The sequence below is a fragment of the Geodermatophilus siccatus genome (assembly GCF_900103785.1).
Taxonomy (GTDB): Bacteria; Actinomycetota; Actinomycetes; order Mycobacteriales; family Geodermatophilaceae; genus Geodermatophilus; species Geodermatophilus siccatus.
The window spans coordinates 168,219-283,561 of the sequence record NZ_FNHE01000004.1 but is presented as its reverse complement, the minus strand read 5'-3'; the positions used below and the strand labels follow the sequence as shown (position 1 = coordinate 283,561).

The 115,343-nt window shown below is 74.0% G+C and carries 101 protein-coding genes, 3 pseudogenes and 1 riboswitch (2 of these 105 cut by a window edge); of the genes and pseudogenes, 41 read left to right on the top strand and 63 right to left on the bottom strand.

What is annotated here, in order from left to right; genetic code table 11:
* Positions 1-1,085: the 5' portion of an ATP-dependent Clp protease ATP-binding subunit gene (locus BLS21_RS09930; RefSeq protein WP_091217158.1), read on the bottom strand. It extends 1,459 nt beyond the left edge of the window; 1,085 of the gene's 2,544 nt are visible here — the first part of the coding sequence; its start codon is at positions 1,083-1,085; its stop codon lies beyond the left edge, outside the window.
* 239 nt (positions 1,086-1,324) lie between these two features.
* Here BLS21_RS09930 and BLS21_RS09925 point away from each other — a divergent pair, with 239 nt between their 5' ends.
* From BLS21_RS09925 to BLS21_RS26440, 3 genes and pseudogenes are all read left to right on the top strand, one after another.
* The gene (locus tag BLS21_RS09925) at positions 1,325-2,269 is read left to right on the top strand and encodes a COX15/CtaA family protein (RefSeq protein ID WP_091217155.1); all 945 of its coding nucleotides are present in this window, start codon (positions 1,325-1,327) and stop codon (positions 2,267-2,269) included.
* Between the two features lie 217 nt (positions 2,270-2,486).
* Entirely contained in the window at positions 2,487-2,714 is a 228-nt protein-coding gene (locus BLS21_RS24605; RefSeq protein ID WP_139177076.1) for a hypothetical protein, read from the top strand.
* Positions 2,715-3,252: 538 nt separating this feature from the next.
* Positions 3,253-3,402, top strand: a pseudogene (locus BLS21_RS26440) (DUF559 domain-containing protein); the annotation flags it as partial.
* Positions 3,403-3,476: 74 nt separating this feature from the next.
* On the opposite strand, the gene BLS21_RS09910 reads toward BLS21_RS26440, so the two are convergent.
* A complete protein-coding gene (locus tag BLS21_RS09910) occupies positions 3,477-4,397 on the bottom strand; it encodes a heme o synthase (protein ID WP_091217148.1) in 921 nt (306 codons plus the stop codon).
* A gap of 368 nt (positions 4,398-4,765) precedes the next feature.
* Here BLS21_RS09910 and tkt point away from each other — a divergent pair, with 368 nt between their 5' ends.
* The 5 genes from tkt to pgl all read left to right on the top strand — a co-directional run bounded on the left by tkt (position 4,766) and on the right by pgl (position 11,901).
* The gene (gene tkt, locus BLS21_RS09905; protein ID WP_091217145.1) at positions 4,766-6,991 is read left to right on the top strand and encodes a transketolase; all 2,226 of its coding nucleotides are present in this window, start codon (positions 4,766-4,768) and stop codon (positions 6,989-6,991) included.
* An 85-nt stretch (positions 6,992-7,076) separates the two neighbouring features.
* Positions 7,077-8,180, top strand: coding sequence for a transaldolase (gene tal / locus BLS21_RS09900; RefSeq protein WP_091217142.1), 1,104 nt, complete (start codon positions 7,077-7,079; stop codon positions 8,178-8,180).
* 229 nt (positions 8,181-8,409) lie between these two features.
* Complete coding sequence (gene zwf, locus BLS21_RS09895) at positions 8,410-9,927, top strand: glucose-6-phosphate dehydrogenase (RefSeq protein WP_091217138.1); 1,518 nt, start codon at positions 8,410-8,412, stop codon at positions 9,925-9,927.
* 40 nt (positions 9,928-9,967) lie between these two features.
* Positions 9,968-11,089 carry a glucose-6-phosphate dehydrogenase assembly protein OpcA gene (locus BLS21_RS09890; protein WP_091217135.1) on the top strand — a complete coding sequence of 374 codons (1,122 nt, stop codon included), beginning with the start codon at positions 9,968-9,970 and terminating at the stop codon, positions 11,087-11,089.
* Positions 11,086-11,901 (top strand): 6-phosphogluconolactonase, encoded by an 816-nt coding sequence (gene pgl / locus BLS21_RS09885; RefSeq protein ID WP_091217132.1) that lies wholly within the window; start codon positions 11,086-11,088, stop codon positions 11,899-11,901. The genes BLS21_RS09890 and pgl overlap by 4 nt, the downstream gene beginning before the upstream one ends.
* A gap of 333 nt (positions 11,902-12,234) precedes the next feature.
* On the opposite strand, the gene BLS21_RS09880 is transcribed toward pgl, so the two are convergent.
* The 16 genes from BLS21_RS09880 to BLS21_RS09800 form a co-directional block, all read right to left on the bottom strand.
* The gene (locus tag BLS21_RS09880; protein WP_091217129.1) at positions 12,235-12,576 is read right to left on the bottom strand and encodes an RNA polymerase-binding protein RbpA; all 342 of its coding nucleotides are present in this window, start codon (positions 12,574-12,576) and stop codon (positions 12,235-12,237) included.
* 252 nt (positions 12,577-12,828) lie between these two features.
* Positions 12,829-13,062 (bottom strand): preprotein translocase subunit SecG, encoded by a 234-nt coding sequence (gene secG, locus BLS21_RS09875; protein ID WP_091217127.1) that lies wholly within the window; start codon positions 13,060-13,062, stop codon positions 12,829-12,831.
* 157 nt (positions 13,063-13,219) lie between these two features.
* Entirely contained in the window at positions 13,220-15,013 is a 1,794-nt protein-coding gene (locus tag BLS21_RS09870; protein WP_245700240.1) for an ABC transporter substrate-binding protein, read from the bottom strand.
* Between the two features lie 28 nt (positions 15,014-15,041).
* Positions 15,042-15,869, bottom strand: coding sequence for a triose-phosphate isomerase (gene tpiA / locus BLS21_RS09865; RefSeq protein ID WP_091217124.1), 828 nt, complete (start codon positions 15,867-15,869; stop codon positions 15,042-15,044).
* Between the two features lie 15 nt (positions 15,870-15,884).
* A complete protein-coding gene (locus BLS21_RS09860; RefSeq protein WP_091217120.1) occupies positions 15,885-17,078 on the bottom strand; it encodes a phosphoglycerate kinase in 1,194 nt (397 codons plus the stop codon).
* Positions 17,079-17,080: 2 nt separating this feature from the next.
* On the bottom strand, positions 17,081-18,085 hold the full coding sequence (gene gap, locus BLS21_RS09855) for a type I glyceraldehyde-3-phosphate dehydrogenase (protein WP_091217117.1): 1,005 nt from the start codon (positions 18,083-18,085) through the stop codon (positions 17,081-17,083).
* Positions 18,086-18,584: 499 nt separating this feature from the next.
* The gene (gene whiA / locus BLS21_RS09845) at positions 18,585-19,565 is read right to left on the bottom strand and encodes a DNA-binding protein WhiA (RefSeq protein WP_091217613.1); all 981 of its coding nucleotides are present in this window, start codon (positions 19,563-19,565) and stop codon (positions 18,585-18,587) included.
* A gap of 27 nt (positions 19,566-19,592) precedes the next feature.
* Positions 19,593-20,681: a gluconeogenesis factor YvcK family protein gene (locus tag BLS21_RS09840; RefSeq protein WP_091217110.1), complete on the bottom strand. Its 1,089-nt coding sequence runs from the start codon at positions 20,679-20,681 to the stop codon at positions 19,593-19,595.
* A complete protein-coding gene (rapZ, locus tag BLS21_RS09835) occupies positions 20,681-21,700 on the bottom strand; it encodes an RNase adapter RapZ (RefSeq protein WP_245700239.1) in 1,020 nt (339 codons plus the stop codon). The genes BLS21_RS09840 and rapZ overlap by 1 nt, the downstream gene beginning before the upstream one ends.
* Positions 21,697-23,757: an excinuclease ABC subunit UvrC gene (gene uvrC / locus BLS21_RS09830; RefSeq protein ID WP_091217108.1), complete on the bottom strand. Its 2,061-nt coding sequence runs from the start codon at positions 23,755-23,757 to the stop codon at positions 21,697-21,699. Before uvrC ends, rapZ begins: the two co-directional genes overlap by 4 nt.
* 69 nt (positions 23,758-23,826) lie before the next feature.
* Positions 23,827-24,747, bottom strand: coding sequence for an alpha/beta fold hydrolase (locus BLS21_RS09825; RefSeq protein ID WP_091217105.1), 921 nt, complete (start codon positions 24,745-24,747; stop codon positions 23,827-23,829).
* 85 nt (positions 24,748-24,832) lie between these two features.
* Complete coding sequence (locus BLS21_RS09820) at positions 24,833-25,129, bottom strand: hypothetical protein (protein ID WP_091217607.1); 297 nt, start codon at positions 25,127-25,129, stop codon at positions 24,833-24,835.
* A gap of 115 nt (positions 25,130-25,244) precedes the next feature.
* Entirely contained in the window at positions 25,245-26,474 is a 1,230-nt protein-coding gene (locus tag BLS21_RS09815; protein WP_091217102.1) for a saccharopine dehydrogenase family protein, read from the bottom strand.
* A 60-nt stretch (positions 26,475-26,534) separates the two neighbouring features.
* On the bottom strand, positions 26,535-27,185 hold the full coding sequence (locus BLS21_RS09810) for a LysE family translocator (protein WP_091217100.1): 651 nt from the start codon (positions 27,183-27,185) through the stop codon (positions 26,535-26,537).
* Positions 27,186-27,270: 85 nt separating this feature from the next.
* On the bottom strand, positions 27,271-30,162 hold the full coding sequence (gene uvrA, locus BLS21_RS09805; RefSeq protein WP_091217097.1) for an excinuclease ABC subunit UvrA: 2,892 nt from the start codon (positions 30,160-30,162) through the stop codon (positions 27,271-27,273).
* Positions 30,163-30,299: 137 nt separating this feature from the next.
* A complete protein-coding gene (locus BLS21_RS09800) occupies positions 30,300-31,778 on the bottom strand; it encodes an amidase (RefSeq protein ID WP_091217094.1) in 1,479 nt (492 codons plus the stop codon).
* 50 nt (positions 31,779-31,828) lie between these two features.
* Here BLS21_RS09800 and BLS21_RS09795 point away from each other — a divergent pair, with 50 nt between their 5' ends.
* Positions 31,829-32,485 (top strand): MBL fold metallo-hydrolase, encoded by a 657-nt coding sequence (locus BLS21_RS09795; protein ID WP_091217090.1) that lies wholly within the window; start codon positions 31,829-31,831, stop codon positions 32,483-32,485.
* A 7-nt stretch (positions 32,486-32,492) separates the two neighbouring features.
* On the opposite strand, the gene BLS21_RS09790 is transcribed toward BLS21_RS09795, so the two are convergent.
* The 7 genes from BLS21_RS09790 to uvrB all read right to left on the bottom strand — a co-directional run bounded on the left by BLS21_RS09790 (position 32,493) and on the right by uvrB (position 41,849).
* Positions 32,493-32,771: a hypothetical protein gene (locus tag BLS21_RS09790; RefSeq protein WP_091217087.1), complete on the bottom strand. Its 279-nt coding sequence runs from the start codon at positions 32,769-32,771 to the stop codon at positions 32,493-32,495.
* Between the two features lie 11 nt (positions 32,772-32,782).
* Positions 32,783-33,544 carry an SDR family NAD(P)-dependent oxidoreductase gene (locus tag BLS21_RS09785; protein WP_091217084.1) on the bottom strand — a complete coding sequence of 254 codons (762 nt, stop codon included), beginning with the start codon at positions 33,542-33,544 and terminating at the stop codon, positions 32,783-32,785.
* A 19-nt stretch (positions 33,545-33,563) separates the two neighbouring features.
* Complete coding sequence (locus tag BLS21_RS09780; RefSeq protein WP_091217080.1) at positions 33,564-34,565, bottom strand: acetamidase/formamidase family protein; 1,002 nt, start codon at positions 34,563-34,565, stop codon at positions 33,564-33,566.
* Between the two features lie 152 nt (positions 34,566-34,717).
* Positions 34,718-36,724, bottom strand: a complete 2,007-nt coding sequence (locus tag BLS21_RS09775; protein ID WP_091217078.1) for a S9 family peptidase — start codon at positions 36,722-36,724, stop codon at positions 34,718-34,720.
* 28 nt (positions 36,725-36,752) lie between these two features.
* Complete coding sequence (locus tag BLS21_RS09770; protein ID WP_091217075.1) at positions 36,753-37,859, bottom strand: TerC family protein; 1,107 nt, start codon at positions 37,857-37,859, stop codon at positions 36,753-36,755.
* A gap of 336 nt (positions 37,860-38,195) precedes the next feature.
* Positions 38,196-39,353, bottom strand: coding sequence for a TerC family protein (locus BLS21_RS09765; RefSeq protein ID WP_245700280.1), 1,158 nt, complete (start codon positions 39,351-39,353; stop codon positions 38,196-38,198).
* 381 nt (positions 39,354-39,734) lie between these two features.
* Positions 39,735-41,849 carry an excinuclease ABC subunit UvrB gene (gene uvrB, locus BLS21_RS09760; protein WP_091217069.1) on the bottom strand — a complete coding sequence of 705 codons (2,115 nt, stop codon included), beginning with the start codon at positions 41,847-41,849 and terminating at the stop codon, positions 39,735-39,737.
* Positions 41,850-42,312: 463 nt separating this feature from the next.
* On the opposite strand from uvrB, the gene glgX reads away from it, so the two are divergent.
* The 3 genes from glgX (at position 42,313) to BLS21_RS09745 (ending at position 47,852) form a co-directional block, all read left to right on the top strand.
* Positions 42,313-44,430 (top strand): glycogen debranching protein GlgX, encoded by a 2,118-nt coding sequence (gene glgX, locus BLS21_RS09755; RefSeq protein ID WP_091217067.1) that lies wholly within the window; start codon positions 42,313-42,315, stop codon positions 44,428-44,430.
* 2 nt (positions 44,431-44,432) lie between these two features.
* On the top strand, positions 44,433-46,772 hold the full coding sequence (gene treY, locus BLS21_RS09750) for a malto-oligosyltrehalose synthase (RefSeq protein WP_091217064.1): 2,340 nt from the start codon (positions 44,433-44,435) through the stop codon (positions 46,770-46,772).
* A gap of 327 nt (positions 46,773-47,099) precedes the next feature.
* Positions 47,100-47,267, top strand: a riboswitch (cyclic di-AMP (ydaO/yuaA leader).
* 24 nt (positions 47,268-47,291) lie between these two features.
* A complete protein-coding gene (locus BLS21_RS09745) occupies positions 47,292-47,852 on the top strand; it encodes a LysM peptidoglycan-binding domain-containing protein (RefSeq protein ID WP_281241926.1) in 561 nt (186 codons plus the stop codon).
* A 372-nt stretch (positions 47,853-48,224) separates the two neighbouring features.
* Here the strand turns inward: BLS21_RS09745 and BLS21_RS26435 are convergent.
* Positions 48,225-48,746: pseudogene (locus tag BLS21_RS26435) on the bottom strand (ABC transporter permease family protein); the annotation flags it as partial.
* Between the two features lie 197 nt (positions 48,747-48,943).
* On the opposite strand from BLS21_RS26435, the gene treZ reads away from it, so the two are divergent.
* Positions 48,944-50,782, top strand: a complete 1,839-nt coding sequence (gene treZ / locus BLS21_RS09735) for a malto-oligosyltrehalose trehalohydrolase (protein ID WP_245700237.1) — start codon at positions 48,944-48,946, stop codon at positions 50,780-50,782.
* A gap of 1 nt (position 50,783) precedes the next feature.
* Positions 50,784-51,518, top strand: coding sequence for a dihydrofolate reductase family protein (locus BLS21_RS09730; protein ID WP_091217060.1), 735 nt, complete (start codon positions 50,784-50,786; stop codon positions 51,516-51,518).
* Here BLS21_RS09730 and BLS21_RS09725 read toward each other — a convergent pair.
* The 4 genes from BLS21_RS09725 to BLS21_RS25105 form a co-directional block, all read right to left on the bottom strand.
* Positions 51,493-51,894 (bottom strand): DoxX family protein, encoded by a 402-nt coding sequence (locus BLS21_RS09725; protein ID WP_139177075.1) that lies wholly within the window; start codon positions 51,892-51,894, stop codon positions 51,493-51,495. The two genes, BLS21_RS09730 and BLS21_RS09725, sit on opposite strands and share 26 nt — an antisense overlap.
* Positions 51,895-51,896: 2 nt before the next feature.
* Positions 51,897-52,283 (bottom strand): type II toxin-antitoxin system VapC family toxin, encoded by a 387-nt coding sequence (locus BLS21_RS09720; protein WP_091217055.1) that lies wholly within the window; start codon positions 52,281-52,283, stop codon positions 51,897-51,899.
* Positions 52,280-52,513, bottom strand: a complete 234-nt coding sequence (locus tag BLS21_RS09715; protein WP_091217053.1) for a type II toxin-antitoxin system Phd/YefM family antitoxin — start codon at positions 52,511-52,513, stop codon at positions 52,280-52,282. The genes BLS21_RS09720 and BLS21_RS09715 overlap by 4 nt, the downstream gene beginning before the upstream one ends.
* Before the next feature lie 75 nt (positions 52,514-52,588).
* Positions 52,589-52,732, bottom strand: coding sequence for a hypothetical protein (locus BLS21_RS25105; protein WP_175479521.1), 144 nt, complete (start codon positions 52,730-52,732; stop codon positions 52,589-52,591).
* Between the two features lie 280 nt (positions 52,733-53,012).
* Between BLS21_RS25105 and BLS21_RS09705 the strand changes: the two genes are divergently transcribed.
* The 5 genes from BLS21_RS09705 to BLS21_RS09685 all read left to right on the top strand — a co-directional run bounded on the left by BLS21_RS09705 (position 53,013) and on the right by BLS21_RS09685 (position 58,609).
* Positions 53,013-53,375 (top strand): DsrE family protein, encoded by a 363-nt coding sequence (locus BLS21_RS09705; protein ID WP_091217047.1) that lies wholly within the window; start codon positions 53,013-53,015, stop codon positions 53,373-53,375.
* 49 nt (positions 53,376-53,424) lie between these two features.
* On the top strand, positions 53,425-54,504 hold the full coding sequence (locus tag BLS21_RS09700) for an ATP-dependent DNA ligase (RefSeq protein ID WP_091217045.1): 1,080 nt from the start codon (positions 53,425-53,427) through the stop codon (positions 54,502-54,504).
* A 105-nt stretch (positions 54,505-54,609) separates the two neighbouring features.
* Positions 54,610-56,166 (top strand): alpha/beta hydrolase, encoded by a 1,557-nt coding sequence (locus tag BLS21_RS09695; RefSeq protein ID WP_091217042.1) that lies wholly within the window; start codon positions 54,610-54,612, stop codon positions 56,164-56,166.
* Between the two features lie 87 nt (positions 56,167-56,253).
* Positions 56,254-57,315 (top strand): DNA polymerase domain-containing protein, encoded by a 1,062-nt coding sequence (locus BLS21_RS09690; protein ID WP_091217039.1) that lies wholly within the window; start codon positions 56,254-56,256, stop codon positions 57,313-57,315.
* 529 nt (positions 57,316-57,844) lie between these two features.
* The gene (locus BLS21_RS09685; protein WP_091217037.1) at positions 57,845-58,609 is read left to right on the top strand and encodes a hypothetical protein; all 765 of its coding nucleotides are present in this window, start codon (positions 57,845-57,847) and stop codon (positions 58,607-58,609) included.
* Positions 58,610-58,788: 179 nt separating this feature from the next.
* Here the strand turns inward: BLS21_RS09685 and BLS21_RS09680 are convergent, their stop codons facing one another.
* The 9 genes from BLS21_RS09680 to BLS21_RS09640 form a co-directional block, all read right to left on the bottom strand.
* Positions 58,789-60,132 (bottom strand): GntP family permease, encoded by a 1,344-nt coding sequence (locus tag BLS21_RS09680; protein WP_091217035.1) that lies wholly within the window; start codon positions 60,130-60,132, stop codon positions 58,789-58,791.
* A 470-nt stretch (positions 60,133-60,602) separates the two neighbouring features.
* Positions 60,603-61,061, bottom strand: a complete 459-nt coding sequence (locus BLS21_RS09675; protein WP_139177074.1) for a hypothetical protein — start codon at positions 61,059-61,061, stop codon at positions 60,603-60,605.
* A 117-nt stretch (positions 61,062-61,178) separates the two neighbouring features.
* Positions 61,179-61,712: a DoxX family protein gene (locus tag BLS21_RS09670; RefSeq protein WP_091217030.1), complete on the bottom strand. Its 534-nt coding sequence runs from the start codon at positions 61,710-61,712 to the stop codon at positions 61,179-61,181.
* Positions 61,713-61,717: 5 nt separating this feature from the next.
* The gene (locus BLS21_RS09665) at positions 61,718-62,233 is read right to left on the bottom strand and encodes a hypothetical protein (RefSeq protein WP_175479520.1); all 516 of its coding nucleotides are present in this window, start codon (positions 62,231-62,233) and stop codon (positions 61,718-61,720) included.
* Positions 62,234-63,278: 1,045 nt separating this feature from the next.
* Positions 63,279-63,938: a response regulator gene (locus BLS21_RS09660; protein ID WP_091217028.1), complete on the bottom strand. Its 660-nt coding sequence runs from the start codon at positions 63,936-63,938 to the stop codon at positions 63,279-63,281.
* Positions 63,935-65,119, bottom strand: coding sequence for a sensor histidine kinase (locus tag BLS21_RS09655; protein ID WP_217636072.1), 1,185 nt, complete (start codon positions 65,117-65,119; stop codon positions 63,935-63,937). The genes BLS21_RS09660 and BLS21_RS09655 overlap by 4 nt, the downstream gene beginning before the upstream one ends.
* Positions 65,120-65,442: 323 nt before the next feature.
* Entirely contained in the window at positions 65,443-65,982 is a 540-nt protein-coding gene (locus tag BLS21_RS09650; protein ID WP_091217025.1) for an anthrone oxygenase family protein, read from the bottom strand.
* A 231-nt stretch (positions 65,983-66,213) separates the two neighbouring features.
* The gene (locus tag BLS21_RS09645) at positions 66,214-66,876 is read right to left on the bottom strand and encodes a response regulator (protein ID WP_091217023.1); all 663 of its coding nucleotides are present in this window, start codon (positions 66,874-66,876) and stop codon (positions 66,214-66,216) included.
* Entirely contained in the window at positions 66,873-67,991 is a 1,119-nt protein-coding gene (locus BLS21_RS09640; RefSeq protein WP_091217020.1) for a sensor histidine kinase, read from the bottom strand. The genes BLS21_RS09645 and BLS21_RS09640 overlap by 4 nt, the downstream gene beginning before the upstream one ends.
* Positions 67,992-68,205: 214 nt before the next feature.
* On the opposite strand from BLS21_RS09640, the gene BLS21_RS09635 reads away from it, so the two are divergent.
* From BLS21_RS09635 to pcaD, 6 genes are all read left to right on the top strand, one after another.
* The gene (locus tag BLS21_RS09635; RefSeq protein WP_091217018.1) at positions 68,206-68,625 is read left to right on the top strand and encodes a DUF6223 family protein; all 420 of its coding nucleotides are present in this window, start codon (positions 68,206-68,208) and stop codon (positions 68,623-68,625) included.
* A 742-nt stretch (positions 68,626-69,367) separates the two neighbouring features.
* Positions 69,368-69,943 carry a flavin reductase family protein gene (locus BLS21_RS09630; RefSeq protein WP_091217016.1) on the top strand — a complete coding sequence of 192 codons (576 nt, stop codon included), beginning with the start codon at positions 69,368-69,370 and terminating at the stop codon, positions 69,941-69,943.
* Positions 69,944-70,012: 69 nt separating this feature from the next.
* Positions 70,013-71,596 carry a 4-hydroxyphenylacetate 3-hydroxylase family protein gene (locus BLS21_RS09625; RefSeq protein WP_217636070.1) on the top strand — a complete coding sequence of 528 codons (1,584 nt, stop codon included), beginning with the start codon at positions 70,013-70,015 and terminating at the stop codon, positions 71,594-71,596.
* Positions 71,597-71,938: 342 nt separating this feature from the next.
* A complete protein-coding gene (gene catC / locus BLS21_RS09620; protein WP_091217011.1) occupies positions 71,939-72,226 on the top strand; it encodes a muconolactone Delta-isomerase in 288 nt (95 codons plus the stop codon).
* Positions 72,223-72,708 (top strand): nuclear transport factor 2 family protein, encoded by a 486-nt coding sequence (locus tag BLS21_RS09615; protein ID WP_091217008.1) that lies wholly within the window; start codon positions 72,223-72,225, stop codon positions 72,706-72,708. Before catC ends, BLS21_RS09615 begins: the two co-directional genes overlap by 4 nt.
* A complete protein-coding gene (gene pcaD, locus BLS21_RS09610) occupies positions 72,705-73,475 on the top strand; it encodes a 3-oxoadipate enol-lactonase (RefSeq protein ID WP_091217006.1) in 771 nt (256 codons plus the stop codon). Before BLS21_RS09615 ends, pcaD begins: the two co-directional genes overlap by 4 nt.
* A 74-nt stretch (positions 73,476-73,549) precedes the next feature.
* On the opposite strand, the gene BLS21_RS09605 is transcribed toward pcaD, so the two are convergent.
* The 7 genes and pseudogenes from BLS21_RS09605 to BLS21_RS09575 all read right to left on the bottom strand — a co-directional run bounded on the left by BLS21_RS09605 (position 73,550) and on the right by BLS21_RS09575 (position 82,448).
* A complete protein-coding gene (locus BLS21_RS09605) occupies positions 73,550-74,626 on the bottom strand; it encodes a maleylacetate reductase (RefSeq protein WP_091217003.1) in 1,077 nt (358 codons plus the stop codon).
* Positions 74,623-75,561 carry an intradiol ring-cleavage dioxygenase gene (locus BLS21_RS09600; RefSeq protein ID WP_091217001.1) on the bottom strand — a complete coding sequence of 313 codons (939 nt, stop codon included), beginning with the start codon at positions 75,559-75,561 and terminating at the stop codon, positions 74,623-74,625. The genes BLS21_RS09605 and BLS21_RS09600 overlap by 4 nt, the downstream gene beginning before the upstream one ends.
* Positions 75,558-77,330 carry an FAD-dependent oxidoreductase gene (locus BLS21_RS09595; RefSeq protein ID WP_091216998.1) on the bottom strand — a complete coding sequence of 591 codons (1,773 nt, stop codon included), beginning with the start codon at positions 77,328-77,330 and terminating at the stop codon, positions 75,558-75,560. Before BLS21_RS09595 ends, BLS21_RS09600 begins: the two co-directional genes overlap by 4 nt.
* 82 nt (positions 77,331-77,412) lie before the next feature.
* Positions 77,413-77,877 (bottom strand): nuclear transport factor 2 family protein, encoded by a 465-nt coding sequence (locus BLS21_RS09590; protein WP_091216996.1) that lies wholly within the window; start codon positions 77,875-77,877, stop codon positions 77,413-77,415.
* A 26-nt stretch (positions 77,878-77,903) separates the two neighbouring features.
* Positions 77,904-79,706 carry an FAD-dependent oxidoreductase gene (locus BLS21_RS09585; protein WP_217636068.1) on the bottom strand — a complete coding sequence of 601 codons (1,803 nt, stop codon included), beginning with the start codon at positions 79,704-79,706 and terminating at the stop codon, positions 77,904-77,906.
* 38 nt (positions 79,707-79,744) lie between these two features.
* Positions 79,745-81,532, bottom strand: coding sequence for a sigma-54-dependent Fis family transcriptional regulator (locus BLS21_RS09580; protein WP_091216993.1), 1,788 nt, complete (start codon positions 81,530-81,532; stop codon positions 79,745-79,747).
* Positions 81,533-81,612: 80 nt separating this feature from the next.
* A pseudogene (locus tag BLS21_RS09575) lies at positions 81,613-82,448 on the bottom strand (mycofactocin-coupled SDR family oxidoreductase).
* Between the two features lie 671 nt (positions 82,449-83,119).
* Between BLS21_RS09575 and BLS21_RS09570 the strand changes: the two are divergent.
* Both BLS21_RS09570 and zwf (BLS21_RS09565) read left to right on the top strand, forming a co-directional pair.
* Complete coding sequence (locus BLS21_RS09570) at positions 83,120-83,479, top strand: hypothetical protein (protein ID WP_091216991.1); 360 nt, start codon at positions 83,120-83,122, stop codon at positions 83,477-83,479.
* 704 nt (positions 83,480-84,183) lie between these two features.
* On the top strand, positions 84,184-85,674 hold the full coding sequence (gene zwf / locus BLS21_RS09565) for a glucose-6-phosphate dehydrogenase (RefSeq protein ID WP_091216988.1): 1,491 nt from the start codon (positions 84,184-84,186) through the stop codon (positions 85,672-85,674).
* Between the two features lie 256 nt (positions 85,675-85,930).
* Here the strand turns inward: zwf (BLS21_RS09565) and BLS21_RS09560 are convergent, their stop codons facing one another.
* Together BLS21_RS09560 and BLS21_RS09555 are read right to left on the bottom strand one after the other, a co-directional pair.
* Positions 85,931-86,110: a hypothetical protein gene (locus tag BLS21_RS09560; RefSeq protein ID WP_091216985.1), complete on the bottom strand. Its 180-nt coding sequence runs from the start codon at positions 86,108-86,110 to the stop codon at positions 85,931-85,933.
* Between the two features lie 345 nt (positions 86,111-86,455).
* Positions 86,456-87,550, bottom strand: a complete 1,095-nt coding sequence (locus tag BLS21_RS09555; protein WP_091216983.1) for a PLL family lectin — start codon at positions 87,548-87,550, stop codon at positions 86,456-86,458.
* A gap of 1,138 nt (positions 87,551-88,688) precedes the next feature.
* On the opposite strand from BLS21_RS09555, the gene BLS21_RS09545 reads away from it, so the two are divergent.
* From BLS21_RS09545 to BLS21_RS09525, 5 genes are all read left to right on the top strand, one after another.
* Complete coding sequence (locus tag BLS21_RS09545) at positions 88,689-89,882, top strand: glycosyltransferase family 4 protein (protein WP_139177073.1); 1,194 nt, start codon at positions 88,689-88,691, stop codon at positions 89,880-89,882.
* Positions 89,873-90,523: a class I SAM-dependent methyltransferase gene (locus BLS21_RS24600; RefSeq protein WP_139177072.1), complete on the top strand. Its 651-nt coding sequence runs from the start codon at positions 89,873-89,875 to the stop codon at positions 90,521-90,523. The genes BLS21_RS09545 and BLS21_RS24600 overlap by 10 nt, the downstream gene beginning before the upstream one ends.
* A complete protein-coding gene (locus tag BLS21_RS09535; RefSeq protein ID WP_139177071.1) occupies positions 90,520-91,794 on the top strand; it encodes a radical SAM/SPASM domain-containing protein in 1,275 nt (424 codons plus the stop codon). The genes BLS21_RS24600 and BLS21_RS09535 overlap by 4 nt, the downstream gene beginning before the upstream one ends.
* 749 nt (positions 91,795-92,543) lie before the next feature.
* Positions 92,544-92,891, top strand: coding sequence for a hypothetical protein (locus BLS21_RS09530; RefSeq protein WP_091216970.1), 348 nt, complete (start codon positions 92,544-92,546; stop codon positions 92,889-92,891).
* A gap of 238 nt (positions 92,892-93,129) precedes the next feature.
* Positions 93,130-94,068: an EamA family transporter gene (locus BLS21_RS09525; protein WP_245700236.1), complete on the top strand. Its 939-nt coding sequence runs from the start codon at positions 93,130-93,132 to the stop codon at positions 94,066-94,068.
* Between the two features lie 85 nt (positions 94,069-94,153).
* On the opposite strand, the gene BLS21_RS09520 is transcribed toward BLS21_RS09525, so the two are convergent.
* Genes BLS21_RS09520 through BLS21_RS09510 form a run of 3 tightly spaced genes read right to left on the bottom strand, consistent with a single transcriptional unit; the run spans position 94,154 to position 95,884 of the window.
* Positions 94,154-94,510 (bottom strand): hypothetical protein, encoded by a 357-nt coding sequence (locus BLS21_RS09520; RefSeq protein ID WP_091216965.1) that lies wholly within the window; start codon positions 94,508-94,510, stop codon positions 94,154-94,156.
* A 34-nt stretch (positions 94,511-94,544) separates the two neighbouring features.
* Positions 94,545-95,471 carry a dioxygenase family protein gene (locus BLS21_RS09515; RefSeq protein ID WP_091216962.1) on the bottom strand — a complete coding sequence of 309 codons (927 nt, stop codon included), beginning with the start codon at positions 95,469-95,471 and terminating at the stop codon, positions 94,545-94,547.
* The gene (locus BLS21_RS09510) at positions 95,468-95,884 is read right to left on the bottom strand and encodes a DUF2218 domain-containing protein (protein WP_091216958.1); all 417 of its coding nucleotides are present in this window, start codon (positions 95,882-95,884) and stop codon (positions 95,468-95,470) included. The genes BLS21_RS09515 and BLS21_RS09510 overlap by 4 nt, the downstream gene beginning before the upstream one ends.
* A gap of 808 nt (positions 95,885-96,692) precedes the next feature.
* Between BLS21_RS09510 and BLS21_RS09505 the strand changes: the two genes are divergently transcribed.
* The gene (locus BLS21_RS09505) at positions 96,693-96,965 is read left to right on the top strand and encodes a YciI family protein (protein ID WP_091216956.1); all 273 of its coding nucleotides are present in this window, start codon (positions 96,693-96,695) and stop codon (positions 96,963-96,965) included.
* Between the two features lie 99 nt (positions 96,966-97,064).
* On the top strand, positions 97,065-97,460 hold the full coding sequence (locus tag BLS21_RS09500) for a hypothetical protein (RefSeq protein ID WP_091216953.1): 396 nt from the start codon (positions 97,065-97,067) through the stop codon (positions 97,458-97,460).
* Positions 97,461-97,524: 64 nt separating this feature from the next.
* Here the strand turns inward: BLS21_RS09500 and BLS21_RS09495 are convergent, their stop codons facing one another.
* A complete protein-coding gene (locus BLS21_RS09495; protein WP_091216950.1) occupies positions 97,525-97,815 on the bottom strand; it encodes a hypothetical protein in 291 nt (96 codons plus the stop codon).
* 220 nt (positions 97,816-98,035) lie between these two features.
* Here BLS21_RS09495 and BLS21_RS09490 point away from each other — a divergent pair, with 220 nt between their 5' ends.
* A complete protein-coding gene (locus BLS21_RS09490) occupies positions 98,036-98,239 on the top strand; it encodes a cold-shock protein (RefSeq protein WP_091216949.1) in 204 nt (67 codons plus the stop codon).
* A gap of 63 nt (positions 98,240-98,302) precedes the next feature.
* Here BLS21_RS09490 and BLS21_RS09485 read toward each other — a convergent pair whose 3' ends face one another.
* Positions 98,303-98,764 carry a hypothetical protein gene (locus BLS21_RS09485; protein WP_245700235.1) on the bottom strand — a complete coding sequence of 154 codons (462 nt, stop codon included), beginning with the start codon at positions 98,762-98,764 and terminating at the stop codon, positions 98,303-98,305.
* A 77-nt stretch (positions 98,765-98,841) separates the two neighbouring features.
* Between BLS21_RS09485 and msrB the strand changes: the two genes are divergently transcribed.
* Positions 98,842-99,264, top strand: a complete 423-nt coding sequence (gene msrB, locus BLS21_RS09480; protein WP_091216946.1) for a peptide-methionine (R)-S-oxide reductase MsrB — start codon at positions 98,842-98,844, stop codon at positions 99,262-99,264.
* On the opposite strand, the gene BLS21_RS09475 is transcribed toward msrB, so the two are convergent.
* The 5 genes from BLS21_RS09475 to hemE form a co-directional block, all read right to left on the bottom strand.
* Entirely contained in the window at positions 99,224-99,814 is a 591-nt protein-coding gene (locus BLS21_RS09475; RefSeq protein WP_091216943.1) for an SRPBCC family protein, read from the bottom strand. The two genes, msrB and BLS21_RS09475, sit on opposite strands and share 41 nt — an antisense overlap.
* 14 nt (positions 99,815-99,828) lie before the next feature.
* Complete coding sequence (gene hemQ / locus BLS21_RS09470) at positions 99,829-100,545, bottom strand: hydrogen peroxide-dependent heme synthase (RefSeq protein ID WP_091216941.1); 717 nt, start codon at positions 100,543-100,545, stop codon at positions 99,829-99,831.
* Between the two features lie 359 nt (positions 100,546-100,904).
* On the bottom strand, positions 100,905-102,116 hold the full coding sequence (locus BLS21_RS09465) for an alpha-hydroxy acid oxidase (protein WP_091216938.1): 1,212 nt from the start codon (positions 102,114-102,116) through the stop codon (positions 100,905-100,907).
* Positions 102,117-102,247: 131 nt separating this feature from the next.
* Positions 102,248-103,612, bottom strand: coding sequence for a protoporphyrinogen oxidase (hemG, locus tag BLS21_RS09460; protein WP_091216935.1), 1,365 nt, complete (start codon positions 103,610-103,612; stop codon positions 102,248-102,250).
* Positions 103,609-104,676: a uroporphyrinogen decarboxylase gene (hemE, locus tag BLS21_RS09455; protein ID WP_091216933.1), complete on the bottom strand. Its 1,068-nt coding sequence runs from the start codon at positions 104,674-104,676 to the stop codon at positions 103,609-103,611. The genes hemG and hemE overlap by 4 nt, the downstream gene beginning before the upstream one ends.
* Before the next feature lie 72 nt (positions 104,677-104,748).
* Between hemE and BLS21_RS09450 the strand changes: the two genes are divergently transcribed.
* The 4 genes from BLS21_RS09450 (at position 104,749) to BLS21_RS09435 (ending at position 110,232) form a co-directional block, all read left to right on the top strand.
* Positions 104,749-105,378, top strand: a complete 630-nt coding sequence (locus BLS21_RS09450) for a DUF3000 domain-containing protein (protein ID WP_091216930.1) — start codon at positions 104,749-104,751, stop codon at positions 105,376-105,378.
* 124 nt (positions 105,379-105,502) lie between these two features.
* On the top strand, positions 105,503-106,744 hold the full coding sequence (locus BLS21_RS09445; RefSeq protein WP_091216928.1) for an HRDC domain-containing protein: 1,242 nt from the start codon (positions 105,503-105,505) through the stop codon (positions 106,742-106,744).
* A 204-nt stretch (positions 106,745-106,948) separates the two neighbouring features.
* Entirely contained in the window at positions 106,949-108,151 is a 1,203-nt protein-coding gene (locus BLS21_RS09440; protein WP_091216924.1) for a thiolase family protein, read from the top strand.
* Positions 108,148-110,232: a 3-hydroxyacyl-CoA dehydrogenase NAD-binding domain-containing protein gene (locus tag BLS21_RS09435; RefSeq protein WP_091216922.1), complete on the top strand. Its 2,085-nt coding sequence runs from the start codon at positions 108,148-108,150 to the stop codon at positions 110,230-110,232. Before BLS21_RS09440 ends, BLS21_RS09435 begins: the two co-directional genes overlap by 4 nt.
* Before the next feature lie 114 nt (positions 110,233-110,346).
* Here the strand turns inward: BLS21_RS09435 and BLS21_RS09430 are convergent, their stop codons facing one another.
* From BLS21_RS09430 to BLS21_RS09415, 4 genes are all read right to left on the bottom strand, one after another.
* Positions 110,347-110,625, bottom strand: coding sequence for a thiamine-binding protein (locus BLS21_RS09430; RefSeq protein WP_091216920.1), 279 nt, complete (start codon positions 110,623-110,625; stop codon positions 110,347-110,349).
* A complete protein-coding gene (gene dxs, locus BLS21_RS09425; RefSeq protein ID WP_091216917.1) occupies positions 110,622-112,538 on the bottom strand; it encodes a 1-deoxy-D-xylulose-5-phosphate synthase in 1,917 nt (638 codons plus the stop codon). The genes BLS21_RS09430 and dxs overlap by 4 nt, the downstream gene beginning before the upstream one ends.
* Positions 112,539-112,650: 112 nt before the next feature.
* Positions 112,651-113,019 carry a hypothetical protein gene (locus BLS21_RS09420; protein ID WP_091216914.1) on the bottom strand — a complete coding sequence of 123 codons (369 nt, stop codon included), beginning with the start codon at positions 113,017-113,019 and terminating at the stop codon, positions 112,651-112,653.
* A gap of 126 nt (positions 113,020-113,145) precedes the next feature.
* Positions 113,146-113,373, bottom strand: coding sequence for a DUF4177 domain-containing protein (locus tag BLS21_RS09415; RefSeq protein ID WP_072918693.1), 228 nt, complete (start codon positions 113,371-113,373; stop codon positions 113,146-113,148).
* A gap of 212 nt (positions 113,374-113,585) precedes the next feature.
* Between BLS21_RS09415 and BLS21_RS09410 the strand changes: the two genes are divergently transcribed.
* Positions 113,586-114,335, top strand: a complete 750-nt coding sequence (locus BLS21_RS09410; protein ID WP_091216912.1) for a hypothetical protein — start codon at positions 113,586-113,588, stop codon at positions 114,333-114,335.
* A gap of 4 nt (positions 114,336-114,339) precedes the next feature.
* Here the strand turns inward: BLS21_RS09410 and BLS21_RS09405 are convergent, their stop codons facing one another.
* Positions 114,340-115,343 carry the 3' portion of a class I SAM-dependent RNA methyltransferase gene (locus BLS21_RS09405; RefSeq protein ID WP_281241929.1) on the bottom strand. It continues 304 nt past the right edge of the window, so the window shows 1,004 of its 1,308 coding nt (coding positions 305-1,308); the start codon falls outside the window, past its right edge; the stop codon is at positions 114,340-114,342.

Below are 115,343 nucleotides of genomic sequence, written 5' to 3'. Positions count from 1 at the left end.
TCCAGGGCGGCGTCCTTCTCGATGTTGCGGCGGTACTCGTCGAGCGTCGTCGCGCCGATGATGTGCAGCTCCCCGCGGGCCAGGGCCGGCTTGAGCATGTTGCCCGCGCCGCCGGAGCCCTCCGAGGCACCCGCGCCGACGACGGTGTGCAGCTCGTCGATGAAGACGATGACCTCGTCGCTGTGCTCACGGATCTCGTCCATGATCTTCTTGAGCCGCTCCTCGAAGTCACCGCGGTAGCGGGTGCCGGCCACCAGGCCGGTGAGGTCCAGCTCGACCAGCCGCCGTCCGCGCAGCGTCTCCGGGACGTCGCCCTCGACGATCTGGGCCGCGATGCCCTCGACGATCGCGGTCTTGCCGACGCCGGCCTCGCCGATCAGCACCGGGTTGTTCTTGCGCCGCCGGGAGAGGACCTCGACGGTCTGCTCGATCTCGGCCTCCCGGCCGATCACCGGGTCGATCTGGCCGTTGCGGGCCATCTCGGTCAGGTCGCGGCCGTACTCGTCGAGCGTCGGGGTGCTCGACTGGCCCTGCCCGGGACCACCGGGGCGCCCGCCGCCGGGCTGGCCGCCGCCCATGGCGACCTGCTGCAGCGCCTCCGGCGTGACGCCGCGCTCGCGCAGCAGCCGCCCGCCCGGGGAGTCCGGGTTGACGGCCAGGGCGAACAGCAGGTGCTCGGGGCCGATGTAGGTCGAGCCGAGGGCGCGGGAGACCCGGTGGGCGTCGAGCAGGGCGCGCTTGGCGGCCGGGGTGAGGGACGGCGGCTCGGTCCGGGGCTCGCCGCGCGTGAGCTCCTGCTCGAGCTCGGCACGCAGCCGGTCGGGGTCGGTGCCGGAGCGGGACAGGAACTGGCGGGTGGTCCCGTCGCCCGTCATGGCCCACAGCAGGTGCTCGGTGTCCAGGTCGGCGCTGCCGGTGGACACCGCCTCGCGCGCGGCCGCGTTGACCAGCTCCCGCGCCTGCTGGCTGAGGAACTGGGTGATGTCGACGCGCTGCCGCGGCGTGCGCTGCTCCCCGCCCAGGTACCGGGCGAAGAAGTCGTCGAAGGGGCTCCCGTAGGGCCCCGGGAAGAAGGGGGTGGTCATGCCTCACGTCCAGGGGATCGGATCGGTCGGTGGGCGCCCGGGAGGTCCCGCGGGACTCGGGGACCGACTCGCGGGGCGTTCCCGCTGCGGCTCCCTTACCCGGGTGGGCGCACCGACACCGGTGGCGGCGACTCGGCCGCTCGCGTCCCGTACAGCGCAGGACAGGGGCCCGTCCTTCCGCCCCGCGCTCCGCTCTCGGCGAACCGAGGAGCGTCCGTCCGCGCGGCTAGCATCGGCCCGTGCCGGTCCTCCCCACCGCCTTCTCCCCCGCTGCCGTCTCGCGCCTGGCGCTGGCCAACGTGGTCGCCAACGGCGCGATCATCGTCACCGGCGGCGTCGTCCGGCTCACCGGCTCGGGGCTCGGCTGCCCGACCTGGCCGCGGTGCACCGAGGAGAGCTTCGTCACCACCCCCGAGCTCGCCGGGCACGGCGTCATCGAGTTCGGCAACCGGCTGCTGACCTTCGTCCTCACGGCCGTCGCCGTCGCCCTGCTCGTGGCGGTCTTCCGCTCGCCCCGGCGCGACCTGCGCCCGCTGGCCGCGCTGGCCTTCCTCGGCATCCCGGCCCAGGCGGCCATCGGCGGCGTCACGGTGCTGACGGGGCTCAACCCGTGGACGGTGGCGGTCCACTTCCTGGTCTCCGTCGTCCTGACCGCGGTGGCCACGGTGCTGTGGCTGCGGTCCCGGGAGCCGGGGGTGGGTCAGCCGCTGGTCCGCCGTCCGATCGCCCTGCTGGTCGGCGGGATCGCCGGGGTCACCGCGGCCGTGCTGGTGCTGGGGACGATCGTCACGGGCAGCGGCCCGCACAGCGGCGACGTCGACGCGAACGACGTCCCGACCGGCGACCGGATGGGCTTCGACATCGAGCTGGTCAGCCAGCTGCACGCCGACGTCGTCTTCCTGCTCGTGGGCCTCACGATCGCCCTGCTGGTGGCCCTCCACGCCACCGACGCCCCGGGCCGGGTCCGCCGTGCCGCCCGCGACCTGCTCGTCATCCAGCTGTTGCAGGGCGGAATCGGCTTCGTGCAGTACTTCACGCACCTGCCGGTCGTGCTGGTGCTGCTGCACATGCTGGGCGCGGTGCTGGTGACGGTGTGGACCGCCCGGCTGGTGTGGTCCGTGCGTGGCCCGGCCTCCGAGGTCCCCGTGGACAGCCCCGCCGTCCCCACCACCGCCGCCCGCTGACCGTCTCGACCACGCCGCCCCGACACCTACGTCCCCGACGGGCGGCCGTCGGGCGGCGGCGGGCCGCACTGCTGAGTCCGGTGGTGTGCGTCTGTGGCGGGTGTTCCCGGCCAGGACCCGCCACGGACGCACACCGCGGGGATCCACAGCCGGATGCGGCGTCCACACGCCTGTCTCCCTGCGGCACACGGGACGTCGGCGGGGACAGCCTGGCGTCGTGGCTCACGACCTCGTCGCCCTGCTCGGCCCCGACGGGGTCGCCCGGACCGCGGACCTCGGGCGGGTGGTCGACCGGCACAGCATCGGTGGCTGGGTGGCCGCCCCCAGGCTGCTGCGCCCGTACCCCGGCGTGGTCGTCCTCCCCGAGCGCATGGAGGAGTGGCGGACCTGCGCCTCGCCGCCGTGTACGGGACCGACGGCGTCCTCAGCCACACGTCCGCGTTGACGGTCTGGCGGGTCGCCGCCGAGCACACCCCCGTCCACGTCTCCGTGCCCGCGTCCAGGCGAGCCCTGCAACGGCCCGGCCTCACGGTGCACCGGGTCCGGGATCTGTCGATCGACCGGCTCGGGCCCTACCCGGTCACCGGTCTCCCTCGCTCGCTCGTGGATGCGTGGGGGCTCGCCCACGGCGCCCACGGGCGTCCACGGCTGGTCGAGCTGGCGCGAGGTGCGGTCATCACGACCCTCCGGGAACGGCAGGTCGGGGTCGGGCAGCTGACGGCCGAGCTGACCCGGCATCCGACGATGCCGGGACGGGCCGCGTTGCGGCAGCTGGTCGGCCTGGTCGCGGCGGGGTGCCGGAGCGAGCTCGAGATCTGGGGCGTCCGCCACGTGCTCCGTGCTCCCGGGATGCCGCGGATCGTCCAGCAGTACCCGGTGGGCCTGCCGTTCGGCACCGTCCACCTCGACGCCGCGATCCCTGACCTCAGGATCGCCATCGAGATGGACGGCGCTGCCTTCACGGGTCACCGGAGGCGCGGGAGAGCGACACCCGCCGGGACGTCGCCCTCGCGGCGCGGGGATGGGTGGTCCTGCGGTTCAGCTACCGGCGGCTGATGAGGGAGGCTGAGGCCTGCCGCCGCCAGGTCCTGCAGGTCTGTGCGACGCGGCGAGCCCTGCTGACGGCCCCGTGACGTGCGTCTGTGGCGGGCTCCCGGCCGGCGACCCCGCCGGCAGACGCACACCGCCCCGGCCGGCCGCGGCCCTCTCAGACCAGGACGTCGACGATGATCGCGATGGAGAGCAGGGTCATGTAGGTGATCGAGACGTGGAACAGCTGCATCGGCTTGGTCTCGGCACCCGCGCGGATGCGCCGCAGCAGCCGGTGCGCCTCGACGACGAACCACAGCCCCAGCGCGGCCGCGGCCACCGTGTAGACCCAGCCGATCCCGAAGCCGTCGGCCACGGGCCACAGCAGCAGCGAGACGACGACGGTCAGCCAGGTCCAGACGACGGTCTGCCGCCCGACCGACAGCGCACTGGCCACCACCGGGAGCATCGGGACGTCGGCGCGCGCGTAGTCGGCGCGGAACCGCATGGCGAGGGCCCAGAAGTGCGGCATCTGCCAGCAGAAGACGACGCCGAAGAACACCACCGCCGGCCAGGCCAGCGTGCCGGTGACCGCCGCCCAGCCGATGAGCACCGGCGCCGCCCCCGGCACCCCGCCGAACTCGGTGCTGCGGCGGGTGTACCGCTTGAACACCATGGTGTAGAGGACGGCGTAGTAGAAGATCGCCCCCGCGGCCAGCAGGGCCGCGAGCGGCGTCGTCGTCGCGTACAGCAGCGCGACCGACAGCACGGACAGCACCAGGCCGAAGACGAGCGCGGCCCGCGGGGTGACCTCGCCGGTCACGAGCGGGCGCCGCTCGGTGCGGTGCATGAGCCGGTCGATGTCGCGGTCGTACCAGCAGTTGAAGACGTTGGCCGCGGCCGCGGCGAGGGTGCCGCCGGCCATCGTGGCCAGGAGCAGCTCCCACGACGGCAGCCCGCCGGAGGCCAGCATCATCGCCGGCAGGGTGGTGACCAGCAGCAGCTCGATGATCCGCGGCTTGGTCAACGCGACGTAGGCGCGCAGCGTGGCCGACAGCCGGCGGGCCTGGACCGTCGGGCGTTCGGAGAGCGTCGTCACCGGGCGGCCACCGACGGGGAGTCGGCGCGCGCACAGGGCACCACCGGGCACCTGGACAGCACGGGGTCCCTTTCGACCGGGGACGGGAGAACGGACCAACTGTAGCCCGCGGCCACCCCCGCCCACGGTCGGCATGACCAGGGTCTCCTCCCCCGCGCAGACCACTAGGGTCGATCACGTTGGTGCCGCGCACGCAGCGGGTAGGGCCGACGTCGACGACGACGGTGCGTCCTGGTGAGGAGCAGCCGGGCCGTGACTGACGCGAGGCCGGTCGCTGGGGCCAGGCACCGCCGTCCGCCCGGGTCCGACAGGTCGCCGATCGCCCGGGCGGGTCCCGCACGGCCGACCCGAGGGAGCACGACAGACCGATGACCACCGACGACGCGACGAAGAGCACCGAGGCGGAGGCCCCGGCCGAGGCCGCCACCGACGCACCCACCGGCGACCCGCGCCAGCCGCACCCGACGCTCCCGGAGGGCTTCGGGGAGCTCGACCGCCGCGCCATCGACACCGCGCGCGTGCTGGCCATGGACGCCGTCCAGAAGGTGGGCAACGGCCACCCGGGGACGGCGATGAGCATGGCCCCCACCGCCTACCTGCTGTTCCACAAGTGGCTCCGGCACGACCCCAGCGACCCGAACTGGATCGGCCGCGACCGCTTCGTGCTGTCCATGGGCCACTCGAGCCTGACCCTCTACATCCAGCTCTACCTCTCCGGCTACGGCCTGGAGCTGGCGGACCTGGAGGCGCTGCGCACCTGGGGCTCGAGGACCCCCGGCCACCCCGAGGTCAACCACACCCCCGGCGTGGAGACGACGACCGGTCCGCTGGGCCAGGGCGTCGGCAACGCCGTCGGGATGGCGATGGCCGCCCGCCGCGAGCGCGGCCTGTTCGACCCCGACGCCCCCGAGGGCGAGAGCCTCTTCGACCACACCGTCTGGTGCTTCGCCTCCGACGGCGACATGGAGGAGGGCGTCAGCGGCGAGGCGTCGTCCCTGGCCGGCACGCAGCAGCTGGGCAACCTGGTCCTCGTCTACGACGACAACCACATCTCGATCGAGGACGACACGAACGTCGCCTTCACCGAGGACGTCGGCAAGCGCTACGAGGCCTACGGCTGGCACGTGCAGCACGTCGACGACGGTGAGGACCTCGCCGCGGTCGACGCCGCGTTCGCCGCGGCCAAGGCCGAGACCGGCCGGCCCTCGCTCGTCGTGCTCCGCACGATCATCGCCTGGCCGGCGCCGAACAAGCAGAACACCGGCGCGGCGCACGGCTCGGCGCTCGGCGACGACGAGGTGCGCGCCACCAAGGAGGTCCTCGGCTTCGACCCGGACAAGACCTTCGACGTCGACGAGGAGGTCCTCGCCCACGCCCGCTCGGTCGTCGAGGAGGGCCGCAAGGAGCGCGCCGCGTGGGACGAGCGGTTCGCCGCCTGGCAGCGGGACAACGCCGACGCGGCCGCACTGCTCGACCGGATGCGCACCCGCACCCTGCCCGAGGGCTTCGGCGCGGACCTCCCGAGCTGGGACGCCGACCCGAAGGGCGTGGCCACCCGCAAGGCCTCCGGCGAGGTGCTCGCCGCGCTCTACCCGGTGGTGCCCGAGCTGTGGGGCGGCTCGGCCGACCTCGCGGAGAGCAACAACACCGCGGTCAAGGGCGAACCGTCGTTCCTGCCGGCCGACCGCCAGACCAAGATGTGGTCGGGCGGGCCGTACGGGCGCACGCTGCACTTCGGCGTCCGGGAGCACGGGATGGGCGCGATCATGAACGGCATCGCGCTGCACGGCGGCACCCGCGTCTACGGCGGCACCTTCCTCACCTTCTCCGACTACATGCGCGGCGCGGTGCGGCTGGCCGCGCTCATGCAGCTGCCGGTCACCTACGTGTGGACGCACGACTCCATCGGCCTGGGCGAGGACGGCCCCACGCACCAGCCGATCGAGCACTTCGCGGCGCTGCGGGCCATCCCGGGGCTGGACGTCGTCCGCCCGGCCGACGCCAACGAGGTCGCCGTCGCCTGGCGGACCGTGCTGGAGAACAACGACCGCCCGGCCGGCCTGCTGCTGTCGCGGCAGAACCTGCCGGTGTTCGACCGCTCGGAGTTCGGCTCCGCCGAGGGCGTGGCCCGCGGGGCCTACGTGCTGGCCGAGGCGTCGAACGGCAGCCCCGAGGTGATCCTGCTCGGCACCGGGTCCGAGGTGCAGATCGCCGTCGCGGCCCGTGAGCGCCTGGAGGCCGACGGCGTGCCCACCCGGGTCGTCTCGGTGCCCTGCGTCGAGTGGTTCGCCGACCAGGACCAGGCCTACAAGGACGAGGTCCTGCCGCCCACCGTCCGCGCCAGGGTCAGCGTCGAGGCCGGCGTGCCCATGGGGTGGCGCGAGTTCGTCGGCGACGCCGGCCGGATCGTCGGCCTCACCCACTACGGGGCCAGCGCCGCCTACTCCGTCCTCTACGAGCAGTTCGGCCTCACCGACGAGGCCGTCGTGGCCGCTGCGCGCGAGTCGATCGAGGCCGCCCGGGCGGGGAACGCCGTCCCCGCCGGCCCGGTTGCAGCCACCGGGGGCCTCCCCCACCCCACCGGCGACCGTTGAGGACCACCCTTCCCCCCACGCCTCGCACGCTCGGCGCGGGACCCTGAAGGGTGGCCGTTCCAGCACCTCACCAGGAGGACCTGACATGGCACAGAACGAGAAGCTGGCCGAGCTGTCGTCGGCCGGGGTCGCCGTCTGGCTCGACGACCTCTCCCGCGACCGCATCCGCAGCGGGAACCTGCAGTCCCTGGTCGACGAGTACTCCGTCGTCGGCGTCACCACCAACCCGACGATCTTCGCCGCGGCGATCAGCGGATCGGACTCCTACGACGACCAGCTGCACGCCCTCGCCGTCCGGAAGGTGAGCGTCGAGGAGGCGCTGCGCACCATCACCGCCTCCGACGTCCGGGACGCCTGCGACCTGCTCGCGCCGGTCGCGCAGCGGCAGCCCGGTGACGGCCGGGTGTCGCTGGAGGTCGCCCCCGGCCTGGCGCACGACACCGACGCCACCGCGGCCGAGGCAGCGCACCTGTGGTGGCTGGTCGACCGGCCCAACCTGTTCATCAAGATCCCGGCGACGGAGGCCGGCCTGCCGGCCATCACGACGTCCATCGCCCGGGGCATCAGCGTCAACGTCACCCTCATCTTCAGCCTCGAGCGGTACCGGGCGGTCATGGACGCCTACCTCGCCGGCCTGGAGCAGCGGCTGGCCGAGGACGCCGACGCCGACCTGTCAGGCATCGCCTCGGTGGCGTCGTTCTTCGTGTCCCGCGTGGACACCGAGATCGACAAGCGGCTGGAGAAGGCCGGCGCCGAGCAGCTCAAGGGCAAGGCGGCGCTGGCCAACGCGCAGCTGGCCTACCAGGCCTACGAGGAGGTCTTCTCCTCCGACCGCTGGAAGGCGCTGGAGGCCAAGGGCGCCCACCCGCAGCGGCCGCTGTGGGCCTCGACCGGCGTGAAGAACCCCGAGTACGCCGACACGCTCTACGTCAGCGAGCTCATCGCGCCCGGCACCGTCAACACGATGCCGGAGAAGACGATGAAGGCCTACGCGGACCACGGCAGCCCGGGCACCCCGGTGCAGAAGACCTACGACGACGCCGCGGCCACGATGAAGGCCATCGCCGACGCCGGGGTCGACCTCGACGACGTCTTCCGCGTGCTCGAGGACGAGGGCGTGCAGAAGTTCGTCGACTCGTGGGACGAGCTGACCGAGTCGGTGCGGACCCAGCTGGAGGACAAGGCCTGACCCCCCGGGGCCCCGCGCACCCGGCCTCGTCGGCGGGGGTGCGGGGCCCCGCTCCGTCGGCCGGGAGCCGAGCGGGGGCTCCCGGCCGGTGGTCCGCCGCGCCGCGGGAGGCCGCTCACCGCGCGGATCCGCCGCGGAGACGGAGAATCGACGCAGTTCCCGCATGCCCCCGTCGCCCGGTGCACCGCCGCGCCGGAGCGCGGGTCCCCTCCCGACCTCGAGGACGGACATGATCTCCAACCCGCTGCGCGATCCGCGGGACCGGCGGCTGCCCCGCGTACCCGAGCCCTGCGCCCTGGTCGTCTTCGGCATCACCGGGGACCTCGCCCGCAAGAAGCTCCTCCCGGCCGTCTACGACCTGGCCAACCGCGGGCTGCTGCCGACCAACTTCGCCCTGCTGGGCTTCGCGCGCCGCGACTGGGGTGACGAGGACTTCGCCGAGCTGGCCCGCGACGCCGCCCGCAAGGCCGCGCGGACCCCGTGGCGGGAGGAGGTCTGGGAGCGGCTGGCCAGCAGCGTGCGCTTCGTCCAGGGCTCCTTCGACGACGACAACGCCTTCGACGAGCTGGCCGCCACCCTCGGTGAGCTCGAGGGCAGCCACGGCATCGGCGGCAACGCCGCGTTCTACCTGTCCATCCCGCCGGCGATGTTCCCGGTCGTGCTCAAGCAGATGCAGCGCACCGGCATGGCCGACAGCACCCCCGGACGGTGGCGCCGGGTCGTGGTGGAGAAGCCGTTCGGCACCGACCTGGCCTCCAGCCGGGAGCTGAACGAGCTGGTCGACTCCGTGTTCACCGCCGAGGACGTCTTCCGCATCGACCACTACCTGGGCAAGGAGACCGTCCAGAACCTGATGGCGCTGCGGTTCGCCAACGAGCTGTTCGAGCCGGTCTGGAACGGCCACCACGTCGACTCGGTGCAGATCACCATGGCCGAGGACGTCGGCATCGGCGGGCGGGCGCAGTTCTACGAGCAGACCGGCGCCGCCCGGGACGTGCTGCAGAACCACCTGCTGCAGCTGCTCGCGCTCACCGCGATGGAGGAGCCGGTCGAGTTCTCCGCCGAGGAGATCCGCACCGAGAAGCTCAAGGTGCTGCGCGCGATCTCGCTGCCCGAGGACCTCTCGACCTTCGCCGTCCGCGGCCAGTACGAGCAGGGGTGGCTGGCCGGCCAGCGGGCCACCGGTTACCGGCAGGAGGAGGGAGTCGACCCGCACTCCACCACCGAGACCTACGCCGCCGTCCGGCTGGGCGTGGAGACCCGGCGCTGGGCGGGCGTGCCGTTCTACCTGCGCACCGGCAAGCGGCTGCCTCGGCGGGTCACCGAGATCGCGCTGGTGTTCAAGCGCGCGCCGCACCTGCCCTTCGCCGACACCGACACCGAGGAGCTGGGCCACAACCAGCTGGTCGTGCGCGTGCAGCCCGACGAGGGGGTCACCCTCAAGTTCGGGTCGAAGGTGCCCGGCAGCGTGATGGAGGTCCGCGACGTGTCGATGGACTTCCTCTACGGCGAGCAGTTCACCGAGGCCAGCCCCGAGGCGTACGAGCGGCTGCTGCTCGACGTCCTGCTCGGGGACGCCACGCTGTTCCCCCGCAACGCCGAGGTCGAGGCCTCGTGGTCGGTGATCGACCCGCTCGAGGAGTTCTGGGCCGGGACCACGCCGCAGCCGTACCGGGCCGGCGAGTGGGGGCCGCGGGCGGCCGACGAGATGCTCGCCGCCGAGGGCCGCCGGTGGCGGCGTCCGTGAGGCGGGTACCGGCGACAGCCGCCCGACGGGAGGGAACCCGATGACGACCCTGTGGGACACCACCGGCTCCGCGGTGGTCAAGGAGCTCGCCGCGCAGCGGCGCACCGGCGGCGCGGTGCTCTCCGGCGTCGCGCTGACCCTCGTGGTCGTGGCCGACGAGAACCGGGTGGCCGAGGCCGAGGAGGCCGCGACCGCCGCCGCCGAGCAGCATCCCTGCCGGCTGCTGATCGTCGTCCGCCGGCAGATCGAGGCGCCGACCCCGCGGCTGGACGCCGAGGTGCTGATCGGCGGGCGGCTGGGTCCGGGCGAGGCCGTGGTCATGCGCATGTACGGCCGGCTGGCGCTGCACGCCGAGTCGGTCGTGCTGCCGCTGCTGGCCGCCGACGCGCCCGTGGTGACCTGGTGGCACGGCACCCCGCCGGAGCAGCTGGCCACCGACGCGCTGGCGGTGATCGCCGACCGGCGGATCACCGACAGCTCGCTGGCCGAGGACCAGCTGGCCGCGCTGCGCGCCCGCGCCGAGGACTACGCGCCCGGCGACACCGACCTGGCCTGGACCCGCAGCACGCCGTGGCGGTCCACGCTCACCTCGACGGTCGACTCGGTCTCCGGGCGGCGCGGGGACGCCGTCCGGGTGCTCGGCGGCCGGGTGGAGGGCGACCCCGGGCACGCGACCGCGCTGCTGCTGGCCGGCTGGCTGAGCGCGCGCTGCGGCTGCGAGATCCCGGTGGTGTCCGGCGAGCGGCGCCCCGGCCCCAGCGGGGTCTCGGCCGTGGTGCTGGAGCTCGACCAGGACGAGCAGGTGCGGGTGGAGGCCGCCCGGCGCGGCGGCGCGGTCATCCACCAGCCCTACCGGCCCGAGGCGACCGTGGCCCTGCCCGACCGGCAGCTCGGCGACCTGGTCGGTGAGGAGCTGCGCCGGCTGGACCCCGACGAGCCGTTCGCCGACGCGCTGGAGGCCACGACCGGCGTCCCGGACCTGGCGTACCGCTCCCCCGTGCGCGAGTACGTGTGGTTCGACCCCGCCGAGGAGAACGCCGGCAGCGGCGGGGAGACGCTCCCCGCCGTCCCACCGGACTCGGAGGGCACCGACGAGGTCGCCCAGCAGGGCGTGGACGACCCCGACCAGGGCGCCCGCGACGCCGGGCAGGCCGTGTCGTGACGCTGCCTCCGGGGGACCGGATCGCCGCCCGGCGGGCCGAGGAGGGCCGGCCCGTCCCGGACGTCGTCGTCGAGCCCGACGCCGACCGGCTGGCCCGCGCGGTCGCCACGGCGCTGGTCGCCCGGCTGGCCGCGGCGCAGGCGGTGCACGGGACGGCGTCGGTCGTCCTCACCGGCGGGGGCATCGGCACCGCCGTCCTCGAGCGGGTCGCCGACCTGGTCCGCGAGCCGGCGCGGGAGCGGGTGGACTGGACCGCCGTCGACGTCTGGTGGGGCGACGAGCGCTGGGTCCCGGCCGACGACGACGAGCGCAACGAGCTCGGCGCCCGGCGGGCGCTGCTGGACCCGGCCGGCGTCCCGGCGGAGCGGGTGCACGCGATGCCGGCCTCGGACGCCGGGTTCGCCGAGCCCGAGGACGCCGCCGCCTGGTACGCCGAGCAGCTGGCCGCCGCGGCACCGGACGGCGGGTCGCTCCCCCGCATCGACGTGCTGCTGCTGGGCATGGGCCCGGAGGGTCACGTGGCGTCGATCTTCCCGGGGACGCCCGCGGTCTCCGACGAGCGCACCGTGGTCGCGGTGCGCGACTGCCCCAAGCCGCCACCCACCCGGGTCAGCCTGGGCTTCCCCGCGATCAACGCGGCCGAGGAGGTGTGGCTGCTCGTCTCCGGCTCGGCGAAGGCACCGGCCGTGGCGCGGGCGCTGACCGCCGGCACGACGCCGGACGAGCTGCCCGCGGCCGGGGTGCACGGACGCCGGGCCACCCGGTGGCTGCTGGACGCCGAGGCCGCTGCGGAGCTCGACGGGCGGAGCTGAGCCGGGGTCCGGCGACCCTGGCCGGGAGGTCGGGCGGCGAGCAGACTGCGGTCCGCGACCGCAGCCACCCGGCCGCCGGCCCTCCCCGTGGAGCCCGCGATGACGCGCCCCGCCCCCGCTATCCGCCGCACGCCTCGTCCGGTGCGGGAGGTCGTCCCCGTGGCACCGCCCGGGCACCGGGGGTGCTACTGGAACTGGGAGCGGGCGGCCTGGGTGGTCTGGACGACCGTGCCGCAGCCGCGACCGCCCCGCGAGTAGAACGGGATCTCAGGGGTGGCCCCGTCCCGGATCCCGCCCCCTGAGCTGCGCGCAGGACGAGGACGGGGTCCGCGCTCAGGCGCCGCGACGGGCCCGCAGCTTGGCCAGCGCCTCCTCGAGGAGGGCGTCACCATCGGCGTCGCTGCGCCGCTCGCGGACGTAGGCCAGGTGGGTCTTGTAGGGCTCGGTGCGCGGCGCGGGGGGCGGCGCCGCCTGGTCCTGACCGGCCGGCAGGCCGCAGCGAGGGCAGTCCCACAGCTCGGGCACCTCGGCGTCGGAGGCGAAGGACACCTGCGTCTCGTGGCCCTGGGCGCACCAGAACGGCACCCGCCGGCGGGGCGCTGCCTCGCCGCGCTCGGCCTCCCCCATCGGGCCCGCTCCCACCCGCGTCCCCCGGATCGCGTTACCACCAGCCACCAGTGCCCCCTGCGCGTCTCGGCGATCTGCGGCGACGAGTGGCCGCCGGGGCAGTCTAGGGCCTGGATCTTGCCGCGGAGAGGACTTTGGTCCCGGTGACCTCGGCGTTCACCGGAGGCCGAGGGGAGCGCGGGGACGTGCTGGAACGGCCTCGTCCACAGGCTCGCCGCGAGCCTGGTGACGTGCTGGAACGGCCCCGCGTCAGGGTCCCGTCCCGAGCGCGCGAGGGATGGGGGGACGCGGGGTCCTTCTTCAGACCTTGAGCAGGATGCCCAGGGCGATGATGCAGACCGTCCAGATCAGGCCGATGAAGACGGTCAGCCGGTTGAGGTTCTTCTCCACCACCGAGGAGCCGGACAGCTGCGAGGAGACCGCGCCGCCGAACATCGAGGACAGGCCCCCGCCCTTGCCGCGGTGCAGCAGGATCAGCACCACGAGGAGCACGCTGGTGAGCACCAGCAGCACGTTGAGGACCAGCTCGACCATGCCCCGAGGGTAACCGACCGACCGCGGGAGGCCGTCGAGCCGACCGTGTCCCCGGCCGCCCGGCGTCCCCGGGCGGTCAGCGGCCGTGCACACGGCCCGCGTCCGCGCCCGGGTCCGCTCCTCGCTCGCCGGCGCTCGCTGCGATGCTCCCGGGCTGTCAGCGGACGCCGGCGGTCGCCAGGTCGTAGCTCGTGTACGGGCCCATCACGACGCCGTTGCGCAGCCGCTGGCCGGCCAGCAGCTGCACCCGCGACTCGGCGAGCGGCACGTACGCGCCGGTGGCGGTTGCGGCGGTCGCCACCTCCCGCCAGGCGGCGCGGGCGGCCTCCGGGTCGCCGGCGGCCGCGCGCGCGGCGTCGATGAGGCCGTCGATCCCGGGGTCGGTGAGCCGGGCGAAGTTGGTGTTGCCGACGGTGCTCACCGACCGGCCGTCGACCAGCGGCACGAGGAACGAGCCGGGGGTCGGGAAGTCGGCGGTCCAGGTGGCCAGCACGATGCCGATGCCGTTGTCGCGGACCCGGTCGGGGTTGCCCACCTCGGTGGCGTAGAAGCTGGGTGCGTCCAGCGGGCGGACCTCGGCCCGGATGCCGACGCGCGACAGCTGCTCGGCCACCTCCTCGGCGACGGCCACACCGGTGGGGGCGTCGGGAACGGCCAGCACGGTGTCGAAGCCCTCCGGCTGCCCGCAGGCGGCCAGGGCCTCCTCCGCCGCGGCCGGGTCGGGTGTCGGATCGGGCTCCTCCGGACCGCCCTCCACATCGCGCGGCCACAGCTGCGAGGTGCGCACGGCCTCCGTCGGCCCGCCGAGCACCTCCTGCACCGCGGCGCGGTCCACCACGCCGGCGACCGCGGCCCGGCAGGCCGGGTCGTCGAACGGCGCGACGTCGGTCGGCAGCGCGAGCAGCCGGACGACGTTGTTCGTCACCTCGTCGATGCGGTCGACCAGCGGGACGTCGCCGCCGGTGTCCTCGCCCAGCCGGGCCGTCGTGGGGGCCTGGATGCCGGCGCCGGAGATGTCGACGTCGGCGGACCCGGCCAGCAGCGCCTGGTCGCGCTCCACGCCGGTGAGCCCGGTGCGCACGACGACCCGGTCGGGCAGCGCGGTGCGGACCTCGTCGGTCGCCGGGTCCCACTGCGGGTTGCGCTCGAGCACGATGCCGGTGACGTCGTCCCGCGTGGCGACCGCGTACGGGCCGGAGGACACCGGGTCGCCGCCGTAGTCGGCGCCGGTGTCCTTGTCGGCCGGGACCGGGCTGCTCGAGGGCAGCGCCATGACGTAGGCGAAGTCCGGCTGCGGCGAGCGCAGCCGGAAGGTGATCGTGCGGTCGTCGGGGGTCTCGACCGAGGCCAGCCCCAGCCGGCCGGGGGTCTCGTCCTGGTACGGCCCGGCGTAGGGGTTCTCCGGGTCGTCGAGCAGCTCGACCACGCGGGTGGGGCCGCCGACGACGACGTCCGAGGCGAACGAGCGCTCGATGCCGTACTTGACGTCGCGCGAGGTGATCGGCGCGCCGGTCTCGAAGCGGACGCCCTCGCGGAGCGTGAACGTCCAGGTGGTGCCGCCGTCCGGCGTGGTGCCGAGGTCCGTCGCGAGGTCGGGCACCAGCTCGCCGGTGCGGCCGGGCTCGGAGGAGTAGCTGACCAGCGTGCGGGTGTAGAGCCGCATGAGGTTCCACACGCCGGGGAGGTAGGAGCGCTGCGGGTCGAGGTTGTCGACCTCGCCGGTCACCACCCGCAGCGTGCCGCCGGCGGCCTCGGACGGCGCCCGGACGCCGGTGACGCCGGTGTCCGGGCCGCCGCCGAAGACGGGGAGCGTGGAGTCGTCCTCACCGGCGTTGGCGCAGCTGACCGCCACCGCGACCACCAGCAGGACGACGGCGGCGATGCCGGCCACCCGGCCGCGGGTGCCCCGCGCCCAGGCGGGGCCCCGCTCCAGCGTGCTGTCCAACCCCACCCGCTCCCCGCCCGTCCGGCGGCGGCGGTCAGCCGACGTCGGCGGCTGTCCGACAGATCTGCGCGAACTCGTCGCCGTCCAGGCTGGCACCGCCGACGAGTGCACCGTCGACGTCCGGCCCGGCCAGGATCCCGGCCGTGTTCGCGGCCTTCACCGACCCGCCGTAGAGGATACGGACGATCCCGGCGGTCTCGGCGCCGAAACGCTCGGCGAGCCGTGGCCGTAGGGCACCGCACACTTCCTGAGCGTCCTCGGGCGTGGCGACCTCGCCGGTGCCGATCGCCCACACCGGCTCGTACGCGATCACGATGCCGGTGCCCCCTCCAGGGCTCGTGAGCTGCTCGGCGGTCAACCCCTCGAGCGCGGCGTCGAGCTGGGCGGTGCAGTGCCCGACGTGCTCGCCGGCCCGGCGCACCTCCAGCCCCTCCCCCACGCAGAGGATCGGCACCAGCCCGTGCCGCAGCGCCGCCTGCACCTTGCCGGCCACCACGGCGTCGTCCTCACCGTGCAGCGTGCGCCGCTCGGAGTGCCCGACGACGACGTAGCGGCAGGCCAGCGCGGCGAGCATCGCGCCGCTGACCTCGCCGGTGTAGGCGCCGGAGTCCTGCACCGAGAGGTCCTGCGCGCCGTAGCCGATCTCGAGCTTGTCGCCGGTCACCAGCGTCTGCACGCTGCGCAGCGCGGTGAACGGCGGCAGGACGACGACCTCGGCGGCCTCCAGCTCTGGCTCCTTGAGGCTGAACGCCAGCTTCTGCACCAGGCCGATCGCCTCGAGGTGCGTGAGGTTCATCTTCCAGTTGCCGGCGATGAGCGGCCGGCGTCCCTCACGGCGTGCGGGAGTGCCCCTGCGTGCCACGTCCGTCCTCCTCGCTCAGTCGGCCAGCACCGCGAGGCCGGGCAGCTGCCGGCCCTCGAGGTACTCCAGCGACGCGCCGCCGCCGGTGCTGATGTGGCCGTAGGCGGCCTCGTCGAGGCCGAGCTGGCGCACCGCGGCGGCGGAGTCGCCGCCACCGACGACCGACAGGCCGTCGACCGCGCCCACCGCCTCGGCCACCCCGCGGGTGCCGGCCTGGAAGGTGCTGAGCTCGAAGACGCCCATCGGGCCGTTCCAGAAGACGGTGCGGGCACCGCCCAGCTCGCGGCCGAAGGCCTCCACCGTGCGCGGGCCGACGTCCAGGCCCATCTGGTCGTCCGGGATCTGGTCGACGGGGACGGTGGTCGTCTCCACCTCGGCGCTGAACTCCGGCGCGCAGACCACGTCGAGCGGCAGCACGATCCGCTCCCCCGCCTCGGCCAGCAGCCGCCGGCAGGTCTCGACCTGGTCGGCCTCCAGCAGCGACTTGCCGACGCCGTGGCCCTGGGCGGCGAGGAAGGTGAAGCACATCCCACCGCCGACCAGCAGCCGGTCGACCTTGGGCAGCAGCGCCTCGATGACGGCGAGCTTGTCGCTGACCTTCGAGCCGCCGAGCACCACGACGTAGGGTCGCTCGGGGTCCCGGGTCAGCCGGGTCAGCACGCCGAGCTCGGTGGCCACCAGCCGCCCGGCGACGTGCGGCAGCCGCAGCGCCACGTCGTACACCGAGGCGTGCTTGCGGTGCACCGCGCCGAACGCGTCGTCGACGAAGACGTCGGCGAGGGCGGCGAACCGGTCGGCCAGCTCGCCCCGCTCGGCGTCGTCCTTCGACGTCTCGGCGGCCTCGAAGCGCACGTTCTCCAGCAGCAGGACGTCGCCGTCGCCGAGCGCCCCGGCCCGGGTCCGGGCGTCCTCCCCGGCGACGTCGGCCGCCAGCGGGACGTCGGCGCCGAGCAGCTCCCCGAGCCGCGCGGCGACCGGCGCCAGCGAGTACTGCGGGTCCGGTGCGCCCTTGGGCCGGCCCAGGTGGGCGGCGACCACGACGCGGGCGCCGGCGTCGCGCAGCGCCTGCAGCGTGGGCAGGCTGGCGCGGATCCGGCCGTCGTCGGTGATCGCCCGGGTGGACTTGTCCAGCGGGACGTTCAGGTCGGCGCGCAGGAACACGCGCCGACCCGAGACGCCCTCGGCGAGCAGGTCGTCGAGGGTCCGCATCGTTACAGCGAGCGGCCGACGAGCTCGACGGAGTCGACCAGGCGGTTCGAGTAGCCCCACTCGTTGTCGTACCAGCCGAGCACCTTGGCCATCGGGCCGAAGACCTTGGTCAGCTTGCTGTCGTAGATGCAGCTGGCGGGGTCGGTGACGATGTCGGAGGAGACGATCGGGGCGTCGGTGTACTTGAGGATGCCGGCCAGCGGGCCCGAGGCGGCCTCGCGGTAGGCGGCGTCGATCTCGTCGGCCGGCACCTCGCGGGAGAGCTGCACGGTGAGGTCGGTCGCCGAGCCGGTGGGCACCGGGACGCGGACCGCGTAGCCGTCGAGCTTGCCGTTGAGCTCGGGCAGGACCAGCCCGATCGCCTTGGCCGCACCGGTCGAGGTCGGGACCATGTTGAGCGCGGCGGCGCGGGCACGACGGAGGTCCTTGTGCGGGCCGTCCTGCAGGTTCTGGTCGGCGGTGTAGGCGTGGATCGTGGTCATGAGACCGCGCTCGATGCCGAAGCTGTCGTTGAGCACCTTGGCGAGCGGGGCCAGGCAGTTCGTCGTGCAGGACGCGTTGCTGATGATCGTCTGCGAGCCGTCGTACTTCTCGTGGTTGACGCCCATGACGATGGTCAGGTCGTCGCCGGTGGCCGGCGCGGAGATGACGACCTTCTTGGCGCCACCGGCGTCCACGTGCTTGCGCGCGTCGTCGGCCTTGGTGAAGAAGCCGGTGGACTCGACGACGACGTCGACGCCCAGGTCGCCCCACGGCAGGTTGGCCGGGTCGCGCTCGGAGAGCACCTTCATGGTGCTGCCGCTGATCTTGATGCCCTCGCCGTCGGCGGCGACGTCCTCGGACAGCACGCCCAGGATGCTGTCGTACTTGAGCAGGTGCGCGAGGACCTCGGGGCTGGTGAGGTCGTTCACCGCCACGATCTCGATGTCCTTGCCGCTGGCCGCGGCCGCCCGCCAGAAGTTGCGTCCGATCCGGCCGAAGCCGTTGATGCCCACCCGTACGGTCACAGCTGACCCTCCATGTGCTCGATCGGTCTGTCGCCTCGGTCGGCCGCGCGGGCGCGCGGCCGCGATCTGCGACGACCCTATCGGCCAGGGCCCCGGCCGTCCGGTCCAGGCTCAGCAGCCGGGCACCGGCTCCGCGACGCCGGCGCCGCCCGCAACGGGGGCGTGCACCCCGTCCGGACCGCCGGGACCGCGGCCAGGACCCGGTCCCGGCCGGTGGCCTCGGCGGTGTCGGGCGCCTGGGCGGCGGCCTCCAGCAACGCGGCCGGGGCGCTGCGGTCCGCGGGGCGGACGGCGACGCCGATGCGCACTGTGTCGACCGCCTGCTCGCGGGCGACCGGCACCGGTTGCAGCGGGGCCCCCGCGGGAGACCCTCTCCGACCGGGTGACGCGACGGGGCACCCCCCGCAGCAGCGGGGAGTGCCCCTGGTGGCCGGCCGGGACGACCCCGTCCCGGGTCCCGCCCTGGGCCCGCGGAGGTGGACGGGGCGAGGCCCGCCCGCTACTGGGTCAGCATGTCCTCGGTGACGACGGACTCGGTGTCCGGGATGCCGAGGTCCTTGGCGCGCTTGTCGGCCATGGCCAGCAACCGGCGGATCCGGCCCGCGACGGCGTCCTTGGTCATCGGCGGCTCGGCGCGCTGACCCAGCTCCTCCAGCGAGGCCTGGCCGTGCTCGAGCCGCAGCCGGCCCGCGACGAGCAGGTGCTCGGGGGCGTCGCCGTCGAGGATCTCCAGCGCCCGCTCCACGCGGGCGCTGGCGGCGACCGCGGCGCGGGCCGAGCGGCGCAGGTTGGCGTCGTCGAAGTTGGCCAGCCGGTTGGCGGTCGCCCGGACCTCGCGGCGCATCCGCCGCTCCTCCCAGGCCAGCACCGCGTCGTGGGCACCCATCCGGGTCAGCAGCGCGCTGATCGCGTCGCCGTCCCGCACGACCACCCGGTCGGCGCCGCGGACCTCGCGGGCCTTCGCGGCGATGCCCAGCCGGCGGGCCGCACCCACGAGCGCCATCGCGGCCTCGGGCCCCGGGCAGGTGACCTCCAGCGAGGAGGACCGGCCCGGCTCGGTCAGCGAGCCGTGCGCCAGGAAGGCCCCCCGCCAGGCGGCCTCGGCGTCGTTGATCCCACCGCTGACCACCGACGGCGGCAGCCCGCGGACCGGACGACCGCGCTGGTCGACTAGCCCGGTCTGCCGGGCCAGGCCCTCGCCGTGCTTGGCGATGCGGACCAGGTAGCGCACCCCGCGGCGGATGTTGCCGCCGGCCAGCACGCTCACACCGCTGGTGTAGCCGTAGACCTCACTGATGTCGCGACGCAGGCGACGGGCCACCGACCCGGTGTCCAGCTCTGCCTCGATGACCACCCGGCCACCGACGATGTGCAGGCCGCCGCTGAACCGCAGCAGCGCGGTGACCTCAGCCTTGCGCTCGGAGGTCTTCGTGCACTCCACGCGCGACAGCTCGTCCTTGACCATGGCCGTCATCGCCATGCCGTCCACCCCCACGTTCCCCCGGGCTCAACCAGCCCCATGTGCGGCGTTCCCTTCGTCTCCCCCTCGTACCGGATCCGGTACGTGAGGTTGCGGTACCGGCTCGCGTTCGTCCATGCCCTGCCGCGTCCCGAGCGCCTGCCGGAGAGCTCCGGCCAGGCGCGCCGGGTCGTGCCGCGGCACGCCACCGTCCTCGGCGACCGGGGCCAGCACGAGCTCGGCACCGCACTCACGTACCGCAGACAGGAGACCACAGCGGTCAACCACCGATTCCTCATCGGCGATCACCGTGTGCAATGCCACTCCGCGGAGATGGCCCTGCAGGACGGTCAGGTGCTCCTCCGGCGAGAAGCCGTCGGTCTCCCCCGGCTGGGGTTCGAGGTTGAGGACGACGACCACCCGGGCGCCGCTCGCGGCGAGCGCGGCGCGCAGCCGCGGCACCAGCAGGTGCGGCAGCACGGAGGTGTACCAGGAGCCCGGGCCGAGCGAGACGACGTCGGCCGCGGCGATGGCGTCGAGGACGGCGGGGGGCACCGGCGGGTCGGCCGGCGCGACGAGGATGTGGCGCACCCGGCCGGGGGTCGCGGCGATCGCCGACTGCCCGCGGATCGTGCGGGTGCGGACCGGGTCGTCGGGGTCGGCGCTCTCCACCTGGGCGACGAGGTCGAGCGGGACGTCGGCCATCGGCAGCACCCGCCCGCAGGCCCCGAGCAGCCGGCACACGTCGTCCAGCGCGCGGACGGTGTCCCCGTCGTGCATCTCGGTCAGCCCCGTGAGCACCAGGTTGCCCACCGAGTGGCCGGCGAGGACACCCGTGCCGCCGAGGCGGTGCTGCAGCAGCGCCGCCAGCTGCCGGGTGTCCTCGCGCTCGCCGGCCAGGGCGGCCAGGGCCATGCGCAGGTCCCCGGGTGGCAGCACGGGCATCTCCCGGCGGATCCGCCCGGAGGAGCCACCGTCGTCGGCGACGGTGACGACCGCGGTGAGGTCCGGCGTGATCCGGCGCCAGGCGGCGAGCGCGGCGGCCAGGCCGTGGCCCCCGCCGAAGGCGACGACCCGCGGCGGCCGGGCCCCGGTCCCGGCCGCGCCGTCGGGCCGGACGGACTCCGCGGCGCCCACTACTCGCGGCCCAGGTCGCGGTGCTGGACGGCGGCGTCGACGCCGTCCGCACGCAGCCGGCGGGCGAACTCCTCGGCGATGGCGACGCTGCGGTGCTTGCCGCCGGTGCAGCCCACGGCGAGGGTGAGGTACCGCTTGCCCTCCCGGCGGTAGCCGGGGATGAGCAGCCGCAGCACGTCGGTGTAGCGGTCGAGGAAGGGCCGGGCGTCCTCCTGGCCGAGGACGTAGTCGCGCACGTCCGGGTCCTGGCCGGTGTGCGGGCGCAGGTCGGGCAGCCAGTGCGGGTTGGGCAGGAAGCGGGCGTCGACGACGAGGTCGGCGTCCAGCGGCAGGCCGTACTTGAACCCGAAGCTGAGCACCGTCGCGGTCAGCGGCGGCGTCTTGCCCTCGCGGGCGAAGGCGTTCTCCAGCGTGGCGCGCAGCTGGTGGACGTTGAGGTCGCTGGTGTCGACCCAGAGGTCGGCCTCGCCGGCGATGCCGGTCAGCAGGGCCCGCTCCTCGGTGATGCCGTCGGTGAGGGTGCCGCTGCCCTGCAGCGGGTGCTCCCGCCGGTTGGACTCGTAGCGGCGGACCAGCACCTCGTCGCGCGCGTGGACGTAGACCACCCGCGGGCGGTGGCCGGCCTCGGCGAGCACCCGGATCGCCTCCTGCAGGTCGCTGGAGAAGGCCCGGCTGCGCACGTCGACGACGGCGGCGAACCGGCGGACGTCACCGCGCGCGCCGAGCTCGACCATCGGCAGCAGCAGCGCCGGCGGCAGGTTGTCGACGACGAACCAGCCGAGGTCCTCCAGCACCCGCCCGGCGCTGTTCTTGCCGGCGCCGGAGAGCCCGGTGACGACGACGACGTCCAGCGGCTGGGTCTCGGTGGAGGACGGGTCCAGCGGCGGCGGGACGTCGCTGTGCGGGTGGCCCGGCGCCCCGGGGGGCACCTCGAGGTGGGCGGTGTCCCGGTGGTCGGTGTCCTGCACGGCGTCCTGGGGTGCGGTCTCCTGGGGTGCGGTCTCGACCCGTTCGCTCACGAGACCACCAGTCCGACCTCGGCGGTGGCGCCGGAGCCGCTGCGGGGCGTGCCGCGCTCGGCCGGGCCGGCCGGGGCGGTCGTCGCCTCGACGACCTCCTCCGCGGCGTCGTCGTCCGCGTGCGCCGGGGCCGTTGCCTCCCCCACCTCCGGCTGCGCCACCGCCGCGAGCACGGCCTCCGCCGTCCGCCGGCCGATGCCGGGCACGGCCACCAGCTCCTCGACGGTGGCGGCACGCAGCCGCTTGAGGGACCCGAACTGCTTCATCAGCGCCTTCCGCCGCGACTCCCCGAGGCCGGGGACGTCGTCCAACAGGGAGACCAGCATGCTGGTGGACCGCTTCTGCCGGTGGTAGGTGATCGCGAAGCGGTGCGCCTCGTCGCGGACCCGCTGGAGCAGGTACAGCGCCTCGGAGGTGCGCGGCAGGATGACCGGGTCCGACTCCCCGGGCAGCCACACCTCCTCCATCCGCTTGGCCAGGCCGCACACGGCGACGTCGACGACGCCGAGCTCGTCGAGCGACCGGGCGGCCGCGGCGACCTGTGGCGCGCCGCCGTCGACCACGAGCAGGTTCGGCGGGTAGGCGAACCGGCGCGGCCGGCCCTCCTCCGCGGCGATCCCCTGCTCGTCGCGGCGGTCGGCCTCCTCCTTGAGGTGGCGGGCGAACCGGCGGCGGACGACCTCGGCCATCGCCGCGGTGTCGTCGGTGCCCTGGTGGACCGAGAAGCGGCGGTAGTCCGACTTCTTCGCCAGCCCGTCCTCGAAGACCACCATCGACGCCACGACGTTGGTCTGCTGGACGTGTGAGACGTCGATGCACTCGATCCGCAGCGGCGCCTCGGGCAGCTCGAGCGCCTCCTGCAGCTCCGAGAGCGCCAGCGAGCGCGCCGTGAGGTCGCTGGCCCGCTTGACCCGGTGCCGGGCGAAGGCCTCCTTGGCGTTGCGCTCCACCGTCTCCAGCAGGGCCCGCTTGTCGCCGCGCTGCGGCACCCGGAGGCTGACCCGGCTGCCGCGGAGCTCGCTGAGCAGCTCCTCGTAGACGTCGGCGTCGTCGGGCAGCTCGGGGACCAGCACCTCCCTGGGCACGGCCTCCCCCGCCTCGCCGACGCCGGTCGCCTCGTCCACGCCGCCGTAGACCTGCAGCAGGAACTGCTCGACCAGCTCGCCGGTGGTGACCTCCTCGACCTTGTCGACGATCCACCCGCGCTGGCCGCGCACCCGCCCGCCGCGGACGTGGAAGACCTGCACCGAGGCCTCGAGCTCGTCCTGGGCGAAGGCGACGACGTCGGCGTCGGTGCCGTCCCCGAGGACGACGGCCTGCTTCTCCATCGCCCGCTTGAGGGCGCCGAGGTCGTCGCGCAGCCGGGCGGCCTTCTCGTACTCCATCGCCTCGGCCGCGGCGGCCATCTCGCGCTCCAGGCGGCGGACCATCTGGTCGGTGCGGCCGGCCATGAACTCGACGAAGCCGTCGACGATCTCCCGGTGCTCCTCGGCGGAGACCCGGCCGACGCAGGGGGCGGCGCACTTGCCGATGTAGCCCAGCAGGCACGGGCGGCCGATCTGCCCCGCGCGCTTGAAGACGCCGTTGGAGCAGGTGCGGGCCGGGAAGACCCGGGTGAGGGTGTCGAGCGTCTCGCGGATCGCCCAGGCGTGCGCATACGGGCCGAAGTAGCGCACGCCCTTCTTCTTCGGGCCGCGCATCACCTGCAGCCGCGGGTACTCCTCGTTCAGCGTCACGGCCAGCGACGGGTAGCTCTTGTCGTCGCGGTAGCGGACGTTGAACCGCGGGTCGAACTCCTTGATCCAGTTGTACTCGAGCTGGAGGGCCTCGACCTCGGTGCCCACGACGGTCCACTCGACGCTGGCCGCCGTCGTCACCATCTGCCGGGTGCGCGGGTGCAGGCCCGCCACGTCGGCGAAGTAGCTGTTCAGCCGCTGCCGGAGGCTCTTGGCCTTGCCGACGTAGACCACCCGGCCGTTGGGGTCGCGGAACTTGTAGACGCCGGGTGACTCCGGGATGCTGCCGACCGCCGGTCGGTACGTGGACGGGTCGGGCATGTACCCCAGGTTAGGTGGGCCGGACGACGGTTCGCCGACCAGAGGACACCGGTGTGATCCGGACGCCGGTCAGCCGCCGAGCCGGGCCCCCAGCCAGGCGAGCAGGTCGGCGGTCACCTCGTCGCGGTTGGTCTCGTTGAAGACCTCGTGCCGGGCGTCGGGGTAGACCCGCAGCTCCACCGGCAGGCCGCGGTCGCGCAGCAGGTCGGCCAGCGCGGCGACCTGGGCGGCGTCGGTCCCGCCGACCGGGTCGCGCTGCCCGGCCAGCAGCAGCACCGGCAGCCCGCCGGGCAGCCCGGCCACGCCCTCGGGGCTGGCCGCGCGGGTGACCAGGGCGAACATCCCGGCGCCGTAGCGGTACGTGGGCGGGACGTCGTCGCCGCACAGCGGGTCGGCCAGGTAGGCGTCGACCTCCGCCGGGTCGCGGGTGAGCCAGTCGTAGGGCGTGCGGGCGGGCTCGAAGGGCGCGTTGAAGGCGCCGAGGGCGTCCATCGGCTGGTCGCCCATGCCGCCGGCGACGGCCGCCTCCAGCTGCGGCACCGCCGCGGCCAGGTGCGGCGCGACGCCGATCGGGCCGGACAGCACCAGGCCGGCCAGGTCCGCGCCGTCCCGCTCGGCGGAGGCCAGCGCGACCGCCGAGCCCAGCGAGTGGCCGAGCAGGAAGCGCGGGACGCCGGGGTGGTCGGCGGCCAGCCGCTGCCCCAGGTCGCAGGCGTCGTCGAGGACGGCGTCGCTCGTGGCCCCCTCGCCGAAGCCGCCGGGGCCGGTGGACCCCGCCGTGAGCCCGTGCCCGCGCTGGTCGAGCGCGGCCACGGCGAACCCCTGCGCGGTGAGCGCGCCGGCCAGCCGCTCGTACCGCCCGGCGTGCTCGGAGAGCCCGTGCACCAGCTGGACGGTCCCCCTCACCGGGCCGTCGGGCGTCCAGCGGCGCTCGGCCAGCCGGGCGCCGTCGCGGGCGTCGATCCAGGTGACGGGGGCTGGGCTGGTCATCGGGCGGGCCTCCTCGGGCGGCGTCGTCGCCGGTCAGCCTGCCCGTCCACCGCCGCCCGCGCAGGTCCGGGGCGGCCCGCCGCGGTCAGCCGACCGGACGCGAGCGGTGCGCCGTCCCGGACCACGGCCCGTGCGCCGCGACGGCGGCACCGGCCCGACCGGCGAGCCGCACCGCACGCCGGGCCAGCACGAGGGCCGAGAGCACGCCCACGCCGCCGGCCAGGACGGCGACCGCGCCCGGCACCGCCTCGCCGGTGACCGCGAGCACCGCGATGGCCACCAGGGCGAGGAGGACGACCGTGGACCGCACGCCGCCCCCCGGGGACGTCGGCGAGCCGCAGTTCGACAGGTCCGGGTCACAGTCGGGCGTGAGCGCGGTCACCGGCGCCTCCTCGATCGGGGACCGCCACACCGCGACGACGGCGTGACGTGGATCACACGGAGGGTAGGGCGTGGGTCGCCCTCCGCTCAAGCCCGCCGTCCCCCGGTCGGAGGGCTCAGATCTCCGCGACCTCGTAGCTGTGCCCGGCGGCACGCAGGCGCTCGACCAGCACGGGCCCGAGCGCGGTGGCGGGGGTGAGCGACCCGGCCCGGTCGGGCAGCCGGTCGCCGTCCAGGGCCAGGCCGAGGACGGTCTCGCCCAGCATGACGGCGGTGGCGGCGTAGCCGGGGTCGCCCTGTCCGGCGGCGGTCGCGCGGTAGCGGCGTCCGCTCCCGGTGGTCGCGTCGACCTCCATGCGGAACCAGCCGCGGGCCCGGGTCTGCTCGCCGGGGCCGGTGCCCGGTTCGGGCAGCACCCGGTCCAGGAGGGACCGTGTCAGGGGCAGTGCCATCGCCGCGAAGATGCCGGCCAGCCCCGCGGTGACCGCGGTCGCCGTCGCAGCGCCGGCGATCCCCCGCCCGCAGCCCATCACCTCGCCGTAGCGCAGCCCGCGGCCGTACGCCCAGCCCTGCAGGGCGTTGCTGCGGCGGACGACGCGGGTGTTGAACGGGGCCATGAGGAAGGTGGCGGTCCACCGGCCGTCCGGGGTGCGCGACGGCGGACCGGCGTCGCGCGGCTGACGGGTGTCGGGCTCGGCGGCGCGGTCGGGGCTGAGGGCGAACGGGTCGCCGGCCAGCCGGCGGGCCGCGGCGTCGCGGCCCAGCTCCTCGAACTGGGCGCGGGCGGAGTCGACGGTGCCGCCGCTGATCCCGCCGCGGGCGGTGGCGACCAGTTGCACGTCGCGCAGACCGCCGGCCTCGTCGGCCCGCGCCCGCTCGGCGAGCAGGAGGGCGGAGAGGTCGGAGGGGATGGAGTCGTAGCCGCAGGCGTGGACGACGCGGGCGCCGGTGTCGCGGGCGACCGCGTCGGCGGCGTCGATCGCCCGGCGGACGAACAGCACCTCGCCGGTGAGGTCGGCGTAGTGCGTGCCGGCCCGGGCGCAGGCCTCGACCACCGGCAGGCCGTGGCGGAGGTACGGCCCGACGGTGGTGGCCAACACCCGGGTCGAGGCCGCCAGCGCGGCGAGCGACGCGGCGTCGGTGGAGTCGGCCTCGACCAGCGGCCAGTCGCGGGCGGCCGCCGGCAGCTCGCCACGCACCCGCTCGAGCCGGCCTCGCGACCGGCCGGCCAGCGCGATGCGGAGGCCGGCCGGGGCGGCGCCGGCGAGGTACGCGGCGAGCAGCCGGCCGACGAAGCCGGTGGCGCCGTAGACGACGAGGTCGTGGTCCCGCTGTGCGTCCGTCACCCGGCCATCGTCACCCAGCGGCCCGTCGGCGGCAGGCCGCTCCCGGAGCCCGTCCGGGTCTCACCGGTCGGCGGCCGCGACCCGGACGCCGAGGCCGACGAGGACCGTGCCGCTGACCGCCTCCAGACGGCTGCGGACCCTGGGGCGGCGGAACCACGCGCCGGCACGGGCGACGGCGGCGGCCAGCCCCGTGTACAGCGCGGTCTCGATGGCCACCTGGACCAGCGCCAGCGCGGCGGTGGTGGCGAACAGCGGCCGGTCGGTCGGGACGAACTGCGGGTAGAAGGCCATGAGGAAGACGGCCGCCTTGGGGTTGGCGAGCTGGACCAGGAGCCCCTCGCCGAACGCCGTCCACCGGCCGCGCCGGTCGGGGCCGACCGGAGGTGCCGGGGCACCGGCCCCGATCGGGGACCTCCGCGCGCGCCAGGCGGCGTGCCAGGCCTGCAGCCCCATCCACACCAGGACGGCCGCGCCGACGACCCGCAGGACCAGGAAGGCGACCTCGGAGGCGGCCACCAGGGCGGCGAAACCCGCAGCGGCCAGCAGGGCCCACACGTAGAGCCCCACCTCGAGCCCCAGGACGGTCGGCACCGCGCCGCGGAAGCCGCGCAGCGCGGCCCGCCGCAGGATGAGGGCCACCGCCGGCCCCGGCGATGCCGCGATCAGCACCACGGCGAGGACGAACGCCGGTGAGGCCGCGACCAGGTCCACGGCCCTGATGCTGGCAGCCCGGTCACGGGGCGTCGAGCGGCTTTCAGGGGTGGGGCCGGGCCCCGCCCGAGCGCCCGACCACCGCTCAGCTGGCCTTCTTGCGGGCCCGCTTCCTCGGCGCCGCCGCGGCGGCCACCGCGTCGGGGTCGAGCATCGGCACCAGGTAGCGGCCGGTGTGGCTCTCCGGGACCGTGGCGAGGAACTCCGGCGGCCCCTCGGCGACGACCGTGCCCCCGCGGAAGCCGCCCTCGGGGCCCATGTCGATCAGCCAGTCGGCGCTCTTGATGACGTCGAGGTTGTGCTCGATGACGATCACCGAGTTGCCCTTGTCGACCAGGCCCTGCAGCACGACCAGCAGCTTGCGGATGTCCTCGAAGTGCAGCCCGGTCGTGGGCTCGTCGAGCACGTAGACGCTGCGGCCGTTGGAGCGCTTCTGCAGCTCGCTGGCCAGTTTCACCCGCTGCGCCTCACCGCCGGAGAGGGTGGTCGCCGGCTGGCCGAGCCGGACGTAGCCCAGCCCGACCTCGGTGAGGGTGCGCAGGTACCGCGAGATCGCCGGGATGGCGGCGAAGAAGTCGGCGGCCTCCTCGATGGGCATGTCGAGGACCTCGGCGACCGTCTTGCCCTTGTAGTGCACCTCGAGGGTCTCCCGGTTGAACCGGGCGCCCTTGCACACCTCGCACGGCACGTAGACGTCCGGCAGGAAGTTCATCTCGATCTTCAGCGTGCCGTCGCCGGAGCAGGCCTCGCAGCGGCCGCCCTTGACGTTGAAGGAGAAGCGGCCGGGCTGGTAGCCGCGGATCTTCGCCTCGGACGTGCTGGCGAACAGCTTGCGCACGTGGTCCCAGACGCCGGTGTAGGTCGCCGGGTTGGACCGCGGGGTGCGGCCGATCGGCGACTGGTCGACGTGCACGACCTTGTCGAGCTGGTCGAGGCCGGTGATGGTGCGGTGCCGGCCGGGCACCATCCGCGCACGGTTCAGCTCGTTGGCCAGGACCGTGTAGAGGATGTCGTTGACCAGGCTGGACTTGCCCGAGCCCGAGACGCCGGTGACCGCGACGAGCAGGCCCAGCGGGAAGGTGACGTCGACGCCCTTGAGGTTGTGCTCGCGGGCGCCCTTGACCACCAGCTCGCGGCCGGGCGTGGGCTGGCGGCGCACCTGCGGGACGGCGATCTCCTTGCGCCCGGAGAGGTACTGGCCGGTCAGCGACCGCTCGCTGGCCATCAGCTCCTCGACGGTGCCGCTGACGACGACCTCGCCGCCGTGCTCGCCGGCGCCGGGGCCGATGTCGACCACCCAGTCGGCGGTCTTGATCGTGTCCTCGTCGTGCTCGACGACGATGAGCGTGTTGCCCATGTCCCGCAGCCGCACGAGGGTCTCGATCAGCCGGGTGTTGTCGCGCTGGTGCAGCCCGATGGAGGGCTCGTCGAGCACGTAGAGGACGCCGACCAGCCCGGAGCCGATCTGGGTGGCCAGCCGGATCCGCTGCGCCTCGCCACCGGCCAGGGTGGCGGCCGGCCGGTCCAGCGAGAGGTAGTCCAGGCCGACGTCGACGAGGAAGGACAGCCGCGCCTGGATCTCCCGGAGCACGCGGTCGGCGATCGCCCGCTCCCGCTCACCCAGCTCCAGCGCGCCCAGCCACTCCGCGGCCTCGCCGATGGACAGCCCGGTGACCTCGGCGATCGAGCGGCCGTTGAGCTTGACCGCGAGGATCTCGGGCTTGAGCCGGGTGCCGTGGCAGACGGGACAGGGCACGTCGCGCATGTAGCCCTCGTACTTGTCCCGCATGAACTCGCTGTCGGTGTCCTCGTGCCGCCGCTCGATGAAGGGCAGCACGCCCTCGAACGCGGCGTAGTAGCTGCGCTCGCGGCCGTAACGGTTCCGGTAGCGGACGTGCACCTGGTCCGGCGAGCCGTGCAGCACGGCCTTCTGCACCTTGGCCGGCAGTCGCTCCCACGGGTCGTCCATGGAGAAGCCGAGCTGCTGGGAGAGGCCGGTGAGCAGCCGGGTGAAGTACTCGTTGCTCATCGAGGAGGCCCACGGGGCGATCGCACCCTGGGCCAGGCTCTTCCCCGGGTCGGGCACGACGAGCTCGGGGTCGACCTCCTTGCGGGTGCCGATGCCGGTGCACTCGGGGCAGGCGCCGAACGGCGAGTTGAAGGAGAACGACCGGGGCTCGAGCGCCTCGAAGGACAGCCCGTCGTCCACGCACGCGAGGTGCTCGGAGAACGTGCGCTCGCGGTAGGGGTCGTCCTCGGGGAGGTCCACGAAGTCGAGGACGACGAGGCCGCCGGCCAGGCCCAGCGCGGTCTCCACCGAGTCGGTGAGCCGCCGCTTCGCGCTCTCCTTGACGGTGAGCCGGTCGACGATCACCTCGATCGTGTGCTTCTCCTGCTTCTTCAGCTTCGGTGGGTCGGTCAGCTGGTGGACGACGCCGTCGACGCGGACCCGGGAGAAGCCCTGGGTCTGCAGCGAGCTGAACAGGTCGACGTACTCGCCCTTGCGGGCCCGGACGACGGGCGCGAGCACCTGGAAGCGGGTGCCCTCCTCCATGGCCAGCACCTGGTCGACGATCTGCTGCGGGGTCTGCCGCGAGATCGGCTTGCCGCAGTTGGGGCAGTGCGGCTGCCCGGCGCGGGCGTAGAGCAGCCGGAGGTAGTCGTAGACCTCGGTGATCGTGCCGACGGTCGAGCGCGGGTTGCGGTTGGTCGACTTCTGGTCGATCGAGACGGCCGGCGAGAGGCCCTCGATGAAGTCGACGTCGGGCTTGTCCATCTGGCCCAGGAACTGGCGGGCGTAGGCCGACAGCGACTCGACGTAGCGGCGCTGGCCCTCGGCGAAGATCGTGTCGAAGGCGAGGCTGGACTTCCCCGAGCCGGACAGCCCCGTGAAGACGATCAGCGCGTCACGGGGCAGGTCGAGGTGGACGTCCTTGAGGTTGTGCTCGCGGGCGCCGCGGACGACGAGACGGTCCAATGTGATCCCTGTCGGTCAGCCGGGCCGGCCGGTCGCGCCGGGCCCGCGGTGGAGATGTCGAGATGTCGATACGGACAACGCCGTCACCGCCCGGGTGCAATCCGTGACGACGGCGACGTTGCCGCTCGCCCGGGTGCTCAGACGGGAGCCGGGGACGACGCTCCGGCGGGGTCGAAGACGGGAGCGTGACGACGCCAGGGCAGCCGACGCTCCAGCTCTCCGGCCAGCCAGAGTAGTCGCCTCTCGGCACCCGGGGGGCCGGCGAACTGGACCGCCAGCGGCTGCCCCGTGGGGCGGGTGCCGGCGGGCAGCACGAGGGCCGGGAGGCCGGCCAGGTTCCAGGCCGGCGTCCACGGTGCCCAGCGGGCGTTGGCCGTCAGGTTGGCCGCGAACGAGCGCTCGTGCCAGGGCCGGGCGGGCAGCGGCGGGCCGGTCACGACCGGGGTGAGGAGCAGATCAAGGACCTCTCCGCCCCCCACCCCTCGCACGCTCGCGGTGGGGCCCTGCGGGGAGGCCGTACGGCTCGCTCCGTCGAAGAACCCCACCATCCGCTCGCGGAACCGCTCGGCGGTCGCCGGGCGGACCAGGCCGGCGGCCCGGACGGCGCGGCCGATGCGCGCGTGCGTGCGGCTGCGCGGTTGGAGGTCGGCGAGAGGGACGCCGAGGTGGGCGGCGTCGTCGGCAGCCGCTGCCATCCAGCGGGTCAGCACGCCGGCCGCGGCACCCGGGGTGATCGGCGGGTCGCGGCGGACGACGGTGTGGCCGGCCGCGGTGAGGGCCGCGACCACCGCGTCGACGGCCGCCCGGGCGGGGCCGTCGGCGCGCGTCCCCGGCAGTGGGGAGCGGGTCGACACGGCGATGCGCAGCGGCCGACCCGGCGCCTCGAGCGGGCCCGGTTCCTCCCCCGCCAGCACCGCGTGGGCCACCGTGAGGTCGGCCACCGTGGTCGCCAGTGCTCCGTTGACCGCCATCCCGGACCAGTCGTCGGCACCGATGCCGCCGGGCACCACCCCCACCCCCGGCTTGAGGGCGACCAGCCCGCAGGCCGCGGCCGGCAGGCGCAACGAGCCCATCCCGTCGTTGCCGTGGGCCAGCGGGACCGCGCCGGAGGCGACCGCCGCCGCGCTGCCGCCGGAGCTGCCGGCCGGCGACCGCGCCGTGTCCCAGGGGTTGCGGGTGACCGTGCCCGGCCCATCGGTGGCGCCGTAGAGGCCCAGCTCCGGCATCCGGGTGATACCGACGACGACCGCCCCGGCCCGGCGCAGCCGTCCCACCACCTCGGCGTCGCGGGTCTCCGGCGGCCCGGTGCGGGCGGCGGAGCCGTCGGTGCAGACCTCACCGGCGACGGCGACGTTGTCCTTGACCGCGACCGGCACCCCGGCCAGCGGCATCGCGAAGCGGGTGAGCGCGGTGTCGACGGCGTGCGCCTCGGCCAGGGCGGCCTCGCGGCGGACGACGCGGAAGGCGCCGACGCGCGGCTCCACCGCGTCGAGGTGGGCCAGGTGGGCGCGGACGACGTCGACCGCGGTCAGCTCCCCCGACCGGACGCGGGTGGCCAGCTCGGTGGCCGGGAGCCCGACGATCCGACCGGCGGGAAGACCTCCGCTAGCGTCCATGCCTGGACCGTAACCGCGGCCGCCGACACTCTCCGAACGGGAGGCTGGGGATGGGGTACACCGGGGACGTCGAGGTGGGCGGGCCGGCCGACGTCCGGGCGCTGCCGGGGCTGACGATCAGCAAGCTGGCGGTCAGCGAGATGGCCAACAACGCGTACCTGCTGCGCGACCCGGACACCGGTGAGGCCGTGCTCATCGACGCCGCGGCCGAGCCCGAGGCGCTGCGCGCCCTCATCGGAGACGCCGGCGTGCACACCGTCGTCACCACGCACGGGCACTGGGACCACCACCGCGCGCTGCCCGAGGTGGTCGAGGCGACCGGCGCGGTCACCGTCGCGCACCCGGCCGACGCCGACGAGCTGCCCGTCCCCGTGCAGCGGCCGGTGGTGCACGGCGACACGGTCCGGGTCGGCGGGCAGACCCTCGAGGTCATCCACCTGCGCGGGCACACGCCGGGCAGCATCGCGCTGCTCTGGCGCGGGCCGGAGGGCGCCGGCACGCACCTGTTCACCGGCGACAGCCTCTTCCCCGGCGGGGTGGGCAAGACCTGGTCGCCGGAGGACTTCACCAGCCTGGTCGACGACGTCGAGGAGCGGCTGTTCGGCACGCTGCCCGACGAGACGTGGGTCTATCCCGGGCACGGGAAGGACACGACGCTGGGCGCCGAGCGGCCGCACCTCGCGGAGTGGCGCGCCCGCGGCTGGTGAGCCGCGGTCACTCCTCGAAGAGCTCGACCAGCTCGTCGGGGGTGCCGGCCACGTGCAGGGGGACGACGGAGACCGTCCACCCGGGACGGCGCTCGTCGATGCCGATCGCGAGGTCCCAGGCGGCGCGGGCCGTGAGCGGGCCGAAGCACGCGTCGTCCCCGTCGTCGCTGAGGGCGACCTCGACCAGCCAGGTGTCGGAGAGGTCGGCGGCCAGCTCGGCGAACTCGGGCTCGGTGCCGTCCTCGGGCTCCGGGGAGTCGGCCTGCACGGGGTAGATGAGCGCCATGCCGCAGCCTCTCAGAGCTGGATGCCGCGGGTGAGGGCGCCGTCCACCACGAGGTTGGTGCCGGTCGTGAAGCTCGACACCGGGCTGGACAGGAAGACCACGGCGCGGGCCATCTCCTCCGGCGTCCCCATCCGGCCGGTGGGGTTGAGGCCCATCGCGGTCGAGTACAGGTCCGGCTGGCGCTGCTCGATCTGGTTCCAGACCCCGCCGGTGAAGTACGTGTTGCCCGGCGAGACGACGTTGGCCCGCACCCCGCGCCCGGCCAGCTGGAACGCCAGCCCCGAGACGTAGCCGACGACCGCGGTCTTCATCGTCCCGTAGGGGCCGGAGGCGAAGTCGGCCTCGCGCCCGGAGACGCTGGAGACGGCGACGATCGAACCGTTCGGGCTGGCCTCCAGGTGCGGGATCGCGGCCGTGGCGAGCCGCACGGTGTGCATGAGGTCGACCTCGAAGCTCGTGTACCAGTTCTCCTCGGTGTCCGGGATCGCCAGCGCGCTGACGTTGGCGACGACGGCGTCCAGCCCGCCGAGCCGGCCGGCGGCCGCCTCGACCCAGCCGGTCAGCGCCGGCCCGTCGCGGACGTCGAGCCGCGCGCCGGTCACCCGGCCCCCGCGCTCCGCGATCGCCTTCTCGGTCGCCTCGATCTCGGCGGCGTCGCGGGCGCAGAACTCCACGACCGCGCCCTCGTCGACGAAGGTCTCGACGACGGCCCGGCCGATGCCGCGGGTGCCGCCGGTGACGAGCACGCGGGAGCCGGTGAGCTGCAGGTCCACGGGTACCTCCGGGAGGGCGTCAGAGCAGGGTGGCCGCGCGGCGGCGGAGGTCGTCGTGCAGCCCGCCGTACGCGGTGGCCCGCGGCAGCAGCGACTTCCGGGCCTTCACCACGGCGCTGTAGTTCGCGTCGACCACGTTGGCGATGGGCACCTCGCTGATCTGCGAGAGCAACTGGTAGGCGTCCATGGGGTCCAACCCGTAGAGGTCGCGGAACCAGCGCACCAGCTCGACCTGACCGATCCGCCAGGCGTCCTCGAGCGGGCGGCTGGAGCCGACGGTCATCCAGTGGGTGTCGTCCTCCAAGCGGGGCCAGGCCGGCGCGTCGCCCTTGATGAGCTCGACGATGAGCGTGGTGGTCATCGCGCCCTCGACCGCGGTGCCACAGGCCTCGCCCTCGCCCTGCCGGTAGTGCCCGTCGCCGATCGAGAACAGCGCGCCCTCGACGTTGACCCCGAGGAAGCAGGTGGTGCCGGGCCGCATCTGCGGGGTGTCCATGTTGCCGCCGAAGCGCTCGGGGACCAGCGAGCTGCGCACCTCGCCGCCCATCGGGGCCACGCCGACCGTGCCGAGCATCGGCTCCACCGGGAGGGCGATCTCCAGGTCGGTGTGCCGGGCGGCGAAGGTCACCGTGTTGGCCGCGCGGTCCAGCTCGTAGATCCAGGTGGTGTCCGGCAGCGCCTCCTGCAGGGTCGCGGTCACCGCGGTGCTGGTCAGCCCGCCGAAGAACGGGATGGTGGCCGAGGCGCCCCAGTCCCGTGCCGGTTCCATCGCGACGAAGTGCAGGGCCAGGGTGTCCCCCGGCTCGGCGCCCTCGACGTGGAAGGGGCCGGTCTGCGGGTTGATGAAGCGCAGGTCGACCTTGTCGCTCGAGAGGTCCTTGGTCGAGCGGAGCGCGCCGTTGAACGCGTCCTCGGACCACACCCGCAGCGCCGTCCCCGGCCTGATCCGCATCAGGGGTGCGACACCACCGAAGGTGTAGGCGTACTGCTCGAACGTGGGCGTGACCTCGACGACGTCCATGCCGCACCCTAGGGACGCGCGGACACCGACGGCAACGGCGAGCCGTCGTCTGCACGCTGCGGGCCGCCCCGGGGACGGCTGCTGCACGGCTGCTCTGCTCCTCCGCGTGCGGTCCCGGGGTGCGGAGGAGGACGCGGCCGGCGACCGTCTGCTCAGTCCAGCCGGGTGGCCCGCACGGTCAGCGGTCCCCGGCCGTCGTGGTCGCCCGGCAGCGGTGCGCCGTCCACGACGGCACCCGGGAGGTCCTGGTCAGGGGTGACCGGCAGCCAGCGCGCCCACCAGCGCAGCAGGTGGTCGAGCCGGGCCAGCCGGTGCCGGGGCCGCCCGGTCCGGCCGAGGTCCGAGCCCTCCCCGGGGAAGAGCAGCAGCTCCGCCGGGACGCCGCGGCGCTTGAGCTCGACGTAGCGCCGCACCCCCTGCTCGCGCGGGAAGCGCCGGTCGTCCTCCCCGTGCACCACCAGGGTGGGCGTGCTGGTCGCGGCCGACGGGACCGGCGGGTCCACGCCGAGGTACTGGTCGACGAACCACCAGCCCACGTCCGAGGTGCCGACCAGACCGGCCGGGTCGGTGAGCGCCCCGTCGACGACGGCCGCGGCGAACCGCGTCGTCCGGCCGGTGAGCACGGTCGCCAGCCAGCCGCCGTAGCCGGTGCCCATGACGCCGACCCGCTCGGGGTCGAGCGCCGGGTCGGTGAGCACGGCGTCGAGGAACGCGGTGACGTCGTCGGCGTCCACCGTGCCGCCGGCGCCGCGCACCGCCCGGGCGTGCGCCTGCCCGTACCCGGGCGAGCCCCGCGGGGCGCAGCGGACGACGGCGTAGCCGGCCGACACCAGCACCTGGGTGTCCACCGACAGCGACCAGCCCTCGGGGCGGCGCAGCGGGTCGGACAGGCACAGCAGCACCGGGTGCGGCCCCGGTCCGCCGGGCACGGTCACCCACCCGTGCACCTCGGCGCCGTCCGGTGCGGTCGCGGTGCGCTCCTCCGAGCGGTGCAGCCGCCCGGTCGCGCCGAGCGCCCGGCCGAAGCCGGTGAGCAGCCGCCGCCGGCCGGGCGTGACGGCGATCAGCTCACCCGCGGAGCGGTTGTGGCCGACCGTGGCGACGACGACCCCGCCGGCCGCGGCCAGCCCGTGCACGGTGAACGGCCCGTCGACCAGCGCCTCCGGCGACCCGCCGTCCAGCGGCACGCGGAGCAGCTCGACGGCGCCGCGCGAGTGCACGCCGAGGTGGGCCGCTCGCCCGGCCAGCACGGTCGCCGGCGTCGCGTCGCCCCGGTCGGTGGCGGCCGGCGCCAGCACCGGCTCGAGCGCGCCGCCGGTGGCCCGCACCCGGCACAGGGTGGCGCCGCGGCCCACGACGTCCAGCCCGTCGCGACCCAGCTCGAGCCGGGCGGTCAGCCAGATCCAGTCGCCGGAGGGGTCGTAGGCGGGCCGCGCGCACTCCGCCCGGCCGTCGGTGACCCGGCGCAGCGTCCCGCCCGCGGCCGGGACCGCGTACACGTCGCGCACCAGGTCGCGGTCGGCGCGCGCGTGCCGGGCGGAGACGAACGCCAGCTCCGCTCCGTCCGGGCTCCAGGTGACGTCGGTGTCGTCGACGTTGCCGTCGGTGACCTGGCGGGGCCGCGGCGGCGTCCCGTCGTCCTCCCCCGCCGGGGGCAGGTCGAGGACGAAGAGGTGGCTGTGCCGGTCGGTCACGACCCCGGCGCCGTCGGCCTGCCAGCGCAGCGTGGTGACCAACCACGGTGGCTGCGCGGCCCGGTCCACGCCGGAGCGGTCGACCTGCGGCACCCGGGCGGTCCAGGCCAGCCGGCGGGAGTCCGGGGACCAGACCGGCCGACCGGTCCCCAGCGGGGCGTCGGTCAGCCGGCGGGGTGCGCCGCCGGCCGTGGGCAGCAGGTGCAGCTGCGGCGGACCGCCCGGCTCGGCGCCCCGGTAGGCCAGCCAGCGGCCGTCCGGGGAGAAGACCGGGTCGGTGTCCCGCGGGCCGGGCGTCAGCGGGCGGGCCGGCGCCGACCCGTCGGTGGGCACGGCCCACAGCCGGCTGCGCTCGGCGTCGTCCCCCGGGTCGGGCCGGGTGACGGCGACGACGGCCATGCGCCCGTCCGGGGAGACCGTGGGGACGCCGGGCGTGCGCAGCAGCGCGAGGTCGTCAGGGCGCACGGTCGTCGTGCTTCCCGCGCGCGGCGGCTCAGCGGTGGCGGGTCTCCTCCTCGGGCTCCACCGTGAGCCGCGACTCGGCCTTCGCAGCCGCGGCCGGCCCGCCCGTGGCCACGGACTCGGCGGTCTCCGGCGCGACGTCCGGGGCTCCCGGGCCCTGGTCCTCGTCCGGCAGCTGACCGCGGGTCTTGAGCAGGCTGGCGACCGTGGCGACCAGCAGGACGCCGAGGATGACGCTCAGCGACAGCCAGATCGGGATGGTCGGGACCGCCTCGACGTGCTCGCCGCCGTTGATGAACGGCAGGTTGTTCTCGTGCAGGGCCTCGAGGATCAGCTTGACGCCGATGAAGGCGAGGATGACCGCCAGGCCCAGGGACAGGTACACCAGCCGCTTGAGCAGCCCGCCGAGCAGGAAGTACAGCTGGCGCAGGCCCATCAGCGCGAAGACGTTCGCGGTGAAGACGATGAACGGCTCGCGGGTCAGGCCGAAGATCGCCGGGATGCTGTCGAGCGCGAAGAGCAGGTCCGTCGTCCCCAGGGCGAGGAAGACGATCACCATCGGCGTCCAGAGCTTCTTGCCGTTCTCGGTGACACGGATCTTGGCGCCCTGGAAGTCCTGCGTCATCGGCAGGACCTTGCGCATCCGCCGGATGAAGGCGTTCTCCTCGTAGTCCTCGTCCTCGCCGCGGTGCCGGACCAGGTTGATCGCGGTGTACACGAGGAAGGCGCCGAAGATGTAGAAGACCCAGATGAACCGCTCGATCACCGCGGCGCCGAGCAGGATGAAGATGCCGCGCAGGACCAGGGCGATGATGATGCCGACCATCAGGGCCTCCTGCTGCAGGTGCCGGGGCACCCGGAAGCGGGCCATGATGATCACGAAGACGAACAGGTTGTCGACCGACAACGAGTACTCGGTGAGCCAGCCGGCGTAGAACTCCGTCGCGTACGTGCCGTTGGTGAAGCTCAGCAGCAACAGCCCGAACAGCAGGGCCAGCGCCACGTAGAAGCTCACCCAGATGCTCGCCTCCTTCACGGAGGGCTCGTGGGGCCGACGCGCGACGATGGCGAGGTCGGCCAGCAGCAGGACCGTGAGGCCCACGAACGTGGCGACCTCGAACCAGACGGGGAGTTCCATACGGCCATTTCCTCCGGGGACAGGCAGGTGTCAGCACCGGAGGTCTCTCCCACCGCCGGCCCGGGGCCGGCGATCGGCAGCACCGGAGGCCATGGGACCTCGTGATGACGACACTGCCGCGGGGGGATACTCCCCTCCATCGAACGGCCCCGGACCGGCGCAGTCGTCGGTGGCTGCGGCCTTCTGAAGCCGCGCCCACCGTACTCGCCCCCTCGTCCTCCCTCGACGCGACGTCCCGGGTGATCTCCCTGGCACCGTGTGTCACGGTCGGTCCACCGGCAGACGGCACCGGGCCCGCCCTCGGGAGAGGACGGGCCCGGTGTGGGCGGGAGGCGGTCAGCCGGGGTGGCGCGGAGAGCCGCTGGAGGCGTGCTCGGGGGCGTCGGTCACCGGCGCGTCGTGCGGCGAGCGCGGGGCCTGGTCGGGACGACGCGCATGCGGGTCGCGGTCGCCGGGCCCCTGCGCCACCAGGCCCTCGCCGGCGGCCGCCGCGTCACCGGCGCCGGTGGGCGACTCGAGACCGCGGGCCGCGTCACGCCGGTTCTTCGCCAGGCTCGCGACCGTGGTCACGAGGAGCGTGATCAGGATGACAGTCAGCGACAGCCAGGTGGGCACCTCGGGGATCACCGTGACGTGCTCACCGCCGTTGATGAACGGCAGCTCGTTCTCGTGCAGCGCGTGGATGAGCAGCTTCACGCCGATGAAGCCGAGGATCACGGCCAGCCCGTAGGACAGGTAGACCAGCCGGTCGAGCAGGCCGTCGATGAGGAAGAACAGCTGCCGGAGGCCCAGCAGCGCGAAGGCGTTCGCGGTGAAGACGAGGTACGTCTCCTGGGTCAGCCCGAAGATCGCCGGGATCGAGTCGACGGCGAAGAGGATGTCCGCGCTGGCGATGGCGACCAGGGCGATGGCCAGCGGGGTGATGTACCGCCGGCCGTTGATCTTGGTGACCATCTTGTCGGAGTGGTACTCGTCGGTGGTCGGGAAGACCTTGCGGGCCAGCCGCAGCGCGGCGTTCTCCTTGAACTCCTCGTCGTGCGAGTGGCCGCCGCCGCGTGCCTGCGCCCACGCGGTCCAGATGAGGAACCCGCCGAAGACGTAGAAGATCCAGCTGAACTGCTCGATCGCGGCCGCGCCGACGAAGATGAACACCGTCCGCAGGGCCAGGGCGAAGGCGATGCCGAACAGCAGCACCTTCTGCTGCAGCTCCCGTGGGACCGCGAAGCTGGCCATGATCAGGACGAACACGAAGAGGTTGTCGACCGAGAGGCTCTTCTCGGTGATGTACCCGGCGAAGTACTCACCGGCGTACTGGCCACCCGAGAACCACAGGACCAGCAGACCGAAGACCACGGCGATGCCGACGTAGACCGCCGACCAGATCGCCGACTCGCGCAGCGTCGGTGCGTGCGGGGTGCGCACGTGACCGACGAAGTCGAACACCAGCATCCCGACGATCGCAGCGATCGTCAGGGCCCACACCCAGAAGGGCACGTCCAAGGCAGGTACCTCCGGTGACTCGGCGGCGCACGAGGCGCCGCGGCGTCGGACCAGAGGTCTCTCCCGCCCCCTCACTGCTGAGGTGGCCGGCGGCGCCGGGGGCCCATGGGGACCCCGTACTGACGACACCGCCGCGCGGGGATACTCCCCTCCACGGAACCGCTGACGCCGACCCACGACACGGGGCCGCCATCGAGCGGGTTACTTCCCCGATGACGCTACCGGGATGCACGGTGTTCCCCGGATGAGAATGAACTCATCCGGGCGTGACGTGGGCCACCGGCTCTGGAGCACCACCGACCCGCGAGAGCAGCGGGGGCAGGGGCGGCCCCGTCCCGGGGTGGCCCCCTCCAGAGGCCCGAGACGGGTCCTCTCTCAGGCGTGCGCGGCGTCGAGCTGGCGCAGCTCCTTCTTCAGCTCGGTCAGCTCGTCGCGCAGCCGGGCGGCCACCTCGAACTGCAGCTCGCGGGCGGCGGCCAGCATCTGGTCGTTCATCTGCGTGATGAGGTCGGCCAGCTCGGCGCGCGGCAGCCCCTGGACGTCGATGCCGCCGGCCTTGCCCGCCTTCTTCGACGACAGCCCCGGCACCGGCGCCTTGCCGCGGGACTGCTGCCGGCCCGAGCCGCCGACCAGCTCGACGTCCTCGGCGTCCTCCGCGGCGCGGTAGATGCCGTCGAGGATGTCGACGATCTTCTTGCGCAGCGGCTGCGGGTCGATGCCGCGCTCGGTGTTGTACGCGATCTGCTTCTCGCGCCGCCGGTTGGTCTCCTCGATGGCCTGCGCCATGGAGGGCGTGATCGTGTCGGCGTACATGTGCACCTGGCCGGAGACGTTGCGGGCCGCGCGGCCGATGGTCTGGATCAGCGACCGGTTCGACCGGAGGAAGCCCTCCTTGTCGGCATCGAGGATCGCCACGAGCGAGACCTCGGGCAGGTCGAGGCCCTCGCGCAGCAGGTTGATGCCGACCAGGACGTCGTACTCGCCCTGGCGGAGCTCGCGGAGCAGCTCGACCCGGCGCAGCGTGTCGACCTCGGAGTGCAGGTACCGCACCTTGATGCCCAGCTCGAGCAGGTAGTCGGTGAGGTCCTCGGCCATCTTCTTGGTGAGCGTGGTGACCAGCACCCGCTCGTCCTTCTCGGTGCGCACCCGGATCTCGTGCACCAGGTCGTCGATCTGGCCCTTGGTCGGCTTGACCACGACCTCGGGGTCGACCAGGCCGGTCGGCCGGATGACCTGCTCGACGACCTCGCCCTGCACCCGGCCGAGCTCGTAGTCGCCGGGGGTCGCGGAGAGGTAGACGGTCTGGCCGATCCGGTCGGTGAACTCCTCCCACTTCAGCGGGCGGTTGTCCATCGCCGACGGCAGCCGGAAGCCGTGCTCGACCAGCGTCCGCTTGCGGCTCATGTCGCCCTCGTACATGCCGCCGATCTGCGGCACCGTCACGTGCGACTCGTCGATGACGAGCAGGAAGTCGTCGGGGAAGTAGTCGAGCAGACAGGCGCCGGCGCTGCCGGGCGCGCGGCCGTCGATGTGCCGCGAGTAGTTCTCGATGCCGGAGCAGAAGCCGACCTGGCGCATCATCTCGATGTCGTAGGTGGTGCGCATGCGCAGCCGCTGGGCCTCCAGCAGCTTGCCCTGCCGCTCGAGCTCGGCCAGCCGCTGCTCGAGCTCGGCCTCGATGGAGGCGATCGCCCGCTCCATGCGCTCCGGGCCGGCGACGTAGTGGGTGGCCGGGAAGACGAACAGCTCGTCGACCTCGCGCACGACCTCACCGGTGAGCGGGTGCAGGTAGTACAGCCGCTCGACCTCGTCGCCGAACATCTCGATCCGGCAGGCCAGCTCCTCGTAGACCGGGAAGACCTCGATCGTGTCGCCGCGCACCCGGAAGGTGCCGCGGGTGAAGGACAGGTCGTTGCGGGTGTACTGCTCGGTGACCAGGGTGCGCAGCAGGTCGTCGCGGTCGCGCTCCTCCCCCACCTTGATCTTCAGCGCCCGGTCGACGTACTCCTCCGGCGTCCCCAGGCCGTAGATGCAGGAGACGGTGGAGACGACGACGACGTCGCGCCGGGTGAGCAGGCTGTTGGTTGCGGAGTGCCGCAGGCGCTCGACCTCCTCGTTGATCGAGGAGTCCTTCTCGATGTAGGTGTCGGTCTGCGGGACGTAGGCCTCGGGCTGGTAGTAGTCGTAGTACGAGACGAAGTACTCGACGGCGGCGTCGGGCAGCAGCTCGCGGAACTCGTTGGCCAGCTGCGCGGCCAGCGTCTTGTTCGGCGCCATGACCAGCGTCGGGCGCTGCACCTGCTCGATCAGCCAGGCCGTCGTCGCCGACTTGCCGGTACCGGTGGCGCCCAGCAGGACGGTGTCCTGCTCCCCCCGCCGGACGCGCTCGGTGAGCGCCGCGATCGCGGCCGGCTGGTCGCCCGAGGGCTCGAACTCGCTGACGACGCGGAAACGCCCGCGGGTGGGCCGGATGTCGGTGGTCGCGCGCACGGGATCGACGGTACGACCCCCCAGTGACAGGACCGCGTCCCTGAGCCGTCCGCGCACGCGAGGGACGGGCGGGACGACGGGACTGGCATCCGGTGCTTGCACGTGCTGGGGTCGCCGCCTAGCGTCCCCGGTCGCAGGAGCGGTCACCGCCGAGGACCAGTGCCACCCGGGGCCCTGCGCCCAGGACGAGGTCGGACCCGGCGTCACTGCCCCGGCCGGACCTGCGCACGACGCCCCCCACGGAGACCGCCGCGGGGGGCGTCGTCGTCCCGGCGCGGCTCTCCCTCCGGAGGCCGTGAGCGACGTCTCCGCAACCGTCGCCCCGCGGAGGATTGGACGGCCACGACCGCGGGCAACGGCAACCACGGAGCACCACGTGCGCCGACCTCCCCGCGCACGCCCCGCGGCGGGGAGGCCACCGGCCCCCGGCGTCCGGGGGCGCCAGCACAGGAGGACCTCGTCCATGAACCAGGTGTGGCCTGGAACCGCCTACCCCCTCGGCGCGACCTACGACGGCACCGGCACCAACTTCGCGATCTTCAGCGAGGTCGCCGAGAAGGTCGAGCTGTGCCTCTTCGACGACGACGGCAACGAGGAGCGCATCCGGCTCCCCGAGATGGACGGCTACGTCTGGCACGCCTTCCTGCCGGGCATCCAGCCCGGGCAGCGCTACGGCTACCGCGTGCACGGTCCCTACGACCCGTCCCAGGGCCTGCGCTGCAACCCCAACAAGCTGCTGCTCGACCCCTATGCGAAGGCGATCGACGGCCAGATCGACTGGGACCCGTCGGTCTTCGGCTACGACTTCGCCAGCGGTGAGCGCAACGACGACGACTCGGCCGCGCACATGCCGAAGTCCGTCGTCGTCAACCCGTACTTCGACTGGGGCGTCGACCGGCCGCCGAGGACGCCCTACCACAAGACCGTCATCTACGAGGCCCACGTCAAGGGCCTGACGATGACCCACCCCGACGTCCCGGAGGAGCTGCGCGGCACCTACGCCGGCATCGCGCACCCGGCCGTCATCTCCTACCTGCAGGAGCTCGGCGTGACCGCCATCGAGCTCATGCCGGTGCACCAGTTCGTGCAGGACGACACGCTCCAGCAGAAGGGCCTGCGCAACTACTGGGGCTACAACACGATCGGGTTCTTCGCGCCGCACAGCGAGTACGCGAGCAACACCGACAACGGCATGCAGGTGCAGGAGTTCAAGGGGATGGTCCGCACCCTGCACGAGGCGGGCATCGAGGTCATCCTCGACGTGGTCTACAACCACACCGCCGAGGGCAACCACCTCGGCCCCACGCTGTCGTTCAAGGGCATCGACAACCGGGCCTACTACCGGCTGGTCGAGGACGACCCGCAGTACTACATGGACTACACGGGCACCGGGAACTCGCTCAACGCCCGCACCCCGCAGGCGCTGCAGCTGATCATGGACTCGCTGCGGTACTGGGTCACCGAGATGCACGTCGACGGCTTCCGCTTCGACCTGGCCTCCACGCTGGCCCGCGAGCTGCACGCCGTCGACCGGCTGTCGGCCTTCTTCGACCTGGTGCACCAGGACCCGGTGGTCAGCCAGGTGAAGCTCATCGCCGAGCCGTGGGACGTCGGCGAGGGCGGCTACCAGGTCGGCAACTTCCCGGCCCTGTGGACCGAGTGGAACGGCAAGTACCGCGACACCGTCCGCGACTTCTGGCGCGGCGAGCCCTCCACCATCGGCGAGTTCGCCAGCCGGCTCACCGGCTCGGCCGACCTCTACCAGCACTCCGGCCGGCGCCCGGTGGCGAGCATCAACTTCGTCACCGCGCACGACGGGTTCACGCTCAACGACCTGGTCTCCTACAACGAGAAGCACAACGAGGCCAACGGCGAGGGCAACAACGACGGCGAGAGCCACAACCGCAGCTGGAACTGCGGCGTCGAGGGCCCGACCGTCGACAAGAAGGTCCTCAACCTGCGCGCCCGGCAGCGGCGCAACTTCCTGGCCACGCTGATGCTCAGCCAGGGCGTCCCGATGCTGCTGCACGGCGACGAGCTCGGCCGCACCCAGCAGGGCAACAACAACGGCTACTGCCAGGACTCGCCGCTGACCTGGATCCACTGGGACGAGGTGGACGAGGGGCTGCTGGCGTTCACCAAGCTGGTCACCAAGACCCGCCGCGACCACCCGACGTTCCGCCGCCGCCGGTTCTTCCACGGCCGCCCGGTGCGCCGGGGCGAGGGTGACCCGGTGCAGGACGTCGCCTGGCTGACCCCGTCCGGCGACCTGATGACCGAGGACGACTGGGACGCCGGCTATGCCAGGACGATCGCCATGTACCTCAACGGGCACGGCATCCGGGAGACCGACGAGCGCGGGGAGTACGTGGTCGACGACCACTTCTACCTGGCCTTCAACGCCCACCACGAGCCGATCGAGTTCACCCTGCCGGCGGAGGAGTACGCCGTGGCCGCGTGGACCGTCGTCCTCGACACCGCGGAGATGGGCGAGGTCGAGGCGCGGGAGCTCAAGCCCGGCGAGACGGTGACGGTGCAGGACCGCTCGATGGTCGTGCTGAGCGCGCCCCGGCGGTCGTGAGCGTGTCCGAGCCGCTGGACAGCGCTGCCCGCCGCCGGGACGTCCCCACCGGGACCTACCGGCTGCAGGTCACCGCCGAGTTCACGCTGGACGACGCCGCTGCCCTGGCCGGCTACCTCGCCGACCTGGGCGTGAGTCACGCCTACGCCTCGCCGCTGCTGCGGTCGGCGTCGGGCAGCACGCACGGCTACGACACCGTCGACCACGCGCACATCGACGAGTCGCGCGGCGGGCAGGCCGGCTTCGACCGGCTGGTCGCCGCGCTGCACGAGCAGGGGCTGGGCCTGGTGCTCGACCTGGTGCCCAACCACATGGGCGTCGCCGACCCGGCGGAGGCGCCGTGGTGGTGGGACGTGCTGCAGCACGGCCGGGAGAGCGCCCACGCCGCCGCGTTCGACATCGACTGGGACTTCGGCGGCGGCCGGGTGCGCATCCCCGTGCTCGGGTCGGCGGACGACGTCGAGAAGCTCGAGGTCGTCGAGACACCGGACGGCCCGGAGCTGCACTACTACGACAACCGCTTCCCGGTCGCGCCGGGCACCGGGCGCGGGACGCCGCAGGAGGTGCACGACCGGCAGCACTACGAGCTGGTCGACTGGCGGCGCGCCGACCGGGACCTCAACTACCGCCGGTTCTTCGCGATCAACACCCTCGCCGGGCTGCGCGCGGAGGACCCGGAGGTCTTCCGCGCCACGCACGACCTGGTGCTGCGGCTGGTCGAGGCAGGCGCGGTCGACGGGCTGCGCATCGACCACCCCGACGGCCTGGCCGACCCCAAGGGCTACCTCGACCGGCTGGCCGAGGCCACCGGCGGCCGGTGGACCGTGGTGGAGAAGATCCTCGAGCCCGGCGAGGACCTGCCGGAGTCGTGGCGGACCGCCGGGACGACGGGCTACGACGCGCTCGCCGAGGTCGACGACGTGCTGGTCGACCCGGCCGGCGCGACGGTGCTCAGCGCGCTGGACACCGAGCTCGTCGGCGCCCCGGTCGACTACGCCGAGCTGGTGCACGACTGCAAGCGCGAGGTGACCGACGGGATCCTCGGCTCGGAGGTGGCCCGCCTGGTGCGGGTCATCGGCGAGCTGCCCGGCATCCCCCGGGTGCAGCAGACCGAGGCGCTGGCCGAGCTGCTGGCGAGCTTCCCGGTGTACCGCACCTACCTGCCCGACGGCCGCGAGCACCTCGACGCCACCGTGGCCGCCGTGCGGGAACGGCGTCCCGACCTCGCCGCCGCGGTGGACGCGCTGCACCCGGTGCTCTCCCAGGCCGGGTCCGAGGCGGCGACCCGGTTCGAGCAGACCAGCGGTCCGGTCATGGCCAAGGGGGTCGAGGACAGCGCCTACTACCGGTGGGCCCGGTTCGTGGTGCTCAACGAGGTCGGCGGCGACCCGGCGCGGTTCGGCAGCACCGTGCAGGAGTTCCACGAGGCGCAGCAGCGCCGCGCGGAGCGCAAGCCGCAGTCGATGACCACGCTGTCGACCCACGACACCAAGCGCAGCGAGGACACCCGCGCCCGGCTGGCCGTGCTCGCCGAGCTGGGGGCCGAGTGGGCCGACCTGGTCCGCGGGCTGCTGACCCGGCACCCGCTGCCCGACCGGCCGCTGGCCCACCTGGTGTGGCAGAACCTGGTCGGCGCCTGGCCGCTGTCCCGCGAGCGGGCGCACGGCTACGCGGAGAAGGCGGCCCGCGAGGCGGGGACGTCGACGACCTGGACCGACGTCGACGAGGAGTTCGAGACGGCGCTGCACGAGATGGTGGACGCCGCCTACGACGACGAACGGACGCACGCCGAGATCGAGCGGTTCGCCGCCCGCCTCGCGCCGTTCGGCCGGTCCAACTCGCTGGCGCAGAAGCTGCTGCAGCTGACGATGCCCGGCGTCCCCGACGTCTACCAGGGCACCGAGCTGTGGGACCTCTCGCTGGTCGACCCGGACAACCGCCGTCCGGTCGACTACGAGCAGCGCCGCCGCTTGCTGGCGCAGCTCGACGCCGGCGAGGTCCCCCCGGTCGACGAGACCGGCGCGGCGAAGCTGCTCGTCGTCTCCCGCGTGCTGCGGGCGCGGCGGGAGCACCCGGAGTGGTTCGCCGGGTACGAGCCGGTGGCGGCCACCGGGGTCGCCGCCGACCACCTGGTCGCCTTCGACCGGGGCGGTGTGGTGCCCGTGGCCACCCGGCTGCCCGTGGGTCTGTCGATCGTCGGGTGGGGCGACACCGCGCTCCAGCTGCCGACCGGCGCCTGGCGGGACCTGCTCACCGGCGGCCGGTTCGTCTCCGACGCCGAGGGGTTGCCGGTGGCGGGGCTGCTCGAGCGGCTGCCGGTCGCGCTGCTGGTCCGCGACTGAGGAGGGACCACCTCCCCCCACGCCTCGCGGGCTCAGGCGGAGGGTCCCTGGAGGGTGGCCGTTCCAGTACCTCACCGGGCCCGGCGGGACCCTGCAGGGCCGCCGGGCCCGGGACGGGAACGGGGCTGAGACGCAGTTCACGTCCCCGCGGGTGCACGTGCGCCCGCGGGGACGTGACCAGGTGGTCTGCCCGGTCCCGGTCCCGACGGCCGGCCGGGTCACCCCTGTTGCTCCTGCGGCACGAGGTGAACCACCGTGACCTGACCGTTACCTTGTCCCGGCACCCCCCATCCGGGACCGGGTGCCGGAGCCGATCCGCCGAACCCCGTCCGTCGGCCGCCGTACCTCCTGCACAGCCAGGACGGGGGTGGGGGACCCATCTCGGTGTCCGGCCGGTCCGGCCGGGCACCTCGGGGTGAAGCCGTGTGCGCACGGCCGGGGCACCGATCGCTCCGAACCCGACAGCTCACCTCGCAGGCGGCGGATCGGGAGTCCCCCATGCGTTCGTCCTCTTCCCGCATGCCCGCACGCGCCCTGCGCCGCGGCGCCGTGGTGCTCGGCGGCGCCGCCGCCGTCTCCCTCGGCGTCCTCGCCGCCCCAGCCTCGGCAGCGGCCGCCAACGACTGGGACGCCGTCGCCCAGTGCGAGTCCAGCGGCAACTGGGCCATCAACACCGGCAACGGCTACTACGGCGGCCTGCAGTTCAGCGCGAGCACCTGGGCCGCCTTCGGTGGCCACGAGTACGCGCCCAACGCCCACCTGGCCACCAAGGCGCAGCAGATCGCCGTCGCCGAGCGCACGCTCGACGCGCAGGGCCCGGGTGCCTGGCCGACCTGCGGCAAGGCGCTCGACCCCTCCGCCCCCGAGGCGGGCGCGGCTCCGGCCGCGCCGGCCCTGGTGTCCGCCCCCGCACCGGCCGCCGCCGGCGGGACCTACACGGTGCAGGCCGGTGACACGCTCGGCCGCATCGCCTCGGAGCAGGGCGTCGCGGGTGGCTGGCAGGCGCTGTTCGCCGCCAACGACGACCAGCTGAGCAGCCCGGACCGCATCGCGGTCGGCCAGGTGCTGCAGCTGCCGTGAGGCGGACCGGCGGCCGGGGGACGCACTCCCCCGGCCGCCGGGTGCCGGTGACGGGTCGGAACGGCCACCCTCCAGGCCCCGCCGACCCCGTCCAGGGGCTCGCCGCGAGCCGGCGGGCGGTGAGGAGGACGGGGTCCTCCTTCCAGAACCGGATGGCGTCGATGACCCGCGCCCGGACGGCGATGACCGCGGGCAGCAGCCCGGCCGGGGCGCCCACCGCGGTCGCCGCGAGCAGCCCCTCGACGGCCGCGGCCACCGGGAAGCCCGGGTGTCCGCCAGCGGGACGCCGCTGGTGGGCAGCCGCTCCAGCGGCAGGGTGCGCACCAGCACGACCGACAGCGCCACCGCGGCGAGCCCGGCGAGGAACGTGGCGCAGACGCTCTCCGGCACGATCGCCGAGAAGACCCGCGCCGAGGTCGCGCCGAAGCTGCGCCGGACGCCGACCTCCCGGATCCGCTGGCGCACCGTCACCAGCCCGGTGTCCAGCACGCCGAGCCCACCGAGGACGAGCGCGACGACGCCGGCCCCGCGGATCGCCAGGCGCAGCAACCCGAGGGTCTCCTCCAGGCCCTGCGCATCCTGCCGGTAGGCGTCGACCTGCACGCCGCCGAGCGCCAGCCCGAGGTCGATGGTGACCACGGCCCTGACCTCGTCGGCCTGCTCCGGCGGCACCCAGAGCTCCAGCGTCGACGGGCCGAACACCCTCTCCGGCGGATCGGCCGCGCGCGGCGCGTCCCACGGGCCGCCGAGCGGTCCACCCGGCAGGCGAGCAGCTCGTCGCCGTCCCCCTCGCGGACGACGCCGACGACCGCCGCGCGCACCGAGGGCGACGGCGATGACGGTCCGCACCAGCAGACGCAGTGCCGCGAAGACGACGGTGCGGACCGTCTCCATGGCGCTGCTCATGGCGATCCTCGGGGCGGGGTGGTGCCCTCCGGCACCGGCAGGTGCGCACGGTGACGACACCACGACGGTCCGGATGACCCGTGGCGAACGGCACGCCGGGAACGCGTGGTTGGCGACCGCCCGCGCGGGCATGACCCCCCGGACCGCCCACATGACGACCCCGATCTCCCCCTGGAGGCCCCTGCATGTCCGCTGCCGTCGAGTTCGCCGTCTGGGCGCCGGTCCCGGAGCGGGTCCGGCTGCAGGTCGAGGGGTCGGTGCACGAGATGCGCCGGGAGGAGGGCGGCTGGTGGCGCGCCGAGGTCGAGGCCGGCCCGGAGGCCGACTACGGCTTCCTGCTCGGCGACGACGACACGCCCCGGCCGGACCCGCGCTCGCGCCGCCAGCCGGAGGGCGTGCACGGGCTGTCCCGCTGCCACGACCCGGCCTCCCACGAGTGGGGGGACCACGCCTGGACCGGCCGCCCGCTGGCCGGGGGCGTGGTCTACGAGATGCACGTCGGCACCTTCACGCCCGAGGGCACCCTCGACGCCGCCATCGGGAAGCTCGACCACCTCGTCGACCTCGGCGTCGACTTCGTCGAGCTGCTGCCGGTCAACGGCTTCGACGGCACGCACAACTGGGGCTACGACGGCGTCCTCTGGTACGCGGTGCAGGAGAACTACGGCGGCCCCGCGGCCTACCAGCGCTTCGTCGACGCCTGCCACCAGCGCGGCCTCGGCGTCCTCCAGGACGTCGTCTACAACCACCTCGGCCCGTCCGGGAACTACCTGCCGCTGTTCATGCCGATCTTCAGCGAGGGCGGCGCCAACACCTGGGGCAGCTCGGTCAACCTCTCGGGTCCGGACTCCGACGAGGTGCGGCGCTACATCCTCGACAACGCGCTGATGTGGCTGCGCGACATGCACGTCGACGGGCTGCGGCTGGACGCCGTCCACGCGCTGGTCGACGAGCGCGCCACCCACGTGCTCGAGGAGATGGCGCAGGAGGTCGACCGGCTGTCGGTGGCGCTCGGCCGGCCGCTGACGCTCATCGCCGAGAGCGACCTCAACGACCCGCGGATGGTCACCCCGCGGGTGGCCAACGGCACGGGCATCCACGCCCAGTGGAGCGACGACTTCCACCACGCGCTGCACTCGGTGCTCACCGGTGAGGGCCAGGGCTACTACGGCGACTTCGCCGCGGCCGGCCTCTCCGGGCTGGCCAAGACGCTGACCGGCGCCTACTTCCACGACGGCACCTGGTCCAGCTTCCGCCGCCGGCACCACGGCCGGCCGGTCGACACCGCCCTGCTGCCGGGCTGGAAGTTCCTCGGGTACCTGCAGGACCACGACCAGATCGGCAACCGCGCGGTGGGCGACCGCGTCTCGGCGTCGCTCTCCCCCGGCCTGCTCGCCGTCGGCGCGACGCTGGTGCTCACCAGCCCGTTCACCCCGATGCTCTTCATGGGCGAGGAGTGGGGCGCCTCCACGCCGTGGCAGTTCTTCACCAGCCACACCGACCCGGAGATCGGCCGGGCGACGGCCGAGGGGCGCAAGGGCGAGTTCGCCGAGCACGGGTGGGACGCCGACGAGGTGCCCGACCCGCAGGACCCGGAGACCTTCACCCGCTCCAAGCTGGACTGGTCGGAGGTGGAGCGGGAGCCGCACGCCCGGTTGCTGGCGACCACCCGGGCGCTGCTGGCGCTGCGCAGGCAGCACCCCGACCTGGTCGACCCCGACCTGTCGCGGGTGGAGGTCGCCTGGGACGACGAGGACCGCTGGCTGGTCGTGCACCGCGGCGCGCTGCGCGTGGTGGCCAACCTGTCCGGCGACGCGCGCGAGGTGGACCTCGACCGCGCGGCCACCGGCGTCCTCCTCGCGACCGGGGACGAGCCGGGCCTCGCCGGGACCACGGTGACCATGCCGGCGGAGAGCGCGGCCGTGCTGACCACCGCCGGGCGACAGCCCCGGGAGCATCGCAGCGAGCGCCAGCGAGCGAGGAGCGGACCGGGGCGCGGAGGTCGGCCAGAGGGCACCGCCTGACGTGCGCCGGCTGCTGCCCGGGGCGGGCGGGGAGGCCGCGGCGCACCTGGACGACGACGCGCTGGTCGAGGCCTACCGGCTGCCGGCCGGGCGGTCGCTGCGCGTGGACTTCGTGGCCTCGCTGGACGGCTCGGTCACGGTGCAGGGCCGCAGCGGCGGCCTCGGATCGCCCGGCGACAAGCGGGTGTTCCGCACGCTGCGGGCGCTCGCCGACGTCGTCCTCGTCGGGCACGGGACGGCGGCGGCCGAGGGCTACCGCCCGGTGGACGCCGACCCGCAGGTCGGCCGGCTGCGGACGGCGCTCGGCCGGCCGGCGTCGGCACCGGTCGCCGTGGTGTCCCGGCGGGCGTCGCTCGCGCCCGGGGACCGGCTCGCCGTCCCGTCGACCGTCCTGGTCACCTGCGCGGCCGCGGACGCCGGCCGGCGGGCGGCCCTGGCCGACGCCGGCGTGACCGTGCTGGTCTGCGGGGAGGACGACGTCGACCTGCCCACCGCGCTGGACGCGCTCACCGAGCGGGGCCTGGAGCAGGTGCTGTGCGAGGGCGGGCCGGCGCTGCTGTCCGCGGCGCTGGCGGCCGGGCTGGTCGACGAGCTGGACCTGACGATCGCGCCGGCGCTGGTCGGCAGCCCGGACCGGCTGCTGGCCGGCGCGCTGGGCGACGTCGTCCGCCCCCGGCTGGTACAGGTGCTCGAGGAGGACGGCGTGCTGTTCACCCGGTACGCGGTCGAGCGGTAGCCCGCCGGGCGACCGCCGCGGCCCAGGCGACGTAGCCCAGGTTGACGAGCACCCGCGCCGCGACGCCGACCGGCCGGTCGAACGCCCGCTGCGCGGTGTGCCGGTGGCGGAGCGGCTCGAGGTGCGCGGGCAGGTAGGTCGTGATGAGCGCGGCGGTCGCCCACCCGCCGGTCCGGCGGGTCGCCGGCGCCGCGACGAGGACGCCGGCCGCGACGTCGGCCAGCCCGCTCACCGCGACCAGCGCGGACCGCGCCGGCAGCCACGACGGCACCAGGCCCCGGTAGTAGCCGGGCGTCGTGAAGTGGGTCACCCCGCTGACCACCATGAGCGCGGCCAGCGCCCACGCCGCCGGGGCGTCCACCCTCGTGCGGGGCACGGTCAGCCCACCAGCCGGACGGCGTCGCCGTACGCCGTGAGCCGCGCGTCCGCGGTGAGCAGCACGGCTCCCTCGGCGACGGCCTGGGCGACGAGGAGCCGGTCGAACGGATCGCGGTGGACGTCGGGCAGGTGCTCCACCGCGGCGGCGTGGTCGGCGGTGACCGGTAGGTGGTCGAGCACCAGCTCGGTCGTGACACGCCGCGTCCACGTCCGGACGTCGGACCGGAGGGAGAGCTTGCCCAGGCCCTGCTTGATCGCGAGCTCCCACACGCACACCGCCGACACCAGACGCACGTCGGCGTCAGCGAGCAGATCGACGCCCGATCCGAGCCGTTCCGGAGTGGTGGCGGCCCACACCAGCGCGTGGGTGTCGAGGAGGACCCTCACTCCTCGCCCTCGAACGCCCGCTGCAGCTCCTCGGGGAGCTCGTCGAAGTCGTCGGCGATCCACACGTTGCCGCGGTCGAACCCGAAGTTCGGCGTCCGTCGCGCGGGACCGACCAACCTGGCCACGACCTTGCCGCGATTGGTGATCTCGACCTCCTCACCCGCGGCGACCTTCTCGAGCAGCCGCGACAGGTGCGTCTTGGCCTCGTGCACGCCGACGGATGTAGCCATGTGACTTAGTCTACTCGGCCGGGAACCCGCTCGAGGAGGACGACGTGCCGTCCACCCGGCACGGGGTGCGCTGACCTACCGGACGCGGACGGGCACGGTGATCTGGTCGGTGTCCACCTCCTCGACCGGCTCCAGCCCGGCCACCTCGCGCACCCGGGACAGCGGGAAGGCGCGCACCGCGGCGGCGTGGTCGGCGCGAACCGGGAGCTGCTCGGGCACCGACTCGGCCGTCGCGCGCCACGGTCGGCCCCGCTGAGGCTCGGCCTGCACTCGGACCGCCGCCCTCGCGGTGCGGTCACCGCCCCCGCGCTGCCGCACGAGGACGGTCACCGCGACGTGGGACCCGATCGCGGTCGGCCGGCGGCCGGCCGGGCCCCGAGGGGGACGGTGCGCCATCCACCCGGAACGCCATCGGACGCTGCCGCGGGACCTCCGACTCCTGCGCCGGGCACCCGGCCGCCCCTAGCGTCCGCCTCCCCGACCGTGCGGAGGAGGAGCCATGGGCAAGGCAGTGGTCAGCCTGAAGACCGGACTCGAGGACCCGGAGACGGTCACCGTCGCGATGCTCATGGCCGTGGGGGCGGCCGAGTCCGGACGTCCGACCGCGGTGTTCCTGGCCAAGGAGGCCGTGCGGCTGGCCCTGGACGGCGTGGCCGTCGGGACCGCCTGCGAGGGCTGCCCCCCGTTGACCAGCCTGTTCGAGCGCTACGCCACGGCCGGCGGGCGGCTGTTCGTCTGCCCGATCTGCTTCAACGCCAAGCAGCTCGACGCCGCCGGGCTGGTCAAGGGCGCCGAGCTCGCCGGCACGGTTCCCCTGTGGGAGTGGATCGGCGACGAGGGCGCCACCACCTTCAGCTACTGAGCCGGCCGCACGCCGCCGTCCGCCGGCGGTGACTGCTTGACTGACCGGCATGGACCTGCCCCTGCTGCCGCCGGTGAAGCCGATGCTGGCCAAGGCCGTCACCAAGGTGCCCACCGCCGAGGGCACCTTCTATGAGCCGAAGTGGGACGGCTTCCGGTGCATCGTCTTCCGGGACGGCGACGAGGTGGAGCTGGGCAGCCGCAACGAGCGCCCGCTGACCCGCTACTTCCCCGAGGTGGTCGAGGCGGTCAAGGCGGCACTCCCCGAGCGCTGCGTGGTCGACGGCGAGATCGTCGTCCCCGACGGCGACCGGCTGCACTTCGAGGCGCTGCTGCAGCGCATCCACCCGGCCGAGTCGCGCGTCCGGCTGCTCGCCGAGCAGACGCCGGCGTCCTTCGTCGCCTTCGACCTGCTGGCGATCGGCGACGAGTCGCTGCTCGAGGTGCCGTTCGCGCAGCGGCGGGCCCGGCTGCAGGAGGTCGTCACCGTCACGGAGTCGGTGCACCTCACGGCGATCACCCAGGACCCCGACACCGCCCAGCGCTGGTTCGAGGAGTTCGAGGGCGCCGGGCTGGACGGCGTCGTGGCCAAGGCCGCCGACCTGCCCTACGGCCCCGACCAGCGGCTGATGACCAAGGTCAAGCACGTGCGGACGGCGGACTGCGTGGTCGCCGGCTTCCGCTGGCACAAGAGCGGGCCGATCGTGGGGTCGCTGCTGCTGGGCCTCTACGACGACTCCGGCGACCTGCAGCACATCGGCGTCGCGGCGTCCTTCCCGATGGCCCGGCGGGCCGAGCTGGTCGAGGAACTGGCGCCCTACCGGGCCGAGGCGCTCGACGGGCACCCGTGGCAGGACTGGGCGAACGCGGAGGTCGTGAACGGGGCGAACGGCGAGGAGCACCGGATGCCCGGCGCGCAGAGCCGCTGGAACGCCGGCAAGGACCTCTCCTGGGTGCCGCTGCGCCCGGAGCTGGTGGTGGAGGTCAAGTACGACCAGCTGGAGGGACGGCGGCTGCGGCACACCGGCCAGTTCCTGCGCTGGCGACCCGACCGGGAGGCGCGCAGCTGCACCTACGACCAGCTGGAGGTGCCGGTGCGCTACGACCTGGCGGAGGTCTTCGCCGGCTGAGGGCGACACCGCGACGTGACGGTGGCGTGACCCTCGGCTGAGGACCCGTCACCCGGTCGGGGGCGTGTCTGCGCCGCCCGGCCGGGCCTCATACCCTCGGGACCCATGCGCCTGTCCCGCGGTCTCATCGCCGCTGCCTCCGGCCTGCTCGTGGCGGTCTCCGGCTGCACCTCCTCCGAGGACACCGCGGCGGACTCGTCGGCCTCGGCGTCCTCGGCACCGGCCGAGCCGCAGGCCGCGGAGATCGCCTGGAGCGACTGCGACGCCCAGATCACCGAACTGGTGGCCGGCACCCCGGGCAGCGAGCGCGACCTGGTCTTCGAGTGCGGCCGCACCGAGGTGCCGATCAGCTACGACGAGCCGCAGGGCGCCACGCTGCCGCTGTTCCTGGTCCGCGCCCGCTGGGCCCAGCAGGCCGACCGCATCGGCTCGCTGGTCATCAACCCCGGCGGCCCGGGCGCCTCCGGCGCCGACGCCGCGATCGGCTCGGCGCTCACGCTGCCCGAGGACGTGCTGCGCCGCTTCGACGTCGTCGGCTTCGACCCGCGCGGCGTCGGGCTGTCCACGCCGGTCGAGTGCATCCCGCCGGACCTCAAGGACCGGATCGTGGCCTCCGAGCCGCGGCCGGCCACGCCCGAGCAGGTCGACGAGGCCTTCGCGCTGCAGCAGGAGATCGCCGACGGCTGCGCCGAGGAGTACCCCGACTCGCTGGGCACCTTCAACACCGTCGACACCGCGCGGGACATGGACCTGCTGCGCGAGTCGCTCGGCGACGAGCAGCTGACCTACCTCGGCTACTCCTACGGCACCACCCTCGGCTCCACCTACGCCGAGCTGTTCCCCGACCGGGTGCGGGCGCTGGTGCTCGACGCCGCCGTCGACCCGGACGCCGACCCGCGGGCCGACGCCGAGCAGCAGTCGACCTCGCTGGAGGCCAGCTTCGACGCCTTCGCGGCCAACTGCACCGGCCTGGTCGCCGGCTGCCCGCTCGGCCCGGACCCGCGCCGCTTCGTGGAGGAGCTGCTGGACCAGGCGACGACGGCGCCCATCCCCAGTGCGCTGGCCGGCGAGACCCGCCAGGCGACGCCGGGCGTCATCATGACCGCCGTCGTCTCGGCGCTGTACGACACCGGTCGCTGGCCGCAGCTGGCGCAGGGTCTGGCCGCCGCCCGCAACGGCGACTCGCAGCAGGTGTTCTCACTGGCCGACGCCTACTGGGGCCGGCTGCAGGACGGCACCTACACCAACCTGATGGACGCCAGCGTGGCGATCAACTGCGCCGACACGGACCCGGCGACGGCGGTGTCCGAGGAGGAGATCCGCACCCTGGCCACCGAGTGGGGCCAGCGCTTCCCGCTGTTCGGCGCCGGCTCGGCCGTGGGGCTGAACAACTGCACGGTGTGGGAGGCCGAGCGCACGCCCCTCCCCGAGCGGGACGCCGAGGGTGCGGCGCCGATCCTGGTGGTCGGCAACTCCGGCGACCCGGTGACCCCGCTGCCCGGCGCGGTCGACATGGCCGAGGACCTCACCTCCGGAGTCCTGCTCACCTGGCAGGGGCAGGGCCACACCGCCTACCCGAAGACCCCCTGCGTGACGGGGGCGGTCAACGCCTACCTCATCGACCTGGTGGTGCCGCAGGACGGGCTGACCTGCCCCGCCTGAGTGGTGGCGCCCCGGGACGGGCTGACGTGCCCGGTCCGAGCGCCCTAGGGTGCGCCGGGTGATCACTTCCGCGGGATCGGGTCGCTGATGGCGTCGTCGAAGGACGCCGTCCTGCTGCAGGTCGACGGGCACGAGGTGCGGGTCTCCAGCCCGGAGAAGCCGTACTTCGCCGAGCGGGGCATCCGCAAGATCGACGTCGTCGAGTACTTCATCGCCGTCGGCGGCGGGATCCTGCACGCGCTGCGGGACCGACCGACGACGCTGGAGCGCTGGCCGGGCGGGGTGTTCGAGGGCGCGCGGCTGTCCACCCGCACGGACAACACCGGCGACGCCTTCTACCAGAAGCGGGTGCCCAAGAACGCCCCCGACTGGGTGCCGACCGCACACATCACCTTCCCCAGCGGGCGGACGGCGGACGAGATCGCGCCGGACTCGGTGGCCGTCGTCGCCTGGTGCGCGAACCTGGGCACGCTGACGTTCCACCCGTGGCCGGTGTCGAAGTCCGACGTCGAGTCTCCCGACCAGATCCGCATCGACCTGGACCCGCAGCCCGGCACCGACTTCTCCGACGCCGTCCGGGTGGCCCCGCACGTGCGCGAGCTGCTGGCGGAGTTCGGCATGCAGGGCTGGCCGAAGACCTCCGGCGGCCGCGGCGTCCACGTCTACGTCCCGATCCAGCCGCGCTGGACCTTCCCCGAGGTGCGCCGCGCGGTCATCGCCTTCGGCCGCGAGCTGGAACGGCGGATCCCCGACCGCGTGACGATGTCGTGGTGGAAGGAGGAACGCGGCGAGAAGATCTTCATCGACTACAACCAGATGGCCCGGGACCGCACGATCGCCTCGGCCTACTCCATCCGGCCCAAGCCGCACGCCCCGGTCTCGGCGCCGGTCGACTGGGACGAGCTGCCCGACGTCCACCCGACCGACTTCGACGTGCTGACCATGCCGGCCCGTTTCCGCGAGGTCGGTGACAAGCACGCCGGGATCTCCGACCACGCGTTCGGCATCGAGCCGCTGCTCGAGCTGGCCGAGCGCCAGGCGAAGGACCAGGGCCTCGGCGACCTGCCCTATCCCCCGGACTACCCGAAGATGCCGGGCGAGCCCATGCGGGTCCAGCCGAGCCGCGCCAGGCGTCCGACCGCCGACTGAGCCCGGCGACGGTGCGGCCCCGCACGGCGCTCACCCCCCGGACGACCCCCGCGGATGGCCATCCGGTTGGAGGACCTGCTGGCGTCCTCCTCCAGCTCGTCGGCCACTGTTGGTCGGCGTCTGACGTCGATGGCGGTTCGTCGGTCGTGGATCGGTCGCCTCAGCGACCGATCGTCCTCCACCTCGCTGCCCCTGGGGGCGGCTCCAGGCCACACCGTGCGTCAATGGCGTCCCGCTCCCGGTCCTCGGCAACGGCGTGTGCCCGAGATCCCGGATCCGGACGTCGTCCCGGCCCCCCGCGGGCGCGGCACCTGCTCGATCCCAAGCGTCCCCGGACCGCCGAGCCGGCGTCGAGCCGCGGCCCTCGTCGGACGGCCTGCGCGAACCGATCGGCAGGACGGCGACGACCGCGACGCCGACCGGGGCTCCGTAGCAGTCGGTGACCCGGCCGACGGTCGGACGCCGTCGTCCCCCTCCCGGAGCGGCCCGCTGGCATCCTCCGTGCGTCACCAACGGACAGGAGACCGACATGACCAGCGGTTTCACCTTCCCCAAGCCGGAGTTCGACATCGAGTCGACCGTCGAGCGTGCGATGGCACTGATCAACCGGACTCTCCAACCCTCCCTCGAGGAGGCCCAGCAGGTCGTCGACAAGGCCCGTGCGGGCAAGCCCCTGGTCGCACCGGGGGACCTGGTCGGCCAGGTGACACGCGGCAACCGGATCAGGGCGGCGCGAGCGGTCTCCTACTCCCTGCCGTCGATCCTCCCCGGTTACGGGACGGCCATCTCGGCTGCCGCACTCCCGGTCGCGTTGAGGGAGGTCCTCAAGGAGGCGGTGAGCGCGGCGATCAAGGTCGGACTGCTCCACGACAGGGACCTCACCGACCCCGAACTGACCCGTATCGCCGTCCTGCTGGTCCTCACCGACGGCGCGGTCAGGCTCGACAAGACCGGCCGGATCCGTCCCGAGGCGATCCTCGGGCCCCACGCGTCCCTGCTGCGGCGAGCCGCCGCGTACGACGCTCTGGCGGCGCTGACGGCCAAGGAGCGGCAGGAGATCGCCGCCTCGCAGTCGGAGATCCTCCGGGCATGGGCGCTGGCGGTCGGACCGCCGCTCCTCGCCGGGCTGTTGCCCTTCGGCCTGGGCCCCATGGCCGCCGCGAACTACGTGCAGCACGTCCTGAAGGGGACGGTCACGGCCGCGACGCGGGTCTTCGGACCCGCCACCCCCGCGCCCGTGACCGTCGAGGAACTCCCCGACCGTGAGGTCCAGCAGGACGATCCCCGACCCTGAGGCGGCGGCACGCCAGCCGTCGCCGGCTGCGCCGGTCCCGGGTCACGACTTCGCGCCCGGGACTGGCGCAGGTCCTGGATGAACCACTCCGAAGATCCGCTGCCCGATCGCGGCCGACCGCTGGACCTGGCCGATGTCGCCGCCCGCACCCGGCTGCGGCTGGCCCGCCGGCTGGCCGCCTACGCGATGAGCGCCACCGCCATGACCATCGGCAGCGAGACGACCGAGGCGACGGAGGTGACCATCGTCAGGGTCTTGAAGGTGCCCTGGGTCGACAGCCCCAGCAGCGACTTGTACATCCAGAAGAAGTTGCTGTTGACCTGGAGCGCGAACATCGCGCCCGAGGCGATGGCCAGGCCGATGACGAGCGGCGAGACGTTGATCGACCCGAGCACCGGGCCGATGATGCCCGCGGCTGTGATGGCCGCCACCGACACCGATCCGATCGCCAGGTGCAGCACCGCCGCGATGAACCAGGCGAGCAGGATGCTGAGGATGACCGGTGCCCCTGCGTCGGCGGTGAAGAGGTCGGCCAGGATCGTGTCCAGCCCGGTCTCCCCGATGACGGCACCCAGGGACCCGCCGATGCCGGTGATGAGGAGGATCGCGCCGGTGGTGTGGAAACCCTCGCTCATCGCCACGTCCGTGCCCTCCGAGCCCAGGGTGCGCCGGCAGAGCACGTAGGCGCCGACCAGGCCGACGAAGAGCGCGAAGTTGGCGTCGCCGAGGAAGGCGATGAAGTCGTTGGAGAACTCCAGCAGTTCGGCGAAGGCACCGAACGCGATCAACACGAGCGGCACCAGGATGGGCAGCAGGCAGACCAGCAGCGGGGGCGTCGCGCTGTCCTCCTCGACCAGCTCGGTGGTCTCCTGCTCGACCATCGCCTCGTCGACGTGCTCGTCCCTGGCCTCGTTCCAGTAGCGGCCACGCAGGAGCAACCGGAAGACCAACGTCGTGACGATCGCGGTCAACGGCCCCAGCACGAGGCCGTAGATCAGCCAGGTGCCGAGCGGGATCCCGAGCAGGCCCGCGATGGAGACCGCGGCCAGTCCCGGGATCACGAAGACGTAGCCGGCGAAGATCCCGGTCCCCAGCGCACCGGACATGTGTGGCAAGCCGGTCCGGCCGATGAACGGCGCGGTCGAACGCGCCACCGGAGAAGCCAGCACGACCTGCACGTCCACGTAGATCGAGGGGAAGATCGTCGACATCGCCGCCGTCAAGGCATAGGGGAGCCGGTGCGCGCCGACACGGTCGACGAGCAGGGTCACCATCTTCCGGAAGGCGCCGATCGCATGCAGCATCGCCCCGATGAGCACGCCGAAGCCGATGAGCAGGCCCACCTCGCCCATGATCTCGCCGAAGCCGGTGGCGATCGCCGTCAGCGTCGCCGTGAAGCCGACACCGGTCGCGAGACCGAGATAGAGCGACCCGATGATCAGCGAGATCACCGGGTCGACCCTGACCTTGATGATGAGCAGCACGATGACGGCGATGGCTATCGCGGTGTGAAGCACGACCATGACCTGCTCCTCGGGGTACGGGGAGTGGCGAGGTCAACGGCACCGTCGCCACGTCGACCCCACACCTTGGCACCGATCGTGCGCCGCAGCCGGACCGGCACGGGTCGATGCGGTCGGCGGCCGGCCCGGTTGCCACCTCCGCGGTGTGGCTGCACGCGCTGGAACAGCCCCGCCCCCGAGGGTTCGAGCGGTCGCCGACGTCCCGGGGGACCACACGGTCAGGACGGCGGAACGTGGACCTGCGGCCCCTGGACCCCCGGACGTGCGCAGTGGGTCCCGGGGCGTCCGCCCCGGCACGGCCGGCGGCGGGCGATGGAGCCAGGTGGCACGTGCGCCGGACGGCGGTGGGGGCCGCTGCCCAGGCTGGCGGCGTGTTCCTCCTCTTCAGCGTTGCCCCTGCAGGATCCGTCGGCGACCGGCTGAGGCGGATCGGGCTGGTCCTGGCGGCTGTCCAGGGGCGCCGGGAGGGATCAGACGGACGCGAACAGGCGGTGCGGGTCCGCGTCACTCAGGTCCATGATCTCGGCCAGCAGCTCGAGCGTGTCGGCATCCTGGCGGCTGATGGAGCGACCGAACGGCCCCCGCGCCCGCGCGACCCCTTCGCCGACGGCGAGCAGGGCAGACCTCATCGAGCTCGCGGCACCGGCGCCGAGCCCGGCCGACACCGTCGCCGCCGCGAGCAGGCCGGTGGTGACGGGGCGGCCGTCCCGCTCGTACGCCGCCACGAGGTCGGGATCGTCCAGCGCCGCCCGGAGCGCCTCGCCGCCGAGCCCGGCGGTCGTCGGCAGCGTGACCCGAACGGCGTCCCGGATCGCCTCCAGCTCCCAGGTCTCCAGCCGCGTCCGGCCGACCAGTGCGCTGGACATCCACAGCGGCGCCAGCCGCAGAGTCCGCTGGTCCGATGGGGCGAGGGTCCCGTACAGGGTCACCGGTTCCTCCTCGGTGGCGACGTCGTCCGCGGTGGGCGCCCGCTGGTACCAGCGTGCCGCTCCTCGGCGACCGCGGTGGAGCACCCGCGGGTGCCGCCCGGACGAACCGGTCCCCCTCTACCTCTCCGCCCGGGAGGCCACCGGCGAGACCTCCCCGGCCCGAGGGGTCCTGCCGACGAGCCTGTGCGCCGCAGCGCGCAACTGCTGGAGGTCCCACTCGGTGCTCCACAGCGCCCAGGCGACGAACAGCACCTGGAAGGGCAGTCGCAGCCAGGGGTACCAGCCCCCTGGCTGCCCCTCCACCTCGATGCCTGCGACCGCGACGTACACGTTGGCCGGGAAGACGGCGACCAGGTAGACCGCGAGCGCGAGCCCGGCGCGGCGCCGCCACGGCTGGCGGAGCAGGAGGCCGAGGCCGAGGCCGATCTCGATCACACCGGTCGCGAGGACGAGGGCCTCCGCGGCGGGCACCCACGGCGGCAGGTGCTGGACGAAGGGGGTCGGCATCACCCAGTGGGCCACCCCGGCGAAGACCATGGCGGTGGCCATGCCGAGGCGAGCCGCTCGGCGGGCGGAGCGGCGTCCGGACGACGGCCACAGGACGAGCGCGGCCACCACGGTCGCGAGCGCGAGCACGACGAGGAAGATCATGAGGATCAACCCATCGGAGGTGTGGGCGAGGAGGCACGGGGATGCGGGTCACGCGGGGCCGGCGGCGCGAGTGCCTCGGGTGACGGTGACCCGCCCCGGGCCGACGGGGACGTGGTCCCCCGAAGCAGGCCGACGGCGAGGGTGAGCATCCCCGACACGAGGACGACCGCCCCGGCGTAGGCGAGGTGGATGACCGCGCTGGGCTCTCGGTCCTGCGGCATCAGGACGGACAGGAAGAACGCCACGGGCAGCAGGACGGCCGCGGTGGGGAATGCGAGCCGCACGAACCAGCGGGCGCGCTCGGACAGCCTGGTCTCGTCGACGTAACGGAGCGCGACCAGGGACAGGAGCAACAGCACGCCCGCGTGCGCGTGACCGGCGCGCCACAGGTCCTGCCGCAGCGGGTTGTCGCGGTAGCCCGGGTCGCCGATCAGCAGGCTCAGCACGCTGACCCCGCCGATGACGACCGTGGGAAGGACGATGAGGACGATGCCGGCGACCCGGCGGGACTCCGGGCTCATGCCGCACCTCGCTCCGTGTCACCGGCCGGGCTCAGCGGCCCGCCGGACGCGGCAGGAACCCTCACGACGGCGTCACCCACCAGGGGGACGGAGACCGGGTCGACCGGGCAACCGGTGGTCGGTTCGCCCGACGCATCGCGGGATCGCCGAGTCACCCCGCCCGCGCGCCGGGCCGGCCGGCGGGACGGGTGTGCAGCCGCACCGGCGAGCGCTCCACCGGCGGGATGACCGGAACGGAGGAGGATCGGAGTCGACAGTCCCTGTGTCATGGCTGCTCCTCGTCCAACGCTGTGGACGCGCACCCGCGTGGGGAGCGCGCGCACCGCGGCAGCGACGCTAGGGGACGGCCGAGGAGCCGGACACGGCCACAGGTCCCTGCCCGGGCGGGGCGGCGGAGCCTTCGGGGACGCGCCTTCCCCGGTCCCGGGGACCGCGGTGGGACGTCGCCCACCCGCAGGGCCCACGTCCCCGGCGACCACGCGCACGTGCCGCTCGTCGTCCGCGCGCCGTCGTGTCCTCCGCGGCGTCCGGACGGCGCTCGTGACCCGCTGGGTCGTCGCGCGGCCGAGGAGGGCGGCTCGGCGGACGCCAGACGGGATGCGGCAGCTGACCGCGCTTCCCGGCCAGGCGCGGATCGGACGCGGCAGCGGGCAGCCGCCTAGCTGGAGGTGCAGGAGGACAGGAGCTCGCGATCCCCGCTGCACCAGGAGGTCCGCGCAGGGGGAGCGTCGCCGGAGGTGGACCGGAGAAGGGACCGCAGCCCCGTCTCCATGACGGTCGACCGCTCCCTGGTCGCGCGGCTCGTCGCGCACGAGGGCAGCGCAGCCGGGCCAGGCGTCCGACCAGCGAAGGCGGGTGATCCGGGCGTCGTCCGGCGCCCGGCCCAGCGCTTCTCCCCCGGATCACCTCCCCGCCAGCACACCTGGTGCCGGCCGGCCGGGGCAGGACCCGGCTGCTCCCGGGCCGGACGGTGCCGTCGCCACCGGCTACACGGGCCGGGCTCGTCGCCACCACGCTCGGGCCCCACCCGGAGGGCGGCGCCGACTCAGGTCCCCGGGATGACCAGCCCGGTCTCGTAGGCGAGCACGACCAGGCGGGCGCGGTCGCGGGCGCCGAGTCTGGTCAGCAGTCGGGAGACGTAGGTGCGTGCCGTTGCAGGGGAGAGGAACAGCTCCTGGGCGATCTCCTGGTTGGACAGGCCCCGGCCCACGAGGGCGAGGACCTCCCTCTCCCGCTCGGTGAGCGCCTGCAGCGGCGTGTCGTCCACCGCGGCCTGCAGCCGGTCGGCCAGGGACTGCAGCACCGTCCGGGTGACCGAGGGGGACAGCAGCGCCTCACCCGCGGCCACCACGCGGATCCCCCGGCGCAGGTCCGTCGGCGAGACGTCCTTGAGCAGGTAACCGGCCGCGCCGGCGCGGATGGCCTCGAACACGTGCTCGTCCTCGTCGAACGTGGTGAGCACCAGCACGCGGACGTCCCTCAACTGCGGGTCCGCCACGACCTCGCGCGTCGCCCGGAGGCCGTCCATCTCCGGCATGCGGACGTCCATGAGGACGACGTCGGGGCGCAGTTCGCGGATGCGTGCCAGGCCCGCGCGACCGGTGCCGGCCTCCCCGACGACGGTGATGTCGCCGTCGCGCTCGGCGAGGGTCCGCAGCCCTGCACGCACGAGCTCCTGGTCGTCGACCAGCACGATCCGGATCACGGGTCCAACCTCACCGGCAGCACGGCGTGCACGAGAAAGCCGCCGGCCGGCCCGCGCCGGGCAGTGAGCTGCCCGCCGAGGACGGCGGCCCGCTCGCGCATGCCGACCAGTCCCTGCCCACTCCCTGCTGACGACAGCCCGCCCGAGCGACTCCCCCGACCGTCGTCGGCGATCACCAGCTCCAGCCGGTCGCCACGGACACCGGCGGTGACTGCCGCACGGGTGGCCCCGGAGTGCCGGATGACGTTGGTGAGCGACTCCTGCACGATGCGGTAGGCGGCCGCCTCGATGGCGCCGTCGAGGCACCCCTCGCCAACGGTGAGGTCGAGATCCACCGTGACTCCAGCCTCCCGGGCGGCGTCCGCCAGGCGCCCGAGCCCGGAGAGGCTCACCGCCCCCCGTTCGGCGTCGCCCATCGGGGAACGGAGGAGCTTCACGGTGGCCCGCAACTCCCGCAGCTGGGCGGAGGTCGCCGCACCGATCTGCTCGACCGCCCGCCGGGCCACCTCGTCGTCCCGGCCGATGGCCTCGGCAGCGACGTTGCCGTGCAGGGCGATCACCGACATGGCATGACCGACGGAGTCGTGCAGGTCCTGGGCGATGCGCACCCGCTCGGCCTGCAGCCGGCCCTCGGCCTCCCGAGCCTGTTCAGCGGCCGCCAGCGCCCGCAGCCGCTGCTGGGAGGACCGCGCCTCCCGCCGGGCACGGACGCTCACGCCGAGAGCGATCGCCGCGGCGACGAGCGCCACGTTGGTGAGCAACTCGTAGCTGAGCAGGTACGTGGTGGGCAGCCCCTCGGCGACCCGGGCCCAGGCGGCCACGGCGACCAGCACCGCCCCCGCGCCGACCGCCCAGCGGAGGGCACCGACGTCGGCCGCCCGGTAGAGCGCGGCGACGGCCGGCAGGGCGATGCCGATCGGCGGGAAGCCGAGGGCGTAGTAGGCGAAGACGCAGAACACGGTCAGCGCCAGGACGAGGCGGGGGGCGCGGCGGCCCACCAGGGCCAGGGCGCCGAACCCGACGGCGAACAGGTAGGCGCCGGGGGTGGCCCGAGCGGTCCCCTCCGGATCCGCGGCGATGACCAGCGCGACGGTGAGGGTCTGCGTCACCGCGAGCAGCAGGTCGGCCCGGCGGCTGTGGACCTCGCCCCCGTGCGCGGACACGTCCCTGGAGTCGGGCACGGCGTCAGGGTAGGAAGCCGGACGGGCCGGCGGACATCCCCGCGCGTCGACGCAGCGATCGCTCCGAGGAGACCTCACCGTCGAGCGGGCGACGACAGCCGGAGGCGGACCCGGTGGTCCCACGCCGACAGCCGCCACACCGGTTCCTGCGCCAGGTCCGGGACCCCGTGGACGGCGGAGGACAGGCCGTGGCGCGCGTGTCGGTCTCGTCCGGGGCACTCGTGCTCCGTGGTCGCCTCGGCCCGTGGGGGTGGGCCGGGGGGTGCCGCGCGCGGCGTGGACCGCGGGCCCGATGCGGCAGAGCAGCACGGTCACGACAGCGGTCACCGGCCGGCCCCGACCGGCTCGGCCGGGGCCGGGACGGAGGCGGTGGCGGTGGCGCGGACCCACCGCAGCAGCGCGGTGAAGGTCAGGGCGGCGGTTACCGCGCCGCCGGCCAGGCGCACCCAGTGGCCGGCGACGAACTCGCCGGCGACCTGACGCAGGTACTCCGGCGTGTGGGTGCCGACCGGGTCGATGAACATGATCTCGTTGCGCGGCCAGAAGAACAGCACCGAGAACACGAAGTCGCAGGCGATGAAGACCGCGGCCGCGCCGACGATCCACCACCGCAGCCGCGGATCCCGCCACGTCAACACGGTCGCAGCCAGGCCGCTGACCACCACTGCGGCCCCCAGGGGCGGGAAGTAGTCGCTGGGACCTCCGGCGACGAGGAACTCCCGGGCCCGGTCCAGCGACGCCGGTGGGTCCCCGAAGACGTTCGGATAGAGCATCACGGTCTCCGCGGCGACACCGCCGAAGGACAGCATCGCGGCCCACACGACGGCGACGAGCGCCACCGTGGTGAGTCTCCTGCGCGACATCTCGGTCCGTCCCCTCGCCGGTCGGCTCGACCCCCTCGCGGGTCGGCCTCGCTCAGCGACGCTAGGTGCGGCCGGTGCGCGGGTCTGCCGCCTGACGACGGGGACCGGGGTCGCTCCTCGACGTACGGCAACCCTGCTGGGCTACGGCCATCGGCGACGGGACAGCGCCAGCACGCTGATGCCTCGAGCCGTCTGTCCGGGGGCGGGCAGGTGTCACCCGGACCGCGGATCTCAGGAGTCGCGCGGGGCCACCAGGCCGGATTCGTAGGCGAGGACGACGAGCTGGGCGCGGTCGCGGGCGTGGAGCTTCACCATGGCCCGGTTGACGTGGGTCTTCGCGGTGAGCGGGCTGATCACCATGCGCTCGGCGACCTGGTCGTTGGACAGGCCCTGCGCGACCAGGGCGACGGCCTCGCGTTCGCGGTTGGTCAGTTCTCCCAGCCCCGCGTCGATGCCGGTCGCGAGCGGCTGGCTGACGTACCGGTCGATCAGCTTGCGGGTGATCGACGGGGCGAGCAGGGCGTCGCCCCGCGCGGCGACGCGCACGGCGTGCAGGAAGTCCTCCGGCTGGATGTCCTTGACGAGGAAGCCGGCCGCGCCGGCACGAAGTGCGTCGAAGACGTACTCGTCCACGCCGTAGTTGGTCAGGATGACGACGTGCACCGACGCCAGGGCCGGGTCCGCGGCGATGCGCCGGGTCGCCTCGATACCGTCCATGACCGGCATCTGGATGTCGATGAGCGCGACGTCGGGCAGGTGCTCCCTGGCCCGCGCCAGGCCCTCGCTGCCGTCGCCGGCCTCGGCCACCACCTCGATGTCGTCCTCGGTGTCCAGGAGCGCTCGGAATCCGCTGCGGATGAGCGGCTGGTCGTCGACCAGCAGGACACGGATCACGACGTGTGGTCCAGGGGGAGTTCGGCCTGGACGGTGAAGCCGCCCTCGCTGCGCGGTGCCGCCCGCAGGTGACCTCCGAGAGCGGTGACCCGTTCGCGCATCCCCAGCAGCCCGACGCCGGGCAGCGGAGCGGTGGCCGGCGTGGCCCTGCCGTCGTCATCCACCCGGATGAGCAGGGCGTCGGGCCGGTAGTCGATCCGGACCGACGCCGTGGCGGCGGCGGCGTGACGGGCGACGTTGGTCAGCGACTCCTGGACGATCCGGTAAGCAGTCCGGTCCACCGCGGGCGGCACGACGCCGCGGCGTCCCTCGATCGTCAGCTCCGCGTCCAGGCCGGCCATCCGAGCCCCTTCCAGCAGCTCCGGGACGTGATCGAGCCCCTTGGGCGGGCTCTTGCCGTCGTCACGCAGCGCCTCCAGAGTCGCTCGCAGTTCTCCGGCCGCCTCCCGACCGGCCTCCCGGATCGCCAGCAGGGCCTCCGGCACCTGTTCACCGCGCTTGCGGGCCAGGTGGACGGCGACTTCGGCCTGCACCTTGATGACGGAGATCTGGTGGGTGAGCGAGTCGTGCAACTCCCGCGCGATGTGCAGCCGCTCCTCGCTGGCGCGACGCCGCGCGGTCTCCTCGCGGGTGCGCTCGGCCTCATCTGCCCGGCGCTCGGCCTGCCGCAGCGCTTCACCCGCTGCACCGGCGGCGATCAGCCAGGCCAGTTCGAGGACGTCCCGGGACTGCGTGAACGCCTCGCCCACGGGCCAGTCGTGGGGGGAGACCAGGATCGCCAGCGGGAGAGCAGTCAGCATGACCACCGAGCCCGCCACCGTGACGATGCGGTGTCCCGCCCGCACCGCGGCGTACACCGCGAACAGGAACGCGACGACCGGCACGTCGAAACCGACGGACTGGTACCCCAGCGCGCACGACGCGGTCACGATCAGCACGGTGACCGGAGCCCAGCGGCGCGCGGCCAGCGACAGCCCACCGGCTGTCAGCAGCAGGTAGCCCAACGGGGCCAGATCCGTCGAGGGGTGCTGCCCGGACAGCCCGGCGACCAGCAGGGTCGCCCCCACGCCGACGGCGATCACCCAGTCCCCGACGCTGATCCGCGCCCCGCCCATGCGGGCACGCTAGCCCGATGTCCACGCAGCCGACTCCCGCGCACGGACGATCGATCGCCTACCGCCCACGCAGCAGCCCCGCCTCCTGCAGCACCCCCGCGGTAGCCGGATACGGCATCGGCGGCAGCGCAGAGTGCCTGCGTCCGCACGACGACCGGCGGCGGGACCGGCGGACACGATCAGCGGCGTCCAGTCGTGGGAGGAGGAGCACCCCATGTCCGTCCGTCACCTGCTCGCAGCCGGCGCGGTCGCCCCGCTCGGCGTGCTCGGGCTCGCCACCCCGGCAGCCGCGCACGTCGTCGCCCAGCCGGCCGCCGCCGCTGCTCACGCCTTGACCCCCGGGCGTCTCTGGTCCCTGGTGGCCGCGCTGTTGGGCCTGGCCGGCGTGGTCATCGGAGGGGCGGCTCTGCGTTCCGCCGGTCGTATCGGCGACGGCAACGGGAGAACCGGGGCCATCGCGGCTCTGGTGGTGGGGCTGATCGGCGCGGTCATCGGCGGGCTCGTCGTGGCCGCCGCCGACGGCGGTCCCGGCACCGGCTACGGGATCGTCGGGGGGTTCATGGCCCTGGTGGTGGGGCTGATCGCCGTCGTCCTCGGGGGGCTGGCTCTGGCCCGCGCGCGCCGCACCGGCTGACCCCGTGGGCGAGCACTCCGGGTCTGGGTGAGGACCGTCCCGGCGAGTTCCAGCGCCCCGTGGAGAGCCCGTCCCGGTCCCCGTCCCTCGTGCGGGCCGAGCACCCAGGTGTCCAGCCCGGCCAGCGTTGCCCCGGCGGCCTCCCGGTTCCGGACGCGAGCGCCCGCCCCGGCGTCGCACCCGTCTCCGGGCGGGTGAGCAGACGGGCGTCACGGCACCTGGACCGCCCCGGGTCGGTGCGCCCACCGACCCGGGGCGGTCCGCTGGGGCGCTCGTCCCCGGCCTCCCAGCGGGTGCGGGTGGTCGCGCCGGTCGAGCGTCGTGCCGGAGCGAGCACGGATCCCGTCAGCAGTGCCGTGGGTGCCTGCGCGGATCCCAGGCCCGGGAACCCACCCGATGACCCACCCGCCCAGCTCATCCGTGACCTGCCGAGGACCTCCCGACGTCCTCCCGGAGCCAGCTGGCTGACCGACCGCGGCCGGGAGCCGGTGCTCGACGAGCCGACCCAGCACGCGATCGCCGAGACCGCCGAGCCCCCCACCGTCGCCACCCGGCTGCGCGGGACGCATGCCGACCCGTCGACGGCGCCGGGAGAGGACGACGCCGATGACGGACAGCAGACGCCCCCCAGCCGCTCGGCGCCGCGTCCCCGGCCCAGGTTGACGCGCGATGTGATTCAGCGCACACTCTCCCGCGCTGAGCGGGCACCGTGGACGGACGTGCACGAGGAAGCGAGGCGTCGATGCCGCTCGACCCCCGCACCCTCCGCAACGCCTTCGGCCGGTTCGCCACCGGGGTCACCGTGGTCACCTGCGCGAGGGATGACGGCGTCCCGCACGGCGCCACCGTCAACGCGTTCACCGCCGTCTCGCTCGACCCGCCGCTGTGCCAGGTGACGGTCACCCGCGAGTCGAGGGCCCGCCGGTACCTGGAGAGCGCACCTTTCGCGGTCAACGTCCTGTCCACGGAACAGCTCGACACCGCTTGGCACTTCGCCGGCCGCCCCCAGCAACCCGAGCCGGCGTGGGCCGACGGACCGACGGCCCCGGTCCTCGTCGGCAACGCCGCCACCATCTCCTGCCTGCCCTGGCGCACCTATGACGGCGGGGACCACCTGATCGTCATCGGGGAGGTCGCCGACCTGGCCGTGACCGACGCCGATCCCCTCCTGTTCTTCGGCGGGCGCTTTCGCGAACTGGCCCCTCCGGCCACCGGCGTCCACTGGGCCGCGTCGCTGGACAGCCCCGAGTTCGGCTGGTTCGGCGCCCGCGCGAGCTTCACTCCGCTGCGCCCGCACCGCTCCCGGGCCGCGCCCTGACCGGACACGCTGCTGCACCACGGCGCGCACACCGCCCACCCGACTCCACCGACGCAGAAGGGGCCCTCCGTGACACTCGAACAAGAACGCCCGGCCACCGTTCCCGCTGCCCCGGACACGCCCACGGCCGGTCGACCGATGACCGGCGACGAGTACGTCGAGAGCCTGCGCGATGACCGCGAGGTGTGGATCTACGGGGAGCGGGTCGCCGACGTGACGACCCACCCGGCCTTCCGCAACTCCGTGCGCATGACCGCCCGGTTGTACGACGCCCTGCACGACCCCGCCCGACGGGACGTGGTGACGGCGCCGACCGACACCGGCAACGGCGGAGTCACCCACCCCTTCTTCCGGGCACCGCACTCGGTCGAGGACATGGTCGCCGACCGCGACGCCATCGCGGCCTGGGCCCGGCTGACCTACGGCTGGATGGGGCGCTCCCCTGACTACAAGGCCAGCTTCCTCGGCACCCTCGGCGCGAACAGTGACTTCTACGACCCGTACCAGGAGAATGCGAAGCGCTGGTACCGGGAGTCGCAGGAGAAGGTCCTCTACTGGAACCACGCGATCATCAACCCGCCGGTCGACCGCAACCTGCCGCCCGACGAGGTCGGCGACGTCTTCATGAAGGTGGAGAAGGAGACCGACGCCGGGCTGATCGTGTCCGGCGCCAAGGTCGTGGCCACCGGCTCAGCGATCACCAACTACAACTTCATCGCGCACTACGGGCTGCCGATCAGGAAGAAGGAGTTCGCGCTCATCTGCACGGTGCCGATGAGCGCACCCGGCGTGAAGCTGATCTGCCGAGCTTCCTACAGCCAGCAGGCCGCGGTCATGGGCAGCCCGTTCGACTACCCGCTGTCGAGCCGGCTGGACGAGAACGACACCATCTTCATCTTCGACAAGGTGCTCGTGCCGTGGGAGAACGTCTTCGTCTACGGCGACATCGAGAAGATCAACGACTTCTTCCCGCAGTCGGGCTTCCTGCCGCGCTTCGCCCTCCACGGTTGCACCCGGCTGGCCGTCAAGCTCGACTTCATCGCCGGGCTGCTGCTCAAGGCGCTCGAGGCAACCGGCACCAAGGACTTCCGCGGCGTGCAGACCCGCGCCGGTGAGGTCATCGGCTGGCGGAACGTCTTCTGGGCGTTGTCCGACGCGCTGGCCCGGACGCCGGACGAGTGGAAGGACGGCGCACTGCTGCCCAAGCTCGAGTACGCGTTCACCTACCGGATGTTCATGATGCAGGGCTATCCGCGGGTCAAGGAGATCATCCAGCAGGACGTGTCGAGCGGGCTGATCTACCTCAACTCCCACGCGATCGACTTCAAGACCCCGGAGGTCCGGCCCTACCTGGACAGGTACGTCCGGGGCTCGAACGGGATCGACGCGGTGGACCGCGTCAAGCTGATGAAGGCGCTGTGGGACTCGGTCGGCACCGAGTTCGGTGGCCGGCACGAGCTCTACGAGCGCAACTACTCCGGCAACCACGAGGGCGTGCGCGCTGAACTGCTCTTCACCGCCGAGGCCATGGGCACGACCGCGCAGATGAAGGGCCTGGCCGAGGCGTGCCTGGCCGAGTACGACCTCGACGGCTGGACCGCTCCCGACCTCATCGGGAACGACGACGTCTCGATCTTCGCCAACCGACGCTGACCCCACCGGGCGAGCGGGGGGCGGGACCACGATGAGCGGACTGGCTGTCGAGCGCGTCGAGACGATGCCGCTGGTCGTCGACCGGTACCCGACCCCGCTCCTGCTCGGCCGCCGGGTCGACGACATCGCCGGGGCCCAACGGCGATGGACGACGCCGTCAGCGCCGCCCCTGCGCGGAGGCCGCCGTCGAGGTGCCCCGCACGACGCGTGGACTCGCAGTCCCGGTGTCCGGGTGCCGCCCCTCCCCGGAGGGCTGCACCTGCCGACGGGTCGAGGACGGGGTGGAACTCGACCGCACCCCGTCGCCCGGATCACCCGCACCTGACCAGCGAGGAGCTGACCATGCTGTTCCACGTCCGCATGGACGTCGCCGTCCCCCGCGACCTCGACCCCGATGAGCGCGCCACGCTGCTGGCCACGGAGAAGGCCCGCGCGCTGGAACTGCAGCGCACGGGCGTGTGGGTGCACCTGTGGCGGGTGGTCGGCCAGTACAGCAACATCAGCGTCTTCGACGTCTCCGGCACCGACGAACTGCACGACATCCTGTGGAACCTGCCGCTGTTCCCCTTCATGACCATCTCCGTCACCCCACTCACCGAGCACCCCTCAGCCCTGTCGGCGAACCCGTGAACCATCTCGAGGCGCGGCTGCGCCGGCTCGAGGACATCGAGGCGATCCGGAACCTCGATGCCGCCTACTGCCGGCTCGTCGACACCGGTGACTGGCCGGGGCTCGTGGCGCTGTTCACGGCGGACGGGACCTTCGACGGGCTGGCCGTCGTCACCGGTTCGGCCGATCTGCTGGCCTTCTTCAGCGGCCTCGCCGACAGCGGGATGAGGTTCTGGCACCACGTCTCCAACCACGAGATCGCGGTGGACGGCGACACGGCGACGGTGCGCTCCATGCTGTGGCAACCGTGCGTCGTCGACGACGTCCCGCACGTCGCCGCCGGGCGCTACTCCGACTCGGTCGTCCGTACCGCCGAGGGTTGGCGGTACGCGGTCAAGCGAGTGCGCTTCGACTACTGGGGGCCGCTGCGCGACGGTTGGGACCGCCACCGCTTCGGCTTCGCCCCCGCAGCCGGCGCGGCCACGCCCGGGAGAGCCGGGTGACCTCGACAGCGCGCCTCCACCACGTCCAGGACGGCCCGGGCGACGCGCCGGCCCTCGTGCTCGGACCGTCGCTGGGCACCGACACCGGCCTGTTCGACGCACAGGCGGTGGAGTTCGCCCGCTCCTACCGGGTGGTGCGCTACGACCTCCGCGGGCATGGTGGCTCGGAGGTCGTACCGGGCGCCTGCACGGTGGCCGACCTGGCCGGGGACGTGCTGGCCCTGCTCGACCGGCTGGGGATCGACCGCTTCTCCTATGCCGGTGTCTCCATCGGCGGGGCGATCGGCCTGCAGCTGGCGCTGACCGTCCCGGACAGGCTGGCGAGGCTGGCGATCATCGCGTCGGCCGCTCGGTTCGCCGACCCGCCCTCCTGGGCCGTGCGGGCCCAGCAGGTGCGGGAACAGGGGACCGACTTCCTCGTGCCCTCACGCACGGGCACCTGGTTCACCGCCCCCTGGGGGGAACGGCATCCGGGCGAGGCCGAACGACTGCTGACCATGCTGCGGACCACCCCGGCCGAGGGCTACGCCGCCTGCTGCGAAGCGATCGGCTCGTTCGACGTCCGGAACCGTCTCGGCGGGATCAGTACGCCATCGCTCGCCATCGCCGGCGCCGAGGACCCTGCCACGCCGGTCGACATGGTGCGGCTCATCGCCGACGGCATCCCCGGCGCGGAGTTCCTCGTGGTCCCCGACGCGGCCCACCTGCCCAACGCCACGGACCCGGACGTGGTGAACGCGGCCCTGCGCGAGCACCTCTCCCAGTGAGTGACCGTTCTCCGCCGGGCCGTCAGGTCACCACTCCGCGCCTCAGCGAGGCACGTGCGGATCGTCCTCCCTCCCTACCCCCGCAGGGCTGCCGGCGCGTCCCCTGCCCAGGCGGTGCGCAGCAGGACCTCGACGCCCCCGCGCGTGACCGGGCGGGGGTTGGCGTAGGGGTTGGCGACGGCGAGCTCGGCGATCCGCGGGATGTCGTCCTCCTGCATGCCGAGCTCGGCCAGCGACCGCGGGGCGCCGAGCCGGCCGGCGAGCTCCCACAGCGCCCGGGCCGGGTCGTCGGCCCCGCCGAGCGCCCGGGACAGCGCGGTGACCGCTTCCGGGGCGGCCGGCTGGTTGTAGGCCAGCGCGTGCGGCAGGACGACGGTGTGCGTCTGCGCGTGCGGCAGGTCGAGGGTGCCGCCCAAGGTGTGGCAGAGCTTGTGGTGCAGCGACATCGTCGTCGCTGCCAGCACCGCGCCGCACAACCAGGCCCCGTACTGCGCCTCGCCGCGGGCCTCGAGGTCGGAGCCGTCGGCGACCACCCGGGGCAGGGCGGCGGCCAGGGCCCGGGTGCCCTCCTCGGCCATCAGCGACACGATCGGCGTCGCGTCGGGGGCGTAGAGCCCCTCGACGGCGTGCGCGATCGCGTTCATCCCGCTCGTGGCCGACAACCCGGCGGGCAGCGTGAGGGTCAGCGCGGGGTCGTAGAGCACGCTCTTGGGCAGCACCCGGATGTCGCGACCGGTGCGCTTGGCCCCGCCCTCGGTCAACCCCCACACCGGGGTCATCTCCGACCCGGCGTAGGTCGTCGGCACCGCGATCACGGGCAGGCCGTGCTCCAGCGCGATCGCCTTGCCGAGCCCGACCGCCGACCCGCCGCCCACGGCCACGCAGCCGTCCGCACCCAGCCCGCGGGCCATGTCCCGAGCGCGCCGGGCGACCTCGACGGGCACGTGCATCCGCGCCTCGGGCAGCACGCCGGCGGCGCGGTCGCCGAGGGCATCGGCCACCTGCTTGCCGGTGACCTCCTGCTCCGGGGAGCACAGGACCAGCACCCGGGTCAGCCCGAGAGCGGCCACCTCGTCGGGCAGCGAGGCCAGCGAGCCGGGGCCGAAGACCACGCGCATGGGCAGCGCCTGGTAGGTGAACGGCCGGATCACGACGGCGCTCCCCGCACCACGGTCGGCTGCGCCTGCGCCGGCTGGGCCGCCGCCGGCGCCTGGTCGGCGCGCAGCAGCGTCAGGTCGAACGTCAGCGTCCGGAACGGGTTGGCCAGCCCGACCTCCGCAGCTCGCGCCGGGTCGTCGACCTCGGGCACCTCACGGATCAGGCTCTCCTTAACCCCGAACACCGCGTCGGAGTCCAGATAAGGGGAGTCAGCGACGAACACGTGCGTGGTCACCGGCCGGTAGCCCGGTGCGGCGACGATGAAGTGCAGGTGCGCCGGCCGGTTGGGGTGCCGGCCGGTCGCGGCCAGCAGCTGACCGACCGGCCCGTCGTCGGGGATCGGGTAGTACCGCGGCACCACCGACCGGAACCAGAACCGGCCGTCGGCGTCGGCGGTGAACAGCCCGCGCAGGTTGCCCGCCGGCTGGATGCCGGGCTGCTGCACGTCGTAGAAGCCGTCCTCGTTGGTCTGCCACACGTCCACCGACGCCCCGGCCAGCGGTTCGCCGTCCGGACCGGTCACCCGACCCGACACCAGGCACGGGGTGCCCTTGCGGTCGAGGTTGATGTCGTCGCCCAGCTCCCGGCGCGGGGACTCCACCATGTGGAACGGCCCCAGCACCGTCGACTCGGTCGAGGTGCCCCCGGTGCGGTGGTTGATCGTCTCCACCAGCATCGAGACGCCCAGGACGTCGGAGAGCAGGATGAACTCCTGCCGCACCTCGTTGCTCATGTGCCCGGTGCGGGTCAGGAAGTCGATCGCGGACCCCCACTCCTCCTCGGTCAGCTCGACGTCCTTGACGAACGCGTGCAGGTGCCGCACCAGCGAGGTCATGACCTGCTTGAGTCGCGGATCAGGGGTGTCGTCGAAGCTGGCGGCCACGACCTCGGCCGAGCCCTCCTCGGTGAACAGCTGCCGGTCGCTCATGCCTGGACCTCCCCGGCACGGTCCAGCACGGTGCGCAGGGCGTTCTCCAGCGCCGCCTCGGCCTCGGCGTCGGACGCCGCGCCGGAGGAACGGAAGGCGACGTAGTTGTCCGGCCGGGTCAGCAGCGCCCCGCCGTCGTCGATGCCGCGCACGCGCGCCCAGTCTCCGTACAGGTCGTCGTACTCCTGACCGGGGCCGATGACGACGGCGGCGACGTCGATGCCCAGCCGCTCCCCCACGACGGTCGCGGCGCGCACCCAGCTGTCCCCGCCGATGCCGGTGAACACCGTGAACCGGCCGCGCCCACCGAGGTCGAGGGTGGAGACCTGCCGGCGGTGGTCGGTGGTCAGCCAGGCGTGCGGCAGCTTCGCACCGGGTCGCGACGAGGTGTGGGAGTACAGCTCCGGGTCCCGGACCGGCTGCTCCGGCGCGGTGCCGTCGGGCACCACCGCGGAGGACTCGTAGCGCTGGTCCATCTCGACCCCGTGGCAGTTGAACTCGTAGTCCTTGAACGCGATCGCCTCGCGCAGCGCCGCCCGCTGCTTCTCCGCCTCCGGCGTGGCCTGCTTGCGTGCGGCCATGTGCTCGACCATCCGCTCGGGGTCGGTGGTGTCGAGCAGGCCGAGGGCGTCGTAGAGCCGGGCGGTGTCGGCGATGCTCTGGTTGGCCCGGTCGACGATCTGCCGGCCCACCGGCGCGCGCTCGGCCGAGTAGGTCTGCAGCAGCCCCGGCCCGGCCACGCCCCGGACCACCATCGCCAGCTTCCACGCCAGGTTGTACGAGTCCTGGATGGAGGTGTTGGAACCCAGGCCGTTCGACGGCGGGTGCCGGTGGACGGCGTCACCGGCGCAGAACACCCGGCCGGCCGAGTACCTCTCGGCGGACATGTGGTTGACCGTCCACGCCGAGCTGGACGTGATCGTGACCTTGACCGAGTCGTCACCCACGAGCTTGCGCACGATCGACAGCGCGTACTCCTCGGTCAGGTCCGGGGCCGGGCCGTTGATGTCGTAGCCCCAGACGATCAGCCACTTGTGCCAGGGCCGGACCATGCGCACCAGGCCGGCGCCGATCCCGCCGACGTCGGCGCCCGGCTGCAGCACCCAGTACAGGACCGACGGGCGGTCGGCGACCAGGTGGGACAGGTCGGCCTCGAAGACGATGTTGATGCTGCCGCCGACGCCCATCTGGCCGCGCAAGGGCAGGCCGATGTCGTCGGCGACCTGGCTGCGGCCGCCGTCGGCGCCGATGACGTACCGGGCCCGGATGTCGTACTCGTCGCCGCGCAGCCGGTCGCGGACGTGCACGGTGACGCCGTCGTCGTCCTGCTGCAGGGAGAGGTACTCGGTGTCGAAGCGGACCTTCGCCCCGCGGTTCTGCGCGTTGTGCAGCAGGACCGGTTCCATCAGGTCCTGCGGCATGTCGCAGATCCGCGACGGGCTGGCCGCGGTGTAGTCGGCCAGCCGGTCCGGCCGGGTGCCCCAGGCGTGCAGCCGGCCCAGCTCCTCGCCGGCGATCGAGGTGCAGTAGACGAGGTTGCCCATCAGCTCCTGCGGCACGGCCTCGGCCATCACCTCCTCCTCGACGCCGAGGTCGCGCAGGGCCTCCATCGTGCGCTGGTTGGTGATGTGGGCACGGGGGGTGTCGGCGAGCCGTCCGTACTTGTTGATGACCGTCGTGCGGACGCCGTAGGTGGCGAGCGCGAGTGCGGCGGACGCGCCGGCCGGGCCGGTCCCGACCACCAGGACGTCGGTGTCGACGTCTGCCATGGGAAGTCCTCTCTCGTGTCGGTCAGGTCGCTACGGTCGGGGAACGGTCAGCCCCACCGGGCGGGTCGCCCTCCCGGCGAGCTCAGGTCCGCGTCAGCCACGGGTAGCGCTCGGTGTCCTGGCCTGCGTAGTCCGGGTCCAGGTAGATGAAGCAGCGCTGGATCAGGAAGTCGCGGATCTCGAAGACGTCGCACCAGCGCCCCGCGCCCCAGTCCGGCACGCCGGCCCGCCACGGCCCGTCCTTGTGCTCGCCGTGGCTGGTGCCCTCCACGACCACGAGGTCGGAGCCGGAGAAGACCCAGGTGAACTCCGAGTAGTGGTGCTGGATCGAGACCAGCGTGCTGCCGACGTCGGTGAACAACCGGCCGATCTGCTCCTTGCCCGTGGCCAGCCCCCACTTGGGGAACATGACCTGGGCGTCGTCGGCGAACAGGTCCAGGATGCTGCCGCCGGTCGACGTCGTCCCGGCGTTGTCGAACGCCTTGAGGTACTCGAGTGCGACCGACTTCCGCTGCTCGTCGGTCATCGTCTGCACCGTGATCGCCATGTCGGGGCTCCTCTCGCGAGACGGCGTCAGGCCGTGGTCAGCTGGGTGGACGGCTCGCGGACGGGTTCCCGGTCAGCGGCCTGGGCGGCGCGGTGGGCGAAGGCGATGATCGGGCCCAGGGTCGCGCCCCCGGCCCAGTAGGCCTGCCCGGACGCCGAGGCGACGCAGTTGCCGACCCCGTAGAGACCGGGAACGGGGGCCCCTGTGTCGTCGAGGACCTGCCCGTCGGGATTGGTCCGCGGTCCGCCCTTCGTGTCGAGCGTCCCCCCGGTGACCAGGGCGGCGTAGTAGGGACCCTGGCCGCTGATCGGCCACATCGTCGGGTTGGCCCGGTCCGGCTCCTCTCTCACGGGACCGTTGAACACGAACTGGATCGGCTTCTCCCCGCGGTGGAAGTCCTCGTCGACACCGCGCTCGGCGAAGGCGTTGAAGCGGTCGATGGTCCGCCGCAGGTTGTCGGCGAAGTCCGGGGCGAGGGTGAGCCCACCCGTCACCCCCTTGTACCGGTCCAGGCGCGCGGCGATCGCCTCGGCGAGCTCGTCGAGGGTCTCGCCGCGGATGACGTGCGAGTCGTCGGTGCCGGGCGGGACGATGAGCCGGCCGTACTCGTCGCTGGCCGAGTGGTCCTGGCTGCGCTGGTCCCAGATCTGGATCAGGACGAGATGGGGGTACTCCCCCTTCTCGCCGTCGTAGGTGAAGAACCTCTGCGCCAGCTCGTTGTACTGCAGCTTCTCGTTCACCACCCGGTGACCGGTCTTGTCCACGAAGACCATCGAGTCACCCGCGACGGAGAACATGCCGATCAGGCCCGGGTCGCGGGCGACCGCCCGCTCCAGCGGGATGGGGCACATCCAGGCGTAGTTCATGTTCCTCAGCTGGGCGCCGACCGGGCCGGCGATCGCGAGGAAGTCCCCCTCGTTGGTGGTCGCGGCGCACCCGCCGTACACCGGGGCGTGCAGGAAGTTCCGCCGCAGGTCGACGTCGTGGGTGAACCCGCCGGTGGCGAAGACCACGGCCTTGCGGGCGGCGATCCGGTGCGTGCGCCCGTCCGCGGTGGTCGCCTCCACGCCGACGACCGCGCCGTCGCGGACGACGAGGCGCTGCGCCCGGTGGCCGGTGCGGATGTCGACCCCGTCACGCCGAGCGGCGGCGCCCATCGACGCGACGCCCACGAGCCCGCCGTCCGACATCGACTCCCTGGCGCCGGCAGGGACCAGGACCCGCCCGGTGGGCGTCTTGTCCTCGGGGATCTCCGACCAGTAGTCGGGGACGTCGGGACAGTGCCGGTACTCCAGCGCCCCCTTCTCGGCGAGCAGCTCGGCCGCCGGGGAGGCGCTCTCGTAGATGGCCCGGCACATGTCGTACTCCCACCGGGTCAGCCCGAGAGTCGGCGAGTCCGGGTCGTACGCAGTGGGGCGAGCCAGCCTGGCCACGTAGCGCAGGAAGTCGGCCTCGTCGTCGACGATGCCGGCGGCCCGCATCGGCTCGTTGTTCGGCACCCAGTACCAGAAGGCGGCCTTCCGGGCCGTGCCACCGAGCTCGTCGGCCTTCTCGAGGAGCACGACCTCGTTGCCGAGCCAGCGGCTGAACAGGGCTGTGGGCAGTCCTCCGCCGCCACCGCCGACGACGACCACGTCGGCGACCGCGTCCGGTGCACGGTCGTCGGGGACGGGAGAGGCGGACTGCCGGGCCGGGCTCGGCCCGGCGGTCCCGGACGCAGGTCGCTGCGCCTGCTGGGGGATGGACATGAGCACCTCGCAGTCTCGGGTGTGGTCCGACACGCCGAGCGTGACGCCGGTCACCACGCGGCGGTTGTCCCGCTTTGGCACACCGGGGTCCGCGACTGCACGGGGCCCTCCGGGGCGGATCAGGAGCTCTCCAGTCCGTAGTAGCGGAGCTTGCGGTAGAGGGTCGAGCGGCCGATGCCCAGTGCCTCCGCGGCCCGTGACCGGTTGCCCCCGTGAGCCCGCAGCGCCGCGCGGATGGCCGTCCGCTCCGTCTGCTCCAGCCCCGTGAACGTGCGGGTGACGCGGCGCACCTCCTCCGGCAGGTCGTCCGGTGTGACCGGTCGCCGGCTCCCCACCTCCGCGCACAGGCGGGACACCAGTGCCCGCAGTTCCGCGACGTTGCCCGGCCACGACCACCGGCGCATCGCCTCTTCTGCATCGAGGGCCAGCCGGAGCGTCCCGCCGTCGGCCGACAGCGGTGCGGACAGCACGGCGACCAGCTCCGCGACGTCCCCAGGACGGTCGCGGAGGGGCGGCACCTCGACGACCTCGACCCCGCCGGCCGGGACCAGGTCCAGGTGCCAGGGCCGGCCGTCATCCGTCGTACCCGTCAGCGCCACCCGGCCGTGCAGGAGACGGTGGAGGAGGGCGCGGACGGCGACCGCCGTCCGGGCCGGGAGGGCATCGGCGCCGCGGATGACGACCAGCGCGTCCTCCTGCAACGCCGCAGCGAGTTCGGCGAGCCAGGGGCGGCGGGGGTCCGCGACGACGTCGGCGGCGTCGAACTCGATCACCCGTCGTCCCTGCCGGTGGCCGATGGCGCGCGCGAGCGCGCCGCGACCCGTGCCCCACTCGCCGGTGACGACGAGGATCCGGGCATCGCCGACCCGTTCGACCCGTCGGAGGACGGCCTGCCACGCCGGGGACCGACCGGCCAGGCCGGGGAGCGGGGTCGGGTCGGTCAGGACCGGCGGCGACGTCACAGCGGCGGTGCGCGGGCGGGGTGCCTCCGGCGGGTCCAGGGTCACGAGGACACCGGCGACGACCCCGCCGTGCAGGACCTCGCGCAGGTGCGCGACCGCGCCGCTCCCGGGCAGCAGGACGACCTCGGAGCCGAGCCGATCGGCCCGTACCGCGGTCGCGGCGACGTCCTCCAGGACATCGAGATCGGGGTCGACGAGCAGCGATCCCGCCGGGTCGCTGACGAGCCGGGTCCGCCCGTCCAGGGCGAGCACGGCAGGTGTGCGGGCCCGTTCCGGGAGGAAGGCGTCGAGCAGCACGCGTTCCCGCGGCTCGGTGTGGTGCAGCAGCTCTCGCTCGATCGCGGCGGCCGCGGTGTCGGCCAGGGTGGAGAGCAGTACCGGCGGGACCTCGAGGCCGCTCACCAGGGAGAGCACCCCGCGCAGGCGGTGGTCGAGGGGGTCCCGGATCGGGGCCCCGGCGCAGGCCGTCTCCTGGTAGAGCCCCAGGACGTGCTGGGGGCCGCGGACGAGAGCCGGCCGACCGGTCTCGACGACGGCGGAGATGCCGTTGAGGCCGGTCGTCGTCTCGGAGAGGTCGGCTCCGGGGCCGGTGTCGATGCGCTCGAGGTGCCGGCGCACGTCGTCGCTCTGCGCCTGGACGGCTTCCACCCGGCCGCGGGCGTCGGACAGCACCACCGCCAGGTCGGCCGCCGACAGGCTGTCGACCAGCCGCTCCAGCACCGGGGAGGCTGCGGCGAACAGCGAGGGGTGCCGCGGCCCCGGGACGCGCGGCACCGCGGGGAGGTCCGGCGTCACCCCGTAGAAGAGCGCACGCCGCCAGGCCGTGACGAGCTCGGCCGGCAGGCCCGGCGGCGTGCGCCCGTGCAGGCCGCCGGCCAGGAACTCGTCACGTGCGCGCCGCAGCCGGTAGAGCCCCTCCGCGGTCAGGGCGTCGAACCCGGTCACAGCACCTCTGCCCTCGTCGTCGAGCGCGTGGCGCTCACCTTGGCACGGGCGTCCGGCGGGGAACAGCACTCGCGGGTCGGTCAGGCCCCGGAGTACTTCTGGCTCATCCCCAGGTCGACGGGGAGAGCCACGCCCGTGACGTAGCGGGACTCGTCGGAGAGGAGGAACAGGACGGCGTTGGCGACGTCCTCCACCTCGACCCACGGCACAGGCCACATGTTGATCTTCGCCAGGGCCGGGATCGCGTCGTCGAACGTCGGGTCGTCCAGGTCGGGCCGGTAGATCCGCGCGCTGGACTCGTTCTCGATCATCGTCGTGCGCACGTTGGTCGGGTGGACCGAGTTGACCCGGATGCGGTGCTCGGCGAGCTCGTTGGCCAGCGTGCGCTGCGCCCCAGCACACCGTGCTTGGCGGCGTTGTAGTGCGCGATGTTAGGGATGCCCCGCAGCCCGGCGGTCGAGCTGATCAGGACGACGGAACCGCCCTGCCCCTGCTCGATCAGGTGCGGGATCGCCACCTTGGTGGTGTGCCAGACACCGGAGAGGTTGATGTCGAGCATCGTCTGCCACTCCTCCTCGGCCAGCTCCCAGGACGGCTTGACCGCGTTGAGGATCCCGGCGTTCGCCACGACGCCGTCCAGCCGGCCGAGCTCCCCGATGCCGTCCCGCACCGCGGCGGCGAGGGCGTCGGTGTCACGGACGTCGGCCTGCCGAGCCAGGATCCGCCGATCGAGCCCCTCCACCGCCTTCACCGTCTCGGCGAGGTCATCGGCGCTGGCGGGCGGATAGGTCACCGTCTCGACGGGCCCGGCCAGGTCCACGGCGATGATGTCGGCGCCCTCGGCGGCCAGCCGCTGTGCGTGCGCCCGCCCCTGTCCCCGGGCAGCCCCGGTGACGAGCACGACCTTGCCCTCCATCCGACCCATGTCACTCCTCCCCAGAAGGCGTCGTCCGACGACCTGTGGAGGAGACCACCATCCGGGCCCGCCCGAGTGACCCGTTCTGGCACACCTCGCCGTGTCACCCGGAGGGAGGTCCGATCGGCTGGTCGGGCCGCGTCGTCGATGCCTCCGGCACCGGCACCGTCCCCGGTGCGGTCCCGAGGCAGTGGGGCCGTCGTCGCTGCTGTTGCCCGCGCAGGGCAGGAGTACGGACAGCGCGGGCCGCGGATCCTGTCAGCAGCCGCGAGGCCTGCGGGGGTGGAGACCGGGCCGCAGCGGGGCGGAGGCCGGCGTCAGCCAGCAGGTGGACCCCAGCGGATCGGGACGCGGCGCGCGAGCGGCCCAGCGCCTCGCGCGCCGCGTCCCGATCCGCCGACACGTCGCCGTCGCGGCCGGTGTCCCGGTAGGCGCTGTCCAGGGGCCTGTCGGACAGTAAGCCGGACGTCCGCGACGCGCCGAGGTATCTGTCGCCTCAGCCCGGGACTCTTCCCTCCAGACGCAGGAGGTCGGACGGCCGGGGCGGGCTGTGACCGGCTCGGGCTCGGGTGGACCGTCCTGCCCCGTCGATCCAGCCGGCCTGGACGCAGCCCCCGGAGGTCGCCTCCGAGGCAGCGGACGGGCTGGCCGACATCCGGAGGAGTACGCCGATGCGCCTGCTCAGCCTGTGGGTCTCCCGGTTCCGCCGCACCCTGCGTGCCGCCAGGATCGCGGTCGATCCCGGCGAGGACGACCCGGCTGCCGACGAGACCCGGCCGCCGCAGTCCACGCCCGACCCGGCCGCTCGGGTCGTGCTCGCCCACGACGACCTGCTGTGGTTCAAGACCAGCGAGGACGCCGAGGGGCGGATCACCCTCGGCCTGCTCGCATGCTCCCCGACCAGCATCGGCGTGCTGGTCGACGACAACGGCGAGTCGCTCGGCCTGCGGCTGTCCCGAGCCGAGGCCCAGGACCTGCACCGGTCGCTGGTCACCTGGCTGGCCCACACCGGCCGGGCAGTCACCACCTGAATGACCGCTGCTGCTCCGCCGGGCGTTGCGGGCGGCCCGGGCCACGCGACCTCAGCCACTGCCACGAGGACGCCGCTCGCCCGTCGACCCGGCCAGCTCCGCGTCGGGTCGTGTGGCGGATGCGGGCAGGTCGAGGTCGTGGCGACTCCCGCCGCGGTCCGCGATGCGGCGGGACCGGTGGGGACCGATCCCCGTCCGCAGGAGACCGTGGTGGACTCCTCTGGACGAGGACGAGGACGAGGACCCCGCCACGCACGACCCGGACCATGTCGGCTCGTCCTTCGCGGCGGCGCTTCGCGCCTCCCCGGTCCTCGCCGAGGTCCGTGCTCCCCACCAGGGCCGCTCCACGGGCGGACGGCTCCGCGGCCGCCGGGATCGCCGCTCGGCTCCCCCGGTCCCGGGTGCTGAAGGCGGTCGACACCACGTTCGCCGCGAGCCCGGGGTCCGGCGCCCTCGGCGGGCAGCTGGCCGGTGACGACGGCGAGGCCAGGTCGCTGCTCTCGGGGATCGTCACCGCGAGGGGCCCGCACGCCTCGGCATCGGGACGAGGACGGCCGTCCGTTCTGCAGCCAGGGCCGCGCTGTTCCTGCCATCCTCGGGCTCAGGCGTCCCGTCCGGCCTCCTCGGCCGCCGGGACGGACGGACACGGGCCGATCGGCTCGCTCCGAGCGGCATCGGCGAGTCGGCGCGGAGGTGGGCGGCGCATGACGACCTCGGAGGAACGACGGGCACCGGCGTGTGTCCTCGTCATCTTCGGCGCATCAGGTGACCTGACGGCGCGCAAGCTCCTCCCCGCCCTCGAACGGCTGGCGGCCTACGGGGCACTGCCACCGGAGGTCGCCCTGGTCGGGGTGGCACGCACCGTGATGACCGACGAGGAGTTCGGCGCCTACTGCCGCGAGAAGGTCCCCGGGACCGACAACCCGCGGTGGGCGGACCTGGTCTCCCGCGCCCGGTACGTGCACGGTGGCTACGACGACCCGGCCACCTACACCCGCTTGGCCGAGGTGCTGGGTGAGTGCGACCGCACGCACGGGACGGCCGCCAACCGCGTCTACTACCTCGCCACCCCGCCCCGGCTGTTCGGGCCGATCGCGCTGAGCCTCGGCAAGGCCGGGCTGGGCACGCCGGCCGGGGACGCGTTCGTCCGCGCGGTCATCGAGAAGCCGTTCGGGTGGGACGAGGACAGCGCCCGGGAGCTGTACGCGGACCTCACCTCGGCCTTCACCGAGGAGCAGATCTTCCGCATCGACCACTACCTGGCCAAGGAGACCGTGCAGAACCTGCTGGCCCTGCGGTTCGCCAACTCCATCTTCGAGCCGATCTGGAACCGGACCTGGGTCGACAACGTACAGATCACCGTCGCCGAGACCCTGGGCGTCGGCGAACGCGGCGGGTTCTACGAGACGACCGGCGCGATGCGCGACATCGTCCAGAACCACGTCCTGCAGGTGCTCTCCCTCTTCCTCATGGAGCCACCGACCTCCTTCCACCCCGAGGCGATCCGGGACGAGAAGGTGAAGCTGCTGCGCGCCATCCGCCCCGTCGACGGCGAGCGCGACATCGCCACCAACGCCGTGCGCGGCCAGTACACCCGCGGTGGCACCCGCGCGGACCTGATGCCCGGCTACCGGGAGGAACCCGGCGTCGACCCGCTCAGCTCGACCGAGACCTTCGTCGCGATGCGCCTGGACATCGACAACTGGCGGTGGACCGGCGTGCCGGTCTACGTGCGCACGGGCAAGCGGCTGCCCGCCCGGGTCACCGAGGTCGCCATGCAGTTCCACCGGCCCCCGCACCTGCCGCTGTTCCCCGGCACCGCGGCCGACCTGGAACCGGACACGCTCGTCGTCCGGGTCCAACCGGACGAGGGGCTCAGCCTCCGCTTCGGCGCGAAGGTCCCCGGGCACGCCTTCCGGGTGCAGAAGGCGTCGATGGACTTCTCCTACCAGAGCTTCGAGGAGCAGTCCCCGGATGCCTACGAGCGGGTCATCCTCGATGCGCTCGTCGGCGACCCCACCCTGTTCATCCGGGCCGACGAGGTGGGCCGGTCCTGGCACATCGTCGACCCGGTGCTGCGGTACTGGGCTGCCGACCCCCGTCCCATCCCGCTGTACCAGGCGGCCACCTGGGGTCCGCCCGAGGCGACCGCGCTCATCACCCGCGACGGCCGCAGCTGGCGCCACTCGACCTGACCGCGGGCGTGTCGACGAGCCCAGCCCTGCCAGTGCGGCTCGGGCGTCGCCTGGCCCGGCGCCGGCACGGTGCCCTCATCGACGCCGCAGTCCCACCAGGACTCCCCGGCCCGGGCCAGCGCTGTCGGCCCCCATCCCCGCGGCCGCCCCGGTCGCGGACGCCGTAGACGCACGTCGGTGGCAACGCGGGTCGCGGTGCGCGTCGGGACTCGCCCGTCGTGCGCGGCGCCCCGGCGATCTCCCCATGGCGGCCGGGTCAGACGATGCGCATCCGGACGTGCACCTCCTCACGGGCGGTGTGGGTCATCGCGACGACCAGGTCCAGAGCCATCTCCTCGAGGTCGTCGACGCTGTCGGCCTCGGTGGTACCGACCCCCGCGACGTCGATCACCCAGTGGTCGCCCTCGCAGATGGCGGTCGCGGTGTAGTCGGTCATCGGTCCTCCAGTCAGGTCGTCAGCGGGATGTCGCTGGGGTGACGCGCCGGCCGGATGCCGACCAGCCCCCACCGGGCTGGCGATCGCCGCCGCGTGGCCGACCGCGGCCGGCTCGCCCGCATCGTCCAGCAAGGACTCCCTCCGGCTGCTGCTCCACCAGCCCGACCCGATGACCCCCGACGGCGCCCGCGACGTCCTCCACGCTCGTGCCGCACCGGCCGGATGCCACACCAGGGCGACGGAGAGACGGGACCTCTGCCTCAGTCTCCTGGCGCTCCGCAGGGGACGGGTCGTCGTCCCGCGCCGCGACGTGGGTGTGTCGCCGACGGCCGCTCCTCCGACTGCCTACGGCCTCCCCAGCCGGTCCCAGTCCAGCTGACCTGGCAGCCACTTCTTGACGTCGCCGTCGCACCACTTGTGCCAGACGTGATCCGGGCTGCCGCCGAAGATGTCGACGCGGTTGGGCCCTCGGGACACGACGGCTGTCCGGTACGGGTACGAACCACCGAGGTTCTCGAACCCGGTGCCGATCGGAGGGTCCCAGGCAGCACCGTTCCATGCGAGGTGGTGAACCGAGCCGCTGACCCGGTCCAGTGCGAAGACGTCCAGGCGATCCGCAGCCCACGACACCGCAGTCAGCGAGTAGTACCGGCCACCGCCGACCTCGGCCTGGGAGCTCACATCTCCGCCCAGCGGCTCCCAATCCTGCTCAGGCCTCCACTCGTCGGGCTGCCACCACTTGTGCGTCAAGGTCCCCGTTCCCCCTGCGCCACGTTGGACCGACAACAGGTCAAGACGTCCAGGAGCCCAGGAGACAGCAGCAGGATTTGCGAACTCCTGCTTGCCCAGGGGTTCCCAGGCGAATCTGCTAGGCCCTTCCTCGTCACCGTTCCACCATTTGTGGTGCACCACGCCGTCGACTCCCTGTCCGAATACGTCGATCCGGGTCCCGCCCCATGAAGTCGCCGCCGGAACGCCCACGAACTGGCCGCCGAGTTGCCTCCAGCGCGGCTCCCACGTGCCTGCTCGAAGTGTGCGGCGATGCATGCTCAGGGAGGGATCAGCCTCAGGGCCGGGGCCGGTGCAGAAGACGTCGAGACGATCCGGCCCGCTGGCGACTGCGGTCGGGCCGAATTGGAAGTCCAGACCCAGCAAGACCCAGTCGAGAGGCCCAGGTTGCCACTCGAACCCGTCCCACCACTTGTAATACACTCCGGTGTCCCTGCCCAGGGCGAAGAGGTCCATCCTCCGCGACCCTCGAGCCACTGCTGCAGGAGAACCGCTGAACCGTCCGCCGAGCGGCTGCCAGTCCTCATGTCCGGGCAGCCAATCCTGACCGTCGATCTTCCACTTGTAGTACATCTGCCCGTCGTCGCCGACGCAGAACAGATAGATCCGATCGGCACTGGGCGCTACTGCGGCCGGCCAGGTCAGACTCATGGTTGCCTCCTCCTGGGTCGGGGGCACTCTCGTGCACCGGCGTCGTGCGCTCCCGTGGCGACACCCGTGCGGCACGCCGACGCCCGCATGCGCGGCCCTACCGATGCCATGCACCGTCTGGCGGAGGCTCCCGTCGCGTGAGCGGCCAGAGCTCGCGCTCGTCTCCGGGATCGTCCAGGCATGAGCTGCGGCCTCGCCTCGGTTCCGCTCGAGGTGGTGGACCAAGCCGGTCGGGCTACAGGGTCGTCGTGCCCCCAGGGGTCCTCCTGGACAACGGGGTGGCCTCGCGTCCCCTCGCTGTCACGGATCCGGACGCAACCACCTGGCCGTCACCCGGCCGTCACCGGGATGTCACCCTGCCGGGGAGGGAGGTGTTCAGCAGACGGAGTCAGCCCGGTCGATGCGGTGGGGCGGTGCTGCCTGACTCGCCGGAGCCGGCGATGCCCGGCGGCGCGCTCGTGTCGCCGGCCTCCGGAGCCGCGGCTGCGATGGTGACGGCCCCGCCCCCACCGCGGGCTCGTGATGCATCGGTGACGGACTGGTGACGTGGCGCCTCTAGCGTGCAGGTGCTGCAGGTCGTGGCAGAGCGGAGCCGGCCGACCCGAGCGTGGCCTCGGTCGTGCCCGCCTGACAGCTGCGCCGAGAACTGCAGCATCCGGACCGACGACCGCAAGACGTACGGGTACTGCAGTGCGGAGGCCCCCATGACCGGTCCTGACGAGGCACGCGAGCAGGAACTGAGGGAGATCCTCCAAGAGGTACGCGCCCTACGCCAGGCGATCGACGACCTGAGGCACAGCACGGATGTGGGCTCGAGACTCCCGGCTGATTACGCGGTCCTGGTCAGATCACAGCCGACACTCCCCCCCACCTATGAAGTCGCTGTCCGCACCCAACCGGCACTCCCGCCCGACTACGCAGTTCTGGTACGAGGCTCCCTGCCCTTCCGGCCCCCGACCTATGACGTCCTCGTGCGCCGGGCGGACTCCGAAACCGGGCAAGGACCCGTCCTCGACGAGCCGCCGGGCCGCCCATGACCCCGACGGTGGGTTACATCCCGTACACCGGCACGGGGCACAGCGCGGAAGCGGAGTGGTTGCAGGACCACTTGTCGGTACCCGTTCAGGTCGCTCGTGACGTGCCGTCCCTCAACGAGGGGCCGCTCCGTCAGCTGCCCGACGTGGAGTTCCTGCACGGGACCATCCGAGAGTTCCTCCCGTTGCCCGCGGTGGTGGCCGAAGGGCCCGGTGGCTTCCTGTGGGGAGCCCTGCTCCGGGCCCACGGATTCTCCGGCACGCTGACCGTGCTGCCCTACGTCAACCCACGAGGCTGGTGCGACGTGGCCGCCCTCGCCTCGTACCGGCGGTTCGCAGATCGGCGGGATCGGGTCTTCCTGGGCTCGACGCCGGCGGCGGCCGTGTACCAGGCCCTCGGCGTCGAGACGTCGGTCGGGGAGCCCTACGGCATCGACGACGGGCTGTTCACCATCCGGCCGGGCGCGGCGCGGATTCGTGACCAGCTGAGGATCCCGGCGGGGCGAGTGCTCCTGTTCGCCGGGCGCGCCCAGCCCGACAAGGACCTCTACCGGCTGCTGCGGGTGAGCCTGAAGGCGCAGGTGCTGTTCTCGGACCTCCAGATCGTGATCGCCACCCACGTCGTCGACCGCGGATACCTCGACGCGGCCCGAGGACTCCTGCGCAGCAGCGCCGGCGTGCACTTCGTCCTCGACCCTGCCCCCGAGCAGCTGGCCGACCTCTACAACGTCGCCGACGCGTTCGTCACCGCTTCCACCAGTCACTTCGAGACGTTCGGACGTGCGCCCGCGGAGGCGCTGGCGTGCGGCACAGCCGCCGTGGCGCCCCGGTACGACGGCTTCGCCGAGGTGCTGGCCCAACCCGGGGGAACGCTGGTCGACGTCGAGATCGACCCGGCCACAGGAGAGCTACGGGCAGACGAGGAACGACTCCTCCGCGGCATCTTCGACGTGCTGAGCGCACCGGGTCAGCCGCCGCGGCACGAGGTGGCAGCCACTGCCCGGCGGCGCTTCGGCCGGTCCACGACGCTCAGGGAACTCGGCTACCTGGCCGGTCGCGCGCCTCGACCGCCACGGACGCCGGTGCGCCCGGCTCGCCTCCGGCTGCCGGACGCATGGTGCGAGCCGCTCGAGGAGGCCGGTCGCCGCTTGCCACCGGCCGCCCTCGCCTGGATGTGGAACGACTGCGACCACGACCGCCTCGGCGGGTACGACCACGCCTTCACGTCGCAGGTGCGTCGCTCGTTGTGCGTACCACCGCCGGTCGACGACGGGCAGGAGGTCACCACGTGCCGCTGAGCATCTGGACCGGCATGGAGGACTGCGTGCAGACCATCGTCGAACGCCGCCCGTCGGCGGTCCTCGACGCCGGGATCGGCTTCGGGCTCTGGGGGGCCCTCCTCCGCCAGTACCTGGATGTCTGGTCGGGCCGCATCCAGCCTGACCAATGGGCCACCCGCATCGATGGCATCGAGATCGACGAGAAGCGGGTGCAACCGCACGCGCGTCATCTGTACACCGACGTCCTCATCGGCGACATCCGCGAGCTGGTGCCTCGCCGAGCCGCCGACCAGGCCTACGACGTCATCCTCTTCGGCGACGTCATCGAGCACCTGCCCAAGGACGACGGCCGCGCCCTGCTGCACGTCGCGGCCGGTCTGGCCCGACAGCTCGTGGTCGTGCGCATCCCCCTCGGCGACGGATGGCGCCGGGAGGGCCGGGAGGAGCCGGACCACCACCGCTCGCAGTGGTATCCCGCCGACTTCACCGGATGGCCGTGCACCATCCGCGAGTACGACTTCTGGGGGAACCCCTACGGGCTCATCACGATCGAGACGAGCCGGTCGACGGCTGTCTCCGACCGCGGCGAGGTGCTGGGGGTCCTCGACAGACGCCTGCAGGAGCTGGAACAGCGGGTGGAGAGGCTCGTCCAGCCATGATGCTCAGCCCGGACATCACCCTCATCATCAAGGTCACGAACGCGTGCGACCTGCAGTGCCGCTACTGCTTCATCGAGCCGTCCGTGTTCCACAAGAAGATGACCGACGAGACCGCACACCGGGTGGTCCACGCGTTCCTGCAGTCGGACTTCTTCCGGTCGGTCCAGTTCGTGTGGCACGGCGGTGAACCACTGTTGCGCGGACGAGGCTTCTTCGAGCGCGTCTTCGAGCAGCAACGGACCTGCGAGACCCGGGTGACCTACACCAACGCGACCCAGACCAACGCCACGCATCTCGACGACGACATGCTGGAGTTCCTGCTGGCCAACGACGTCAGCATCGGCCTGAGCCTGGACGGGCCGGCGGAGTTGACCGACGCGTCACGGCGAGGACGCCGCAACCTGCCCCTGCTGACCGGCGACCGCGGCACCGGCCCCGCCCATCGGGGGGCACACGAGACGACCGTCGACGCTGCGCGGCGGCTGCAGCAGCGCGGGCGCGCAGCGGGCGCGATCGTCACGGTGAACCGCAACAACGTCGGCCATCCCGAAGCCGTCTATCAGGAGTTCAGATCCCGGCGCCTGCACATGAAGATCAACCCGCTCACGCGCTCGGGACTGGCCGACACCCCGCTGGGCGAGGACCTGGGCATCACCGCCGACGAGTACGGCGACTTCCTGGTGCGCATGTTCGACGCCTGGTTCGACGATCGCGACGCGCCGATCTCGATCGAGCCCTTCGGCCAGCACATCGCCCGGATGCTCGGCGACGAGGCGACGCACAGCTGCTTTTACACGCTGAGCTGCCACAGGTTCTTCCTCGGCATCTCCCCGGACGGCGATCTGTTCCCGTGCGGCATGTTCCAGGGCGAGCCGTCGTTCCGGTACGGCAACATCCACGAGATGGAGCCGCAGGACGTCGCGGGGACCGTCCTGTTCGGGAGGATCGACTCCCGTGAGCAGAAGGTGCTCCAGACCTGCTCGAGATGCGCGTTCTTCGACCTCTGCTACGGCGGCTGCATGTTCCACTCCCTGAAGGACTCCAAGGTCCTCGAGGAGAAGGACTACTACTGCGTCGGCTACAAGACGTACTTCGAGCACGTCCTGCGGCGCATCCACGACGACCTCGGCCGAGCCGTGCAGGTCAGCGGTGGGACGTCGTCCGATCCTCCGCGCGGTGAGCCCGGGCCTGACGGGCACGGCGCCGATCGAGCCACATCTGGACGGGCTCGGACGTCCGTGCCCGCACCGGCACGCGAGGACAACAGGTAGGACGGCTCGTGCCGTGGGCCACCGGAGCGCAGCACCGAGCAGGCGCCACCGCCGGTGTCGAGGGCCAGGCGGCCGGCACCGACACCTCACGTGTGCATCGGGTGCAGAACCACTGGGCGTGTGTCGGGCCGGCGCTCGAGTCCAGCTCCTGGACGACGTCAGTGTCTCGACCGCTGCGCGCCCGGACTGACGTGACCGGTCTCGTCGACCCCCGCGGACAACTCACACGGTGATCACCACCTCTACGGACGCCGAGGCGGGGTCACGCGGTCAGGCGTCGCACCAGTTGTCTCCTGGGTGCATCCAGGAGTCGCCGCCCGGAGGAGGGCCGAACGGCACGATGGCCCGGCCCGAGGTCCCCGGCCCGCGGACGGTCGAGAGCGGGTGCGCTTCGGCCGCGCAGCAACCTCGGCCGTTCTCGGACCCCCCGGCGGCCCACCACCAGTCCGGGTCACGCACAGCGGTCGGTGCCCGTACCGGAGCGCCGGCCATCTCGTCGGAACACGAGCAGCCGGGCCCGGGAGGCCGGCTGCCGCCGACATCCGGGCGACCAAGGCCTGCGGTCGTCGGCTCGGTCATCACGGCTCCCTGTCGGCAGCTGCCGCTCGGAGGGGTCCTCCACCACCGGACGTCGTCGACCGCCACCGGCTGCTGACGGCGCCCTGCTGGTCGTAGGTTGGTCGTGTCGTCGCGGGCCGGGGACCCCCGGTCCGCGCGACGTGCTCGACACGAGCTGAGAGGGGAACCGGATGGCGACCGACCGGCCCGACCCGGGCGAGTTCCTCGAGCTGGCGCAGCGGATGCTGCGCGAGCTGTTCGGCGGTCCGCGCAGCGACGACGACCCGTGGGCGGATGCGACGCGTCGTCCGGGCGAGCGCTCCGAGATCTCCCGGGGCGACCGCGAGCCCAGCGTCGATCAGCAGCGCGAGAACCTCTCGTTCGCGCTCGCCACGCGCGCCGTCGAGGCGCTCGAGGACCTGGCGCTCAACGTCGCGGCGATCCGTCAGCGCCTGGAGCGCACGGACACGCAGTCCTCGGGCGCGCGGTCCGGGAGCGAGGAGCGAGGCCCGAGCGGAGCTGACGCCGCCGAGCAGTGACCCCGACCCGACCCGGGCCGCGGCTCGGTGATGGTCGGTTCCTGGGTGGGAGCGCGGACGGCCCCACCTGGCGGGGCTCGGACGCCGTGCCCATGACGCACGGATCGGGGGATCGGGTTTCCGTCCGCGGCGGGACGGTGCCTAGCGTCGGGGGCGCCCACCCACCGCAGCGCTCCCGGGAACCGCATCGGACATGAGCACCTCTCCGCCGACCACCGCCGCCGATGGACGCGCCTCCTTGCTCCGCCGATGGGCCGCACCCGGGAGGGGCGCGGCGGTCGGCATGGTGCTCGGCGGCATCCTCTCGGTGCAGTTCGGCGGGGCGTTGGCCGCGACGATGTTCGACCGGGCCGGCCCGGCCGGCATGGTGACCCTGCGGCTGTGCGGTGCCGCGCTCGTGCTGCTGCTCCTGGTCCGCCCCCGCTGGTCGGGCCGCTCGCGCAGCGACTGGGCCGTGATCGCCGCCTTCGGACTCTCGCTGGCCGCGATGAACGGGCTGTTCTACGAGGCGCTCGCACGGATGCCGATCGGCGCGGCGGTCACCGTGGAGTTCCTCGGGCCGCTGGGACTGGCCGCGGTGCTGTCCCGCCGGCTGCAGCACCTCGGCTGGGTGCTGATGGCCGCCGCCGGCGTGTTCCTGCTCGGGTACGGCTCGCTGACCGGGCTGGACCCGGCCGGGGTGGCCTTCGCCCTCGCCGCGGGTGCGTGCTGGGCGGGCTACATCCTGCTCTCGGCCGAGACCGGGCGCCGCACCACCGGGCTGGACGGGCTGGCCCTGGCCAGCGGGGCAGCCGCGCTCATGGTGCTGCCGATCGGACTCACCTCGGCCGGATCGGCACTGGCAGCGCCCGATGTGCTCCTGGTCGGGCTCCTGGTGGCCCTGCTGTCGTCGGTGGTGCCCTACGCCCTCGAGCTGACCGCGCTGCGCGCCCTCGCCAGCCGGGTGTTCGGCGTGCTGATGAGCCTGGAACCGGCCGCGGCGGCCATGGCGGGCCTGATCGTCCTCGGCCAGGTCCTCACCCCGCTGCAGCTGGTCGCGGTCGCGTTGGTCGTCGTCGCGAGTGCCGGGGCCGCCCGCTCCCCCGCCAGGGCTCCCCTGCCCAGCGGCGCGCCCCGTCGGCCGCGACGCCCCCGGACGAGGTCGCGCGCCCCCTCGGATCGACGGGGCGAGCCGTGACGAGCCCGAGCCGGTCGACCAACCCTCGCGACCACTGCCGGGTCGTCGCGTCCAGCAGCCCGGTGGATCTCCTCGGGTGGACCCGTCACCTCGACGCGGCGTCGAGGAGCTCGGTGGCGATGCCGGTGAGCTGGTCGACCTCGTGGGACATGAGCTGGTCGAACACCAGCCGGCGGACCTCGGCGACGTGCCCCGGGACGACCTGATCGAGTGCGGCCCGACCGGCGGGGGTGCGTCCGGCCGGCTCGCTCATCCGCAGGTCCTCGTCGCGGCCCTGGGAGAGCATGGCGAGGATCTGGTGGTGGACGTGGCCGATGCCGGCGTCCTCGCGCAGCTGTCCGCCCAGCCGCGGCGGCAGCAGGGTCACCAGCCGGACCAGCGGCAGCCAGGCGGCCGTCTCCGCCTCGTCCAGCCAGCGCGGCTCGCCGTCGCCCGGGGGCACGGCGAGGCCGGTGGTCGTGGTGGCGCCCGTCGTGCTACGCCGCCTGGAAGGACCGCCGGGAGAGGCCGACGCCGTACCCGTCGAGGGTGGTGAGCACCGGCGCGGTCGGGTCGGTGGCCGCACCGAGGGTGACGAACAGCGGCGTGAAGTGCTCCACGGTGGGGTGCGCGTAGGGCATCCCCGGGGCGGCGGTGCGGAAGCGGGCGAGCTCGGCGACGTCGCCGCGGGCCAGCGCGTCGGCGGCCCAGGCGTCGAAGTCCGCCGACCAGCCCGGCACCTGGTTCTCCAGGAACATCTCCCGGGTCAGGAACGGCAGGCCGTGGGTCATGTGGCCCGAGCCGACGACCAGCACGCCCTGCTCGCGCAGCGGCCGCAGCCGCTCGCCGAGGGCCAGCAGCGCGTCGGGGTCCTCGGTGGGCAGGCTCAGCTGCAGCACCGGGACGTCGGCCGCCGGGTACATGATCTTCAGCGGCACCCAGGCGCCGTGGTCCAGGCCGCGGCGGGCGTGCTGGTGCACCTGCTCGGTGTCCGGCACGAGACCGACGACCTGCCGGGCCAGCTCGCCGGCGTCGGGGGTGTCGTAGCGGAACGTGTGGTACAGGGCGTCGAAGCCGCCGAAGTCGTAGACCAGCTCGCTGGGCCGGGCGGCGCTCAGCGACAGCGGGGCGGACTCCCAGTGCGCGGAGACGACCAGGATCGCCTTCGGCTTGGGCAGCGCGCGGGCCCAGTCGTGCAGCGGGTCGAGCCACTCGGGGCTCTGGAAGGGCATCGGCCCGCCGCCGTGGGAGAGGTAGAGGCTCGGCAGCGGCCCGTCCTCCGGCGTCCAGACGCGGTGCGGGGCGGTGGCCTCGAGAGCGGCGGTGCGCCGCAGGTGGGCGGCGAACGGGTGCGTGGCCGGGATGCGGGCGTCGGCGACGGCGGTCGTGGTGGGGGCGGGCGTGGTGGGGGCGGGCGTGGTCATGCGGACTCCTCGGGAGGCGGGACGGGGGTGGCGGTCGGGGCACCGGCGTCGCGCACCCACCGCACGGTGAGGCCCTCGCGCTGGGCGAACCGCTCCAGGTGACTGCCGAGCACCTGCTCGACCCGCGCGACGGACTCCTCGTCGTCGCCGGCGGCCTCCAGGGTCAGCACGCCCTCGCCGACGACGATCCCGGCGGTGGCCGCGCCGATCACCGCGGTCGCCGGCGCGGTGACCGCGTCGCCGGTGAAGGGCACCTTGCGGCCGAGGTGCGCGATCAGCTGCTTGGCGTAGCGGGCAGGGGCGGTGGTGGCCACGTCGGCCCGGGAGCCGATCGCCCGGGCCCGCCCGGCGGTGCGGTCCACCGGCGTCTCGCCGGGCGCGGGGTGCGGGAACGCGGACGGTGTGCCGCTCATCAGCCCTCCAGGCACTTGAAGTCTCAAGCAGAACTCACCATACACACCATCGCTTGAAGCTTCAATTACCTGCCCGCAGCGCTCTCGCGAGCGCTGGGTGCAGTCCGGCCGGGCGAGCGCGGAGGCCCCGCCGCGCAGGTCGGGCTGCCGCGCCGGTGGGTGCGCCGCGGCTTCCGCTGACGATCCCGCGAGCTCGGCTGCCGTCGGCGGCGGACCCGTCGTCCAGCTCGACGGTCCTCCGCAGCGCGCGACGACGGCGCCCGCCCCGGACGCCGGTGGCCACCCGGACGGCGACGACGCCCCACGGGACGTCGATCCCCTCCCCGAGGCGAGCTGGGAGACGAGCAGACCGAGTGCGGTGGCTCCGCAGACGGCCACGAGCACGGCCACGACCCCGCGGGCCCGCGGGGTCCGCGGCAACCGGACCTGCTCCTGCGCCGGGAGATCCCGGGCCCGGTCGACGGCCGCCCGGCGCAGCCGCGGGTCCGGCAGCCGCAGTCCGCGCGGGACGTCCGCCGCGACCCGTGCCGCCTCCCCCGCCGACAGCCCGTGCCGGCGGACCGGGTCCCGCCACGGGTCCGGCTCGGCGCCCGGGCGCAGCCGCGGCCGGTAGGGCGGGCGGGCCACCCACCACGCCAGCAGGGGGCAGACCCACGGCGATCACCAGGACGGCGACCAGCGGCGTGGTCACCCGGGAACCGTGCCCTGTCGTGCCGGATCCGCAGCGAGCTGTTGCCCGTCCGCGTGACGCCGTCGCCGGTGCGCCGAGCACGCACGGGAGGCCCCGGTCGGGCCAGGATGCCCGGCCATGAAGTACGTGATGACCTACCGGGCGGTCGAGGACTTCCTGCCGCTGGCCCAGCTCAACTACCCCGCGCACTCGGCGCGGGTCGAGGAGTTCGCCCGGCGCGGGGACCTGCTGATGGTCGGGACCTTCGACGAGCCGATGAACGGCGAGGCCATGGGCGTCTTCACCACCCGCGAGGCCGCCGAGGAGTTCGTCGCCGGCGACCCGTTCGTGGTGAACGGCGTGGTCGCCAGCTGGGCGGTGCGCCCGTGGAACGAGGTGCTGCAGCCCTGACCGGTCACCCGGACGGGTGACGGACGCCCGCGCGGACGACGCCGTCGCCTCCGACCTGCCGTTGAGGACGTGTCCGGTCCACGACGGAGGAGGTGCACGGTGCGGGTCTCGTTCCTGGTCTACGGCGTGCTCTACGTCGTCGTCGAGATCGTCGGCGCCCAGATCGAGGCGATCGGCTGGCCGCAGCTGACCGCGCTGGACGTCGCCACCGCGGTGGCCAACGCCTGCCTGACCGTGGCCGTCGGCATCGCCGTCCTGGTCGGGGCGGACGTCGGCGGTCGCCGCTGGCACCGCTCGATGCTGGCCTGGCGCGAGGAGCGCGCGCGGCTCGTCGCGGAGTCGTGGGACGAGCCCGGGACGATCACCGTGTCCTCCTGGCGACCGGAGCCGCTGGCGCTGCCGGCCGGCCGCTCCCGGGGGCCCGCACCCGGCGGGGACTACGCCGTCCCGTCGCGCGGCCGCCCGTTCCCCGAGGACCCCGGGCGCCTGCTCTGACGGCGGTCCGTGCACCCAGCGCGATCCCACGAGGGGGACGCGGGTGCCTGCACACCGCGCGGCCTCAGCCCGCGAGCATCGCGGCCTTCAGGCCCAGGTCGTGGACGGCGGCCGCGGCGGCACCGCCCCGGCGGATCGCCCGGGCCAGCGACACGGCGTCCGCCGGGGTCGGCCGCGGGCCCGTGCCGGCGACCAGCCGCCGCACCTCGTCGGCCGGGGCGCCCGCGGCGTCCTGGCGCAGGTACACCCGGCCCTCCAGCTCCAGCCGCTCGGTGAGGTCGGCGTCCAGGTCGGCCTCGGCGAGGTCCTCGACGTCGAGCAGGACGATCGGGTCGGTGGAGAGCGTGGCGGTCATGGCGAGAGTCCGTTCCGTTCGAGGCCGGGCCCGTCCCGGCAGCAACGACGATCCGGCCCGCTCCGCAGCACGCCGACGAGACAGCCGCACGATCGCCGCAAGACCCGGCGCGGTCGCCCCAGCGCCCCGCGGGGCCCGTTCGACCGCTAGGGTCGTCGCCGTCGGGAAGGCCCTGCGCACTGGCAGGACCCCGATGCACCACCTCAGCTAGGAGCGAGCAATGCCCGAAGGAACTGTCAAGTGGTTCAACGCCGAGAAGGGGTTCGGCTTCGCCACCCCTGACGGTGGCGGACCGGACGTCTTCGTCCACTACTCGGCCATCCAGACCAGCGGGTACCGCTCGCTCGACGAAGGCCAGCGGATCTCGTTCGACATCGAGCAGGGCCAGAAGGGCCCGCAGGCGGCGAACGTCCACCCGCTCTGATCGACCGATCAGCACGGCGCCCCCGTCCGGCTCAGCCGGGCGGGGGCGCCGTCGTTCCCGGGGCTAACGGGCCCGGGGCACGTACCCCCCGATGAGAGCCGACATCAGCAGCGCGCCGGCGTCCGGCCCCACCGCCGCCGCGGCGTCGGCGAACGCCCGCCACCGGGCCCGCTCCACGTCGGTCGGCGCGTTCTGCGCCCGGGCGCCGAGCTGCTCGAGCAGCCGGTCCCACTCCCCCTGCGGCGTCGGCCAGAGCCCGGTCAGCCGCCGGGCCTCGGCCGAGACCCCGGTGAACCGCACGATCTCGCCGGCGTAGTTCGTCAGCGCCTCGACGTAGCCCGCCGACACCAGCGCCCGCGCCGCCGCCGTCACCTCCGGCTTGGGCAGCCCGCTCGCCGGCACCACCTGACCGAGGTAGGGGTTGCCGCCGTGCTCCGGCCCGTCGACCAGCCGGGCGATCGCACGCAGCACCGGCAGGTCGCGGGTGAACCAGACGTCGGGCAGCGGGGTGTCCAGCGAGCGCACCCGTCCAGTCTCCGCCGGGTGCGCCGCCGCGCCGTCACCCGGGTCGGCCGGTGGCGGCGGCTCGTACCGTTGAGCGCATGACGACGTCCGCGCAGAACCAGCCGAAGGTCAGCAAGAGCGACGAGGAGTGGCGGGCGCAGCTGTCGCCCGAGGAGTACGCCGTCCTCCGCCGGGCCGGCACCGAGCGGCCGTGGACCGGGGAGTACGTCGACACGAAGACGCAGGGCGTCTACAGCTGCCGCGCCTGCGGGGCCGAGCTGTTCCGGTCGGAGACGAAGTTCGACTCGCACTGCGGCTGGCCGTCGTTCTACGAGCCGTCGTCCGCCGACAACGTGGTGCTCCGCGAGGACCGCAGCCACGGGATGGTGCGCACCGAGGTCCTCTGCGGCACCTGCCACAGCCACCTCGGCCACGTCTTCGACGACGCCCCGCAGACCCCGACGGGCGACCGCTACTGCATCAACAGCGTCTCGATCCGGCTGGAGCCCGCCCAGGGCTGATCCCCGCCCGGATGCGTGCGGCCGAGGGCGGTCCCCCACGGGGGAACCGCCCCCAGGCTCGTCCCGGGGACGTGGCGGCGGCCAGCACCGGGGCGAGCTGCCGCCAGCGGTGCTGCCGCCAGCGGAAGAACCCGCCGGCGAGGGCCTGCACGAGACCGGTCAGCCGTCCGGCGCCGACCTCGACCTCGTCGGTGTAGCGGCAGGTGGTGGGCCCGGCCGGTTCGACGGTGATGTGGTGACGCCAGACCGACACCGGGCCGCCGTGTTCCTCCGTGCGCGCGGTCATCGCCGCGTCGTCGAGGACGTCGATCCGCAGGGTGTGCTGCGAGAGGGGCAGCACCCCGAGGAGCAGCAGCCGGGTGCTCACCGACTCACCCTGCTGCCAGGGCCGGTGCCGCCCCTCGAGTGCCGGCATGCGGAGCACGGGAGCGGCGACGTGCACCAGGGTCGCCGGGGACCGCAGCGCCCGCCAGACCACCTCGGCCGGCGCGTCGAGGGTGCAGGTGCGCCGGACGGCCCGCAGCCGTCGTCCGCCGTCCGGACGGGGCACGGGCGGAGGAGGCGTCACGGCAGGTCGGCGACCAGCTCCGCGACCGGCTTGCGGACGCCGGTGTAGAACGGCACCTCCTCGCGGACGTGCCGCCGGGCGGTCGAGGCCCGCAGCTCGCGCATGAGGTCGACGATGCGGTGGAGCTCGTCGGCCTCGAAGGCGAGCATCCACTCGTAGTCGCCGAGGGCGAACGAGGCGACGGTGTTGGCGCGGACGTCGGCGTACCCGCGCGCCATCCGGCCGTGCTCGGCGAGCATCGCGCGGCGCTCCTCGTCGGGCAGCAGGTACCACTCGTAGGACCGCACGAACGGGTAGACGCACACGTAGCGGCGCGGCTCCTCGTCGGCGAGGAACGCCGGGATGTGGCTGCGGTTGAACTCGGCCGGCCGGTGCAGCGCCATCTGCGACCACACGGGCTCCAGGTGCCGGCCCAGCGCGGTGCGGCGCAGCCGCGTGTAGGCCTCCTGCAGCGCCTCGGGGGTCGAGGAGTGCCACCAGACCATGAGGTCGGCGTCGGCGCGCAGGCCGCTCACGTCGTAGGTCCCGCGGACGACGACGTCCTTGCCGGCGAGCTCGTCGAGCAGCCCCTGCACCTCGTCGGCGACGGTGGTGCGCTGCTCGTCGCCCAGCGGGCGGGCCAGCCGGAACACCGACCACATCGTGTAGCGGATGGTGGCGTTCAACTCGTTCGCCCGCTTGCCGATGCTGCGCTGGTCGGTGTGCTCGCTCATGTCCCCATCATCCCCCGCGGTGCCGGGCGACCGCCGCCCGCCCGACGGTGGGCGGGCGGCGGCGGTGGCCTCCCCGCACGGGGCCCGCCGCGAGCTCGCGAGGGGCGGGGGCAGGGAGGTCCTCGCTCAGCGGGAGGCCGAACTGGTCTCCCGGAGGTCGCGGGCGGGCCCGGTGTGGGCGTCGCGGCAGTCGCTGCACGCGGCCATCCACACGTGGTGCCGCAGGCAGCGGGCGGGTCGGGGAACGGGTCGGACAGGGTGGTGCACGGAACTCACGCCGGACTCAACGCCCCCGGCCCGGGTCCCATGCCACGGCAGCGGTGGCGTCCACCACGTCCGGCGTCAGCGACCGGCCGGCCTCACCGGAGGCGGACCCGCTCCTTGGTCAGCTCGGCCACCGACGTCACCCCGGTCAGCTGCATGGCCGTGACCATCTCCCGCCGGAGGATCTCCAGGACCCGGTCGACCCCGGCCTCTCCCCCGGCCATCAGGCCGTAGAGGTAGGCCCGGCCGACCAGCGCCGCGCGGGCGCCCAGGGCGACGGCGGCCATGACGTCCGAACCGGACATGACCCCGCCGTCGACGTAGACCTCGGCCCGGTCCCCGATCGCCTCGGCGATGGCCGGCAGCTGCTCCAGCGGGGTCGGCGACTGGTCGAGCTGGCGGCCGCCGTGGTTGGAGACGACGACGCCGTCCGCGCCGGCGTCCACGGCCGCGACCGCGTCGTCCACCGTGAGCAGGCCCTTGACGATCAGCGGGCCGGACCACTGGTCGCGCAGCCACCGGACGTCGGCCAGGGTGGCGCTCGGGTCGAACACCTGGCTGGCGAGGTCGGACACCGTCCCGGCGAAGGAGTTCAGCGAGGCGAACTCCAGGGGCTCGGTGGTCAGCAGGTTCACCCACCACGACGGGTGCCGGGCCCCGTCGAGGATCGTCCGGGCGGTCAGCGCCGGCGGGATCGTCATCCCGTTGCGCACGTCGCGCAGGCGCAGGCCGCCCACCGGGGTGTCCACGGTCAGGACCAGGGCCTCGTAGCCGTTCCCGGCCGCGCGCCGGACGATCTCGGTGCTGGCGGCACGGTCGCGCCACAGGTACAGCTGGAACCAGCGCCGCCCGTCCGGCGCCTCGGCGACCAGCCGCTCCGGCGACGTCGTCCCCATGGTGGACAGGGCGTACGGCACCCCGGCCCGGGCCGCGGCACGCGCCACGGCGGGCTCGCCCTGGTGGTTCATCATCCGCGTGAACCCGGTCGGTGCCAGGACCAGGGGCAGTGCCGCGGGGCGACCCAGGACGGTGGTCGAGACGTCGACCGAGGAGACGTTCCGGAGCACGCTCGGCACGAACTCGACCCGGTCGAACGCCGTCCGGGAGCGGCGGAGGCCGACCTCGCGACCCGCCCCGCCGTCGGTGTAGTCGAACACCGCCCGGGGGACGCGCCGCCGGGCCTGCTCCCGCAGGTCCTCCACCGATGCGGCCCGGCGCAGTCGCCGGGCCGTCCGGTCCAGGGTGACCGGCTGCACCTGCAGGAGGGGCTTGAACTCCGACCACCGTGGCAACCGGCGCTGTGTCATGAGGGGCTCCTCCACCGGGCGAGCGGGGACGGGAAGAGACCCCATGGTCCAGCGCGAGCAAGTCGCGCGCCCCTCCTCGCCGCGCGGCACCGGGTCGACTGCCGCCTCCGGGCGCCGCGGCGGCCCCCGGCTCAGAGCAGCGCGTCGACCGCGTGGTGGGCGTCGCGGATGCACGCCGGTACGCCGACGCCGCGGAACGCCGCCCCGGCGATCGCCAGCCCCGGCACCGCGCTGACGGCCGCGCGGACGGCGTCCACCCGCTCCTGGTGGCCGACCAGGTACTGCGGCAGCCCGCCACCCCAGCGGACGACGCGGGTGGCGACCGGCTCGGGCCGGGACAGCTGCAGCAGGTCGGCGACGTCGGCGACCACGGCGGCGGCCAGGTCGTCGTCGTCCCGCTGGAGCTCGCGCTCGTCGCGGAACCGGCCCACCGACGAGCGCACGAGCAGGTGCCCGCCGTCCAGGTGCGGCCACTTGCGCGAGGAGACGGTGACCCCCTTGACCAGCCGGCCGGTCACCGGCGGCACCAGCAGCCCGGACCCGGCGGCCACCTCCTGCGCCGGGAAGGCCATGGCGACGACGGCCATCGACGCGTACGGGATGCCCTGCAGCGGCTCGACCGCGCCGGGCGCGACCCCGGCCAGCAGCCGGGCGGCCTTGGGCGCCGGCGCGGTCACCAGGACGGCGTCCGCGCTCAGCCGCTGGGGGGCGTTGGCCCGGCCGATCGACAGCTCGAAGCCCGACGGCGTCCGCACCAGGCCGTGCGCCGGCGTGCGCAGCCGGACCTCGGCGCCCGAGGCCGCGACCAGCGCGGCGGGCAGCGAGCCGATGCCCTCGGTCACGGTCACGAACACCGGGCCGCCCGCGTCGAAGCGGCTGCGCGCCCCGGCGTCGCGGGCGGCGGCCGCCGCGCCCAGCACCGACCCCGCGGCGGGCAGGTGCGCCGCCAGCTGCGGCATGGTGGCGATCAGCGACAGCTCGTCGGCCCGCCCGGCGTACACGCCGCCGAGCAGCGGCTCGACCAGCCGGTCGACGACCTCGTCGCCGAGCCGGGCACGCAGCAGACCCCCGACCGCGACGTCGCCGTCCAGGACCAGCGGCGGCAGCTCCGCCTCCGCGGCCACCCGGGCGATCCCCTCCGGGGTCAGGACGCCGTCGAGGCCCTCCGCCGACGCCGGGACGCCGAGCACGGTGCCGGCCGGCAGCGGGAACCGGCCGTCGGGCAGCACCACCGCCGCCTGCGTGGTGGCCGGGGCGACCAGCCGGTCGGCCAGGCCGAGCCGCTCGACCAGCTGCACCGCCTCCGGCACCCGCGCGAGCATCGCCTCGGGGCCGGTGTCGTACCAGTGCCCGGCAAGCTCGACGCGGTCGAGCTTGCCGCCGATGCGGTCGCCGGCCTCGAGGACGACGACCTCGTCGTCCGGGCGCCGCCGGTGCCACTCGAACGCGGCGGCCAGGCCGGTGATCCCGGCACCGACGACGACGAGCCGGCTCATCTGGTCGTCAGCTCGTGGACCAGCTCGACCACGTGCGTGAGCACGCCGGCGTCGGTCTCGGGCAGGACGCCGTGGCCGAGGTTGAACACGTGCCCGCGCGCGGCCCGGCCCTGCTCGACCACCCGGCGCACCTCGCGGTCGACGGTGGCGCGGTCGGCCAGCAGGACGGCGGGGTCGAGGTTGCCCTGCAGCGAGCGGTGCGGGCCCACCCGGCGGGCGGCCTCGTCCAGCGGCACCCGCCAGTCGACGCCGACGACGTCGGCCCCGGCGTCCCCGATCAGCGGCAGCAGCTCACCGGTGCCGACACCGAAGTGGATGCGCGGCACGTCCCGGTCGCCCAGCCCGTCGAGGACGGCGCGCGAGTGCGGCAGCACCCGCTCGGCGTAGTCGGCCGCGGACAGGACGCCGGCCCAGGAGTCGAACAGCTGCACGGCCGAGGCGCCGGCGTCCACCTGGGTGTTCAGGAAGGTCGCCGCGGAGACCGCGAGCCGGTCGAGCAGCCGGCCCCACGCCTGGGGCTCGGCGTACATGAAGGCCTTGGTGCGGGCGTGCTCCTTGGACGGGCCCCCCTCGATCAGGTAGGTGGCGAGGGTGAACGGCGCCCCGGCGAAGCCGATGAGCGGCGTCGTGCCCAGCTCGGCGACCAGCCGGCGGACGGCGGTGGCGAGGAAGGCCAGCCGGTCGGGCTCCAGCGGCGGCAGCGCGTCGACGTCGGCGACGGTGCGCACCGGGTGCGCCACCACCGGGCCGACCCCGGGCTTGATCTCGATGTCGACGCCGGCCACGACCAGGGGCAGCACGATGTCGGAGAAGAGGATCGCGGCGTCCACCCCGTGCCGGCGCACCGGCTGCAGGGTGATCTCGGTGACCAGGTCGGGGTCCTGGCAGGCCTCGAGCATCCGCGTGCCGGCCCGCAGCGCGCGGTACTCCGGCAGCGAGCGGCCGGCCTGGCGCATGAACCAGACGGGGGTGCGCCGCACCGGCAGGCCGCGGGCCGCCCGCACCAGGTCCGAGTCGGCGGGAGAGGACGCGGGGGTCGGCGCGGGGTCGGCAACAGCGGTCACGACGTCCCATCCTCCCAGAACCCGCGCGGCGCGTCGGCGGCACGGGGCGGTCCGGCGACCTACCCTGCGAACGTGGAGCCTTCCAGCCTGGCCGGTGCCGGCCACGGCGCGGACCGATCCGGCGACGAGCCGCCGGCGGAGTTCCGTGCTGCCCTGGAGGCGCTGGCCGGCGTGACCGCCCGCCCCGAGATCGTCCTGGAGGCCATCCCCGCCCCCCAGCGGCTGGCGCCCCACGCGTACGCCGTCGGCGCGCTGGTCACCGAGCCCGACGGCGACGAGGAGGTCGAGGTCGCCAGCGGGCGGTTCATCGTGCTGCACGACCCGGCCGGCCACGAGTCCTGGGCGGGCACCACCCGCTGCGTCGGCTACCTGTCGGCCACCACCGACGAGCACATGGTCGACGACGCGATGTTCTCCGAGGTCGCCTGGAGCTGGCTGACCGACGCCCTCGAGGAGTGCGGCGCCGCGTCGCACGCCCTCGGCGGCACCGTCACCCGCACCGCCTCGACCCGGTTCGGCGAGCTCGCCGGCCCCGAGCACTCGGTCGACGTCGAGATCCGCGCCTCCTGGACGGCGGAGGACACCCACCTCGACCGTCACCTCACCGCGTGGCTGGACGTGCTGGGCAGCGCGGCCGGGCTGCCGCCGCCGGGCGTCCGGCTGCTGGGTCCCTCCGGTTCGCAGAACGAGGGCACTCCGTAACATCGGTGTCCCGGGGGTGTTCGACACCCCCGCGCCGGCGCCCCTCTCCCGGGGCCTGCTGCGGCCCCGCCGCGGAACCGCGCGCTGACCACGCTGTCGAGACGGGCGAGAAGGTGGACCAGCCCTGAGCACCCAGCCCATCCCTGCGCAGGACGACGAGCCGACCACTCCCCCGGCGGTCCCGCTGCTCGCCCCCCGCGACGGGCTGCCCCCGGTCATCGAGACCTCCACCGCGCTCGTCGAGTACGCCGAGGCGCTGGCCGTCGGCAGCGGCCCGGTCGCCGTCGACGCCGAGCGCGCCTCCGGCTACCGCTACGGCCAGCGGGCCTACCTGGTGCAGCTGCGCCGCGCCGGCGCCGGCACCGGGCTGATCGACCCCGTCCCGCTGCCGGACCTCTCGGTCGTGCAGTCGGCCGTCGTCGACGCGGAGTGGGTGCTGCACGCGGCCAACCAGGACCTGCCCTGCCTGGCCGAGATCGGCCTGGTGCCGACGCGCGTCTTCGACACCGAGCTCGCCGCCCGGCTCGCCGGAGTGCCGCGGGTCGGGCTGGGCGCCGTCGTCGAGTCGCTGCTGGGGTACTCGCTGCAGAAGGGGCACTCGGCCGCCGACTGGAGCACCCGCCCGCTGCCCGAGGAGTGGCTGGTCTACGCCGCGCTGGACGTCGAGGTGCTCGTCGACCTGCGCGACGCGCTGGCCGCCATCCTCGAGGAACAGGGCAAGACCGAGTGGGCGCGGCAGGAGTTCGAGGCGATCCTCGCCGCCGGGCCGCCCGCGCCCAGGGCCGACCCCTGGCGGCGGACGTCGGGGGTGCACGGGCTGCGCAACCGCCGGCAGCTGGGCATGCTGCGCTCGCTCTGGCAGGCCCGCGACGAGCTGGCCCGCCGCCGCGACGTCGCCCCCGGGCGGGTGCTGCCCGACGCGGCGATGGTCTCGGCGGTGCAGGCCGACCCGCGCACCGAGGCCGCGCTGCTGGAGCTGCCGGTCTTCCGCGGCCGGGCCAACCGCAAGCTGGTCGGCACCTGGTTCGGGGCGCTGGCCCGCGGCCGGGAGCTGCCGGAGTCCGAGCTGCCCCCGCACAGCCGCCCCGGTGACGGCCCGCCGCCGGTGAACCGCTGGGCCGACCGCGACCCGGCCGCCGCCACCCGGCTGCAGGCCGCCCGCGCTGGGCTGTCCGAGCTGGCCGCCACGCACACCGTGCCGGTGGAGAACCTGCTCTCCCCCGACCTCGTGCGCCGGCTGATGTGGACCCCGCCCGAGCCGCGGGACGCGGAGACCGTCGCCGCGACGCTGCGCGCCGGCGGCGCCCGCGAGTGGCAGGTCGGACTGACCCGCGACCTGCTCACCGACGCCCTCAACCGCGCCTGACCGAGGGACCCCGTCCCTCTCCCCTCGCCAGCTCGCGTCGAGCCTCGGGACGGGGCCTGCGGGACCCGCGACGGGGCCGGCGATCCCGCCGTCCGGAGCTGCCTCCGGAGGGTGACGCGTCGTGCTTGGTCCGCGGGTTACCGACGGGTAACTTGAGCGGTGCCGCACCCGCCGGGTGCCGGTACCGAGTTCTGCGGAGGTCACATGTCCCGCTCGCTGCGTGAGGTCGTCTTCGTCGACGGCGTGCGCACCCCCTTTGGCAAGGCCGGCCCGAAGGGCATGTACGCCGAGACCCGCGCCGACGACCTGGTCGTGCGCGTGATCCGCGAGCTCCTGCGCCGCAACCCGGCGCTGCCGGCCGACCGCGTCGACGAGGTGGCCATCGCCGCCACCACGCAGGTCGGCGACCAGGGCCTGACCATCGGCCGCACCGCCGCGCTGCTGGCCGGGCTGCCGAAGTCCGTACCCGGCTACGCGATCGACCGCATGTGCGCCGGCGCCGTGACCGCGGTGACCACCACCGCGTCGGGCATCGCCTTCGGCGCCTACGACGTCGCGATCGCCGGCGGTGTCGAGCACATGGGCCGCCACCCGATGGGCGAGGGCGCCGACCCGAACCCGCGGTTCTTCAGCGAGAAGATCGTCGACGGCTCCGCCCTCGTCATGGGCTCCACCGCCGAGAACCTGCACGACCGCTTCCCGCACCTGATCAGGGAGCGCGCCGACGCCTTCGCGCTGGCCAGCCAGCAGAAGTACGCCGAGGCCGTCGCCAACGGGCAGATCGGCCCCGAGCTGGTCACCGTCTCCACGCGCAGCGCCGAGCAGGGCTGGGGCCTGGCCACCGTCGACGAGCCGCCGCGGCCGCAGACCACCCTCAAGGGCCTGGCCACGCTGAAGACGCCGTTCCGCCCGCACGGGCACGTGACCGCCGGCAACGCCGCGGGTCTGAACGACGGCGCCACCGGCTGCCTGCTCGCCGCCGAGGACGTCGCCCGGGAGCTGGGCCTGGACATCGGCATGCGCCTGGTCGGCTACGGCTTCGCCGGCGTCGAGCCAGAGGTCATGGGCATCGGCCCGGTGCCCTCCACCGAGAAGGCGCTGGCCCGCACCGGCCTGTCCATCGGGGACATCGGCCTGTTCGAGCTGAACGAGGCCTTCGCCGTCCAGGTGCTCGCCTTCCTCGACCACTTCGGCATCGCCGACGACGACGAGCGCGTCAACCCCTGGGGCGGCGCCATCGCCGTCGGCCACCCGCTGGCCTCCTCCGGCGTCCGCCTGATGACCCAGCTGTCCCGCCAGTTCGCCGAGCGCCCCGACGTCCGCTACGGCCTCACCGCCATGTGCGTGGGCCTCGGCATGGGCGCCACCGTGATTTGGGAGAACCCGAACTGGGAGGGCGACGAGTGACCGCGGTGTTCGAGAACGAGGTCGTCACCGAGGCGAAGGTCCGGTACCTCAACCTGCCCGGCCTCTCCGGCGAGTTCGCGCTGATCACGATCGACAACGGGCACGACCACACCCGCCCGTCGACGTTCGGCCCCGGCGGGCTGGCCTCGCTGGACGCCGCCCTGGACGAGATCGCGGCGCACTCCCCCGCCCCCGTGGCGATCGGCGTGACCGGCAAGCCGTTCGTCTTCGCCGTCGGCGCGGACCTCTCCGGCGTCCCGGCGGTCACCGACGCGGCCGCGGCGCGGGAGATCGCCGAGACCGGCCACCGGGTGTTCCGCCGGCTGAAGGACTCGTCGGTGCCCACGTTCGCCTTCGTCAACGGTGTCGCGCTCGGCGGTGGCCTGGAGCTGGCGCTGCACTGCGGCTACCGCACGATGGCCTCGACGACCATGGTCGCCTTCCCCGAGGCCTTCCTCGGCCTGGTCCCCGGCTGGGGCGGCACGCAGCTGCTGCCCAACCTGATCGGCATCGACCCCGCCGTGACGGTCATCGTCGAGAACGCCCTGGCGCAGAACAAGATGACTCCGGCGTCGAAGACCGCGGAGCTGGGCATCGCCGACGCGCTCTTCGAGCCGGCCGACTTCCTGGAGCGGTCGCTCGAGTGGGCCGTCGGGGTGCTCGGCGGCTCCGTGACGGTCGACCGTCCCGAGGTGGACCGGTCGGCCTGGGACGCCGCCATCGAGCGGGCCCGCGGCATCGTCGCCGCGCGCACCCGCAACGCCTCCCCGGGCGCCGTGCGCTCGGTCGAGCTGCTCGACCTGGCGCGCAACGGGGTCGAGGGCGACGCCTTCACGGCCGGCACCAGGGCCGAGGACGACGCGCTCACCGAGCTGCTGATGAGCGACCCGCTGCGGGCCTCGCTCTACTCGTTCGACCTGGTCAACAAGCGGGCGAAGCGGCCGGCCGGCGCGCCGGACAAGTCGCTGGCCCGCAAGGTCACCAAGGTCGGCGTCGTGGGCGCGGGCCTCATGGCCTCGCAGCTGGCGCTGCTGTTCGTCCGCCAGCTGAAGGTGCCGGTCGTGCTCACCGACATCGACCAGGCGCGCGTGGACAAGGGCGTGTCCTACGTGCACGGCGAGCTCGACAAGCTCGCCCAGCGCGGGCGGCTGAACCCGGATCGGCTCAACCAGCTCAAGGGCCTGGTGAGCGGCTCGCTGTCCAAGGACGTCTTCGCCGACGCCGACCTCGTCATCGAGGCCGTCTTCGAGGAGATGTCGGTCAAGCAGCAGGTGTTCGCCGAGGTGGAGGCCGTCGTCTCCCCCGAGTGCGTGCTCGCGACCAACACCTCGGCGCTGTCGGTGACCGAGATGGCCTCCGAGCTCGAGCACCCCGAGCGGGTCGTGGGCCTGCACTTCTTCAACCCGGTCGCCGTCCTCCCGCTGCTGGAGGTCGTGCGCGCCGAGCGGACCGACGACGCCACGCTGGCCACCGCCTTCGCCGTGGGCAAGTCGCTGAAGAAGTCGTGCGTGCTGGTCGCGGACGCCCCGGCGTTCGTGGTCAACCGGCTGCTCACCCGCTTCCTCGGCGAGGTCACCGCGTCGGTGGAGCAGGGCACCCCGGTGGCGGTCGCCAACCGGGCGCTGGACCCGCTGGGGCTGCCGATGACGCCGTTCGAGCTGCTCACGCTCGTCGGCCCGCCGGTGGCGCTGCACGTGGCCGAGCGCATGCACGAGGCCTTCCCCGACCGGTTCGCCGTGGGCGAGGGGCTGCGCCGGATGGTCGAGCTCGGCAAGTCCTCGGTCTACAGCGAGCCCGGCGTCGTCGACCCCGACCTCGCCGGCATCGACTCCGGCGACTCCCCGCTGACCGAGGAGCAGGTGCGCCGGCGCGCGGTCGAGGCCCTGGCCCAGGAGATCCGGCTGATGCTCGACGAGGGCGTCGTCCAGGCCGTGCAGGACATCGACCTCTGCATGGTCCTGGGCGCCGGCTGGCCGTTCTGGCTGGGCGGGATCTCCGCCTACCTCGACCGCGCCGGGGTCTCGGAGCAGGTCACCGGCTCCCGGTTCCTGCCGCGCGGGGTGGCCTCGCTCCCCGCCTGAGGAGCCGCGTCGGCGATCAGCTGAGCTGGTCGTCCCGGGTCCTGGCTCACCACCGGTGGTGAGCCAGGACCCGGGACGGTGAGCCAGGACGGCGGAGGTGCGCCCTCCGCGCCCTCACCGGAACTTGGCGGTGAGGCTCTCCATCGTCCGGCCGACCGACGCGATCTTCACGTGCGAGAGCCCGGTCGACGCGCCGGCCGCCAGCATCGCCTCGTGCGCGGCCCGCAGCGTCGCCCACACCGCGTCGTCGTCCCCCTCGAGGGTCGTGCCGAGGGCGCCCACCTCGTGGCGCAGGCCGGACGCCTGGATGACGCGGACCGCCGCCTCGACGTACGCGTGCGGGTCCTCGGGCGTCCCGGCCGGCGAGGGCGCGACCTGGATCTCGGCTATCACGGCCGCTCCTCGACCACCTCGGCGACGCTGCCCTCGGAACGCTCGGCGAGCACGGCCGTCCACTCGGCGATCCGCCGGGCCACGTCCTGCTCGGTGAGGCCGGCGTCGGCCAGCACCTGGCCGACGCTGCCGTGCTCGAGGAAGGCCTGCGGCAGGCCCAGCGACCGCAGCGGGACGTCGACGCCGCGGTCCTGCAGCGCCTGCGTGAGCGTGGTGCCCACGCCGCCGGCCCGGCCGCCGTCCTCGACGGTGACGACCAGCCGGAAACCGGACGCCAGCGCCACGAGCTCCGCGGGGACCGGCAGCACCCAGCGCGGGTCGACGACGGTCACGTCGATGCCGTGGTCGGCGGCGCGCTCGGCGGCGGCCAGGCACATCGGGACCATCGAGCCGACCGCGACCAGCAGCACCTCCTGCTGCCCGCCGCGGCGCAGCACGTCGACCGGGCCGCGCCGCTCCAGCGCCGGGACGTCGACCGGCGGGACCCCCTTCGGGAAGCGGACGACGCTGGGCCCGTCGGTCACCTCGACCGCCTCGCGCAGCGCCTCCCGCAGGGTCGCCTCGTCCCGCGGCGCGGCCAGCCGCAGCCCGGGGACGACGGAGAGGATCGACATGTCCCACATGCCGTTGTGCGAGGCGCCGTCGCTGCCGGTGACGCCGGCCCGGTCCAGGACGACGGTGACCGGCTGGCGGTGCAGCGCGACGTCCATGAGCAACTGGTCGAAGGCCCGGTTGAGGAAGGTCGAGTAGACCGCGACCACCGGGTGCAGCCCGCCCATCGCCAGGCCCGCGGCCGAGGTGAGCGCGTGCTGCTCGGCGATGCCGACGTCGTAGGTGCGCTCCGGGAAGCGCTCGGCGAAGGCGGCCAGGCCGGTCGGGTGCAGCATCGCCGCGGTGATGGCGACGACGTCGGAGCGCTCGACGCCGATGCGCACCAGCTCGTCGGAGAAGGCCGTCGTCCAGTCCCGGCCCTTGGCGGCCGGGCTCGCCCCGCTGTCGGGGTCGAAGACGCCGGTGGCGTGCCAGGCATCGATCTGGTCGGTCTCGGCCGGCGGGTAGCCGAAGCCCTTGGTGGTGACGGCGTGCACGATGACCGGCCCGCCGAAGGAGCGGGCGCGGCGCAGCGCGGACTCCACCGCCCGGACGTCGTGCCCGTCGACCGGGCCGATGTACTTCAGGCCGAGGTCCTCGAACATGCCCTGCGGCGAGAGCACGTCCTTGAGGCCCTTCTTGATGGCGTGCAGCGCGTCGTAGAGCGCCGAGCCGACCACCGGGGCGCGGTGCAGCGCCTGGCGGACCTGCAGCAGCGCCTGCTCGTAGCCCGGGCGCAGCCGCAGCGAGGCCAGCGCGTCGGCGACGCCGCCGATCGTGGGCGAGTAGGAGCGGCCGTTGTCGTTCACGACGATGACCACCGGGCGGTCCTGGGCACCGGCGATGTTGTTCAGCGCCTCCCAGGCCATGCCGCCGGTGAGCGCTCCGTCGCCGATGACGGCGACCACGGGGCGCTGCTCGCCGCGGACGGCGAAGGCCTTGGCCAGCCCGTCGGCGTAGGACAGCGAGGTGGAGGCGTGGCTGTTCTCCACCCAGTCGTGCTCGCTCTCGGCGCGGCTCGGGTAGCCGGAGAGGCCACCGCGCTGGCGCAGCCGCGCGAAGTCCTCCACGCGGCCGGTGAGCATCTTGTGCACGTAGCTCTGGTGGCCGGTGTCGAAGACGATCGGCTCACGCGGGGAGTCGAAGACCCGGTGCAGGGCGATGGTCAGCTCGACCGCACCGAGGTTGGGCCCGAGGTGCCCGCCGGTCCTGGCGACGCTGGTGACCAGTGCGTCGCGGATCTCGGCGGCGAGTGCCGGCAGCTGGTCGGCCGGGAGCGCCTTCAGGTCGTCGGGGTCGTGGAGCGATCGCAGGAGCGACACGAGGGGGTGCGTCCTCTCCATCGGCGGCAGGAGCGGCGTCGCGACGGCCGCCGACCCACTGTATCCGCGCTTTCCTCCCCCTTCCGGCCGAGCACCGCGGCTGGATGCCGGCTCACAGCCGCGGTACCCAGCGCTCGCCCCGCAGCGCACCGGCCACCGCCTCGATCCCGCGGGCGGCGGCCGCCAGCCGGGCCCCCTCCCGCTCGTAGGCGGTGATCGCCGCCTCCATCGCGTCGGCCGGCAGCTCGTCGGCGAGCTCCACCCGTACCGTGCGCCACCCCGACCGCGCCGCCTCGAGCCCGGCGGCGACGTGGTCGCGGGCGAAGCGGGCGAGCAGCACCGGGTAGCGACGCAGCACCTCGTGCGCCCGGTAGTCCGGCGGCACCAGGTCGAACAGCCAGGCCACCGCGGTGTGCTCCCAGTCGGGGGCGCCGGGCGGTCGCACGGCGGCGGGCCAGCCCGGCGGCAGCGAAGCGTCCACCGCAGCAGTCTGCCCCAACGGCCGAACACACGTTCGACCCGCCGCGCGGCGAGAGCGGCGATCCCCCTCGCCCCCCTGCAGGGTGCCGCCCCGAGCTCGGGAGCGGCGGGGGCAGGGGGTCCTCGATCAGGAGGTGGGGCGCTTGAGCCAGAACTGCTCGAAGCCCCAGGTGCCCGCGCCGCTGGAGTGGTAGCTCACGAGCTCCCAGCCCTCGCTCCCCAGCCGGTTGAGCACCGAGCTGGTGTCACCCGCCTGGCGCTCCAGCTGGCCGCCGGGGAGCTTGACGCTCACCCCTGCGCGCTGCGACTCCGCGTCGTTGGCCGTGATGACCGAGGCGTACTCCCAGGTGGTCACGAGTTGCCACCGTAGCCGGTCGCCCTCCTCCTCCCCGGGCCGGCCGACCGGATCCCGGCCGGACCCTTCCGTCACGGCGCCGTCCGGGTTACCGTCACCTAGCGCGGCCGTCCGAACGCTCTGCGTGTGCAGAGCCGAGTGCCGCCCTCCCGGGCTCTCCGTCCGACCACCGCCCCACACCCGCCACCCGCACCGCCGAGGGGACCACCCGCATGCTCCGCCTGTCGCGCCCGCACCCCGAGGGCGCCCGCCCGCCCCGGTTCGCGACGACCGCTCTCGGGATGCTGTCCTTCGTCGGCATGGCCGCCGGCCTGGGCGCCGTCGCGGCCGACGACGGCGGGGTGTCCGGGCCGGGCACCACGGCGGTGCACGGCACGGTCGACGCCTCCTCCAGCGGCGTCGGGGACGCCGTCCGGGCCGGGGAGGTCGGCGACGCCGTCCGGGCCGGGGGGATCGGGAACGCCGAGCGCCCCCGCGACGTCGGCGACGCCGTCCGCACGGCCGAGAGCGAGGTCCCGGTCCCCTCCTCCGCCGCACCCCTGCCCGCGGACGCCGGGACGCCGACCGCCGCCGGGGCACCGGCCGCCACGCCCGCCGCCGACAGCCCCGCGCGGGCCTCGTCGCCGGTGCAGCAGCCGGCGCCCGCAGCGTCGCCGTCGGCTCCCTCGCCGTCGGTCGCGTCGTCCTCCACCCCGGCACCGCGGGCCCCGGCCGCCCCGGCGCCGTCAGTCCCGCAGCCGTCAGTCCCGCAGCCGTCGGTCCCGCAGCCGGCTGCCCCCCAGCCGGTCGCCCCGGCCCCGACCGTGCAGGCCGCCGTCCCCGCCGTCCCGCAGGCGGTGCCGTCGACCCCGTCGGCGGCACCGACGCCGACGGAGGCCACGGAGACCGCGGCGACCCCCGCCCCGGACCGCGAGAACAAGGACCGCAAGCAGAAGAAGCAGAAGAAGCGCGACCGGGACTGACCCGTCAGGCGCGCTCGAGCAGCGCCACGCACTCCACGTGCGCGGTCATCGGGAAGGCGTCGAAGCCGCGCAGCCCGGTCAGCCGGTAGCCGCCCGCAGCGAAGGCGGCGACGTCGCGCGCCAGCGCCGCCGGGTCGCAGGCCACGTAGACGACCGCGCGCGGACCGGCGTCGGCGAGCACCCGGCTGACCGCCGCCCCGGCACCGGCCCGCGGCGGGTCGAGGACGACGACGTCGGGGGCCCCGCCCAGCTCGGCGAGCAGCTCGGTGAGCCCCTCGGCGTCCACCTCGCCCTGCCAGACCTCCGCCTGCGGCAGCGCGGCGAGGTTGGCCTCGGCGGCGGCGCAGGCGGCCTCGTCGGCCTCCACGCAGACCACCCGGCCGGCATCCCCGGCCGCGGGCGCGAGCGTGCCGCCGAACAGCCCGGCCCCGGCGTAGAGGTCGAGCACCGTCTCCCCCGCCCGCACGCCGGCGAACTCGGCCACGGTCGCGGTGAGCGCGTCGGCCGCGGCGGGGTGCACCTGCCAGAAGCCGGTGCCCTCGACCTCCCAGTCGCGCCCGGCGGCCCAGCGCGCGGCCCGGCCGGCCGGCGCCGTGCCGTCGTCCGACCCGCCCTCGTCCTCGCCGGCACGCAGCACCCGCGTCGACTGCGGCCGGCCCCGGCGGTCGAGCCGGGTGGTGGTCACCGTGCCGGCGGAGTCGACGGCGACGTCCACCGCGCCGGCGCCGGGCCAGCGGCGGTCGAGAACGGCGGCCGCGGCCGGCTCCACGGTGATCGGGCAGTCGTCGAGCAGCACCAGGTCGTGCGAGCGGTGCCGGCGCAGCCCCGGGGCCCCGGCGCGGTCGACGGCGAAGCGGGCACGGGTGCGCCAGCGAAGCGGACCGCCGGGCAACGCCTCGACGACGAGGTCGCGCACGACGGCGTCGTCCCCGGACAGCCCGCCGAGCCGGGTCAGCTGCTCGCGGACCACCGCGGCCTTGAGCCGCAGCTGCCCCTCGTGCGTGACGT

Bases quoted from the DNA above. Each gene is read 5' to 3' on its own strand.
- tkt (WP_091217145.1), top strand. From the start codon at position 4,766: ATGACCACCGACGACGCGACGAAGAGCACCGAGGCGGAGGCCCCGGCC.
- tal (WP_091217142.1), top strand. From the start codon at position 7,077: ATGGCACAGAACGAGAAGCTGGCCGAGCTGTCGTCGGCCGGGGTCGCC.
- zwf (WP_091217138.1), top strand. From the start codon at position 8,410: ATGATCTCCAACCCGCTGCGCGATCCGCGGGACCGGCGGCTGCCCCGC.
- BLS21_RS09890 (WP_091217135.1), top strand. From the start codon at position 9,968: ATGACGACCCTGTGGGACACCACCGGCTCCGCGGTGGTCAAGGAGCTC.
- secG (WP_091217127.1), bottom strand. From the start codon at position 13,062: ATGGTCGAGCTGGTCCTCAACGTGCTGCTGGTGCTCACCAGCGTGCTC.
- BLS21_RS09860 (WP_091217120.1), bottom strand. From the start codon at position 17,078: ATGCGGACCCTCGACGACCTGCTCGCCGAGGGCGTCTCGGGTCGGCGC.
- whiA (WP_091217613.1), bottom strand. From the start codon at position 19,565: ATGGCGATGACGGCCATGGTCAAGGACGAGCTGTCGCGCGTGGAGTGC.
- uvrC (WP_091217108.1), bottom strand. From the start codon at position 23,757: ATGCCCGACCCGTCCACGTACCGACCGGCGGTCGGCAGCATCCCGGAG.
- BLS21_RS09825 (WP_091217105.1), bottom strand. From the start codon at position 24,747: ATGACCAGCCCAGCCCCCGTCACCTGGATCGACGCCCGCGACGGCGCC.
- BLS21_RS09800 (WP_091217094.1), bottom strand. From the start codon at position 31,778: ATGGACGCTAGCGGAGGTCTTCCCGCCGGTCGGATCGTCGGGCTCCCG.
- BLS21_RS09795 (WP_091217090.1), top strand. From the start codon at position 31,829: ATGGGGTACACCGGGGACGTCGAGGTGGGCGGGCCGGCCGACGTCCGG.
- BLS21_RS09790 (WP_091217087.1), bottom strand. From the start codon at position 32,771: ATGGCGCTCATCTACCCCGTGCAGGCCGACTCCCCGGAGCCCGAGGAC.
- BLS21_RS09780 (WP_091217080.1), bottom strand. From the start codon at position 34,565: ATGGACGTCGTCGAGGTCACGCCCACGTTCGAGCAGTACGCCTACACC.
- BLS21_RS09770 (WP_091217075.1), bottom strand. From the start codon at position 37,859: ATGGAACTCCCCGTCTGGTTCGAGGTCGCCACGTTCGTGGGCCTCACG.
- glgX (WP_091217067.1), top strand. From the start codon at position 42,313: ATGAACCAGGTGTGGCCTGGAACCGCCTACCCCCTCGGCGCGACCTAC.
- BLS21_RS09745 (WP_281241926.1), top strand. From the start codon at position 47,292: ATGCCCGCACGCGCCCTGCGCCGCGGCGCCGTGGTGCTCGGCGGCGCC.
- treZ (WP_245700237.1), top strand. From the start codon at position 48,944: ATGTCCGCTGCCGTCGAGTTCGCCGTCTGGGCGCCGGTCCCGGAGCGG.
- BLS21_RS09715 (WP_091217053.1), bottom strand. From the start codon at position 52,513: ATGGCTACATCCGTCGGCGTGCACGAGGCCAAGACGCACCTGTCGCGG.
- BLS21_RS09705 (WP_091217047.1), top strand. From the start codon at position 53,013: ATGGGCAAGGCAGTGGTCAGCCTGAAGACCGGACTCGAGGACCCGGAG.
- BLS21_RS09700 (WP_091217045.1), top strand. From the start codon at position 53,425: ATGGACCTGCCCCTGCTGCCGCCGGTGAAGCCGATGCTGGCCAAGGCC.
- BLS21_RS09695 (WP_091217042.1), top strand. From the start codon at position 54,610: ATGCGCCTGTCCCGCGGTCTCATCGCCGCTGCCTCCGGCCTGCTCGTG.
- BLS21_RS09690 (WP_091217039.1), top strand. From the start codon at position 56,254: ATGGCGTCGTCGAAGGACGCCGTCCTGCTGCAGGTCGACGGGCACGAG.
- BLS21_RS09685 (WP_091217037.1), top strand. From the start codon at position 57,845: ATGACCAGCGGTTTCACCTTCCCCAAGCCGGAGTTCGACATCGAGTCG.
- BLS21_RS09680 (WP_091217035.1), bottom strand. From the start codon at position 60,132: ATGGTCGTGCTTCACACCGCGATAGCCATCGCCGTCATCGTGCTGCTC.
- BLS21_RS09670 (WP_091217030.1), bottom strand. From the start codon at position 61,712: ATGATCTTCCTCGTCGTGCTCGCGCTCGCGACCGTGGTGGCCGCGCTC.
- BLS21_RS09665 (WP_175479520.1), bottom strand. From the start codon at position 62,233: ATGAGCCCGGAGTCCCGCCGGGTCGCCGGCATCGTCCTCATCGTCCTT.
- BLS21_RS09650 (WP_091217025.1), bottom strand. From the start codon at position 65,982: ATGTCGCGCAGGAGACTCACCACGGTGGCGCTCGTCGCCGTCGTGTGG.
- BLS21_RS09640 (WP_091217020.1), bottom strand. From the start codon at position 67,991: ATGGGCGGGGCGCGGATCAGCGTCGGGGACTGGGTGATCGCCGTCGGC.
- BLS21_RS09635 (WP_091217018.1), top strand. From the start codon at position 68,206: ATGTCCGTCCGTCACCTGCTCGCAGCCGGCGCGGTCGCCCCGCTCGGC.
- BLS21_RS09630 (WP_091217016.1), top strand. From the start codon at position 69,368: ATGCCGCTCGACCCCCGCACCCTCCGCAACGCCTTCGGCCGGTTCGCC.
- catC (WP_091217011.1), top strand. From the start codon at position 71,939: ATGCTGTTCCACGTCCGCATGGACGTCGCCGTCCCCCGCGACCTCGAC.
- BLS21_RS09600 (WP_091217001.1), bottom strand. From the start codon at position 75,561: ATGAGCGACCGGCAGCTGTTCACCGAGGAGGGCTCGGCCGAGGTCGTG.
- BLS21_RS09595 (WP_091216998.1), bottom strand. From the start codon at position 77,330: ATGGCAGACGTCGACACCGACGTCCTGGTGGTCGGGACCGGCCCGGCC.
- BLS21_RS09590 (WP_091216996.1), bottom strand. From the start codon at position 77,877: ATGGCGATCACGGTGCAGACGATGACCGACGAGCAGCGGAAGTCGGTC.
- BLS21_RS09570 (WP_091216991.1), top strand. From the start codon at position 83,120: ATGCGCCTGCTCAGCCTGTGGGTCTCCCGGTTCCGCCGCACCCTGCGT.
- zwf (WP_091216988.1), top strand. From the start codon at position 84,184: ATGACGACCTCGGAGGAACGACGGGCACCGGCGTGTGTCCTCGTCATC.
- BLS21_RS09560 (WP_091216985.1), bottom strand. From the start codon at position 86,110: ATGACCGACTACACCGCGACCGCCATCTGCGAGGGCGACCACTGGGTG.
- BLS21_RS09555 (WP_091216983.1), bottom strand. From the start codon at position 87,550: ATGAGTCTGACCTGGCCGGCCGCAGTAGCGCCCAGTGCCGATCGGATC.
- BLS21_RS09535 (WP_139177071.1), top strand. From the start codon at position 90,520: ATGATGCTCAGCCCGGACATCACCCTCATCATCAAGGTCACGAACGCG.
- BLS21_RS09530 (WP_091216970.1), top strand. From the start codon at position 92,544: ATGGCGACCGACCGGCCCGACCCGGGCGAGTTCCTCGAGCTGGCGCAG.
- BLS21_RS09515 (WP_091216962.1), bottom strand. From the start codon at position 95,471: ATGACCACGCCCGCCCCCACCACGCCCGCCCCCACCACGACCGCCGTC.
- BLS21_RS09510 (WP_091216958.1), bottom strand. From the start codon at position 95,884: ATGAGCGGCACACCGTCCGCGTTCCCGCACCCCGCGCCCGGCGAGACG.
- BLS21_RS09505 (WP_091216956.1), top strand. From the start codon at position 96,693: ATGAAGTACGTGATGACCTACCGGGCGGTCGAGGACTTCCTGCCGCTG.
- BLS21_RS09495 (WP_091216950.1), bottom strand. From the start codon at position 97,815: ATGACCGCCACGCTCTCCACCGACCCGATCGTCCTGCTCGACGTCGAG.
- BLS21_RS09490 (WP_091216949.1), top strand. From the start codon at position 98,036: ATGCCCGAAGGAACTGTCAAGTGGTTCAACGCCGAGAAGGGGTTCGGC.
- msrB (WP_091216946.1), top strand. From the start codon at position 98,842: ATGACGACGTCCGCGCAGAACCAGCCGAAGGTCAGCAAGAGCGACGAG.
- hemQ (WP_091216941.1), bottom strand. From the start codon at position 100,545: ATGAGCGAGCACACCGACCAGCGCAGCATCGGCAAGCGGGCGAACGAG.
- BLS21_RS09465 (WP_091216938.1), bottom strand. From the start codon at position 102,116: ATGACACAGCGCCGGTTGCCACGGTGGTCGGAGTTCAAGCCCCTCCTG.
- hemG (WP_091216935.1), bottom strand. From the start codon at position 103,612: ATGAGCCGGCTCGTCGTCGTCGGTGCCGGGATCACCGGCCTGGCCGCC.
- BLS21_RS09440 (WP_091216924.1), top strand. From the start codon at position 106,949: ATGTCCCGCTCGCTGCGTGAGGTCGTCTTCGTCGACGGCGTGCGCACC.
- BLS21_RS09410 (WP_091216912.1), top strand. From the start codon at position 113,586: ATGCTCCGCCTGTCGCGCCCGCACCCCGAGGGCGCCCGCCCGCCCCGG.